The following is a 113,055-nucleotide window of genomic DNA, read 5'->3' as shown; positions in this document are numbered from 1 at the left end:
CCGGGGCGGTGCAGCAGGTGAGTGGCGTTCTCAGTCATCGCGCAGTTCCTCGGCAAAGCTCTCGCCCAGCTCGTCGCGCAGCCGCCGGAACGACAGGCGCAGGCGCGACTTCACGGTGCCGAGCGGAGTTTCGAGCCGCTCGGCGATCTCGGCATGGCTGAGACCCGCGAAGAAGGCAAGACGCACCACGGTGAGCTGGTCCTCGGAGAGCCGGGCAAGGGCGGCGCGCACGCGGGCGTCGCGCTCGCGGCCCGACAGGCGGGTCTCGGCGCCTGCCTCGTCGTCGGGGCGGAAATGCGGGTCCTCGGGGTCGGGCGCGGGACGCCGGGCGCGGCGCATCATGTCAATGCGCTTGTTGCGGGCGATGGTGAAGATCCATGTCGCGGCGCCGGCGAGCGCGGGGTCGAAGGTCTCGGCCCGGCGCCAGAGGGTGACCATGACCTCCTGCGCGCCGTCCTCGGCCTCGTCGTGACTGGCGCCGGAGCGCAGCAGGAACGCCTTGACCCGGCCCGCATAGCGCCCGAACAGCGCGGCGAAGGCCTCGCGCGAGCGGTGTGCGGCGATTGCGAGGATCAGCGCCTCGTCGGGGGCGCCGGCAAGCGGGGTTGCGGGGCCGCCGGGGCTCCGGCCGCCATTCGTGCTTCCCGCAGTCGCCGCGTCGTCGCTCACACGCGCCCGCCTCTCAGGGTCGTCGGCCGAGGCCGCAGTGGCGCGGTTCCGGTCTGAGCGTCGCCGGTGCTCGACGCGAAGTGCAGCCAGTCTCGACCTCGGGGTGGAATTCTGCACCGCTCCTAGAGTATGGTGAAACCCTCTGCGGAACAAACACTGATCCGAAACTTACCCTCGATGGGGCGGAAAAGACCCCACGAGAAAGACAGCTACGAGGCGAGCATGATGAATTTCCTGAAGGCGGGAGTGCTGGCGCTGGCGGTGTGCGGGCTGGCGTACGTCTCGCCCGCGGAAGCTCAGACCCACACCCGTGTCGATGCCAAGCGCGACTGGTCGGTCTTCGAGGCGGCGGGCGAGGGCGCCAAGGTGTGCTGGATCGTGTCGCAGCCCCTCAAGACGGTGGCGCTGCGGGGCGGGCAGCAGGTCGAGGTGAGGCGCGGCGACATCTTCCTGATGGTGGCCGTGCGTCCGGCCGACGGGGTGAAGAACGAGGTGTCCTACATCGCGGGCTATCCCTTCCGCCCCGGCTCGAACGTCGAGGCCAAGGTGGGCTCGTCGACGCTGACGATGTTCACCGACGGCGAGAACGCCTGGTTCAAGTCGCCCGACGAGGATGCGAGGGCGATCGGCGTGTTCCGGGCGGGCTCGCAGATCGAGCTGCGCGGCACGTCGTCGCGCGGGACCACCACGGTCGACACCTTCTCGCTGCTGGGCTTCACGGCGGCGCTGGAGGCGGCGCAGGCCCGCTGCGGCTGAGGATGGGCCCGCGCCCGCGGGCCCGCGGCAGGACGACCGGCCTTTCTCCGACGGGGAAGGGCCACTATCTGTTGCGCGCGCGGGACGCCGATGTCCGCGCCTGACGGGACTGACGCGAGATGACCGGCACCGCCACCGAACGACCGAAAGCCACGGCGATCCAGCCGGACTTCGCCACCCTGCCGCGGCGCACGGTGGGCGATGGGCGCGTCAACCTGGTTGGCCTCACCCGGCCCGCGCTGCGGGCGGCGCTGGTCGAGGCGGGGGTCGACGTGGGCCAGGCGAAGATGCGCGCGGGCCAGCTGTGGCAGTGGATCTACCAGCGCGGGGTGTCGGACTTCGAGGCGATGACGAACCTCGCCAAGGGGTTCCGTGCCGATCTGGCGGCGGCCTTCACGGTCGATCGGCCCGAGATCGTGACCCGCCAGCTGAGCCGCGACGGTACGCGCAAATACCTGCTGCGCATCGCCGGCGGCCACGAGGTCGAGGCGGTCTACATCCCCGAGGAGGATCGCGGAACGCTATGCGTCTCGTCTCAGGTGGGCTGCACGCTGACCTGCACCTTCTGCCACACGGGGACGCAAAAGCTAGTGCGCAACCTCACGGCGGCCGAGATCGTCGGCCAGATCCTGGTGGCGCGCGACGACCTGGGCGAATGGCCCAAGGCTGGCGAGCGCCCGCCCGAGCGGCGGCTGATTTCCAACATCGTGCTGATGGGGATGGGCGAGCCGCTCTACAACGCCGACAACGTCCGCGACGCCATGCTGATCGCGATGGACGGCGAGGGGCTGAGCCTGTCGCGCCGGCGGATCACGCTGTCCACCTCGGGCGTGGTGCCCGAGATCCCGCGCTGGGGGGGCGAGGCGGGGACGCTGCTCGCCATCAGCCTGCACGCCACCACCGACGAGGTGCGCGACGTGCTGGTGCCGATCAACAAGAAGTGGCCGATCAAGGAGCTGCTCGCGGCCTGCCGAGCCTATCCGCGCCTGTCGAACGCCGAGCGGATCACCTTCGAGTATGTGATGCTCAAGGGCGTGAACGATTCAGACGCGGACGCGAAGCGTCTGGTCAAGCTGATCGCGGGCATCCCCGCGAAGATCAACCTGATCCCCTTCAACCCCTGGCCGGGCGCTTCTTACGAACGCTCGGACTGGGCGCGGATCGAGGCGTTTGCCGAGATCGTCAACCGCGCGGGCTATGCGAGCCCGGTGCGCACGCCGCGGGGCGAGGACATCCTCGCGGCCTGCGGGCAGCTCAAGTCGGCGACCGAGCGGGCGAGGAAGTCGCGCGCGGCCATCGCGGCCGAGGCAGGCCTGGGCTGACGCCCGGCGGGTCCCTCGCCCCGAGCCGCACCGGCAACGGCGGCGCGATGTGAGGCCGGGACCCGGGCAATGTGCTACTGTTGCCTTCGCATCGACCGCAAGGGAGGGCGAAATGAAATCCATCGTGCTTCTTGTGGGGCGCCTGCCCAACATCGTCGCCAATGTCGCGCGGGAGCTCGAGCATCTGCCGGTGCAATGGCTTGGTGCCCATAACCGCGAGGAAGTGATCCGCCAGCTCGAGGCCGAGCCGCGCATCGAGAGCGTCATCATGGGCGCGGGGCTCGACGACGCGATCCGGGGCGAGCTGATCGGCGTGATCGCGCGGCGGCGGCCGGACCTGTGCATTTTCGTCAAGGACCGCGCCTCGGGGCCCGAGGGCATGGCGCCCTTCGTCCGCCGACTGGTCGAGGCCGGCCTGCACCGAAGCCACGCCCATTCGCCGGGCTGATCGCAGTCCTTGCCGCTGATACCGGCCTTCGCGTGAGGCAGGGCATGCCACACCAAAATCGCGTCATCCCGACCGGCGAGATCTTAGCGGCCCCCTGGCGCGGTGGGTTCACCGGCAATCGCGGCTGCCTGCACGATGACGAAGAGCGATTGGGCGTGGCGCGGTGGCGGCACCCGAACTGGGTCTGCTGTCTCACCGATTTCCGCGGCCGCCACCGGCCGATCATGCCGCCGGGGCGCTGGACCGCGCTGTTCTTCTGGGACGAGGCGGTGGCGCTCGCGGCCGGGCACCGTCCCTGCGGCGAGTGCCGCCATGCCGACTACCGCCGCTTCATGGCGGCCTGGGAGGCGGCGGGGCTGCCGGGCATGGGGCCGGCGGAGCGCGACCGGGTGCTGCATCGGGCCCGGGTGACGCGCGACCGGCGGCAGGTAACGCACCGGGTCGAGGCCGCCTTTCTGCCGGATGGGGTGTTCCTGCGCGCCGAGGATGGCCCCGCGCTGACCTGGCGCGGCGCCTTGCTGCCTTGGCGCGCGGCGGGTGGCTATGGGCCCGCCCGCGCCCTGCCGCGGGGTTTGGCCGAGGTTCTGACCCCGGCGCCGAGCGTGGCGGTCCTGCGCGCGGGCTATGCGGTGGCGCCACGGCTGTGACGCCGGGACGGTGCGGCGGTCCCGTGCTCCGGGATCGGTTCGGCCAGGGCATCGAGCCCCCGTCGAACCGGACGTCGCCCCCGCGGGGCGCCGGGGGCGACAGCTTGGTGGGCATCGAGAAGGATGCGCTGGCGATTGCGGCGGCGCGTCGGGCGAAGCGGGGCCAGCGAGGTCCCGGCTCGGCCGTCAGGGCTGCGTGGCTGCGCGACCCGGGGAAGCGCTGCGTTCGGGCCGGGCCACGGCGCTCATGGACCGTGCGAGCACCGCGATGCCCCGGCTCGGAGGCCGGGGCGGCGGTGTTCTCTGGCCGGGGCGGCGCGGCGCCCGGCACTGGGATGCGATCAGTGCAGGCCGGGCTCAGATGCCCATGCACATGTACTTGATCTCGAGATAGTCGTCGCAGCCGTATTTCGAGCCCTCGCGCCCCGTGCCGGACTGCTTGACGCCGCCGAAGGGGGCGACCTCGGTCGAGATGATGCCGGTGTTGATGCCGACGATGCCGTATTCCAGCGCCTCGGCCACGCGCCAGACGCGACCGAGATCGCGGGCGTAGAAGTAGGAGGCGAGGCCGAAGATCGTGTCGTTGGCCTGGGCGATCACGTCCGCCTCGTTCTCGAAGCGGAAAAGGGGCGCCACGGGGCCGAAGGTTTCCTCCCGCGTCACCGCCATGTCGGGTGTGACGCCGGTGAGCACCGTGGGCTGGAAGAACGAGCCGCCGAGTTCATGGCGCTTGCCGCCCGTGGCGATCTTCGCGCCCTTCGAGACTGCGTCGGCAATGTGCTCCTCGACCTTTGCCACGGCCGCCATGTCGATCAGCGGGCCGGTGGTCACGCCCTCCTCGAATCCGTCGCCGACCTTCATCTTGCGGACTGCCGCGACCAGCTTCTCGGCGAAGGCGTCATAGACGCCGGCCTGCACGTAGATGCGGTTGGCGCAGACGCAGGTCTGGCCGTTGTTGCGGTACTTGGACATCATTGCGCCCTCGACCGCGGCGTCGAGATCGGCGTCGTCGAACACGATGAAGGGCGCGTTGCCGCCCAGCTCCATCGAGGTCTTCATGATCTGGTCGGCGGCCTGGCGCATCAGGATGCGGCCCACCTCGGTCGAGCCGGTGAAGGTGAGCTTGCGCACCTTGGGATTCGCGCAGAACTCCTCGCCGATCTTCGAGGACGAGGCCGAGGTGACGACCGAGAGAACGCCCTTCGGCACGCCCGCGCGTTCCGCCAGCACGGCCATGGCGAGCGCCGAGAGCGGCGTCTGCTTGGCGGGCTTCGAGATGAAGGTGCAGCCCACGGCGAGCGCGGGGCCAACCTTGCGGGCGATCATGGCGTTGGGGAAGTTCCACGGCGTGATCGAGGCGACGACGCCCACCGGCTGCTTGAGCACGACGAGGCGCTTGTCGCGCTGATGGCCGGGGATGATGTCGCCATAGACGCGCTTGGCCTCCTCGGCGAACCACTCGATGAAGCTTGCGCCATACATGATCTCGCCCTTGGCCTCGGCGAAGGGCTTGCCCATCTCGGCGGTCAGGATCGCGGCGAGGTCGTCGGCATTCGCGATCATCAGGTCGTACCACTTGCGCAGGACGGCGGCGCGCTCCTTGCCGGTGCGGGCGGCCCAGTCCTTCTGCGCGGCTTCGGCCGCGTCGATGGCGCGCCGCGTCTCGGCAACGCCGAGGTCGGGCAGGTCGACGATCTTCGCGCCGGTCGAGGGGTTGGTCACGGGGAGGGTCGGCCCCGAGCCCGCGCCCACCCATTCGCCTGCGACGAAGGCCTTGTCGGTCAGGAGCGACGGGTCGCCGAGCGACTGCTTGAGATCGGTGCGGTCCAGCATGATGGGTCTCCTCGTCGGGTCAGGCGGTGGCGGGCCGGGTGGCTCGGTGCTTCCCTGTCGGGCGCCGATCGGATGCGCGCGGCAGGCCGCGGGCCGTCAGGTCGGACGCGCCCGCTGTTCCACCAGTCCATAGCCCCGGCACGCCCCCCGGATCAAGCCGCGCGCGCCGCCATGGGGGGTGTTCAACCGCCGCGCCGCGCGCTTTACTGGATGCCCGACCGGGCGCTTGCGCGGCGCGCGGAAGGGGATGCGAACGGGATACGGGACGGCAGACAGAACAGAAAACAGGGGAGAGATGTCATGGCGCGATGCGTGGCGGTCATCGGTGCGCCCGGCACCGGCAAGTCGGCCTTGGTCGATCGCTTTTGCCGGCTCGAGGGCCAGAGCCCGCCCGGCGCCGCGCCCACCCCGGCCGACCCTCGTGTCGTCGGCTTCAACTGGTCGGGTGAGCCCTGGTGGGCGATCGACTGCCCCGGCTCGATCGAGTTCCTGCAGGAGAGCGTGAACGCGTTGACGGTGGCCGATGCCGTGATCCTCTGCGTCTCGCCCGACCCTGCGCAGGCGGTGCTGGCGGCGCCCTACCTGCGCGCGGTCGAGGCGGCGGGCGTGCCCGCGATCCTGTTCATCAACCGCATGGATGAGGCGACCGCCCGGGTGCGCGACATCGTGGCGGGGTTGCAGGACTACGCGAACCACGTGATCTGCCTGCGGCAGGTGCCGATCCGCGAGGGCGACAAGGTGGTGGGCGCGGTCGACCTGATCTCCGAGCGCGCCTGGAAATACCGCGAGGGCGAGCCATCGGCGCTGATCGCGCTGCCGCCCGAGATCGAGGAGCGCGAGCACGAGGCGCGCGTCGAACTGCTGGAGCACCTGGCCGATTTCGACGACTGGCTGCTGGAGCAGATTATCGAGGACCGCGAACCCGAGGGCGGACCGGTCTTCGGCATCGCCGCGCGGGTGCTGGCCGAGAACCGGGTGATCCCCTGCCTCATCGGCTCGGCCGGGCATGGCAACGGGATCGTGCGGCTCGCCAAGGCGCTGCGCCACGAGGCGCCGCAGGTCGAGGCGCTGGCGGCGCGGCTGGCAGAGGGCGCGGGGACGAAGGCCCCCCTGATGGCGGCAACCTTCCACGCCCGCCACCGCCGTCATGTCGGGCGCACGATCTGGCTGCGGGCGCTGGCCGAGGGGGTCAGGCCCTCGGTGATGCTGGGGGGCGCGAGCCTCGGCTCGCTGGTCGATGCCGGCAGCGACCGCGCGGGCGCGGTGTCCGAGGTGCCCGCTGGCGGACTCGCCGCTGCGGTCAAGTCCGACCATCTGCCGGGGGCGGGCCTGCTGACCCGCGACGCCGCGCTGCCGCCGCCCGACTGGTCGGCGCCCGCGGCGGGTCAGATCGCCTGCATCCTCGCGCCGGTGAACGAGCGCGACGACGTGAAACTGTCGACCGCGCTGGCGCGAATCGCTGCGGACGATCGCTCGGTGCATGTGAGCCAGGACCCCGAGACCGGCGGCCAGCGGGTCGAGACGCAGGGGCCCATCCACCTGCGCTGCCTGCGCGAGACGCTGGCGGGCGTGTTCGGTGTCGAGACGGTCGAGCAGCCGGTCCCCCCGGTCTACCGCGAGACCATCACCCGCCGGGCCGAGGTGCATCACCGCCACCGCAAGCAGACCGGCGGCGCCGGGCAGTTCGCCGACGTCAAGCTGACCGTCGAGCCGAACGGCCGCGGCGCGGGCTTCGTGTTCGACGAGGTGGTGAAAGGGGGCGCGGTGCCGCGCAACTACATCCCCGCGGTCGGGGCGGGGGCCGAGGATGCGACGGCGCGCGGGCCGCTGGGGTTTCCGGTCGTCGATGTGCGGGTGACGCTGACCGACGGGCAGCACCATTCGGTCGACAGCTCGGACATGGCCTTCCGTATCGCCGGGCGCGCGGGCGTGGCCGAGGGGCTGGCGCAAGGCGTGTCGGTGCTGCTGCAGCCCTATCACGAGGTGCGCTTCCACGTCCCTTCGGTGTTCTCGGGCGCACTGGTGCCGGTGGTCTCGGCGCTGAAGGGGCAGGTGCTGGGCTTCGACCGCGACCCCGAGGCCAAGGGCTGGGACGTATTCCGGGCGCTCCTGCCGGGCTCGGCGCTGGGGGACCTGGCGGGGCAGTTGCGGTCGGTGACGCAGGGCGTTGGGCATTTCGACCACGCCTTCGACCACTATCAGGAGCTCTACGGCAAGGAGGCAGAGAAAGTCAGCGCCGAGCGGGCCGAGGCGCGCGCGGCGCATTGAGCGGACGTGCTGTGGCAGCAGGCGGTCCCGGGTCGGGCACGGGGCCCATTCCGGGCACAGGCGGCGTGAACGTGGACCCTCTTGTCGGCGGGGGCGCCTGACATCGCGAGGCCCCGGCTTGGAGGCCGGGACAGCGAGGGGCGGCGGGTGTCGCACTTTCACGGGCTCGGCAATCGCTGTGACTTCTCGAAGACGCGCTGCCCCGGCCTCCAAGCCGGGGCCTCGCCGGAGCCGCTCGCCCAACGACCTCGGGGAACCCGCCCCGATCCCCTCCCGCCACCCCGACGCTTCTCCACCCCCGCTTGCCCTTGCGTCCCACCACCCCGCGATGATATGCGGGGCGCACCGTTGGGGTGCTTCGGCTGAGACGCGCGGGACCGCGCGAACCCATCGAACCTGATCCGGGTAAGACCGGCGTAGGGAACGGGTATCGCCTTCAGGCTCAAGGACGCTGCCCGTCTCCCCCGCGCCGGTCGCGCAGGGCGGAGGCGCGTTTGGCGCGACTGGACGACATCGCGGACGGCGGCGGGGCCGGGCGGCCCCACGTGCTGGTGATCGGCGCGGGCGTCGCGGGGCTGTGCACCGCCACAGAACTCGCGGCGCGCGGCGCGCGGGTGACCGTGATCGACCGCGCGCCGGGGCCGGGAGCCGCGTCCTGTTCGTGGTGGGCGGGCGGAATGCTCGCGCCCTTCTGCGAGCGCGAGAGTGCCGAGGAACCCGTGCTTACCCATGGCCGCCGCGCCGCCGACTGGTGGGAGCGCCATGCCAGCGGCATCACCCGCGCGGGCACGCTGGTCGTGGCGCCGGGGCGCGATCAGGGCGAGCTTGCCCGCTTCGCGCGGCGCACCTCGGGGCACGAGGCGGTGGACGGGGCGCGCATCGCGGAACTCGAGCCCGACCTCGCGGGCCGCTTCGCGCGCGGGCTGTTCTTCGTCGAAGAGGCCCATCTCGACCCGCGCAAGGCGACGGCGGCGCTGCTGACCCGGCTGGCCGAGGCGGGCGCCGAGATCCGCTGGGGCACCGACATGGCCGACGCCCCGCCCGCGGATCAGGTGATCGACTGCCGCGGCCTCGCCGCCGCCGACCGACTGGCGGACCTGCGCGGCGTCAAGGGCGAGATGCTGGTGATCCGCAGCCCCGAGGTGGCGCTCACTCGCCCGGTGCGCCTGTTGCACCCGCGCTGGCCCATCTACATCGTCCCGCGCGGCGAGGGCGTCTACATGCTGGGCGCCACGATGATCGAGAGCGGCGACCGGCACCGCATCACCGCGCGCTCGATGCTGGAACTGCTGGGCGCGGCCTATGCGCTGCACCCGGCCTTCGCCGAGGCCGAGATCCTCGAGATCGGCGTCGATGCCCGCCCGGCCTTCCCCGACAACCTGCCGCGCGTGGTGCGCGCGGGCGGGCGGCTGCATGTCAACGGGCTCTACCGCCATGGCTTCCTGCTGGGGCCCTCCGTCGCCGCCGAGGCCGCCGCCGTGGCGCTGGGGGCCAATCATCCATCGGAGTGGCTGCATGACGATCATCCTCAACGGTGAGCCGCGCGCGGTCGCGGCCGCGACGCTCGAGGCGGCGCTGGCCGAGCTCGGCTATGGCGGCGCGCATGTCGCGACCGCCGTGAACGGCGACTTCGTGCCCCGCGACGCGCGCGCGGGCGTCGCGCTGCGCGAGGGCGACCGGCTGGAAGTTCTTGCACCCCTGCAGGGAGGCTGAGGCATGGCAACCTTCTACGGCACCGCGGTGGAAAGCCGCCTGATGCTGGGCACGGCGCTATACCCCTCGCCTGCCATCCTGGCCGAGGCGGTGCGGGCATCGGGCGCGGGCATCGTCACCGTGTCGCTGAGGCGCGAGGCGGCCGAGGCGCGGGCGGGGCAGGCGTTCTGGGAGATGATCCGCGCCCTTGGCGTGCGCGTCCTGCCCAACACCGCGGGGTGCCACAGCGTGCGCGAGGCGGTGACCACCGCGCAGATGGCGCGCGAGGTGTTCGGCACCGACTGGATCAAGCTCGAGGTGATCGGCGAGGAGGACACGCTGCAACCCGACCTGTTCGGGCTGGTCGAGGCCGCGCGAATCCTGATCGCCGACGGCTTCAAGGTGTTCCCCTACACGACCGAGGACCTCGTGGCCGCGCGCCGTCTGGTCGATGCGGGCTGCGAGGTGCTGATGCCTTGGGGCGCGCCCATCGGCTCGGGGCAGGGGCTGGTGAACCCCTACGGGCTGCGCACGATGCGGGCGCATTTCCCCGATGTGACGCTGGTGATCGATGCCGGGATCGGGCTGCCCTCGCATGCCGCCCGCGCCATGGAGATGGGGTTCGACGCAGTGCTGCTGAACACCGCGGTCGCCAAGGCGGGCGACCCGGTGGCGATGGCGCGGGCGTTTGCGCGCGCAGTCGAGGCGGGGCGGCTGGCCTGCGAGGCCGACCCGATGGAGCCGCGCGACATGGCCGCCCCCTCGACCCCGGTGATGGGAAAGGCGTTCCTGGGATGACGCTCGATCCGTTCTACCCGATCGTCGATGATGCCGCCTGGCTGCCCCGCCTGCTGCCGCAGGGGGTGAAGCTGGTGCAGTTGCGCGTGAAGGACCGGCCCGAGGATGCGCTGCGCGCGCAGATCGTGGCGGCGCGCGACCTGTGCCGCGCCGCGGGGGCGGTGCTGGTGGTCAATGATTACTGGCAGCTTGCCATCGAGACGGGCTGCGACTTCGTGCATCTGGGGCAGGAGGATCTGGATGCGGCGGACGTGCCCGCGATCCGCCGCGCCGGCATCCGGCTGGGGGTCTCGACCCATGACGATGCCGAACTCGACCGCGCGCTGAGCCTCGAGCCCGATTACGTCGCACTTGGGCCGGTCTATCCCACGATCCTCAAGCAGATGAAATGGGCGCCGCAGGGGCTCGACCGCGTCACTGGCTGGAAGCGCCGGGTGGGGGAGATCCCGCTCGTCGCCATCGGCGGGCTGACGGTCGAGCGCGCGGCCCCCGTGCTGGCGGCGGGGGCCGACGTGCTCTCGGTCGTCACCGACATCCTGCTCAACCCCGCCCCCGAGGCGCGCACCCGGCAATGGGTTGCCGCCACCCGCCCGACTGTTCGCCCCAACGCATGACGGAGTGACCGATGCGCCTGATCGCCCTTCTCGCCGCCCTTCTGATCGCCACGCCCGCGGCGGCGGCCGACAAGCTGACGCTGATCCTCGACTGGTTCATCAATCCCGACCATGGCCCCATCATCGTGGCGCAGGAGAAGGGGTATTTCGCGGCGCAGGGGTTGGAGGTCGAGATCATCCCGCCCGCCGACCCCTCGGACCCGCCGAAGCTGGTGGCAGCGGGCAAGGCGGACCTGGCGGTGTCATATCAGCCGCAGCTCCATCTTCAGGTGCATGAGGGGCTGGGGCTGGTGCGCGTGGGCACGCTGGTGGCGACGCCCCTCAGCTGCCTTCTGGTGCTGGCGGACGGGCCGATCAAGTCGATTGCGGATCTGAAGGGCGGCAAGCTCGGCTTTTCCGTGGGGGGCGTCGAGGAGGCGCTCTTGGGCGCGATCCTCGAGCGCCACGGCATGACGCTGGCGGATATCGAGCTGGTGAACGTCAACTGGTCTCTCTCGCCCTCGCTCATGTCGGGGCAGGTGGATGCGGTGATCGGCGCCTACCGCAATTTCGAGCTGAACCAGATGGACATCGAGGGCGTGAAGGGCCGCTGCTTCTTCATCGAGGAGGAGGGCGTCCCCGCCTATGACGAGCTGATCTACGTCGCCCGCGCCGAGGGGCTGGACAGCAACCTGATCGCCCGCTTCCTCGCCGCGACCGAGCTTGCGACGCAGTTCATCGTCAACAATCCCGAGGAATCGTGGGAGATCTTCAGGGGCACGGCGGCGGAACTCGACGACGAGCTGAACCGCCGGGCGTGGGTGGACACGATCCCGCGCTTCGCGCTGCGGCCCGCGGCGCTCGACGCCGGGCGCTATGCGCGCTTCGAGGCGTTCCTGAAGGACGGCGGGCTGATTTCGGAGGTCAAGCCGGTCGGCGAGATCGCCATCGACGTGGGGGCGAAATGACGGCCCCCGATTTCGACAGCGGGGTCTTCGCAGGCTGGCGCGAGGCCACGCCCGACTGGGCGGCGTACACCCGCCACGCCTTTGTCGAGGGGTTGCGCACCGGCGCCCTGCCGCGCGCGGCCTTCATGCATTACCTGGTGCAGGACTACGTGTTCCTGGTGCATTTCTCGCGCGCCTGGGCGCTGGCGGTGGTGAAGGCGGGCAGCCTTGCCGAGATGCGCACCGCCGCGGCCACCGTGGATGCGCTGGTCAATCACGAGATGCGGCTGCATGTCGAGACCTGCGCCAAGGCCGGGATCACCGAGGATGCGCTGTTCGCGGCCGAGGAGGCGCCCGAGAACCTCGCCTACACCCGCTTCGTGATCGACGCGGGGCTTTCGGGCGATTTCCTCGACCTGATGGCGGCGCTTGCGCCCTGCGTGCTGGGCTATGGCGAGATCGGCGCGCGGCTGGCGCGCGAGGCCACGTCGGACGCCTATGCCGACTGGATCGGCACCTATGGTGGGGAGGAGTATCAGTCAGTCTGCGCCGAGGTGGGCGGGCTGATCGACGCCGCCGCCGCCGCGCGGCTGGGCGCGGCGCCCGAGGCCTCGCCCCGCTGGCCCGCGCTGTGCCGGCGCTTCGCCACGGCGACGCGGCTGGAAGTGGGCTTCTGGGACATGGGGTTGCGGGGGCATCCGTGACCCCCGCGCCCGGCATCCGCATCGCGGGCAGGCTCGATTTCGGCGGCGGCTATGCCATCGACGGAATCGACCTTGCGGTGGAGGCCGGGCGCTGGACCTGCCTGCTGGGCCCATCGGGCGTGGGGAAATCGACGCTCTTGCGCCTCATCGCCGGGCTCGACGCGGGCGGGCGGCTCGACGGCGCTATCACGACCACGGATGGCGCGCCGCTGGCGGGGCGGATCGCCTGGATGGGGCAGACCGACCTGCTGGCGCCGTGGCTGGATGTGGCGGGCAATATCGGCCTCGGCGCGCGGCTGAGGGGCGAGCGGGCAGATCCCGCGCGGGTCGAGCGCCTTATCGGCGAGGTGGGCCTCGCCGGCCACCGCGAGAAGCGCCCGGCGGCGCTGTCGGGGGGGATGCGCCAGCGCGTGGCGCTCGCGCGCACGCTGATGGAGGACCGGCCCGTGGCGCTGCTGGACGAGCCCTTCTCGGCGCTCGACGCGCGCACGCGGGCCGAGATGCAGGAGCTTGCGTTCCGCGTGCTGGCCGGGCGCACGGTGCTGATGGTCACCCACGACCCCGCCGAGGCGGCGCGGCTGGGCCACGCGATCCATGTGATGACCGAAGCGGGCCTGCGCCCGTTCCCCGCGCCCGCGAGCCCGCCGATCCGCGAGCCGGGGGCGCGCGAGACGCTGGAGACGCAGGCAGCCCTTCTGGCGGCGCTGCGCGCGCCCGATGGCGTGGCGGCGGAGGCCGCGCGGTGAGCCGGGTCGCGGGTATCCTCGGCGTCGCGGCGGTCGCCATCGCGCTGTGGCAAGCGCTGGTCTGGGCCACGGGCGTGCCGCCCTTCATCCTGCCGGGACCGGGGCGGGTGGCCGTGGCGCTGTGGGACGCGCGCCTGCTGCTGGCGCAGCATTTCACGGTGACGGCGGCCGAGGTGCTGGCGGGCATCGTGCTGGGCTCGGCGCTGGGGGCGCTGACGGCGGTGCAGCTGATGGCGGCGCCCCGGCTTGCCCGCGCGGTGATGCCGGTGCTGGTGTTCACGCAGGCGGTGCCGGTCTTCGCGCTCGCGCCGCTGCTCACGCTGTGGCTGGGCTACGGGATCTGGTCGAAGATCGCGATGACGCTGCTCATCATCTATTTCCCGGTCGCCTCGGCCTTTCTCGACGGGTTGAGGCGCACGGACCCGGGCCTGCTCGATCTCGCCCGCACCATGGGGGCCGGGCGCGCCCGGACGCTGCTGTTTCTGCGCCTTCCCGCGGCGCTGCCGGCCTTCGCCTCGGGGCTGCGGCTGGCGGCGGTCTATGCGCCGATCGGCGCAGTGATCGGGGAATGGGTGGGGGCCTCGCAGGGGCTCGGGTACCTGATGCTGCTGGCGAACGGGCGCGCCAAGACGGACCTCATGTTCGCGGCGCTGATCGTGCTGGCGCTGATGACGGTCGCGCTCCATGCCGGCGTGGGCGCGCTGGGGCGGCGACTCGACGCCTATGCGGCGGGGCGCGCGGCGGGGGGCTGACACCGGCGTTGCGCGCGGCGCGCGGCCGGCCGATCGCGCCCGGTGCGCAACGCCGCGCTTCCCCGGCCTCCGAGCCGAGGCCTCGCGCCGCGCGTGATGTTGACGAGGCCCCGGGTCGAACCCGGGGCAGCGAGGGGGGCGGGTGGTGTGGCGAAACCCGGCTCGGGGCTGCGGCAGCGCAACGCCACGGTGTTCTCGCCGTGAAGCGCGACAGGGAGGCCCCGGCTCGGAGGCCGGGGCCGAGACGGAGGGCGGGCGGTGCTGGCGAGGCCCCGTCTCGGCGGCCGGGGCATCGGGGCGAGTCGCGCGGGGCGCGCAGCCGCCCCCTCCGTCAGATCAAGGGGGTGGCGAAGGAGCGCGACGGGATGCCGGCCGCGGCGCGGCGGCGTTCCTCGGCGAGGATGCGGGCATCGAGTTCCGTCCGGTCGGTGGTGCCCGAGATGTTCGCTTCCGTCGGCATGTTCTCGGCGAAGTGCAGGAAGCGCTCATGCGCCACGTCCCAGAGGCGGCGCAGCTCGGCCAGAGGGTCGGGATGGTCGTCGGCCCGCAGGTCGATCCAGGGATAGACCTCGCCCCGGTGGATCCGCAGCGCCGCAGCCTGCGTGCCGCGCTTGTCGCCGCCCGCGGCCTCGCCCGCCTCCATCGCCGTCATGAAGCGTTCCGGGAAGGGCAGGGCGCCCGCGTCCTGCCACGCCGCCAGCACCGCCTCGAGCACCTGCGGCCCCGCCAGCATGTTGCCCGCGACCGAGACGTTCTCGCCCGCGCCATGCCCGGCCCAGTCCACGCATTTGCCCCCGGTGAAGGCGGCGATCCGGCCCGTGCCGTCGATCATGTGGATCTGGCGGTTCGCGGCCCCCGCATCGCGCGCGGTCAGATCGGCGATCACGGCGTCCGACGCCTCGCCCGCCGCCAGCCGGTCGGCCGCCTCGATACCCCAGAGCGGGCTGATGAAGGCCTGCGTCGCCACCGCCGCGCGGCCCGGCCGGATATGGGGCACCAGCGCCCCCACGGCGAAGAAGCGGCTGGCCACGGCCACGCCGAGATGGCCCGATGCCGGGTCGCGCGCAACGATCGAGAATGTCATGTCCTGCTCCCTCGCCGCCGCCCGCCGGGCGGCTCGGGGGGCAGTCTTACACCATCGTGGCGGCTGCGGAAGCGGGGCCTGCCGCGCGGGCCGCATCCGCTTGGGGCTTCCTTCGGTGGCGAGGTTCGGCTTAGGCTGTGGACCGTGCCGCGCGGCCCCGCCCGCGCACCCCGAGCGAGGGAGAGGAGCGCCGCGTGAAGGATGTCAGCCACTACGAAGCACGCCTGAGGGCGCGCCTTGCCGAACTTACGGCCCGCGTCACCGGGGTCGAGGCGCAGCTCGACGCGCCCGCGCCCGCGGATTTCGAGGAGCGCGCCACCGAGCGCGAGGGCGACGAGGTGCTGGAAGGGCTGGGCCAGGCCGGGATGGCCGAGATCCGCATGATCGAGGCCGCGCTCAAGCGCGTCGAGGACGGCGCCTATGGCATCTGCGTCAACTGCGGCGAGGAGATCGCCGAGGAGCGCCTCGACCTCGTCCCCCACGCGCCGCGCTGCCGCAACTGCGCCTGAGGCGGGGTCAGTCCTCGGCCTCGGCGGCCTCGGCAAGGATCGCCGCGCGAACCGTCTCCAGTTTGCCGGCAAGGTGATCGCGCAGAAGGCGCCCAAGGCGGGGCCCGTCCGCGGCCTCCAGCGCCGCGACGATCTGTTCGTGCTCGGCCACCGCCTTCTCCCAGCGCTGGGGCGAGAGGTTCGCGCGGAAGCGCGCGCGCCGCACCCGGGCCGCGAGGCTGCGGCGCATCTGGATCAGCGTCTGGTTGCCCGCGGCCTTGAAGATGCGGTCGTGGATCTCCTCGTTCAGCTGGAAATAGCTGTGGCGATCGCCGCGCCGGTAGGCCGCGACCATGGCATCGTGGAGCACCCGGATCTCGGCCACCTGGTTTGGCGCGATCCGTGCGCAGGCAAGCTCGCCCGCAAGCGCCTCGAGCGCGCCCATGATCGGGAACACCTCGTCGAGGTCGGCCACCGTCATCGGCGCTACCCGCGCGCCGCGCCGCGGCGTGATCTGGATCAGGCCCTCCTTGGCCAGCGCCTGCACTGCCTCGCGCAGTGGCGTGCGCGAGACGCCGAAGGCCTCGCAAAGCTCGCGCTCGTTTATCTTGGCGCCCGGCACGAGCGCGCCCTCGACGATCATCTCGCGCAGCCGGTCGCTGAGCGCGTCGGGCAAGAGTCGCTGGATCGGGGTGAAGGTCTCGTTCACGTCAGCGCCCTTTCCGAGCTTTCGGCCAGCACCCGCGCCACATGCAGCGCCTGCCGGCCCGCGCCTTCGGCGATCTGGTGGCGGCACGAGGTGCCATCGGCCACGACGATAGCGTCATCGGCCGCCGCGCGCACCTTCGGCAGCAGGCTCAGCTCCGCCATGGCGCGGCTGGCGGCCAGCGTTTCCGCCTGATAGCCGAAGGCGCCGGCCATGCCGCAACACGATGACGCGATCAGCTCGACCTTGAGGCCGGGGATCAGGCCCAGGACCTTCTGCACCGGCCCCATGACGTTGAACGCCTTCTGGTGGCAATGTCCGTGCAGCAGCGCGATCCGGGCCGGGAGCGGCGCGAGGGGCAGGTCGAGCCGCCCCTCGGCCGCGCGGGCGGCTAGGAATTCTTCGAACAGCATGATGCGGGCGCCGTCCTCGGCGCTCCAGTCGTCCAGAAGCGCCGGCGCCTCGTCGCGGAAGGTCAGGAGGCACGAGGGCTCGAGCCCCACCACGGCCGCGCCGTTCGCCAGCGCCGGGCGCAGGGCCGCCGCAGTGCGGGCCATTTCGGCCTTGGCCTCGGCCGCCATCCCGGCCGCGAGATAGGTGCGGCCGCAGCAGAGCGGGCGAGCGCCGTCCGGGGCGGTGGCATGGGCGACCCTGAGCCCCGCGCGTTTCAGCACGGTCTCGGCCGCGCGCAGGTTCCCGGGCTCGAAGTGGCGGTTAAAGCAGTCGGCGAAGAGGACGACATCCGCCGCCGCCATCTCGGAGGCCGTGCTTGTCGTGCGGAACCAGTCGCGCCGCCATTCCGGCAGGTCGCGCTCGGCGGCGAGGCCAGTTGTTCGCTCCATCAGGCGGCGCAGCACGGGCACGCGGTTGCGCAGGTTCGCGAGCGGCGCGAGCGCCGCGGCGAGGCGGGCGTAGCGCGGCATCTCGGCGATCAGCCGCTCGCGCAATGGGACGCCGTGGCGGCGGGCGCGGGCGCTTTGCACCTCGATCTTCATCTTCGCCATGTCGACGCCGGTGGGGCACTCGCGCCGGCACGCCTTGCACGAGACGCAGAGCTTCATGGTCTCGGCCATCTCGGGCGCGGTGAAGGCGTCGGGGCCAAGCTGGCCCGAGATGGCGAGGCGCAGGGTGTTCGCCCGCCCTCGGGTCAGGTCGCGCTCGTTGAAAGTTACGCGGTAACTTGGACACATCGCGCCGTCGAGCGTCTTTCGGCAGGCGCCGTTGTTGTTGCACATCTCGACCGCGCCCTGAAAGCCGCGGCCGGCGCCGTGGTGGCCCTCCCAGCGGAACACGGTGGCAAGCTCGGGCACCGCGTAGTCGGGGTCGAAGCGCATCAGGCTGCGGTCGTCCATGAGGGGCGGGCGCACGATCTTGCCGGGATTCATCAGCCCCGCGGGGTCGAAGCGGTCCTTGACCTCCTCGAAGGCCGCGACGATGCGCTCGCCGAACATCTGGCGGTGGAACTCGGACCGAACGATGCCGTCGCCATGTTCGCCCGAATGGCTGCCCTTGTATTCGCGGACCATCGCGAAGGCTTCCTCGGCGATGGCGCGCATCGTGCGCACGCCGAGGTCCTGTTTCAGGTTCAGCACCGGGCGCACATGCAGCGTGCCGACCGAGGCATGGGCATACCAGGTGCCGTCGGTGCCGTGCTTGCGGAAGATCGCAGTCAGGCGGTCGGTGTAGTCGGCGAGGTCGGGCAGGCGCACGCAGCAGTCCTCGACGAAGCTCACGGGCTTCCCCTCGGATTTCATGCTCATCATGATGTTGAGGCCCTGCTTGCGGACCTCGATGATGCGCGACTGGAAGGCGGGGTCGATGGCTTCGACCACGCCGCCGGGCTGCTTGCCGGGGTCGTCCCAGCGGAAGCCCAGATCGGCCATCAGGTCGTGGAGCGCCGCGAGGCGGCGAAGGTTCTCGGCCTGGTCATCCTCGGCGAACTCGACGATCAGCAGCGCCGCTGGCTCGCCGCGGACGAATTCCTCGACCACGGGGCGGAAGATCGGGATGTCACGTGCCAGCGCGATCATGGTGGCATCGACCAGCTCGATCGCAGTGGGGTCGAGCTTGACGAGATGCTGGGCCGCGTCCATCGCCTTGTAGAAGCTGGGGAAATGGCAGACCCCCAGCACCTTGTTCCGCGGCAGGGGCGAGAGCTTGAGCGTGATGCGCTCGGAGAATGCCAGAGTCCCCTCCGACCCAACCAGCAGGTGCGCGAGGTTCACCGGCCTCCCGTTCGGGACCAGCGCGTCGAGGTTGTAGCCGCCGACGCGCCGATAGACATCGGGGAAGCGCGCGGCGATCTCGGCCGCTTCGCGCTCGCCCAGGGCAAGGAGGTCCCGGATCAGGTCCGGGACCCGGCCCCCGGTTGCGCCCGTGTTCGCGCCCGGCTGCAGCTCGCCGAAGGTCGCGCGGGTGCCGTCGGCGAGGATCGCGTCGATGGACGCCACGTTGTCGCGCGAGGTGCCATAGCGCAGCGAGCGCGAGCCGCAGGAGTTGTTGGCCGTCATCCCCCCCAGCGTCGCGCGGGACGAGGTCGAGACATCGACCGGATACCACAGCCCATGGGATTTCAGCGCGGCGTTGAGATGATCGAGCACCAGTCCCGGCTCGACCACCGCCTCGCGGCGTTCGGGGTCCACCGACACGATTCGGTTGAGGTGCTTCGAGAGGTCGAGCACTACCGCCTCGTTCACCGTCTGCCCGCATTGCGAGGTGCCGCCGCCGCGTGGCAGGACCGGCACGCCCGCCTCGCGCGCCACCTGCATCGTCGCGATCACGTCGTCCATGCTGCGCGGCACGACGACGGCCTTCGGCATCATCTGGTAGATCGAGGCATCTGTCGCATAGCGTCCGCGCGAGAAGGCGTCGCCCATCACCTCGCCCGTCACCGCCGCGCGCAGCTTGCGGGGCAGCGCAACATCTTCCGAAACCGTGATACGAGTCATTGACAGGCTGTCCCGATCTGTATTCTGTATACAAATCCTTACCGAGCCCGCGGCAGACGGGCAAGGGTGCAGATCGACCTTACCAAGGGGACAGGCCATGGCCGGCAGACATTTCCTCCAGATCCCGGGACCCTCGAACACGCCCGACCGGATCCTGCGCGCCATGGACCAGCCGGTGCCGGACCATCGCGGGCCGGGCTTCGGTGACATCGGCGCCAAGGCGCTCGATGGCATGAAGAAGATCTTCAAGACGAAGCAGGACGTGGTGATCTATCCCGCCTCGGGCACCGGGGCGTGGGAGGCGGCGCTGGCAAACACCTGCTCGCCCGGCGACCGGGTGCTGATGTACGAGACCGGGCATTTCGCGTTCCTCTGGACCAACATGGCGCGCAAGCTGGGCCTGCGGCCCGAGGCGATCGTCGGCGACTGGCGCCACGGCGCCGACCCCGTGGCCATCGCCGAGCGCCTGCGCGCCGACAAGGCGCACGAGATCAGGGCGGTCTGCGTCGTGCACAACGAGACCTCGACGGGCTCGGTCACCCAGATCCCCGAGATCCGGAAGGCGATCGACGAGGCCGGACACCCCGCGCTCCTGATGGTTGACACGATCTCCGGGCTTGCCTCGATCGACTTCCGCTTCGACGAGTGGGGCATCGATGTCGCGGTCACGGGCAGCCAGAAGGGGCTGATGCTGCCCCCCGGCCTCAGCTTCAACGCCGTCGGCGCGAAGGCGTGGGAGGCGCGCAAGCGCGCGACCCTGCCGCGCTCCTACTGGGACTGGGAGGACATGAGGGGCCCGAACGAGAAGGGCTATTTCCCCTATACCCCCGCCTCGCTGATGCTCTATGGCTTGAACGAGGCCATCGACATGCTGCTCACGGAGGGGCTCGACAATGTCTTTGCCCGTCACGCACGGCTTGCAGGCGCGGCGCGCGCGGCGGTCGAGCACTGGGGGCTCGAGATCCTCTGCGCCGAGCCGCGGCACCGCTCGAACGTGCTGACGGCCGTGATGATGCCAGAGGGCCATTCGGCCGACCGCTTCCGGCGCGTCACGCTCGACGCCTTCGACATGTCGCTGGGCAACGGGCTGTCGAAGGTCGCGGACAAGGTGTTCCGCATCGGACACCTGGGCGATTTCAACGATCTCATGCTCATGGGCACGCTTTCGGGCGTCGAGATGGGCCTGGAACTGGCGGGCGTCCCCCACCAGAAGGGGGGCGTGATGGCGGCAATGCGCCATCTGACCGGAAACGGCGCGGCCGGCGCGAACGCGGCGGCCTGAAGTCGGACGAGGGAAGGACACCGGGGCGCGTTCACAAGACCCCGGGCCGAAGGGAACCGGATGGGCGCGGCCCGTCCCTGAAAGGGAGGAGACAAGCATGAAGATTTCGACGCTTCTGGCCGGCGTGGCGCTTGCGGCGGGGCTCGGCACCGCGGCGTCCGCGCAAGAGCTCAAGTTCGGCCATGTCGGCGAGCCGGGCTCGCTGTTCCAGGCGAGCGCCGAGGCCTTCGCCTCGTGCTCGAACGCGGCGCTGGGCGACAAGGCCGAGGTGGTGGTGTTCGGCTCGTCGCAGCTCGGCAACGACAAGGAGCTTCTGCAGAAGCTCAAGCTCGGCCAGGTGCAGTTCGCGCTGCCCTCGTCGATCATGTCCTCGGTCGATGACACCTTCGGTGTCTTCGAGATGCCCTACATCATCAAGGACCGCGAGCACATGAAGCGCGTCTGGGCCGAGATGGAGCCCACCTTCCAGGCGGCGGCGCAGAAGAACGGCTACCGCATCATCGGCCTGATGGAGAACGGCTTCCGCCACATCACCAACAACGTCCGGCCGATCAACGTGCCGGACGATCTCAAGGGCATCAAGCTGCGCACGCCCTCGGGCGCGTGGCGGGTGAAGATGTTCCAGCTCTACGGTGCGAACCCCACGCCGCTTGCCTTCTCGGAGGTGTTCACGGCGCTGCAGACCGGCGTGATGGACGGGCAGGAGAACCCCTACGCCCAGATCGCCTCGGCCAAGTTCCAGGAGGTGCAGAAGTATCTCTCGATCACCGGCCACGTCTACACGCCGGGCTATGTGCTGGTGTCGGACAAGCATTTCTCGGCGCTGCCCGAGGATGTGCAGACAGCGCTCCTGAATTGCGGCCAGTCGACCCGCGACAAGGTCTACGAGATCGCGGCACAGTTCGAGACCGACCTGCTGCAGGTCATCAAGGACGCGGGCGTCGCGGTGAACGAGGCCGACAATGCGGCCTTCGTCGCCGCCTCGAAGCCGATCTACGACGAGTTCGCGGCCACGGTCGATGGCGGCCCGGAGCTGGTCGAGAAGATCCGCTCGCTCGCGGCCGGCTCGTGACGCGCCGGGCCCGGCACGGCGCTCGCCGCTGACGCCGGCCCGAAGAAGCCCCTCCTCCGCGCCGCGCGGAGGAGGGCATGACTGCAGGGCCGCGCGCGGCCCGACCGGACTTGCAGGCGCCTTGGCGTCCCGAGCTTCTCCGCCCGACCCTTTCCGAAAGCCACGAACATGCTCTCTGCCGTCTCGCGCACACTGGAATGGCTGCTCGAATGGGTGGTCATCTTCCTGATGATCGCCCTCACGTTGGTCGTTGTCGTCGCCGTGCTCTACCGGATCGCCGGCTCGTCCTTCTCCTGGTACGACGAGGTGGCGGCGATCATGTTGGCCTGGATCACCTATTACGGCTCGGCGCTCGCGGCGTTGAAGCGGCGGCATATCGGCTTCGACACGGTGCTGCTGTCGCTGTCGCGCCGCACCCGGATGGTGGCGGTGGTGATGGCCGAGATCATCGTGATCGGCTTCTTCGCCGCGCTCGCCTGGGCGGGCATGGAGGTGCTGGCGGTGCTGGAAGGCGACCGGCTGATCTCGCTGCGATGGGTGCCGGTGCAGTTCACCCAGTCGGTGATCCCGATCGGAGCGGTGCTGTTCATCGTCGCGGAGCTTCTGAGCCTGCCGCACTACTGGAGCATGACCATCCGTGGGGTCTCGCTCGAGCATGCCGAGATCGAGGAAGAGGTCGCAACCGAGATGAAGAAGGCGGGGGCCAACTGACATGCTGATGCTGGGGATCGTGATCGCCATCGTCGCGATGATCTGCCTCAACGTGCCGATCGCGGTGGCGCTGGCAGTGGGTGGCATCTTCGGGCTCCTGGCCTACGAGGGCTGGGGCAGCCTGGTGACCATCGCGCTCGACATGTACGACGGCTCGACCAAGTTCTCGCTGATCGCCATCCCGATGTTCGTGCTGGCGGGCGCGATCATGAACGCGGGAGGCGTCACCGACCGGCTGATCAACTTCGTCACCGCGTTGATCGGCTTCGTTCGCGGCGGGCTCGCGATGGTCAATATCGGCGTGTCGCTGTTCTTTGCCGAGATCTCGGGCTCGGCGGTGGCGGATGTCGCGGCGATGGGCTCGGTGCTTATTCCGCAGATGAAGAAGCGCGGCTATTCCGGGCCGCTGGCGGCCGCCGTCACCTCGTCCTCGGCGTCGCTCGCCATCATCATTCCACCCTCGATCCCGATGATCCTCTATGCCACCTCGGCGGGAACGTCGGTCGAGCAGCTTTTCGTGGCGGGCTTCGTTCCCGGTCTTCTGGGCGCGGCGGGGTTGATGTTCGTGGCCTACGTCTTCGCGCGGCGCTACAACCTGCCGACCGAGGAAGCCTTCAACATGCCCCGCTTGCGCGAGACCTTCGTCGACGCGCTGCCGGCCTTCTCGCTGCCCATCATCATCCTCGGCGGCATCTTCGGCGGCTTCGTCACGGCGACCGAAGCCGCGGGGCTGGCGGTGCTGGCGGCCTTGATGGTGGGCCTCTGGTACAACCAGATCGACTTCCGGCACCTGAAGCGCGCGATGCTGGACGGGGGCATGCAGACGGCGGTGGTGATGCTGCTGGTTGCCGCATCCGTCGTGATGGGCGGGTTCCTGACGCGGGCGCAGCTGCCGCAGGAACTGGCGCAGGGCATCCTAGACCTCACCTCGAACAAGTGGATGATCCTGTTCATCCTCAACATCTTCTTCCTGATCATCGGGTTCTTCCTGCACTCGGCGGCGGCGATCATCCTGGTGGTGCCGATCGTCATCCCGCTGATTCAGGCAGCGGGGATCGACCCGATCCATTTCGGGCTGGTGGTGACGCTGAACCTGGCCATTGGGCAGCAGACGCCGCCCGTCGCCTCGGTGCTGATCACCGCCTGCTCGATCGCCCGGGCGAACATCTGGGACGTGTCGAAGGTCAACATCTGGTTCATCCTGGTGCTGCTGCTGGTGCTGATGATGTGCACCTACATCCCGGCGATCCCGATGTTCCTGGTGGAGTATTTCTACCGCTGAGGGGCGGGCCGAGGCCCGCTGCCCATCCCTCCCCCAGAAGGGGGGAGGGCGGCGCCAGACCCATGCCGGAGGCGAGATGACCGACGAGTTGATCCACACTCTCGAGGACGGCATCGCGACCGTCACCTTCAACCGGCCCGAGAGCCGCAACGCGCTGACCTTCGCGATGTACGAAGGGCTCGCGCGGATCTGCGCCGAGGCGCCGACCGACGGCTCGGTCAAGGCGATCATCGTGCAGGGGGCGGGCGGCAGGGCCTTCGCCGCCGGGACCGACATGACGCAGTTCCGGGGCTTCGCGACCGACGAGGACGCGCTGGGCTACGAGAAGAAGATGGACGGCGTGCTCAAGGCCATCGAGGCCTGCCCGCTGCCCACCATCGCCGCGATCACCGGCGCCTGCACCGGGGGCGGTGCGGCGATTGCCGCTTGCTGCGACCTGCGCATTTCGGATCAGCGCCTCAAGTTCGGCTTCCCCATCGCGCGGACGCTGGGCAACTGCCTGTCGGTCGGCAATCTCGCGCGGCTTGCGGCACTTCTCGGCCCCGCGCGGACGCGCGAGATCCTGCTGACAGCGCGCCTGATCGAGGCCGAGGAGGCGAAGGCCATCGGGCTGGTGAGCGAGGTGCTGACGGATGCCGACGCCTTGGCCGCGCGGGCGCGCGAGCTTGCCGCCCTCTTGGCCACCCACGCGCCGCTGACCCTGCGCGCGACCAAGGAGGGGCTGAGGCGCGCCTTCTACCACGGGCCCGAGGCCGAGGACGCAGACCTGATCCTGATGACCTACATGTCCGCCGATTTCCGCGAGGGGATGGAGGCGTTCCTCGCCAAGCGCGCGCCGGACTGGAAGGGGCGCTGAGATGGGGCCGCTGGTGGGCTGCCGCGTCGTCGAGCTTGCGCATGTCATGGCGGGGCCGGTCTGCGGCCTGATGCTCGCGGACATGGGCGCGGACGTCATCAAGCTGGAAAAGCCGAACGGCGACGACACCCGCCGCATGGTGCCGCCGCAGATCAATGGCGAGAGCGCCGCCTACATGATGATGAACCGCGGCAAGCGGGGGCTGGCGCTGGACCTCAAGGCGCCGGAGGCTGCGGACGCGCTGCGCCGCCTGCTGCGCGGGGCGGACGTGGTGATCGAGAACTACCGCGCCGGCACGATGGAGAAGCTGGGGCTCGGCTACGAGAGCCTCAGGGCGGAAAACCCGGGCCTCATATACGTCTCGATCTCCGGCTTCGGGCGCTCGGGGCCCTATGCCGACCGCGGCGGCTTCGATCTGATCGCGCAGGGCATGTCGGGGCTGATGTCGATCACCGGCGAAGGTACGGGACGCCCGCCGGTGAAGGTGGGCGCGCCGGTGTCGGACATCACCGCCGGCATCCTCGCCGCGATGGGCGTGTCGGCAGCCTACGCCCACAAGCTGCGGACCGGGCAGGGACAGGTGGTGGACACCTCGCTGTTCGAGGCCGCGATCACGCACACCTACTGGCAGTCGGCCATCGCGTTCGCGACCGGCGAGGCGCCGGGGCCGATGGGCTCGGCGCATCCCCTAAACGCGCCCTACCAGGCCTTCGAGACGGCAGACGGCTGGGTCAATGTCGGCGCCGCCAACCAGCGCAACTGGGAGCGGCTGGTGGCGATCCTGGGCGCGCCCGGGCTTGCGGCCGACCCGCGGTTTGCGACCAATGCCGAGCGGATGGCGCACCGTGTCGAGCTCGAGGCCGCGCTCAACGCCATCCTGCGCACCCGCCCCACCGCCGCGTGGCTGGCCGAGTTTGACGCGGGCGGCCTGCCGGCAGGCCCGGTGCTGGACGTGCGCCAGATGCATGCCGACCCGCAGACCCGGGCGCGCGACATGGTGGTGGCGACCGACCATCCCGTGGCGGGCCGGGTCGAGGCGATCGGGCTGCCGGTGAAATTCTCGGCCACGCCGGGGGGGTCGACCCGGCCCGCGCCGCTTTTGGGCCAGCACACGCGTGAGATCCTTGCCGAGGCGGGCTATGCCCCGGCCGAGATCGAGGCGATGATCGGCAGCGGTGCCGCCATCGCCGCCTGACCCCCCTTGCCCGCCGGGCGCCCCCGGCGCACCCTGCGCGCCGGGCAAGGCGGGAGGCAGGCCATGGGCAAGGCGGAAGATGCGCTGAGGCGCGAGATCGTGGCGCGGGCCCGCGAGATGAACGCGGCCGGCATCAACCAGGGTACCTCGGGCAACATATCGGCGCGCCTGGGCGACCGGATGATGATCACCCCTTCGGGCGTGCCCTACGAGACGATGGAGCCGGGCATGATCGCCTCGGTCGCGCTCGACGACCCCGAGGGGGCATGGGAGGGGCCGCTCAGGCCCTCGACCGAATGGCGTTTCCACCAGCGGCTGCTGAACGCTCGGCCCGATGCGCAGGCCGTGGTGCACGCGCATCCCGCGCATTGCACGGCGCTTGCGATCCTGCGGCACGAGATTCCGGCCTGCCACTACATGGTCGCAGCTTTCGGGGGCGAGAACGTGCGCTGCGCGGGCTATGCCCGCTTCGGCTCGGCTGAGCTCGCCGACCTCGCGGTCGCAGCGATGGCGGGGCGCACCGCCTGCCTGCTGGCCAATCACGGCATGATCGTGCTGGGCGACACGCTGGCGCGCGCCATGTGGCGCGCGGTCGAGCTCGAGGCGCTGGCGCGGCAGTACTGGATCGCCCGGACCATCGGACAGCCGGTGATCCTGGGCCGCGCCGAGATCGACGAGGCGCTGGCCGCCTTCGCGGATTACGGCCTCAAGGCCTGAGCCGTTCGGGGCTTTGGAAGCGGCAACCACAGAGAGAAAAATCCAGGAAAAGCTCGTGCCTGCGCTGTGCGGCGGCGCCGTCGCCGCTAACTCGCGCCGGGATGGCCGGGGGCATTGCCCGGCATTTTCGGGAGAGTTCGGCACATGGCATCGGACACGATCACCGGAATCGCCGAGAGCTCGGCGGATTTCGAGCTTCTGGCCCAGGCGCTCGCGGCCTTCGGCCTCGACGCGGTTCTCGACGACCCAGCGGGGGATTTCACCGTCTTTGCGCCCACGGATGCGGCGTTCGTGCAGCTGGCTCAGGATCTCGGCTTCGCCGGCACCGACGAGGCGGGGGCGCTCGGCTTCCTGCTCGCCAATGTCGATGCGGCGGTGCTGGAGCAGGTGCTGCTCTATCACGTCTCGGCCGGTGCGAAGGATGCGGCGGCGGTCTCGGCGCTCGCCAGCATCGACACCCTGGCGGGCGAGGCGATCACGATCGACCTGCCGGTCCTGCAGGATCTCGAGCCGGATCTCGCGGACCCCTCGCTGATCGCCACCGACATGGCGGCGACGAACGGCATCGTGCACGTGATCGACCGGGTGCTGCTGCCGGTGGACCTGCCGGGCAATGACGCGCCCAGCATCGCCGGGATCGTGGCGCAGAGCGGCGAGGGCTTCGACACGGACGCCGGCGACTTCGACATGCTGCTGGCGGCGGTGAAGGCGGCGGGCCTCGTGGGCGCGCTGGATGACCCGGGCGCCGACCTCACCGTCTTTGCGCCGACCGATGGCGCCTTCGTCGCGCTGGCGGGCGACCTCGGCTATGGCGGGTCGGACGAGGCGGGGGCCCTCAGCTACATCCTGACCGTGCTGGGGGCGCTGAACGGCGGCGACGCGGTGGGGCTGCTGACGGACGTGCTGCTCTACCATGTCTCGGCCGGCGCGCAGCAGCTGTCGCAGGTCGTGGCGCAGGGCGAGGTCACGACGCTTCTGGGGGCGAGCTTCGGGGTCGATGCCGGGACGGGCACGCTGATCGACAACGAGCCCGACCTCGCGGACCCGGGGCTTGTCGCCACCGACATCCAGGCGTCGAACGGCATCGTGCACGTCATCGACGGCGTGCTGATCCCGGCCGATCTGCCGGGCGAGATCGACGTCGACGGCCAGCGCTTCCTGTTCGCCGGGGAGGGTGGGCTGCCGCTGCGCGGCGGGCAGGACGGCGATGTTCTGGTCGGCACCACCGGCGGCGACAAGTTGCTTGGGCTGCGCGGCGATCAGGTGGTGTTCGCGGGCGACGGTGACGATCTCGTGATCGGCGGCAGGGGCGACGACGTCCTCTGGGGCGGCGAGGGCGACGATCGGCTGCACGGCAATCAGGGCAACGACGTGCTGTCGGGCGGCGCGGGTGACGACGTGCTGCGCGGCTTCGGCGGGCGCGACGTGATCGAGGGCGGTGCCGGCAACGACCTCCTGAGCGGCGGCGTCGGCGGCGATCGTTTCGTCTTCGGCGACGGCTTCGGTCATGACGTGATCGAGGATTTCCGACCGCAGGGGGGCGATGTGCTCGACTTCTCGGGGCATGGCGGCGTCGACGGGATCGGGGATCTCACGATCACCCACGCACATGGCGCGACCGTCATCAGCGACGGCTTCGGGAACTCGATCACGCTTGCGGGCCGCCCGATGCTGGAACTGGGCGAGGATGCCTTCGTTTTCTGAGCCATTGCGGGCTTGCGAGGCCCCCTCCGGCCCGTCCCCACGGGGCGGGCCTTCCGCTTTCGCGGCCCGAGATGCCTCGCGGCCCCAGGGCCGCTCAATTGGCGCGATTGGTCTGCTTTACTGACCGCTGATTCTGCGTTTTAGTGTCGCGCGACGGGCGGCCACGGGTCTGCCCGCGGATCAGGGGAGGAAGATGATGCTGAGATCGTTGCTAGCGGCGACCGCGCTTGCCGCGCTCGCCACCGTGCCGGCCGCCGCGCAGTCGAACCTCGAGAAGCTTGGCCAGTTCAAGTCCACCGGCGTGACCGAGTTCACCTATATCGACCAGGGCGGCCCGCAGGCCGAACAGATTCGCGAGACGCTCAAGTCGATCAAGCTGCCCGCGGGCTTCGAGATCTCGCTCTACGCGCTGGTGCCCGACGCTCGGCACATCGCGGTGGGGCCGCAGGGCATCGTCACCTTCGTCGGCACCCGCAAGACCAAGGTCTGGGCCGTCACCGACCGCGACAAGGACCGCGTGGCCGACGAGGTGAAGGACTTCGCCCCCTCGCTCGACTTCACCATCCCGAACGGGCCCTGCTTCTCGAAGGACGGCTTCCTCTACATCGCCGAGCAGAACCGCGTGCTGGTGTTCCCGGCGGCAGAGTTCTTCTACGAGAGCCCCGACGTCGCCGCCTTCAACGTGGTCGCCGAGGGCAACCTGATCCCGCCCGACGAGGCGAGCTACAACCACACCGCCCGGGTCTGCGACGTGGGGCCGGACGGCAAGCTCTACATCTCGCTGGGCCAGCCCTTCAACGTGGCGCCGCCCGAGAAGCTCGACCTCTACCGCGAGGTCGGGATCGGCGGCATCATCCGGCTCAACACCGACGGCACGGGCCGCGAGGTGTATACCTATGGCGTGCGCAACTCGGTCGGCCAGGACTTCCATCCCGAGACCGGCGAGCTGTGGTGGACCGACAACCAGGTCGACGGCATGGGCGATGACATCCCGCCCGGCGAGCTGAACCACCAGACTGCGATGGGCCAGCATTTCGGGCATCCGTGGTATGGTGGCGGCTCGGTGCGGACCAAGGAATACGAGGGCCAGGAAGTGCCCTTCGACGTGGTGATGCCCGCGGTCGAGACCGTGGCCCATGCGGCCGATCTGGGCATGATGTTCTACACCGGCAAGCAGTTCCCGGCGAAGTACAAGAACGCGATCTTCTCGGCCCAGCACGGCTCGTGGAACCGCACCCAGCCGGTCGGCGCGCGGGTCATGGTGACCTTCATCGGCGAGGACGGATCGGCCACGATGGAGCCCTTCGCGGAAGGCTGGCTGACCGGGGACGGCGAGTATCTGGGCCGCCCCGTGGACGTGGCGCAGCTTCCCGACGGGTCGATCATCGTGTCGGACGACCTGGCGGGCGCGCTCTACCGCATCGCCTACACGGGCGGCTGAGGCCCGCATCCCGCCCTCCCGCGCCCGCGCGCGGGAGGGTTCCGGCGCCGAGGGGACCGGCGGACCCCTCGCGCTCCCGGCTGACCGCGATCCCGCCGATTCGCATCCCGACGAGAGAGACGATGATCCTGACCCGCCTTCTGCCGGCCGGCATGGCCGTGATTGCGCTTGCCGCCCTTGCCGAGCCCGCCGCTGCGGCCGATGCCGCCGCCGGCAAGGTCAAGGCGAAGCAATGCGCCGTCTGCCACGGCATCGACGGGGTCGCCAAGATCCCGATCGCGCCGCACATAGCGGGCGAGAGCTCGGTCTATCTCGAGACGCAGCTCAAGGCCTTCCGGTCCGGCAAGCGCGAGCACGAGATCATGAGTGTGATCGCCAAGGACCTGAGCGACGAGGACATCTCGGACCTCGCGGCCTGGTATGCCTCGATCCGGTTCGAGGTGACGCTGCCCGAGTGAGGCGTCTCCCAGGCTTGTGACCTGCCGGGGGCCCGTGCCGGACGGCACCCGCTACCCCTCGAGCAACCGCCTCAGCGCCGCCAGCGTGCGCGCGCTGATGTGGTGTTCGATGCCCTCGGCGTCGATCTCGGCGGTCTCGGGATCCACGCCCAGCTTGACCAGCGCGTCGCGCACGATGCGGTGGCGGGCGCGGGCTTCCTCGGCCAGCCGGCGCCCCTCCGCCGTCAGGAAGATCGAGCGGTAGCGCTGGCGCGTCAGCAGCCCCTCGCGGGCGAGGCGGTTCAGCGCCGCGTTCACCGTCGCATTCGTCACGCCGAGGCGCGCCGCGAGGTCGACGGCGCGAGCTTCGCCGGTCACGTCGATCAGGTCGGCGATCAGTTCCACGTAATCCTCGGCCACCTCGCGCTGGTGGGCCTCGCGCACCCGCTCGAAGCTGCGGGCCTGTCGGGTCGCCTCGCGCAGCACAGGCGGGCGGGGGCGGGATTCGGGCATGGCGCTCTCCGGTCTCTGCCGGATGCATTGAACCCTGACAAAATTTAGGTCAAGCTGAAAATAAAAGCCAGTTGACGAAATTTGAGCCGGTGCCTAGCTCTTGGCGGACCGTGGGAGCCCGATGGGAGAGACGAGATCACCATGTCCACTGAGGACCACTTCCCGATGTTGCGACGGGCCGCAGGCGCGGCCCTCCTGTCTATGGCCGTCGCGGGCGGGCCCATGGCCGCCGCCGCCGAGCCGCTCAAGGTGGTGGCGACGACCGGCATGATCGGCGACCTTGCCGCCGAGGTGGCGGGCGCCTGCGCCGAGGTCACGGTGATGATGGGGCCGGGAATCGACCCGCATCTCTACAAGCCCAGCGCGGGCGATGTGGGCCGGCTCTCGCAGGCGGACGCGATCCTCTACAGCGGACTCTACCTCGAGGGGCAGTTGGGCGAGGTGCTCGAACGGCTTTCGGGCCGCGTCGCCACCGTCGCGGTGGCCGAGCGCGCGGTGCCCGAGGGCGATCGCATCCTGACCGGCGAGGGCTATGGCGTGGACCCCCATGTCTGGATGGACGCGGCCTTGTGGGCACGCGTGCCGGGGGTGGTCGCCGGGGCGCTGGGCGGGCTTGCGCCCGGCTGCGCGGCCGAGATGGCGGCGCGGGCGGGGGCGCTCGAGACGGCGCTGCTGGCGCTTGACGTCTGGACGCGCGAGGCGGTGGCCTCGATCCCAGAGGGGGCGCGCGTGCTGGTGACGGCGCATGACGCCTTCGCCTATTTCGGCCGCGCCTACGGCATCGAGGTGGTCGGCATCCAGGGCGTCTCGACCGAGAGCGAGGCCGGGATCGGCGACATCCGGGCGGTGGTCGATCTCGTGGTCGCGCGCGGCATCCCCGCACTGTTCGTCGAATCGACGATCAGCCCGCGCACCGTCGAGGCGGTGATCGAGGCCGCGCGTGGCGAGGGGCACGAGGTTCGGGTGGGGGCCGAGCTCTATGCCGACGCGATGGGTGCGGCGGGCACGGCGGACGGCACCTATATCGGCATGATCCATGCCAATGTTCGCGCGATCGCGGGCGCGCTGGGCGGCACGCCCCCGGCGCTGCCGCCCGAGCTGGACACCTGGGCTGCGCGCTGGGGCGTGGGGGGCTGAGGCACGCGATGTTCTTCCGGCGCGAGAGCGGGAGCGACGCGCGGCTGCACGAGCCGGGGCTTGCCTTGCATGTCGAGGACCTGACGGTCAGCTACCACGCCCGCCCGGTGCTGTGGGACATCGACCTCGACGTGCCGCCCGGAGTGATGGCCGCGATCGTGGGGCCGAACGGAGCGGGCAAATCGACCCTGATCAAGGCGGTGCTCGAGCTCGTGCCCAAGACCGCGGGGCATGTGCGGGTCTTCGGCCAGCCCTATGCGCGGACCCGTCGGCGGGTCGCCTACGTGCCGCAGCGCAGCTCGGTCGATTGGGACTTTCCGACCACGGCGCTCGACGTCGTGATGATGGGGCGCTACGGCCATCTGGGCTGGTTGCGCCGGCCGGGGCGCGACACGCGCGAGCGGGCGATGGCGGCCCTGCGGCAGATGGGGATAGACGACCTGGCGGAGCGGCAGATCAGCCAGCTGTCGGGCGGGCAGCAGCAGCGCGTGTTCCTGGCCCGCGCGCTGGTGCAGGAGGCCGACCTCTACCTGCTGGACGAGCCGATGGCCGGCGTCGATGCCACCACCGAACGCGCGATCGTGGCGCTGTTGCAGGGGCTGCGCGACCGGGGGCGGACGGTGATCGTGGTGCATCACGACCTGCAGACCGTGCGGCGCTACTACGACTGGATGGTGATCCTGAACGTGCGCGTCATCGCGCAGGGCCCGGTAGCCGAGGTGCACACCGCCGCCAACCTGCGCCGCGCCTATGGCGGGCAGATCGCGCTGATCGAGACGCCGGCCGAGGGCCCCGCGGCGGCTGGATGAGGCGATGAGCGCGCTCGCCCTCCTCTCCGACCACACGCTGATGACCGTCGCGATGGGCGCTGCGGTGCTGGGCGTTGTGTCCGGCGTGCTGGGCTCGTTCGCCGTTCTGCGCCAGCAGTCGCTGATGGGCGACACGCTGAGCCACGCGGCGCTGCCGGGGATCTGCCTGGGCTTCCTGTGGGCGGGCAGCCGCGACATGGGCGCGATCCTCGGGGGCGCGCTGGCCGCGGGCGCGCTTGCGGCGCTGAGCGTCATGCTGCTGACCCGGCTCACCCGACTCAAGACCGACGCGGCGCTGGGGGCGGTGCTGAGCCTCTTCTTCGCGGCCGGCATCGTGCTGCTGACGCTGATCCAGCGCCGGGCCGGGGCGGGGCAGGCGGGGCTCGAGGCCTTCCTGTTCGGGCAGGCGGCCGCGATGCTGCGGGGCGATGTGCAGGTGATGGCGGGCCTCGCGGCGGCGGCGCTGGGCTTGGTCTGGCTGTTCTGGAAGGAGTTCAAGCTGGTCACCTTCGACCCCGTCTTCGCCCGCACGCTGGGCCTGCCGGTCGTGGCGCTCGAGGCGGCGCTGACGGTGATGGTCGCGGTCGCGGTGGTGATCGGCCTTCAGATGGTGGGCGTCGTGCTCATGGCCGCCATGATCGTTGCGCCCGCGGTCGCGGCACGGCAATGGGTGGCGCGGCTGGGGCCGATGGTAGTGCTGGCGGCGGTCATCGGCATGGCCTCGGGCGTCGCGGGGGCGGTGATCAGCGCCCTTGGCCGTGGGCTCGCGACCGGGCCGCTGGTGGTGCTGGCGGCATCGCTCGCGGTGCTGGTCTCGATCCTGCTGGCGCCGGGGCGAGGCGTGGTGTGGGAATGGATGACGCGCCGGGCCGAGCGCCGCGCGCTGCGCGGGCGGCGGGTTCTGGCCGCGATGCAAGCGCTGGCGGCCGAGCATGGCGACCCCGACTATCCCGCCGAGCAGGGGATGCTAGACGCCTATTTCGGCAGCGGCACCGCGCCCGCGCTTTCGCGGCTGGCGGCGCGGGGCGCGGTGCGGCGCGCGGCCCACATGCCGGGCGAGGGGGCGCACTGGGTGATCACTGCCGAGGGCCGCGCCGAGGCCGAGGCGCTGATGGCGGGGCCAGGCGCCGGCGAGGATCGCGGTGCAGGCGAGGATCGAGTCGCGGGTCGAGGCACAGGCGGGGTCGGAGGTCAGGAGATGCCCGGCGACGCGGGTGCCGCGAAGGACGCGAGACCGGGTGCCGACGAGGGCGGATCGGACGCGCGGGGGGCCGCGCGATGATGCAGGCGCTGCTGGACGATCCGGCCTTCTCGATCATGGCGACGGGGTTCCTGGTCGGCGCCGCCGCGGCTCTGCTGGGGCCGTTTCTGATCCTTCGGCGCGCGGCGATGCTGTCGGACGCGATCAGCCATTCGATCGTGTTCGGCATCGTCGCGGTCTGGATGCTGACGGGCGCGATCTCGGGGCCGGTGCAGATCCTGGGCGCGGCGCTCGCGGGGGTGCTCACGGTGGTGCTGGTCGAGCTGGTCGCCGCCACCGGCCGGGTGAAGAACGACGCGGCCATCGGGCTGGTATTCCCGGCGCTGTTCGCGGCGGGGGTCTTGCTGCTGAACCTCTATGCCTCGGACGTGCATATCGACACCCACACGGTGCTGTTGGGCGAGATCGGCTTCGTCTGGCTTGACACGGTCGAGGTGGCGGGGCTGACGGCGCCGCGGGCGCTGGTCTGGATGGCGGCGGTCGCGGCGGTGAACGCGGTGTTCGTGGTGGCGCTTTGGAAGGAGCTGAAGGTCGCGACCTTCGACCCGGTGCTGGCGCATGCGATGGGCCTGGCGCCGCGGGCGCTGTTCTACGTGCTCCTGTTCCTCACCTCGGGCACGGCGGTGGCGGCCTTCGACGCGGTGGGGGCGATCCTGTTCATCGCGTTCGTGGTGATGCCGCCCGCGGCCGCCTACCTGCTCACCGACCGGCTGGAGCGGATGGTGCCGATCGGGATTACCATCGCGGGCGTCGCAAGCGTCGCGGGCTACTGGCTGGCGATGCGCTGGGACGTGTCGATCTCGGGCATGATGGCGGTGATGACCGGGATCTGCCTGGGCCTCGCGGTGCTGGCGGGGCCGCGCCACGGGGTGGTGGCGGGGCTCATGCGCCGGGCGAGGGCGGCGCGCCAGAACGCGACCCGGGCGCTGGTCGTGCATCTGGCCACACATGAGGACAGCGCTGAGCGGCGCGAGGAGAACGTCGCTGCGGCGCTGCGGCTCCATCTCGACTGGAGCGAGGCGCGGGCGCGCGCGGTGCTGGGCGAAGGCGTCGCCGCGGGCTTGGTGCGGCGCGAGGGCGAGGCGCTGAGCCTGACCGACGAGGGCCGCCGCGCGGCGGAGGCGCTGCTCGAGCCCTGGCGGCGCGGCGGCGGGTAGGGCCATCCCGTCAGCGGCGGAAGGCGCAGTAGCGGCGAAGGCCCTCGAACAGGGCGACCTCGGCCGTGTCGCCGATCATGGCGCAACCGATGGTGACGGCGGCCTGACCGGCGGCGATGCCCTGCGCGATGCGCGCGGCCGCCGTGCGGTCGTCGCCGCCGGCTGCGGTCATGGCGGTGACGCGCGCGCCCTCGGCCGCGGTCTGCAGCGTGGGGGCGAGCGTGGCGCAGCCGCCGAGCGCGAGCGCCGCCGCAACGCAGGCGAGACGGGCGGGGCGGAGCGCGCGCAAGGCGGGGTGGCGGTGTCCGGTCATGGCAGGGGTCCTTTGTCGTGTGGCTCGCTCCGCCGCGACCGTCTCGGCGTCCGCGGCGGCGGCGCGGCCCGGCATGCCGGTGGGGCAGGCGCGGCCGCCGTCGCCGCGGACGCTTTCGAGGGACGGAGCGCGGCAAGCCTAGGCGCCCCCGCCGGGGCGTTGCGCGCCGCGAGCGGGCAGCGCACGGGGAGCGACACCCAGCCTTGCCCTGGGCGCGCGGCAATGGACTCCCCCCGTCTTGCCCTGGGCGCGTCGCGTGCGCCTGGCGAGGCACGCAGGCGGTTTGAAACATGCCGATGGGCCCCGGGGTTCGCCGGGAGCCTCGCCAAAGTCACGCCCCTGCATGCGAGGCCCCGGGTCAAGCCCGGGGCGCAGCGCCTGATGGCGCCCGCGGCGGCGCCCGCCGAGCGGCGGCGGTCGGATCAGTCGACCGCGGTGATCCGCCCCTCGATCACCGGCGTGTAGGCACCGCCCGCGATCATGTAGTCGGCCAGCACCTGCTCGAGCGCTGGGCCGAAATCGTAGGCGTCGATCGCACGCTCGGCGAAGACCGCATAGCCGTCGCCGCCCCGCCGCACATAGTCGTTCGAGACGACGCCATAGATCGCGGCAGGGTCGAGCGGGACCCAGCCGTCGCCGTCGCGGATCTCGACGCCGACGATGCGCGCACCCGGCGGCGCCGATCGCCGCCACGTGTAGCGGATGCCCGCAACCTGAGGGAAGCGGCCCGCGCCCTGCTCGGCCTGGCTCACGCCGTTCTCGAGCGCGGCGATCACGTCGGCGCCGGTGAGCGCGAAGGTCGCAAGCGTGTTCTGGAAGGGCAGGACGGTCAGGATCTCGCCCATCGTCACGGGCCCCGCGTCGATCGAGGCGCGCAGGCCGCCACCATTGGCGATGGCGATGCGGATGCCCTGGCCCTTCACCCGGTCGAGCATCGCGTCGGCCACGAGATTGCCCATCTGGCACTCGGCCGCGCGGCAGGTGGTGCGCTCGCCGTCGATCGGCGCCGCGGCCTCGGCCACGACCTCGTTGCGGATCTCGTCGAAGGCCGTGGCAAGCTCGGCGATGCGCGCCTTGAGCGGCCCGTCCTCGGCGATTTGCCCGTCCATCAGGATCGGCTCGCCCGACGCGGCGGTGACGCGGCCCGCATCGTCCCAGGTGACCGTGAGTTCACCCAGAAACTTGCCATAGGCATAGGCCTGAACGATCGGCACGCGGGCTCCGCCGGGGCCGTCCACCCAGGTGGGGTAGGGGCCCTCGGCCTTGTCGCTGACGTTCGACAGGAGCGTGTGGGAATGGCCGCCCACGATCACGTCGACACCGGGCACGGCGGCCGCGATCTCGAGGTCGCGGCGGTAGCCGGAATGGCTCAGCACGACGATCTTGTCGATGCCGTCGGCGGTGAGGCGCGCCACCTCGGCCTCGAGCGCCGGGATCGGGTCGGTGAAGCGGACATTCGGGCCGGGCGAGGCGAGCTCGGCGGTCTCGACCGGCGTGAGGCCGATCAGACCAATCCGCTGGCCCGCCTTCTCGATCACCACCGAGGGGCGCAGGACATCGGCCAGCGCGGGCTCGGCACCGACATCGGCATTGGCCAGCAGGACAGGGAACTCGACCGCCGCCATGAAGCCGCGCAGCACCTCGGGGCCGTCGTCGAACTCGTGGTTGCCCACGGTCATCGCCTCGTAGCCCAGCGCGTTCATCAGCTCGGCTGCCGCGCGGCCCTTGTAGGTGGTGTAGAACAGCGAGCCCTGGAACTGGTCGCCGCCGTCCACGAGGATCGAGTTGGGAAGCGCCGCGCGCCGCTCGCGGATCGCGGTCACGAGCCGCGCCGAGCCGCCAAAACACGCTCCCTCGGCCGCGTCCTTCTCGCCGCAGGCCGAGTCGTACTTGTTGATCGGCTCGATCCGGCTGTGGAAGTCATTGGTGTGCAGGATCGTGAGCGTGTAGTCGGCAAACGCGGGCGTGGCGAGGCCGGCCAGCGCGACGGCGGCGGCGAGTGCGGTTCGTGCCATGGCGGCCCCTCCGGGATGACGATGGCCGAGCGTCGCAAGGCCCCGCGGTGCCGTCAAGCGGCGACGGAGGCGTGGCGCCGCACCGTTGCATCCCTTGAACCGCAGCCGCAGCGCCCTCAGCTTTGCGCCGTGCGCCGGCCGCGCCACTACGGGAGACAGGACACCATGACCCGCCTTTTCGCCATCGCCACCCTTGCCCTCGCACTCGGCGCCGGGACCGCGCCCGCGGCGGGCGTCGAGGGCGTCTGGCTGACCGGGAAGAAGCAGGTCGGCGTCGAGCTCTACCGCTGCGGCGCGCAGCTCTGCGGCAAGATTGTGTGGCTCGAAAAGCCGCGCTGGAGCGAGGGCACGCTGAAGCGCGACGAGCACAACCCCGACCCCGCGCTGCGCGACCGGCCGTGGTGCGGCATCGAGGTCATCAGCGGCCTCCAGCGGAACGGCAGGGGATGGGAGGAGGGCAGCTTCTACTACCCCAAGGACGGCAAGAGCTTCGACCTCGAACTGCACGAGAACGGCGACGGCACGCTGAAGGTGCGCGCCTATCTGGGCATCAAGCTGCTGGGCAAGACCGAGACCTGGACGCGGCCCGAGGGCAGCCTGCCCGGCTGCGAGCCGGACGACGGCAGCGGCATCTAGCCGCCCGCGTGGGCGCGCAGGCGCGCCTCGGCGAAGGCGAGGTCGGCGGGCTTGTCGACGTCATGCGCCGCCTCGGCGTGGTCGAGCGTGACCAGCGCGGCGGTGCAGCCCGCCGCCCGACCCAGCGCCCGCGCCGCCCCCGCCATCGTGAGCCACCCCGCCGCATAGGCGGCAAGCGTCGCCGGGCCGATGGCGAGCGCCATCTTCCATGGCCGCTTGCGTTCGGCTTCCAGCCGCTTCCAGAACGCCACCGCCTGCGCGGCGCGGGGCGTGTTCAGCGCGAACAGGTTGCAGCCGCTGACCTCGGCGTCGCGAAAGCGCAGGTAGGTGCGGCGCGCGGGATTGCCCGCGGCCTCGACCACGGCGCGGACCGCGACGCCGGCGCAGACATCGGCACCCGCCGCCCCGGCACCGGCGAGGAAGTCGGCGACCATCGCGGACGTGAGCAGCGGGTGGTCGGCGGTGGTGACCAGAAGCGGCGTCGGCGCCGCCGCCAGCGCCGCCCCGACCGAGCGCGCGGGTGAGGGCGCGGCGTCGAGCCGTTCGAGCCCCGCGGGGAGAGCGGGCGCGCCCGGCTCGATCGAGACGAGGATGCGGCCTATCCCGGCGGCGGCCAGGGCCTCGGCCACGCGCCCGATCATGCTGCGGCCGGCGACCTCGGCGAAGGCCTTGTGACTGACACCCGCCGCCTGCGCCACCGGGTCGGCGGGCCCGCGCGAGCCCGCGAGGATAAGCGCGGTCCAGCTCATGCCAGCACCTTCTCGTAGACGCGCCAGGTCTTGGTCAGGCGTCCTTCCAGCGACTCGATCAGCCGGCGCACCGGCCAGTTGTCCTCCAGCAGCCACGAGAGTTCCAGCCGGTCGATGCCACGTGCCCGCGCCCGTTCCTCGAGCGAATAGATCAGGAGGAGCGGCAGCGCCTTGCCCAGCACCGTGCCCGCCGCTGCGCGGGTGATGCCCATCAGCGGCACCCGGCCGGTTCGCAGGCCGCGCACCTTCAGCCGCCACAGGAGCTTCGCCCAGCCGAAGGGGAGGAGCCGGCCACCGAGGTCGCGGATCGCCTCGTTGATGTTCGGCAGCAGCACGATGAAGCCCGCGGCCTGCCCGCCGATCTCGGCGATGCGGACGAGTTCCGGGTCCAGGATCGGCTTCAACTCGGCTGCCATGGCGTCGATCTCGGCCTCTGTCAGCGGCACGAAGCCCCAGTTGCCGGCCCAGGCGTCATTGAAGATGGCGGTGACCATGCGGATCTCGTCGGCGAAGCGGCGCCGGTCCAGCGGGCGCAGGCGAACGCCTTCGGCCAGCGCGCGCTCGGCGATCCGGCGGGGCCGGTCGGGCAGCCCGCGCGAGACGTCCATCTCGTAGGCCACGAGGTCGCGGCCCTTGGCCCAGCCGCAGGCCTCGACCGCGGCGCCCATCCAGGCGGGGTCATGTGCCATCATCAGATAGGGCGGCGTGTCGAAGCCCTCGATCAGCAGGCCCGAGGTCTCGTTGACCGAGAGCGAGAAGGGGCCGCGCCCGAGGCTCGCGCCGCGGGCCTGCAGCCAGTCCTCGGCCGTGGCGAGAAGGCGCGCCAGCACCGCCGCGTCGCGGGCCGCCGGCATCCCCCAGAAGCCGACGCGTCGCCCCTCGACCGCGGGCGCGAGGCGGTCGAGCTGTGCGCTGATGCGGCCCACCGGCCGGCCGTCCTCGCGGGCCAGCCACAGGGCCACCTCGGCGTGGCGGAAGAAGGGGTTGCGCGCGGGGTCGATGTGCTGGCGGCGCTCGATGAGCAGGGGCTCGACCCAGTTCGGATCGCCCGCCATCAGCCGCCCCGGCAGGCGGATGAACGCCTCGCGATCGGCGCGGGTCGCGACGGGGCGGATCTCGATCTCGGCTTGCATGTCCGGGAGGGCTCTCGCTGCGGTGTTGCGCAGCGATAGCAGACCGCCGCGCACCGCGCCAAGGCCGCTATTCCTCGAGCAGGATGATGGACCAGAGCCCCAGCCCCGCGAACAGCGCGGGCGCGCTGACCACCGCGAGCAACGGGTCCATCGCCCCGCTCGCCCCCAGCGAGATCAGGAATCCGTCGGTCGCGATGAACAGGAAGCCGGTGGCGACCCCTCCGGCGGCCAGCCAGCCCCGCCCGCCCGAGCGCGTGAGGCCAAAGCCCGCCGCCGCCGCGAACAGCAGCATGATCGTGGGCACCGCCGCGGCGATCCAGCCGCGCCAGAGGCGGGTCTGGTAGAAGGCCGCCCCGCGCGCGCCATAGGCGATGCCCGCCAGCACCTGCGCCGCGCGGTCGGCGCCGACGAATTCGGGCCGCGCGGCCAGCGTGCGGACATCGGCGGGCCTGAGCCGGGTGGTCCAGACCCGCCCGGCGGCCTCGCTGTGCCCGGCACCGATGCCGGTGACCGTGACCGTGCCGGTGAGCTCCCAGCCGTCGCGGCGATAGACGGCGCCCCCGGCATCGGTGCGGCTGAGGATCAGGCCTCCCTCGTCGAGCGCAAAGATCGACACGTCGGACAGCACGCCGCCCGAGGCCTCGGCCGAGCCGATGCGCACGATCTCGTCCGGCGCGCGGGCCCAGACGAGGCGGGCGGTGGGGTTGCCGACGAGTTCGGGGAAGCTGCGCACCAGCGCCCGCTCGGCGCGCGCGGCAATGGCGTCGGACAGGAAACCGTAGCCGATCCCGATCAGCACCGAGAGTGGCGCGAGCATCAGCAACAGGCGCAGCGTGTTGAGGCCGGCCGCGCGCATCACCACCAGTTCGCTGCGGGCGGCGAGCGCGAAGAAGGCGATCGCGCCGCCGGTCAGCACCGCGATCGGGAGCACAGTGACGCCGATCAGCGGCAGCCGCAGCGCCGAGTAGCGCGCGAGCGCGGCGAAGCCCCCGAGGTCGAGCAGGTCCGTCGCCGTGTCCAGCAGGTCGAGCCCCAGCGCGAGCACCATCAGGACCCCGCCCGTCCCCGCGACCGCGAGCCCGACCTGCCGCGAGAGGTAGAGCCCGAGCCTCATCCCGGCGCCCCGCCCTTGTCGCCGTCTCCCCCGCGCCGCCCGATGCGCCCCAGCATCCGCCGCAGGTCGCCGGTCGCAAGGTCGATCATCCGCAGCAGGCTGCGCACCGGCGAGAGTGCGCCCTGTCCGGGCGTCAGCACGAAGATCAGGCCGGTGAGCGCGAGGAACGCCCCGCACAGTCCCCACAGCCCCAGGACCGGATCGACGCGGCCCAAGTCCGCCATGCTCTCGACCATCTTGATGAGGTTGTCATAGGCAGCCAGCACGCCGATCGCGATGGCGATGCGTGGCCAGACCGGCGAGCGTTTCCGCGCGACGCCCAGCGGCACCGCGAGCAGCGCCACCCCGATCAGCGACACGGCGCGGATCAGCCGGGCGTGCAGTTCGGCCGCATAGCGCGGCTCGGGCGGCAGCACGCCTTCGCCGCGCGAGAGGGTGTAGAGCTCGGCCAGCGTCAGCTCGCGCTCGGAATCGCCGCGCGGGCGGAAGGGATTGGCGTCGGCGGGAAAACGGCGTTCGAGCGTCAGCTCGTCGAAGTCGAGCCGGCTGCCGTCGGCCGTCATCGCCACGCCTTCGCGCAGCAGCAGGCGCACGGTCTTGCCATCGTCCTCGGGCACGACGATGCCGCGCCGCGCCGTCAGCACGACCTCGCCCTTGAGGTCCTTCTGCACCGCGAAGACGCGGTCGAGCACCCGCCCCGTGGGGTCGATCGCCGCGGCCGACAGCGTGAGATCCGCGCCCGCCTCGACGAACACGCCCTGCTCGATCCGTCCGTTCCAGGCCGAGGTCAGGACCGAGTGGCGGATCTCGTAATAGGCATAGCGGCTGTAGGGCTGGATCACGCCGAACAGCGCCACGCTCAGCACCATCAGCACCAGCGCGCACAGGATGAAGGGCACGCCGATCCGGCGCAGCGACCATCCCGCGGCCTCGAGCGCATCGACCTCGTTCTGTTGGCTCAGCGTGGCGAGGCAGGTCAGCACGCCGATGCAGAAGGCCGCCGGCAGCGCGAGGCCGATGTAATGCGGCACCAGGCTGATCGCCATGCCCAGAGCCGGGCCGATGGTCGCGCCCTGTCCGGTCACGAGGTCGAACAGCCGCAGCATCCGCTCGAGCAGCAGCGCGACCAGCGTCACCACCAGCGCCGCCCCCATGCGCGGCAGCATCAGCCTCAGCAGGTAGCCGTCGATCAGCCGGCGGGAGAAGAGGGGCGACAAGCCGGCGCCTCAGCCGGGCCAGGCTGCGGCAAGCCGCGCCACCAGCCGGTCGCGCTCCACCGCCTCGGGCGTGACCGCCTGCCCCAGTGCGGGCGGGCCGGGCCAGCCGGCGTCGGCGACCTCGACCCCTTCGGCCTCTCGGCTGCCGGGATAGCGCGGCAGGACGTGAAAATGCACGTGAGGATCGACCATCATCAGCATGAGATAGTTGATCTTCTCGTAGCCCACGGCGCTGCGCAGCATGGTCTCGACCGCCGGCACCGCGCGTCCGAGATCGGCATGGGCGGGCGGCGGCAGGTCGCCCCAGGCGGTGGCCTCGGACTTCGCCGCCAGCACCAGCGCGCCCAGCGTCGGCTGCGCCGGGCGCAGCAGCACCATCCAGTGATCGGTTTCGGCGATGTGGGTATCGGGCCAGCCGAAGCTGCGGATGGTCTGGTTCGGCATCTCGTCTCTCCGCCTCGATCGGCTGCGTGGCCGGCGGCGCCCTAGGCTGTCCCGCCCGCGGCGTCGGGCGGCATTCTAGCCGCTGAGGTGCCGCTCACAAGGGGCGCCGGCGCCGCGGCACCGGGCAGCGGCAGGCGGAAGGCAAGCGGGGTGCGCGCGACGATCCCGCCCGGGGTGGCGCAGCGCTCCTCCAGCGTCAGGTGCCAGGCGTCCAAGGCGGACCTCAGGCGCAGGCGGCGCCAGGCGGCGCCGGCGCGGCCGGGGCCGGGCTCCCAGCTCGCGGAGGGGGCGCCGAGGACCGGGATGCGGCCCGCCGGGCCGTCGATCCAGGACAGCTCGGCCCTGTGGGTGTGGCCGTGCAGGACCAGCCCCGCGCCGCGGCGCGCGATCACCTCGCAGACCAGCGCGCCGTCGGTAAGCCCCTTGCGGCGGTTCGTGATCGGCGTGGGCGGGTGGTGGATCAGGATGACCGCAAGCCGCCCCTCGGCCGTGATGGCGCCGAGCATGGCGTCGAGCCGCTCGCGCTGGCCGGGGCCGACGACGCCTGTGGCGAGGAAGGGCAGGCTGGCCGCCGCGGTCGAGACCCCGACGATCGAGACGGGACCCACGTCGCGCCGCCACGGGTAGCCCGGCCGCCCGTCGGGCCCGGTCAGATACGGTCCCCACGCGGCATGGAGCGCGCGCGTCATGCCGGGCGCGATGGCCTCGTGATTGCCGGGCACCGCGGCCACGCGCTCGGGCGGGCCGAGACGGTCGAGCCAGGCGCGGGCGCGGCGGAACTCCTCGGCCACGGCGAAGTTCACGAGGTCGCCCGTCATCGCGATAAGGTCGGGGGCATGGGCATGGATGTCGGCCACGATCATCGCGCAGAGATCCGCACGCTGGATCGCCCGGCGCTTGAGGCGCCAGTTGAGCCAGCTCAGCGCCCGCTTCGAAAGGAACTCGCGGCCACGGGGTGCGCCGAAGTCGAGATGCGGGTCGGTCAGATGCGCGAGGACGATTTCGCCGTCCATGGGACAATCTCCGCCTTTCACGGGCGGCGCGCAGGGTTTAAGAGCCGGTCCATGCGCCGCCCGCCCGTGCCTGCCATAGGCGCGCCAGCGGCGCCGTGCAAGGACGAACGGGCAGGGAACGGCAGCCTTGGCAGAGGGTATCGCGGCATTTCTGGGCCCCGACGGGCAGGCGGCCTTCGGGCTGAGCGGGCGCGAGCGGCTGGCGCGGCAGGCGCCCCGCGCGGGGCTGAGGCCGGGCGCGTCGACGGACGCCGGGGTGGTTCTGCGGGCCGATCACGTCTATGGCGGCAGCGTGCTGTCGGCGCTGGCGGCGGCCGCGCCGGGGACCGTGCTGACGGACGCCGAGGGCCGGGCGGTCGGCGCGCGCATCGACGGGGCAAGCCGTGGCTGGGCGCTGCCGCTTGTCGAGGGCCATGGTGCGGCGACGGACCTGCCCGAGGGCGCGGTGGCGCTGACGGGCGTGGGGCTGGCCGGGCGCTACGACCAGAAGCTGCGCAAGCGCGCCGACCCGCTGGTGATGCCGGCCTCTGATCGCGTGGCGGTGGAGCGCGCGCTGTTCGGGGCATCCTACAAGGGCGTCACCGACCTCGTGACCAAGCATGTCTGGCCGCGCCCGGCGCTGGCGGTCACGCGGTTCTGCGCGCTGAAGGGGATCACGCCGAACCAGGTGACCTGGGCGAGCCTCGCTCTGGTCATCCTGACCTTCTGGCTGTTCTGGATCGGGCAGTTCGGGCCGGGCCTCGTGGCGGCCTGGGCGATGACCTTCCTTGATACGGTGGACGGCAAGCTTGCGCGCGTCACGGTCGCGTCCTCGAAGCTGGGCGACGTGCTGGACCATGGCATCGACCTGATCCATCCGCCCTTCTGGTGGTGGGCCTGGGCAGTGGGCTGCGCGGCCGTAGGCACGCCCGTCGAGGATTTCGCGCTGGTGATGGGCGTGATCGTCGGCGGCTATGTCGCGCAGCGGCTTGAGGAAGGCTGGTTCATCGCCCGCTATGGCATCGAGATGCACATCTGGCGGCCCTTCGACAGCCTGTTCCGCGAGATCACCGCGCGACGCAACCCGAACCTGCTGATCCTCATGGGCTTTGCGCTGGCGGGCGCGCCGCGCGAGGGGCTGATCGCGGTGGCATGGTGGACGGCGATCTGCTTTGCCGTGCACCTCGTGCGCGTGGCGCAGGCCGAGATCGCGCGGCGCAAGGGGCCGCTTGCGTCATGGATGACCGCCGCGTGAGCCTGACGATCGGCCTCATTCGCAACCGCACCAGCACGCGCAACCGCCGCGTGACGGCCGGCGCGCCGCCGCAGGGCGTGATCCTGCGCGAGACGGCCGATCTCGACGCGCTGTCCGCGGCGCTGGCCGAGTTCCGGGCGGCCGGGGTGGACCTCATGATCCTCGATGGCGGCGACGGCACGGTGCGCGAGGTGGTGACGCGCCTGCCCAGCCTCTGGGGCGAGACGCCGCCGCGGCTTGCGGTGCTGGCGCATGGCAATACCAACCTCATCGCGCGCAAGACCGGCGCGGCGCGCGGGGCCGAGGGGCTTTCGCGGCTGGTCGAGGGCGCGCGCGCCGGGCGGCTGGCCGAGCGGCACCTGCCGGTGCTCGACATCGAGCGCGCGGGCGCGGCCACATTGCGCGGCTTCATCGCCGGCTGGGGCGTCTACGAGACCGGTACGCGGCTCGCGGCCGAGGAGATCGCGGCGCGCGGTGGCGGGCAGGTGGCGCTGGCGGTCGCCTCGATGCTGCGCCGCGCGCTGATGGGCCGCGAGGCGCAGGCGATCCGGCGCGGCGTCGAGGCCGCGCTGGCGGTCGATGGCACGGCCCTGCCGGCGGGCGCCCGCTTCGCCGGGCTCGTGACCACCTTGCCGGGGCCGCTGGTGATGGGGCTCGAGCCGTTCTGGGGCGGGGGAGAGGGCGCGCTGCGCTGGCTCGACGTGGCGGCGCCCGCCCGCCGTCTGGCGCTTGCGGCGCCCTTCGCGCTCATGGGCCGGCCGCTCAGCTGGATGGTCGGCGCGGGCTACCGTTCCGGCCGGGCGGCGCGGATCGAGCTACGGCTTTCGGGCGATATCGTGGTCGATGGCGAGCGGTTCGATGCGGGGCCGGAGGGCCGGCTGAGCCTCGCCGCGGGCGGGGTTCTCACGTTCGCGAGCGCCTGAACCCCGCTTCTCGACTTTTCGGGCGTCCGCGATTATGACGGCGCCATGAACCAGATCCAGCCCGCGCCCGTGCCGGCGGCCAAACCGGCCACCCTGAAGCACCCGATCCGCAAGCGCGTCAAGCGCCTCGGCAAGCGGCTCACGCGCTGGATGGCGTCCTTCCAGGCGAGCCAGAGCCTCGTGCCGACGACGCCGTTCGTCGGCAACGGGCATTTCCCCTTCCTCGCCGAATTCGAGACCCGCTGGCGCGAGATCGAGGCCGAGGCGCGCGAGATCCTCAAATTCCGCGAGGCAATCCCGGCCTTCCAGGAAATCTCGCCGGATCAATACCGCATCGCGACCGCCAAGAACTGGCGCACCTTCATCCTCTATGGCTTCGGGCTGAGGCTCGAGCGCAATTGCCGGCAGGCGCCGGTCACGGCCGAGATCCTGAGCCGGGTGCCGAACATCCAGACCGCGTGGTTCTCGATCCTCGCGCCCGGCTACCACATCCCGGCGCATACGGGCGTGACCAAGGGCATCCTGCGCGCGCATCTGGGCCTGATCATCCCCGCCGAGCGCGAGAAGTGCCGCATCCGCGTCGGCGACGAGATCCGGGCCTGGGAGGCGGGCCGCGTCTTCGTGCTCGACGACACCTACGAACACGAGGTCTGGAACGAGACCGACGAGGAGCGGGTGATCCTGCTGTTCGACTTCGACCGGCCGATGCGCTGGCCGGCGCGGCTGCTGACCGGGCTCTTCATCCGGGCGATGAAGTTCACGGCCTTCTACAAGGAGCCGAAGAAGAACATCGAGGATTTCGAGGACCGCTTCGAGGCCGCGACCCGGCGCGCCGACCAGATCCTCGAAAGCATGAGCGAGCGCAAGTGAGCACTGCCGGGCAGGCCCGCTGCCCGGAGGTTGGCGCGCTGATCGAGGCGGCGGCGGACCGGCCGCTTTCGGGCGACGCTGCGGCGATGGCCGCGCATCTGGCCACGCGGCCGGGCGTGCTCGCGGTCCTGTTCTACGGCAACATGCTGCGCGACGTGGGGGCCGCAGGGCTGCTCGACTTCTATTGCCTCACGGCGCGCGACGCCGACTGGTCCGGGCCGGGGCTTGCGGCGCTGGCGGGGCGGCTGATGCCGCCGAACGTCTATCATGTCGAGCTTGCGGGGCAGGCGGGTGCGATTCACGCCAAGGTGGCGGTGATGCGGCTCGACGCCTTCCGCGCGCGGATGCGGGCGGAAAGCTGGGACACGACTCTATGGGCGCGGTTCTCGCAGCCGGTGGTGCTGGCCCATGCAAGCGACGCCGCGGCGCGCGCGGCCGTGCTCGACGCGCTGGCGGCGGCGGCGGAGGCGGCGGCCTGGTGGGCCGCGCATGTCGCGCCCGACGGGGCGGACTGGCGCGGCGCCTGGGGCGCGCTCTATGCCCGGACCTATGGCGCCGAGTTGCGGGTCGAGGGGGCGGGGCGCGCGGGCGCCATTCTCGACGCGCACCCGGCCCATTTCGGGGGGCTCCACGCCGCGCTCATCGCGCCCAGCCCGGCGCCGGATGCAGCGGCGCGCGCGCGGGCGGCCCGGATGTGGGCGCGGCGGCGGAGGGTCGGCAAGCTTCTCAATGCCGCGCGACTGACGAAGGCCGCCGCGACATTCCGCGGCGGCCTCGCCTACGCGCTCTCGAAGGTCGAGCGGCACACTGGCCGCCCCGTCGAACTCAGGTCGTGGCAGCGGCGCTGGCCGGCCCTTGCGGCGCCGGTCGTGTTCGCCCGCCTGCTTTGGCAGCGGCGCCTCCGGTGATCACGTGGAACCGCTCGGCGCGGCCTGCGCCGGGCTCGATGATGCCGAGTTCGGCGCCGACCGACGCGAAGATGTTCAGCGCCCGCTCGATCTGCGTCTCGGTGTGCGCGGCCGAGACCGACACGCGCAGCAGCGACAGCGCGTTCGGGGTGGCCGGCGGGATCGCGATGTTGGTGTAGACGCCCTCGTCGATCAGCCTGTTCCACAGCGCCACCGCGATCTCGGGCGCCCGGAGCTTGACGGCGACGACGGGGCTCACTTCGGGCCCGGTCTCGAAGCCGAGATCGCCGAGGCCGCGATAGAGCGCCGAGCAGTTCGACCAGAGCCGCGCCCGCAGCTCGGGCCGCTCGGCCATTCGCCGGAAGGCGGCTCGCGCGGTCGAGACGGTGCCCGGCGTCATCGACGCGGTGAACATGTAGGGCCGGCAGAACGAGCGGATCGCGTCGAAGCCCGCGAGGTTCGAGACGCAATAACCGCCGATCGTGCCCACGCTCTTCGAGAAGGTGCCGACGATGAAGTCGCAGTCGTCCTCGACATGCGTGGCCTGGCACTGGCCGCGGCCCGACTCGCCCAGCACGCCCAGCGAATGGGCCTCGTCGACCATGAGGTAGACGCCTTCGCCCGCCTCGCGCTTGACGGCGGCGAACTCGGCGAGCGGCGCAGTGTCGCCCAGCATCGAGTAGATGCCCTCGACGATGATGATCTTGTCGCCGGGATGCCCCTCCAGGCGCTTGAGCTTCCTGGCGAGGTCCTCGGGGCCGTTGTGGCGGAAGCGGATCGTCTCGGCATCCGCCATCTTGCAGCCGTCATAGATCGAGGCGTGGCTGTCGGCGTCGATCAGCAGCACGTCGTCCTTGCCGCCCAGCGCCGTGATCATGCCGACATTGGCGACATAGCCCGTCGAGAACACGATGCAGTGCTGCTTGGCGTAGAAGCGCGTGATCTCGGCCTCGAGCGCCTTGTGGCCGCCATAGCTGCCATTGGCGATGCGCGAGCCGGTGGTGCCGGAGCCGAGCGCGCGGGTGGCGGCGGTTCCGGCCTCCAGCACCTCGGGGTCGAAGGTCATCCCGAGATAGTTGTTGGTCCCGAAGAGCATCATCGGGCGGCCTTCCAGCGTCGCCTCGGTCGGCGACCAGACATTCTGGAACTCCAGCCTGCTGGGGTCGCGGCCAAGCGCCCTCAGCCGCCCGTACGTCGCCTCGACCGCGGCGATCCTGTCCTTGATGCCCATCGTCTCGTTCCTTCCCCTCTTCGGGTCGCTGCCCGGGGTTATGCCGTCCTCAGCTCGATCCGCCCAGATCCTGCACCGCGGCGGCCAGATCGGCGACGGTCTTGACCTCGGCGATCCGGTCCAGCGGGATGTTGATGTCGAACTCGTCCTCGAGCTCCAGCACGAAGTCCATCACGCTGACCGAGTCGAGCCCCGTATCCGCCACGATGTTCGTGTCGCGCGTGACCGCAACGTCCTGCTTCACCTTGGCGGTGAGCAGGGCGAGGATGCGCGCCTCGATGTCGTCGGCCGTGGCCATGTTCGTCGTCTTCCTGCTCGTGCGCCGCGATGGCAGCGTGTTCATTCCATCTCGCCGCGCGCGTGCAACCTGTTCACCGGCCGCCCCGGCCGGGAATCCTGCTCGTGGCGAAGCGCCGCCGATACCCTGCCGCGAGCCTGCTGTCCAGATCAGGCGCCCCCCTGGGGCGCGCCGATGCTGGCCGCGAGCCCGGTGCCGGTCTGCGCGCCGCTCCAGTCGAAATGGGTGACGCGGCTCTCGGCGATCGGGAGGTCGCGGGGAAAGTCGATCTCGGTCCAGGGCAACCCTGCGATCTCGACGACGCCGACAGCCCCGGTCTGGGCGATCTGGTCGATGATCGAGAGATACCAGCGCTTGAGCGCGGCCTGATCCGCCAGCACCGCGCGCATCGCCGCGACGAAGCGCTCGCCGCCATCGCCGAGAAAGCGAAGGAGGCCGATCGACTCGCCGTCGACCGGCGCGCTCAGCGTCTTTCCGATCGCGGTGAGGCGGCGGCCGTCGCGCCGGATCTTCATGTCGTCGTCGTCATACCCCGGCTTCTGGTCGATGGTGACCGTGATCGGGGCTTCGGCATCCGCCAGCACGCGGCGCAGGATGCGCGGGTCGATGACCGTATCGCCGTTCAGCAGCACGGTGTCGCTGCCAAACCGCTCGCGCGCCATCCAGCACGAGCCGATGTTGTCCGCGACCGCGTAGAACGGGTTGTAGAGGCATTCCGGGAGGCGCGGCAGGTCCATGGTCCGGACCGCCGTCTCGACCATCTCGGCGCCGAAGCCGGTGACGATCGTCACGTCCTCGATCCCCGCCGCGGCAAGCGCCCGAAGCTGCCAGTAGAGGACCGGCTGCCCGCCGACCTTCACCAGGCATTTGGGACGCATATCCGTAAGCGGGGCGAGACGCTTGCCTTGCCCGGCGCTCAAGATCACAGCATTTGTCATGGAGAAGCCGATCTCCCACCGATTTCACGACAGAATAGTTACCGCGGAACGACGCTCAAGTCACAAACTCCACGCGATACTTCACAAAAGGCGTCCGGTTTGTTCGCGAATTGACATGAAGCGCGTGATCATGCGGCGATGACGCAATCCGAGGGCGGCGCCGACGGCGCGCGGCACTCACAGCCAGCCATGCGCCCTATACCATGAAACGGTCTGGCGGAAGCCCTCGGCGAGCGGGACGACCGGGCGCCAGAGGTCTGCCGGCGGCTGCGCGGCTGGGCGCGAGGACCAGTCGGGATGCTGCATCTCGCGCCGTTTTGCGCTGGTCAGCATGCCCGTGCCGAGCCCGAGCGCGGTCGCCGCATCGCCCGCGAGGCCAAGTGCGGCGAGCACGGCCGGCGGGACGCGCAACGGGCGCGCAGTACGGCCCAGTGCCGCGGCCGCCACGGCCGCGATCTCGGCCCAGCCGTAGCCCTCGTGGCGCGCGTCGCTCAGTTCGAACACGGCGCCCCCGGGAGGGGAGGCGGCGGCGGCGGCGATCGCCGCGCCGACATCGGCGGCGTGGATCAGGCAGAGGCGGGCCGCGGGGCCGTTCATCAACGGCTGGACCGCCATGTCGGCGGCGCGGAACACGGCCAGCGTCTCGCGGTCGCCTGGGCCATAGACCGCGGCGGGGCGCAGGATGGTGTAGCCGCCCGCCTCGCCCGCGATCGCCGCGAGGCGCGCCTCGCCCGCCCGCTTCGAGGCGGCATAGGGCGAGAGGTGCGGCTCGCGCGCCGCCATGGACGAGATCAGCACGAAATGCGCCCCGGGTGCCACCTGCCGCCAGGTCTCCGCCAGCCGCGCGGTCCCTTCGGTATTGGCAGCATCGAAATCGGCGGGGCGGCGCGCCCGGACGGTCCCAGCAAGGTGGATGATCGCGTCCGCGCCCTCGACCAGCCGGCGCAGCATCGCGGGGTCGGCAAGGTCGCCGGGAACAACCTCGACCGGCTCGGGCCCGGCCTCGATCGCGGGTGCGCGCCGGGCCAGCATGCGCAGCCGCCAGCCGCGCCCGGCGAGCGCGCTCAGGACGTGCGGTCCAAGGAACCCGGTCGCTCCGGTCACGGCGGCAACGCCGCGCGTGGCCGTGCCGTGCTGGGCGGGCGCGCTCACGCGCCGAAGACGCCCGTGAGGAACATCTCGCGCGCGCGGGCGCGACTGAGCTTGCCCGACGAGGTGCGCGGCAGCGCGCCCGTGCCGGTCAGGACCACGGCGACCTCGATGCCGATGCGCTCGCGGACCAGCGCGTGGATTTCGTCGCGCAGCGCGGCGCGGCCTTCCTCGCCCGCCACGCGGCATTCGCCGATGACGATCACGGCCTCCTCGGCCAGTCCACCGTTGCCGTCCGAGGTGGCAATGCCGAAGGCCGCGACGCCCCCCGAGCGGATGCCGTCCGTGCCGCTCTCGATCGCCCACTCGATGTCCTGCGGCCAGATGTTGCGGCCGTTGATGATGATCAGGTCCTTGGCCCGGCCGGTCACGACCAGTTCGCCCGCATCCATGAAGCCCAGATCGCCGGTGTCGAGCCACCCGTCCGGCGACAGGGCGAGGCGCGTGGCGTCCGCGTCGCCGAAATAGCCGGTCATGAGGCTGGGGCCGCGGGCAAGGATGCGCCCGACCCGGTCCGGCGGCAGCGGCGCGCCGCCGGCGTCGGCCAGCATGATCTCGTGGCCCGGCAGGATGGGGCCGCAGACGGCGAAGCTGCGCGCGCCGGGGCTGCCCGGATCGGCGGGCACCACCTCGCCCCGATCGAGGGCGGCGAGATCGACGCTGACCGTACGGAAGCCCTGACCCAGCGGGGCGAAGGTCAGGCCAAGCGTCGCCTCGGCCATGCCATAGCTGGGCAGGAAGGCGCGCGCGTCGAACCCGGCCGGCGCGAAGGCATTGGCGAAGGCGGCGAGCGTGCCGGTCTTGATCATGTCGCCGCCGATCCCGGCGATGCGCCACGACGAGAGGTCCAGGCCCTCGATCTTCGCGCGCCGCGCCGCGAGGTCGTAGCCGAAGGACGGTGCGTAGGAGAGCGTCGCCCGAGTGTCCGAGATCAGCTTGAGCCACAATCCGGGACGGCGCACGAAGTCGCGCGTCGCGTAGTAGCTGATCGGCATCTGCGTGGCGACCGGCAGGAACATGCAGCCGACGAGACCCATGTCGTGGTAGAGCGGCAGCCAGCTCACGCCGCGGTCGTCCGGTCCGATGCCCAGGCCATGCTCGGCCATGGCGCGGATGTTCGCCATCATCGCCCGGTGGCTGACGGCGATGCCCTTGGGCAGGCTGGTCGTGCCGGACGAGAACTGCAGGTAGGCCGTAGCGCCCAGATCTGGCTCCGCCTCGGGCAGCGCTTCGGCGGCCCGGCCGATCTCGCCAAGCGTTCCGGCATGCACCAGCCCGGCATCGGCGAAGGCCTCGGCCACCCAGTCGCGGATCACCTCGGGCGTGAGCACGGCGCGCACCGCCGCGACCGCGCCGATCCGGCGGATCTGCTCGGCATAGGCCTCGCGCGAGCCGAAGGCCGCCGGCAGCGGCATCGGCGCCGGGACGAGGCCGGCATAGAGGCAGCCCATGAACGCGCGCATGAAGTCGGCGTCGGTCTCGGCGATCAGGCCGACGCGGTCGCCGGGCTCGAGCCCGAGGCCGAGCAGCCGCCCGCCCGCCTCGCGCGCCTCGCGCGCAAGCCTCGCATAGGCCAGATCCTCGACCAGCTCGCCGCGCGGCCCGTGGAAGCGCATGCTGCCCACGCTCAGCGCGGCGTAGTCGAGCGCGGCCGTCAGCGTGGGGAAATCCCCGCGCCGATGCGTCGGACCGTCTCCGATCTGCCGTGCCACTGCCTTCATCCGCCGCTCGACCTTTTGCTCCGAGGCTGCAACGACAAGAAAACCCGCAGCCTCGCCGGGCGCGGGAGTCGTTCGCGGCGTCCTCATATCAGACCTGCGCGACGCTGCAAGCCCGGCGCGCCTGCCCGCGATTGCCATGCGGCCGGAATTGCTTTAGGCCTCCGCCGGCGCACGGCCGGGCCGCGCGCGACGGCAGGATGGGCGCGCGACGCCGCGCGGCAGGGCCATGCAGATCGGGGTTCTCCTCAACCATTACGAGCCGCACCAGGTGCCGCATGTCGTGCCCTACGGCTTCGCGCTGTCGCGCCTGAGGCCCGACTGGCGGGTGCGCATCCTGTGCTCGACCCGCGCCGAGGCCGAGTTCGCGGCCGAGATCGGCGCGCGCTATCCCGGCCATGCCGCGCGCATCGAGCGCATCCGCGCGCCGCTCTGGGCCGAGGCGATCGACCCCATCGCGCGGCACGTGGCATTCACCCGCAAGCTCGCGGTGCAACGGGCGAATGTCGGGCTGTTCGCCGGGTTCGATGCGCTGATCGTGCCGGAGCTGACGAGTCTTGGATTGCACGAGGATTCAAGGCTTTCGCATGTCAAGCTCATCTTCACCGGGCATGGCGCGGGGGATGGCTACAACAGCACTGTCGGCATGTTCGACCCGCGCATCGAGCGCTTCGACATGGTGCTGCTGCAGGGTCGCCGGATCGCCGAGGAGCTGAACGCGCTGGGCAGGTTCAAGGACACGCTTTATGCTGTTGCCGGATATACGAAATTCGAGATTGGCGAGATGGGGGCGGGCCGCCCGCGCCTGTTCGCCGACGACCGGCCCGTGGTGCTCTACAACCCGACCCAGACACCGGCCGCGACCTCGTGGCGGAAGTTCGGAACCGATATTCTGGATTTCTTCGCGCAATCAGACGACTACAATCTGATCTTCGCGCCGCATGTGCTGCTGTTCAAGCGCGCGCTGAGCCGTGGCGCGCGGCTGCCGCGGCGCTATCGCGGCGGGCCGCGGATGCTCATCGACCTGGGCAGCCGGGCATCGGTCGATCTCACCTATCTGATGGCCGCGGATATCTATCTGGGCGACCTGTCGAGCCAGATCTACGAGTTCATCAACTGGCCGCGTCCCTGCGTGTTCCTCAACGCGCACGGCTTCGACTGGCAGGGCAATCCCGCCTTCCGCTCGTGGCGCTTCGGCCCGGTGGTCGAGCGGGCGGCCGATCTGGGCCCCGCGCTTGCCGAGGCCCGCGCGCGGTTCGAGACGGCGTTCCGCCCGGCGCAGGAAGCGGCGCGCGATCACGCCTTCCTGCGCGAGCCCGAGCCCGCCTCGGCGCGCGGCGCGCGGGCGATTGCTGAGTTCCTCGAGACCGGGGGGCTGGGGCCGGAATGGCGCTGAAGGCGATCCTGCGGCGGCTGGCGGGCGGCCCGAAGCCGGGCGAGGAAGCGCTGGTCGTCGTGCTGCCGGACGCGGCTGCGGCGAGGGCGGCGGGTGGCCTGCTCGCGCGGCTGGCCGGCGGGGCCTATCGGCTGGACATCGTCGCGGCGCTGCCGGACGCGGCGCTCGCGGTGGCGCTGCCGGCGGCAGGCACGCTGCCGCGGCTGCTCACGCGCGTGCCGCGCATCCCGCCCATGGTCCCCGTGCGCGCGGCTCTGGCCGGGTTGAGGGCGCGCGCGATGGTCGTGGCCGGGGCGCCGGGGACCCTGCCGGCATCGCTCCGCCGTCTCGTCGCGGGTGCGCGCAGGCGAGGCCTGCCGGTCTTCGCGGTCGATCCCGCGGGCCTGGCGCAGGGCTCGGGCGAGGTGGTGGCGCTGTCCGCGACGGCGGCCGAGGCGATGCCAAGGGCCAATGCGGATCTCGATGAGCTCGCCCGGCATTTCGTGCGCTCGGCCGGGATCGAGCGCGGGCAGGGGCCGCTCCTCGACGCGCTGGCCGGGCGGCTGCAACGGGGCCTCGCGACGCGCGGGATGCGGCGCCTTCTGGGGCGGTTCTGCGCGCGGATCGAGACGGCGGGGGCGCTGGCCGAGCGGCTGGGCCGACCGGGGACGATCCTCTGCCTCGGCAACGGGCCGACCAGCGAGGATCCCGCGCTGGCGGCACTGCCGCGCGATGCGTTGTTCCGGGTGAACCACCAGTGGAAGGCGCGCGGGTTCCTTGCCCGGCCGGACATGATCTTCGCGGGCGTCAAGCGCTCGATGCGCGCGGCTGGCCGGATCCCGCTGGGCGTCGCCACCCCGCGCAAGGAACGCGCGCTGCTCGCCGCCCGGCTGGTCGAGTTCTGGCACGGGCCCATCACCTATGCCGTGGTCGAGGAGATCGCCGGCCCCGTGCTGCCCGCCGTCCAGGGGCCGCTGCGGCCCACCACGGGGGCCTACATGATCGCCGCCGCGGTGGCGCTGCGCCCGCGGCGGATCGTGATCGCCGGCATGGACATGTTCAGCCACCCCTCGGGCGCCTATCCGGGCGGCGGCGCGGCCGAGAACGCCTATACCCCGAGCCACGATCACGAGACCGATGTGGCCTTCATCCGCGGCTGCCTTGCGTCTTACGAGGGCGAGATCGCGACCTTGAGCCCGGCCTTCGCCGACCTGGCCCGCGGCGTTCCGGGGGCGCGCTTCCGGCTGGTCGGGATCGAGGCATGCGCGGCCCCTGCCTGACCCCCCGCGGCGCGCAGCGCGCATCTGCCGCGCAGGGGCGGCCGTCGCGCATCTTGCGCGGCTGCCCCGTGCGTCACTACAACATCGCCCAGCCGAGAGAGGGCCGCGACATGGCAAATCCCTACAAGACCCACTGGTATCACCGTCAGCCGCAGTTCTGGCTGGACCGCGACCCGCACCGTCCGGTGGGAAGCAACGCGACGCCCGAGGTGATCCGCCTCGACCCCGTCCCCGGCCACCAGCCGTCGCCCAAGCCCCCCGTGCGCATCTTCCTGGGCACCGAGCCGCGGCAGTATCGCGGCACCCGCGTCTTCATCTGGTCGGTGATGCAGAACCGCGACCCCGCGCGCGCCTACGAGATCACGCTGATGTCGGACCTCGACGGCATCCCGCGCGAGGGCTGGAAGACCGGCTTCACCAACTACCGCTACGCAATCCCGCACCTTGCCGGGAACACGGGCCGGGCGATCTACAACGATGTCGATCAGATCTACCTTGCCGATCCGGCCGAGATGTTCGACCTCGACATGCAGGGCAAGGGCGTGCTCGCGATCACCGAGAAGGAGAACTCGGTGATGCTGATCGACTGCGAGGTGATGGCGCCGCTCTGGACGCTCGAGGCCGTGAAGGCCGGCAAGGGGCATGCCCATTCCAAGGGCGTGATGTCCGAGAACGGCCTCTACGGCGAACTGCCCGGCGTCTGGAACTCGCGCGACGGCGAGCATCCGGTGCCGCAGATCAAGTGCCTGCACTACACCACGCTGCACACCCAGCCCTGGAAGCCCTTCCCCGAGATGCTGCGCTATGGCGAGAACGCGCTGGGCTACCTGTGGCACGACATGGAGAAGGCGGCGGACGCGGCGGGATACCTGATGTTCACTGCCGACCACCCGAGCCGCGAGTTCTCGGCGCTCGTCGCGCTCTACCAGCAGATGCACGAGACGCCCGAGACCTTTGCCGGCCACCGCCTCGGCAAGCATGTCGACAGCGTCGCCGAGTTGGTCCGCAAGACCGGCGCGGAGACGCTGCTCGACTATGGCGCGGGCAAGGGCAAGGAATATTCGCGCATCGAGGGCGAGCCCCACGACAGCGCCTGGCGTCAGGTGTCCGTCTGGCCGGGCGTGCGCGTGCGCTGCTACGATCCCGGCCACCCACCCTTTGCCACGCTGCCCGACGAGCAGTTCGACGGCGTGATCTCGACCGACGTCGTCGAGCATCTGGCGAGCTTCGATGTCCCTTGGGTGATCGACCAGATGTTCGCCCGCGCGCGGCGCTTCGTCTTCATCGTCGCCGCCTGCTACCCGGCCGAGAAGATCTTGCCGGACGGGCGCAACGCGCACACGACGCAGCAGCCGCCCTACTGGTGGCACACGCAGATGGCGCTGGCCGCGCGCCGCTATCCCGGCATCGAGTGGCGCCTCGCCTGCGACGAGAAGGGCACCTTCGGCAAGCGGCGCACGACCTTCGACGCGTCGAGTCCCTCGCCCCTGGAATGAGCGACGGGGCCGCGAGCCCGGCCGCGGACGGGACGGGGCAAGCTGAGGGGGCACGGGTGGATCTGGGCGAGCTCTACCGGCGCTTTCTGAAGAATGCCGGGATGATCATCGGCAGCCGGGTGATCTTCGGGCTGCTGAACCTCGGCACCAACGTGCTGGTCGCGCGCGCCTTTGGGCTGGGCGAGCTGGGTGTCGTGTTGCTGCTGCAGAGCTATGCGCGGCTGTTCTCGGAAATCGTCAAGTTCCAGTCCTGGCAGGCGGTGCTGCGCTTTGGCGCGATCCTCGAGGAGAAGGCCGACTGGCCGGGTTTCCGGCGGCTGATCGGCTTTACCCTCTCGATCGACCTCGTGAGCTTCGCCATCGCGATCGGCGGTGCCATCGCCTTCATTCCCTGGGCGCAGGACTGGTTCGACTGGCCGCCCGAGGTCGCGGCGCTCGCGCCCCTCTACATGCTGTCGATCATCTTCATCACCCATGCGACGCCGAACGGGGTGCTGCGGCTGTTCGACCGGGTGGACGTGGTGGCCCTGCAATTCGCCTCGAACGCGGTGCTGCGCTTCCTTGGGGTCGTTATCGCCTGGGCGATGGGCGGCGGCGTGCTCGAGATCGTCATTGCCTGGTTCGTGGCGTCGGTCCTGAGCGGGGTGTTCGTCTACACCGCCACGATCGCCGAGCTTCGCCGCCGCCGCCTGATGCCCCGCCTGACGCTGCGCTGGCGGCGCGACGCGGCCGAGTTCCCCGGCGTCTGGCGCTACTTGTGGATGTCGAACCTCGCCAGCGCGGCGCCGCTGGTGGTCAATTACGGCACGGTCCTGGTGGTGGGCGCGCAGCTTGGCGCGGCCTCGGCCGCCATCTTCGACATCGCGCGCCAGTTCGCGGCGGCGCTGTCGCGGCCGACGCGGCTCCTGGGGCCGCTGCTGTTTCCGGAGTTCTCGCGCCTCGCCGCGCGCGACGACTGGGTGAGCATCCGCCGCATCTTGAAGAAGCAGCTCGCGCTGACGGGCATGGCGCTGGCCGTCTTTGCCGCTGTCCTGTTCGCTGTGCTGCCCTTCGCCGTCGAGTTCCTGTTCGGCCGCGAGCTGGTGGACGAGATCTGGCTGTTCAACCTGCTGATCGCGGGATCGCTCCTGCGGGTTCTCGGCTTCGCGCTCGAGCCCGCGTTCCTCTCGGCCAACAAGGCGGGCACCCTTCTGGTGATCCAGCTCATCGCCACCGCGGTGTTCGTCGCGATCGCGCTGCCGCTGCTCGGCCCGATGGGTCTGGTTGCCATCGGCCTCGGCATGCTGGGGTTCCACGTCGTCTACTTCGCGCTGTTCATGGTGATCGGCCGGCGGCTCCTGAAGAAGCGGATCCGGCGAAGCCGTGCCGCCGAAGCCGCAGCCCAGCGCGAGGCCGAGGCCCATGCCGAACTGGTCGAGGAGCGCCCCGGCCTCGTCTGAGGCCGGCGCCTCGTGCCTCAGCCCGCCAGCGCGGCCTTGTCGGGCAGCTCAAGCCAATCGCCGATCCTTCGGTTCCACTCCTCGGGCCGGAAGACCGTGTAGCCGCCCACCGGGTTGAGCGAGAGCTCGCCCAGCAGCAGCCGCCCGCGGTGGACATAGAAATCGGCGCGCACCAAGGGAAAGCCCTGCGTCAGGACCCGCGAGGCCGCGATCATCTCGCCAAGCTGCTCCGGCCGGGGCGGCGGCGGGCCGAAGGGTTTGAATATCTTGTATAAGAAGGGCAGCGGACTCCCAGTCCGGGCTCATGAGGATGCTGCGCAGATTCTGGCAGCAGCCCTCGCAATACTGGATGAAGCGCGTCGCGCCGTTCAACACGAACAGCTTGTAGTCCGGGATGTCGCCGCCGTTGTATAGGTCATGCTTGGCGATGATGCGCGAGGGCGAGGCGGCATACTACCACTCGCCCTTGTGGTCGGCCATGTTGGTCCTGATCCAGCCGTCGAGCCGGCGGCGCGCGGCATTCTCGTCGATCGGGACGCCGGGGCGCTTGATGACGTTCCAGGCACTTCCGTTCGTGACCTTCAGCGCGTAGGCGTCGGGCAGGGCGCGGAAATCCACCGCCTCGGCACTGTTCAAGACGGCGTGGAGGTCGTTCAGCAGGTGCCCGAGGCCATGGCGTTCGACATAGCTGCGCATGCGGAACTTGTCGGTGATCTCGCCGCAGACCGCGAGCCGGTCATGGAGCTTGAGCCAGCATATCTTCTCCGAGATGGTGCGTGGGGTGTCGAGATCGGGCCAGACGCCGAAGATGCGCTTGTGGGTGACGCGGATCAGCGCCTCGTGAACGGTCATCCCGGGAAAGCGCAGCCGCGCCTCGAGGTGGCGCGTCGAGCGCCAGCCCGAGGCGCGCCGAGCCATGAACCGTTTGATCGCCTTGCGCATCCCTTGCCGCTCCGCTCCGCGCCTCGGGTGCCGGTCATCCCAGCAGCGCGCCTGCGTCCAGCACGGGATGGGCGGGGCCCCTGCCGGCCCGAGGGCGCGCGCTCACCGCTCCTTGCGGTAGGGCACGCCCAGCGCCCTGGGCGGCACGGCACGGCCGAAGAAGCCCGCCAGCAGCACCACGGTCGCGATGTAGGGCAGCAGCAGGATCAGCTCGACCGGCGCGGGGCCGATCAGCGGCAGGGTGACGCCCTGCAGCCGCGCGGCCGCCGTCTCGAGGAAGCCGAACAGCAGGCACGCGCCGAACACCGGCCAGGGCCGCCACTTGCCGAAGATCATGGCCGCGAGCGCGATGAAGCCCTTGCCCGCCGACATCTCGCGCACGAAGCCCGCGCCATGGGCGGTGGACAGGAACACCCCCGCGAGCCCGCATAGGAGCCCCGCGATCACGACCGCGCGGTAGCGGATGACGGCGACCGAGAGGCCCGCGCTGTCCACCGCCAGCGGCATCTCGCCGGTCGCGCGCAGCCTCAGCCCGAAGGTGGTGCGCCCCAGCAGCCAGGCGATCAGCGGCACGCTGAGCACCGCGAGGTAGACCGGCAGGGTATGGCCCGAGACCAACTCGGCATAGAGCGGGCCGAGTACCGGGATGTCGGCCAGCGCCTCTGCCCCCGGCAGTCGGATCGGGCGGAACCGCTCGCCCGCCATCAGGGGCGGGGTCTGGCCGCCCTGCCGGAACAGGGCGATGCCCGCCACCACCGTGCCCCCCGAGGCGAGGATGTTGATGGCAACGCCCGAGATGATCTGCTCGCCCCGGTGGGTGATGCAGGCAAAGCCGTGCAGAAGCGCGAGCGCCACCGCCACGCCCAAGGCCGCCGCCATCCCCGCCCAGGGGCTGCCGGTCAGGCTTGCGACCGCGGCGGCCGCGAACGCCGCGGCCAGCATCTTACCCTCGAGCCCGATGTCGATCACGCCTGCGCGCTCCGACACCAGTCCCGCCATGGCGCAGAGGATCAGGGGCGTGGCCAGCCGCAGCGAGCCGTCGAGGATGCGGAGCGCGTCAATCCACAGCTCGGTCATTGCGCCCTCGCCCGGAAGATGCGCGCAAGCGCCGGGACGAACATCAGCGCCAGCGCCCCCGAGAACAGGATGATCAGCCCCTGGATCAGCACCACCATCTCGCGCGTGATGGTCTGGAACTCGAAATCGAGCTCGGCCCCGCCCTGGTAGAGCGCGCCGAACAGCAGCGCCGCGAAGAAGATCCCCACCGGATGGTTGCGCCCCATCAGCGCGACCGCGATGCCGGTGAAGCCGTAGCCCGAGGTGAAGTTGAGGACGAGCCGCCCCTGCGCGCCCAGGATCTCGTTCAGCGCCATGCAGCCCGCAAGCGCCCCCGACACCGCCATCGCCACCACCACCATGCGCGGCACCGGGATGCCGGCATAGCGCGCAGCGCCTTCCGAATGCCCGACCGCGCGCAGCGCATAGCCCCAGCGCGTGCGCCAGATCAGCACCCAGACGCCGAAGGCCGCGAGCAGCGCGATCAGGAAGCTGAGGTTGAGAGGCGTGGCGGTCGCCGGGAAGCCCAGCGCCCGCGCGATGTCGTGCAGGAACGGCAGACGCGCGGCCTCGGCGAAGTCGCGGGTTTGCGGCGAGCTTTGCCCCGCGCGCATCAGCGGCCCCGACAGGAGCGAGACCAGCACACCGGCGGCGATGAAGTTGAACATGATCGTGGTGATGACGATGTGGCTGCCGCGCCGCGCCTGAAGCCAGCCCGGCACCACCGCCCACGCCGCGCCGAACGCCGCAGCCCCGGCGATGGCGATCGGGATCACCATCAGCCCCGGCAGGACGGCATCGAGCGCGATGCACACCAGCGCGGCGCCGAGGCCTCCCATCGCCGCCTCCCCCTCGGCCCCGATGTTGAACAGCATGGCGTGGAAGGCGACCGAGACGGCGAGGCCCGTGAACATGAAATTCGTCGTGTAATAAAGCGTGTAGCCCAGCGCGCCATCATAGACGAAGGCGCCCTTCAGCATCACCGCCATCGCCTCGACCGGGCTCTCGCCGATCAGCGCGACCACCGCGCCCGCCACCAGGAAGGCGAGCGAGATGTTGGCGAGGGGCAGGAGCCCCAACTCGACCCAGCGAGGAAGCGGCGTCACGCTGCCTCCCCCTCACGGACGCCCGCCATCAGGAGGCTCAGGCGGTGCGGCGTGGCCTCGGCGCGGGTCAGGACCCCTTCGATGCGGCCCGCGTTCATCACCGCGATGCGGTCCGAAAGCGCCATGATCTCGTCGAGTTCGACGGAAACCAGCAGGATCGCCGCCCCCGCCTTCTTCATCTCGAGAAGCCGGGTGTGGATGAACTCGATCGCGCCGATGTCCACGCCGCGCGTGGGCTGGCCCACCAGGAGGATACGGGGCGCCTGCTCGATCTCGCGCGCCAGCACCAGCTTCTGCTGGTTTCCGCCCGAGAAGCCGGATGCGCGCAGGCGCGGATTGGCGGGGCGCACGTCGAAGCGTCGCATCAGGGTCGCGCAATGGGCGCCGAGCGCGCCGAGGTCCAGAAGCTGCCCCGACCCCGTCGCCGGGCCGTGGTGATACCCCAGCACCGCGTTCTCCTGCGCCTCGAAGGGCAGGACAAGGCCGCGGCGGTGGCGGTCCTCGGGAACATGGGCCACTCCCATCGCCCGCATCTCGGACGGATCGGCCGGATGGGCGCGGTCGATCGCCCGGGGGCCAATGGCGATCCGCCCCTCCTGCACGCCCTCGATTCCCGAGAGCAGGTCGAGGAGTTCCGACTGCCCATTGCCCGAGACGCCGGCGACGCCCAGGATCTCGCCCTCGCGCAGTTCGAGCGAGACCTCCTTGAGCCGCGCCACGCCCCGCGCATCGCGCCAGGTCAGCCCATCGGCCCTGAGCGCAACGGCCCCCGGCGCAGTCTCGACGCGGGGCACCTCGAGCAGCACCTTGCGGCCGACCATCAGTTCCGCCAGGTCCTCGCGCGTCGTGGCGGCCGTCTCGCGGTGGGCCACCATCTCGCCCCGGCGCATGACCGAGACGCGGTCGGTCACCGCCATGATCTCGCGCAGCTTGTGGGTGATCAGCAGCACCGTGACGCCCTCGCGCCTGAGGCCGCGCAGGATCTCGAACAGCCGGTCGGTCTCGTCGGGTGTGAGCACCCCTGTGGGCTCGTCGAGGATCAGGATCCTCGCGCCGCGCCTCAGCGCCTTGAGGATCTCGACCCGCTGCTGCAAGCCCACGGGCAGGTCGCCCACCAGCGCGTCGGGATCGACCTCGAGCCCGTAGGTGGCCGAGAGGCGCAGCAGTTCGGCCCGCGTCTCGGCCCGGCCCCTGGCGAGCAGCGCGCCCCCCTCGGCGCCCAGCATGACATTTTCCAGAACGGTGAAGGTAGGCACCAGCATGAAATGCTGATGCACCATGCCGATGCCATGTCCGATGGCGTCGGCCGAGGATCGGATCACGGCCTTTTGCCCGGCGATCTCGATCCGCCCCTCGTCAGCCTCGTAGAAGCCATAGAGAATCGAGACGAGGGTCGATTTCCCCGCCCCGTTCTCGCCGATGATGCCATGGATCGAACCCGCCGCCACCTCGAGCGCCACGTCGCGGTTGGCCTGAACCGCGCCGAAGCGCTTCGAGATGCCGGCGAGCCGGACCGCCGGGGGCGGTCCCTCGCGGTCAGGCTCGGTCATGCCGATCTCAGAATGGGCAGGAGCCGGTGTCCTCGTAGTTGTGCACCTTGATCGTGCCCGCCACGATGCCCGCGCGCGCGGCCTCGACCGCAGCCTTGATCTCGTCGGTGATCAGGCCCGCATTGTTCTCGTCGAGCGCCCAATCCACGCCGTTCTCGGCCAGCCCCAGATTTCGCACGCCGGGCGTGAAGCTGCCCGCCATCGCGTCCTTGAAGGTCTCGTAGGCTGCCACGTCCACGCGCTTGACCATCGAGGTCAGCACATGCCCCGGCGCGAGCCCGTTCTGGTTCGAGTCGACGCCGATCGCGAGCTTGCCGGCATCGGCCGCCGCCCGGATCACGCCCATGCCGGTGCCGCCGGCGGCGTGGTAGATCACGTCCGCGCCGCGGTCGATCTGGCTCTGCGCGAGTTCGGCGCCCTTGGTCGGGTCGTTCCAGGCAGTCGGCGTCGTGCCAGTCATGTTCTGCAGCACCTCGGTGCCCGCGATGGCTTCCTTGGCGCCCTGCACATAGCCGCAGGCGAACTTGCGGATCAGCGGGATGTCCATGCCGCCGACGAAGCCGACCTTCTGCGTGGCCGACTTCTTCGCGGCGGCGACGCCCACCAGATAGCTGCCCTCGTGCTCCTTGAAGGCGTACTGGCGCAGGTTCGGGCGGTCGAGCCAGCTCACGTCGATGATGGCGAACTGCACGTTCGGGTTGTCGGCCGCCACCTTGTCGATGGCGTCGGCTTGCGCGAATCCCACGCCCAGCACGATGGTGGCGCCGCGGCTGACCATGCGGCGCATGGCCTGCTCGCGCTGGGTCTCGTTGGTGACCTCGAACTCCATGACCTCGACGCCGGTCTCGTCCATGAACTGCTTGACGCCGGCCCAGACGCCCTCGTTGAACGACTTGTCGAACTTGCCGCCCATGTCGAAGACGACCGCTGGCTTGAACTCGGCGGCCGAGGCGGCGGTGGCGAGGGCGGCGAGGGCTGCACCCGCGAGAAGGCTGATCAGACGCATGTGAAGGCTCCCTGTGTGATCCCGCGGCATCGCGCGGGTTGATTATGCCTTGAGGCCGATCTCGCGCAGGCGCTGCGTGAGGAAGTCGTCCGCCGTGGTGCCGGGCTTCAGCACCACCTCGGGGCGCGGGTGGCAGAACATCGGCATTGAGAATCGCGCGACGTTGCGCGCCGCCGGAGGGTTCACCACGCGGTGCACGGTTGAGGGGTAATAGCCGCCCGAGGCCATCTCGAGCATGTCGCCCGCGTTGATCGCCATCATGCCCGGGTCGCAGGGCACGTCGTGCCAGTTGCCCGCGGTGTCGCGCGCCTGAAGCCCGGGCTCCGAGCCCGCCACCAGCAGCGTAATCAGGTTGATGTCGCCATGCGCCGCCGCCCGCACGGCGCCGGGCTCGGGCGCCTCGGTCAAGGGCGGGTAGTGGAGGATGCGCAGGAGGTTCTGGCGCGAGCCCTCGAGCATCTTCGGCAACGGCTCCGAGAAGCGGGCGCGCACCTCAGGGGGCGTGTTGTCCTCGATCCAGCCCAGCAGCGTGCGCCCGATCGCGGCGAGATCGTCGTAGAACGCCCGCGTCAGCGCCTCGAGTTCGGGCGGCACCCGGCCGTCGGGATAGACATGGTAGAACTCCTTGAGGTCCTTGACCGGGCTGTCCTTGGCGTTTTCCGACTTGAAGGGGAAATAGCCATCCTGCCGGTCCGGGTTCACCTTGTAGGCGAACTTCTCGTCCGAGGCGAAGAAGCGCCCCCAGGCGGCATAGGCGGCCTCGATCCGGTCGGGCGTGATCGGATGGTCGGTGAGGACCGCGAATCCGGTCTCGCGCAAGGATCGCGCGAAGGCGGCGGGCGCCTCGGGGTCGGTGTAGGAGACGGTGCGGATCTGGAACATCGGCGCTCGCGGCAGGGCATCGGGGTGCGACAGTTTATCCGCAGGCCGGCCTACGGCAAGCGGCCATTGGAGAGTGTCGCCACGTAAACCTGCATGACCGCGTCGGAATCGACGCCGATGCAGGCGCGGAGCCGCGGGCCGCGGCCGCCCTCGACCGTGCGGCCGATCTCGGCCCCCTCGGTCCGCACCTCGACGGCGGTCTCGTGCATCCGGAAAAGGGCGGGGTCGGTGAGGGCGATCACGGCGGTGGGGTCGTGCATGTGGCACCCCTCGAGGTCGTGCGCCTGCTGGTGGAAGGCGAAGTAGAACTGCACCGCCCGGTCGAGGAAGCCGCCCGCCCGCGGGGCGGCGCGGGCGATGGCGGCGAAGTCGGCCGCGGTGCCGGTCACCGCCTCGGTGACGTCGAGGCCGACCAGCGTCATCGGCCATGTGGCGGAGAACACGGCGGCAGCGGCTTCGGGGTCGTGCCAGATGTTGGCCTCGGCGTGAGGCGTGACGTTGCCGGGCACGCGAAGCGCGCCCCCCATCACGATAACCCCCTTTACGCCGCGCGCGATGGCGGGGTCGAGCGCCAGCGCCTCGGCGAGGTTGGTCAGCGGGCCCACGGCGATGATGGTGATCTCGCCCGGGTGGGCTGCCACGGTCTCGCACAGGAAGCGCGCGGCGCCGCGCGGGTCGGGCGCGGCCGCGGGCGCGGGCGCGGGCTCGGCGCCGAAACCCTCGACGCCGTGGACGAAGTCGGGATGCGGCTGGGGCGGGCGCATCAGCGGGTGGCGCGCCCCGGCGGCCACGGGGCAGGGGTGGTGCGCCAGCTCGGTCAGCCACAGCGCGTTGCGGGTGGCCCGCGCGGTCGAGACGTTGCCGAAGATCGTGGTCAGTCCCATCAGCTCGATCCGCGGATCGGCCATGGCCAGCAGGATCGCCATCGCGTCGTCGATGCCGGGATCGGTGTCGATGATGATGCGGTGGGGGGTCATGGGGCCTCCGGGGCATGGGCGGCGAGGAAGCGGTCGACCTCGGCGCCCGTGGGGATCGCGTCGGCGGCGCCGGAGCGGGTGACGCTGATCGCGGCCGCCGCCGCCGCCCGGCGCAGGGCGCGCGCGACGGTAAGCCCTGTGTCGATCCCGGCGAGGAAGAAGCCGGTGAAGCAGTCGCCCGCGCCGGTGGTGTCCACGGGCGTGACCGGGAAGGCCGGGGTCTCGGCCCGCCCCTCGGCTCCCTGATACCGCGCGCCTCGGGCGCCCAGGGTGACCAGCATCGCAACGCCTGCCGGCGCGTGACCGAGATGAGCGCTCAACGCCGCCGCCTCGCCTTCGTTGACCGCGATCAGGTCGGCATGGGGCAGCATGGCGGCGCAGGCGGCCGCGTCGAAGGGGGCGGCGGCATGGGCCACGCGCAGGCCCAGCACCTTCGCCGCGCGCGCCGCCTCGACCGTGCCATTGGTCTCGTTCTGGGTGAGCAGCCAGTCGCCCGGCCGGGCGCGGGCCAGCGCCGCGCGGATCGCGGTCTCGGGGATCGCCCGGTTGGCGCCGGCATGGATGACGATCTGGTTCTCGCCCGCGGGATCGACGAGGATCACGGCGTGCCCCGTTGCCTGCGCCACCGTGGCGACCGAGGCGGTGTCGATCCCGGAGGCGTTCAGCCGCTCGACCGCCCAGCCTCCTTCCGCCCCCACGGCGCCCGCGTGGATCACCCGCGCGCCCGCCGCCGCGGCGGCGAGCGACTGGTTGAGCCCCTTTCCCCCCAGCCCCGCGGCATAGCCGGTGTCGGCCAGCGTCTCGCCAGGCGCGGGGAAGTGCGGCACGCGATGGACATGGTCGATGTTGATCGAGCCCAGATTGACGATGGTCATGCCACCCCCTGCGCTGCCGCGATGAACGCGGCCAGCTTGCCCGCGTCGAGCGCGCCATCCGTGCGGACGCCCGAGCAGATGTCGAGCCCGAAGGGTCGCACGCGCGCCACCGCTTCGGCAGCGTTTGCCGGCCCCAGCCCGCCCGCGAGGAACACCGGCAGGGGCGAGCGGCGGACGAACTCGGCCGAGATCTCCCAGTCATGCACCCGGCCCGTCCCGCCCAGTTCCGCCGCGCCGGGCCGGCCGGAATCGAGCAGGAAGGCGGCGGCGCGCCCGGCATAGGCGGGGATCAGGTCGAGCGCCGCGCGGTCCTCGACATGGATCACCTGGATCCGGGCGAGGCGCGGCGCGAGGCGGGCGAGCCGGTCGTGCTCGGACGGCTCGACGTGGCGCACGATCTGCACGGCATCGACGCCCGCCGCGGCGGCATCGCGCGCGATGCCCTCGGTGCGGGGCTCCGAGGACAGTAGCACTGGGCGCGCCCAGGGCGGCGCGGCCACCGCGATCGCGCGGGCGGAGGCGAGGTCGATCACCCCCGGGCCCGTCGGCATGGGCCCGACCAGCCCCAAGAGGTCCGCCCCCATGCGGGCCGCGAGCCGGGCCTCGTCGGGTGAGGCGATGCAGCAGATCTTGAGGCGCAGGCGCATCGGGCGGGTCCGGCTGTGAGCGGGCAGCGATCATGGCGCGGGGCCGTGCGGGGCGCAACCGGCGGGAGCGGGGTTCGGGTCAGTCCGCCTCGGCGGCGGTCACCTCGCGCTGATAGGCGGCGAGGCGCGGGGGCCATTTCGACTTGATGTAGGCGAGGACGGCGCCGATTTCGGCGTCGGTCAGCGTGCCAGCAAAACCCGGCATCCCGCTCTCGAACCCCGCGATGCCGAGATCGGCGACCACCGCCGCGCCGCCCCTCTTCACATAGTCGAACAGCATCCTGTCGCCATGGTGCCAGGTGTGGCCGGTCGCGTCGTGCGGGGGGGCGGGGGCGGGCGCCGTGTCCCAGCCGGCCCGTCCTTCGAGACCCGCGCCGTGACATTCCGCGCAATGGCGGGCGTAGAGCGGGGCCCCCTCGGCCACGCGGGCAGGGTCGGACGGATCGGTCAGGGCAACCGGATCGTGTCCACCCGCGCGCAGGGCCAGGAGTGCGGCGGCCCCGGCGCCGAAGAGCAGGGCGGCCACGGCCGCGAGCCTAGCGCGCGGGGGCATGGCGGTCCTGACGGTGTGTTTCGGGCGACGGGTCGATCCGCGCCCCTGTCGGGGAAATTATGCATGAGAACGGAGGCAACGCATTGATTTCGATCTGAAATGATGAGCCTTGCATGACCTCGTCCACGGCCTCCCGCCTTGCGCGCCGGCATCCGGTCGATCGTCTGCAACATGCCCGGAAGGGCACGGGCTTACCACCTCGGCTTGCGCTTCTCGAGGAACGCGGCGATCCCCTCGGCGGCCTCGGCCCCGCCCAGCGCCTCGGCGATTGCGGCGGCCTCGCTGTTGAGCTGTGTGTCGAAGGGCGCCTCGGCGGCCTCTGAGATCAGGGACTTGCCGGCGGCCAGCGCTTCGGGCGGGCCGTCGGCGAGGCGCGCTGCCAGCGCCTCGGCCTCGGCCAGCGCCGCGCCGGGGTTGGTGAGGCGGTTGACGAGGCCGAGGGGGTGGAGCCGCTCGACGCTCACCCGATCGCCGGTCATCACCATCTCGGCGACCAGCGCGCGGGGCAGGGCGCGGGCGAGCATCGCCGTCGCGCCGCCGTCCGGCGTGAGGCCGATGCGGACATAGGCGACCGAGAGATACGCGTCGCGCGCCGCCACGATCAGGTCGCAGGCCAGCGCCATCGAGACCCCCGCGCCGGCAGCCCCCCCTTCGATGGCGGCGACAATGGGCTTGGGGCACGCCCGCATCGCGCGGATCATGCCGTGGAGCTTTTCCACCGAGGCGCGGCGCACGGCGTGGCTGGCCTTCGCCCGTTCCGCCAGCACCGCGACATTGCCGCCCGAGCAGAAGAAGCCGCCCGCGCCCGTGAGCACGATGGCGCGCGTGCGGGGGTCGTCGGCCGCCTCCTCGACGATCTCGCGGAAGCCGTCGTAGAACTCCCAGCCCAGCGCGTTGCGCGTCGCGGGGTCGTTGTTGGTGACGGTGAGCACCGCGCCCTTGCGCGCGAGCCCGATGCGGCCGTCGGTCATGCCGCGCCCCCCTCGCGCCCGAGGCGGATGAAACGGTCGAGATGGTGGTCGGTGTCGCCCAGCAAGTGGTCGAGCATGACGAGCCGCTTGGCGTAATGCGACATCGGGTATTCCCAGGTCATGGCGATGCCGCCATGAAGCTGGATCGCCTCCTCGGCCACGCGGCGCCCGACGCGGCCGGTCAGGTGCTTGGCAGCGGCGACGTTGCGCTCGCGGGTCAGGCGGTCGGCCTGGTGGGTGCCGGCGGCGAGCATGACGGCGGAGCGGGCCTGCTCGATCTCGAGCACCATCTCGACCATGCGGTGTTGCAGGGCCTGGAAGGCGCCGAGCGGCTTGCCGAACTGCTTGCGGGTCTTGAGGTAGTCGAGGGTGGTGTCCTTGCAGACCTCCATCAACCCCACGGCCTCGGCGGCGAGGGCGAGGGTGCCGCGGCCGATGGCCTCCTCGATCAGGGCGAAGGCTTGGCCTGGCTCGCCCAGCGGGCGGGCGGGGGCGGAATCCAAGGTGATCTCGGCCGCCCGGCCCCCTTCGACCGTGCCATAGCCGCGGCGGGTGACGCCGGGCGCGGCGGGGTCCACCAGGAACAGGGCCAGCCCCTCTGGAGCGTCCAAGTCGCCCGAGACGCGGGCCGAGACGACGAGAAGGTCTGCGCTGTCGCCATTGATGACCACCGACTTGCGCCCCGTGAGGCGCCAGCCGTCGCCCTCATTGGCGCGGGTCGCGACCTCGTGGACCGCGTATCGCGATTCGGGCTCGCCATGCGCGAGCGCGACGAGCGTGCGACCCGCGATCACGGCCTCGACCAGATCGCTCTCGCCCGCGCGTACCAACGGCCACAACCCGAGGATGCCGCTGGCGAGGAAGGGCTCCACCACCAGCGCCCGGCCCAGATGCTCGAAGACCAGCGCCACGTCCTCGCCAGCGCCGCCGAAGCCGCCGGCCTCGGGCGGCACGAGCGCGCCGATCAGGCCGAGGTCGGCCATCTCGGCCCAGAGCTTGCGGTCGAACCCCTCGGGCGCCGCGGCCGCGCGATGGCGGGTGGCGATGTCGTAGCGGTCGGCGAGGAAGCGGGCGGCGGTGTCCGCCAGCATCCGGCGTTCCTCGGAGAGCGTGAAGTCCATGGTCCCCCTCAGAGCCCGAGCGCGAGCTTGGCGTAGATGTTCTTCTGGATCTCGTTCGAGCCGCCATAGATCGAGGACTTGCGCAGGTTGAAATACTGGCTGGCGGCGGGGTTGGCGTAACCGGGGCCAACGGGCTCGCCGTTCCAGCCCTCGTCGAGCGCCTCGGGCAGGAACGGCATGGCGTAGGGGCCAAGCGCGCGGCGGATGAGGTCCGAGGCTTCCTGCCGGACCTCGGTGCCCTTGATCTTCAGGAGCGACGCCTCGGGCCCCGGCGCATGGCCCTGGGCGGCGGCCGCGATCATGCGCAGGTTGAAGATGTCCATCGCCATGAGGTCGATTTCGAGCCGCGCCATGCGGGCGGCGAAAAGCGGGTCGTCCGCGAGCGGGCGTCCATCCTTGCGGGTCTCGCGCGCGACCCGTTTCAGATGCGAGAAGGCGGCTTTCGAGAAGGCCACGCCCGCGATGCCGGTGCGCTCGAAGCCCAGCAGGTATTTCGCGCAGGTCCAGCCCTTGTTCTCCTCGCCCACCAGGTTTTCCACGGGGACGCGCACGTCGGTGAGAAATACCTCGTTGACCTCGTGCTCGCCGTCGAGCGTGACGATTGGGCGAACCTCGATGCCGGGCGAGGTCATGTCGATCAGCAGGAAGCTGATCCCCTCCTGCGGCTTTGCGTCCGGGTCGGTTCTGACCAGGCAGAACATCATGTTCGCGTGGTGGCCCAGCGTCGTCCATGTCTTCTGGCCGTTGACGATGTAGTGGCCGCCGTGCCTCACCGCGCGGGTCCTGAGCGAGGCGAGGTCCGAACCCGAGCCGGGCTCGGAATAGCCCTGGCACCACCAGTCCTCGCCACTGAGGATGCGGGGCAGCCAGTGTGCCTTCTGCTCGGGCGTGCCGAAGCGGATCAGCACCGGGCCCAGCATGTTGACGCCGAAGGGGATGATCCGGGGGGCGCCGGCGGCGATCATCTCCTCGTCGAAGATATGCTTCTGGACGGGCGTCCAGCCGGGGCCGCCGTATTCGACCGGCCAGTGCCAGGCGAGCCAGTTCCGGGTCTGGAGGCGCGCGTGCCACAGCTCGTAGTCGGCCTTGGAGAGGCGCTTGCCGCCCTTCACCTTGGCGGCGAGGGCGGGGGGCAGGTTTTCAGCGATGAAGGCGCGGGCCTCGGTGCGGAATTCCTGTTCCTCGGGGGTGTAGGTGAGTTCCATCGCGGCCCTCCTTCAGAGCGTGTCGCCGTGGCCCCAGACGCTCGTCACCTGGCTCGACAGCACGCCGCCATTGCCGTGGGCGAGGCTGAGCTTCGCGCCGGGGATCCAGCCGCCGGCTTCGCGCGGCCCCTCGTCGTCGCCCGCGCCGGCGCGGATCTGTCGGATCGCCTCGATGGTCACGAAGAGGCCATACATGCCGGGATGGACGCAGGAGAGGCCACCGCCATTGGTGTTGACCGGCAGTGCGCCGCCCGGCGCGATGCGGCCACCCTTGATGAAGGCCGCCGCCTCGCCCTTGGCGCAGAAGCCCAGATCCTCGAGGAAAAGTAGCGTGTTGATGGTGAAGGCGTCGTAGAGCTGCACCGTGTCCATGTCCCGCGGGCCGCAGCCCGCCATCGCGAAGGCGCGTGGGCCCGAGGCCGCGGCGGCGGTCGTCGTCAGCGACGGCATGGCCGAGATCATGCGGTGGTGGTGCTCCATCGCGGCGCCCAGAAGATATACGGGCGTGCGCGGCCCGTCCTTGGCGCGGTCGGGGCGCGTCAGCACGATCGCCGCCGCCCCGTCGGTTACGAGGCAGCAGTCGAGCTTGCCCAAGGGATCCGAGATCATCCGCGCGCCGGTCACGTCGGCCACCGTCAGCGGGCCGCGGGCGAAGGCTTCGGGGTTGAGGTTCGCCCACCCCCGCGCGGCGACGGCGACCTCGGCGAGATCCTCGCGGGTGGCGCCGAACTCGTGCATGTAGCGGCTGGTCGCCAGCGCATAGGCGGTGATCGGGTTGCGGGGGCCGTAGATCGCCTCGAAGGGCATGGGTTCCGAGATCGACTTGAAGCCCCCCGCGGTGCGCTGGTTCGAGCCGTAGGCGATGACGGCGACGTTGATCAGCCCCGCGTCGAGCGCCATGGCGGCCATCAGCGCGTGCGCCATGAAGGACGAGCCCCCGATGTTCGACCCATCGGAGAAGGCGGGGCGGATGCCCAGATGCTCGGCCAGCGACATCGCGGCCATGGAGTGGAACGCGGTGGCGGCGAAGAGGCCATCGACCTTCGCCAGCGGGATCTGGGCATCGGCGAGCGCCCTCACCACCGCCTCGGCCATCAGTTCCATCGCGTTCCGGCCGGGCGCCTCGCCGCAGCCGGCGGTGGCGAGGCCCACGCAGGCAGCTTTTCCTCGCAGGGTCATCGCTCAGCCCTCCACCGGATGGAAGATGACGGCGGGCTCGCCCTTGATCTCGCCCACGCTGGCGCGCACCCGCAGGCCGATGGCGACGGCTTCGGGCGCGATGCCGTCTACTCGGGCCATCAGGCGCGGCCCCTCGTCGAGGTCGATGAGCGCGATGTTGTAGTCGCCACCCTGCTCGGGCCGCTGGCGGGTGACGGTGGTGGCGTAGACCGTGCCGAGGCCCGAGGGCGCGACCCAATCGAGATCGGTCTCGCCGGTGCCGGGGGCGGCGACGCGGGGGTAGAAGACATGGGCGCCGGTCGCGCGCGAGCGCTGGATCATGAAGCGGCCCTCGGCGAGGAAGGCCTTGAAGCGGGCCTCGGGGCCGGGGCCGTCGAAATATCCGTCCTGCATCGCTCTCCTCCCGCTCGTCGCGCGCCCCGAGGGGCGCGGCCGGTTCGTCAGTTCCCGCCGCCCCGGCGTCGAGCCGGGGCTACCGCTCGCCATCTTCACGCTGCCCCGGCCTCGAGCCGGGGCCTCGATGGCACACCGTCCCGCGAGGTCCCGGGTCAAGCCCGGGGATGGCGCGTTCTCTACCGTCCACGCACCGCCGCGGGCGCGGGGCCTCGCTCGGCCGCTGCGGCGCGTGCAAGCCCCAGCCGGGCGCGGGCTTCATCGTATTCGCGGGCCAGCCGGGCGATCAGGTCGGCAGCAGGCACGATCTCGCGCACCGCGCCGATGCCCTGGCCGGCGCCCCAGATCTCCTTCCAGCTTTTCGGCTTCGACGAGCCCGAGGCGAAATCCATCTTCGAGGGGTCGCTCTCGGGCAGGTTGTCGGGGTCCATGCCGGCGGCACGGATCGAGCCCTTGAGGTAGTTCCCGTGCACGCCGGTGAAGAGGCTGGAATAGACGATGTCGGCCGAGGTGCTCTCGACGATCATGCGCTTGTAGGCCTCGACTGCGCGGGCCTCGTGGGTGGCGATGAAGGCCGAGCCGATATAGGCGAGATCCGCCCCCATTGCCTGCGCCGCCAGCACCGCGCCCCCCGTGGCGATGGCACCCGACAGCGCCAGCGGCCCGTCGAACCAGGCCCTGATCTCCTGCACCAGCGCGAAGGGCGAGGTCGTGCCCGCGTGCCCGCCCGCGCCCGCGGCGACCGCGATGAGCCCGTCGGCGCCCTTCTCGATCGCCTTGCGGGCAAAGCGGTCGTCGATCACGTCGTGCAGCACGATGGCGCCGCAGTCATGGGCGGCGGCGTTCACCTCGGGCCGGGCGCCGAGCGAGGTGATCCAGACGGGCACCCGCCAGCGGTGGCAGATCTCGATGTCGCGCTCGAGCCGGGCGTTCGAACGGTGGACGATCTGGTTGACGGCGAAGGGGGCTGCGGGCGCGTCCGGGTTCGCCTGGTTGTGTCGGTCCAACTCCTCGGTGATCCGCCTGAGCCACGTCTCGAGCTCCACCGGCTCGCCCGGTGCCTCGCGGGCGTTGAGCGCGGGGAAGGCGCCGACGATGCCCGCCTTGCATTGCGCGATCACGAGGTCGGGGTTCGAGATGATGAACAGGGGCGCGCCGATCACCGGCAGCCGCAGGCGGGAGAGGGCGGGGGGCAGGCTCATGACGCGCGGTCCCTTCGCACTAGGATCAGGGCGTCGAGCGCGACCGCGCCATCGGGCAGGGCGCGGACGGGGTTCATCTCGACGCTTTCCAGCGTCGTGGCATGGGCGGCCGCGAAAATCGAGAGTCGCGAGAGGGCTTCGGCCAATGACCTCGCGTCAGCCGGGGGCTGGCCGCGGGCGCCGCGCAGCAATGCCGCGCCCTTCAGTTCGTCGAGCATTTCCAGCGCGGTATCGGGCGAAATTGGCGCGCGGCGGAAGCTCACGTCGCGGAACACCTCGGTGAACACGCCGCCAAGGCCCGCCATCACCACCGGGCCGAACACGGGGTCGATGCGGGCGCCGAGGATCATCTCGACCCCGCCCGAGACCATGGGCGAGACCAGCACGCCGTCGAGCCGGGCGGCGGGCGCGTGATGGCGGGCCGCGGCCATGATGGCGTCGAAGGTGGGCCCGGCGTCCGCGGCGGTGACGCCGAGATGTACGCCCCCGGCCTCGGTCTTGTGAAGGATGTCGGGCGAGGCGATCTTGAAGGCCGATGGGCCGAAGGCGCGGGCGGCGTCCTCGGCCTCGACAGCGGTGGTCACCAGCCGGTCGGGCACCATCGGCAGCCCCGCGGCGGCGAGGATTTCCTTCGCCTCGCGCTCGCCCAGCGGGCCCGCGGGCAGGGGCGGCAGGGCGGGGGTATGGGGCACCGCGGCGCGGCCCTTGGCGAAGGCCCGCCCGAAGGCCATCAGCGCCGCCATGGCGTTCACCGCGCGGGTGGGGTCCTCGAAGCAGGGGAAGCCCGCATCCTCGTAGGCGCGGCGGATCTCGTCGGGCGCGATGACGGATTGCAGGAAGATCTGGTTCTCGCGGCCCGCCATGGCTTCGGTCAGGGACCTGAGGAGCGGCGCCGCGAGGATGGGCGAGCCCGCGACCGAGGTCCAGAAGCCGATCAGCCCGTCATACCCGCCACGTTCCAGCATCGCCTTGGTAAAGCGTGGCACGAGGCTGAGATCGTTGAAGAACTGCGCCGTCACATCGACCGGATTGAGGGCCGAGGCGAAGGGAACCACCGCCTTGATCTCGGCCTGCGCATCGGCGGGCATCGGTGCCACGTCGAGCCCCGCATCCTCGGCGGCGTCGGCCATCAGCACGCCCGCGCCGCCCGAGATCGTCACCAGCCCCAGCCGGCGCCCGGCGGGGTAGATGCGCGGGCGGCAGGCATAGGCGATGTCGAGCATCTCCTCGGTCGAGCGCGCCCGCCACGCGCCGTGCTGGCGCAGAACCGCGTCATAAACCGCATCCTCGCCCGCGAGCGAGGCGGTGTGCGAGGACGCCGCCGCCGCCCCCACGGCCGAGCGGCCGACCTTCATGAAGATCACGGGCTTGCGGGCGGCGCGGGCGGTCTCCAGCGCCTCGGACAGCATGGGGCCGTCCTTCACCGACTCGGCATAGGCCATGATGGTGTGGACCTCGTCGTCCTCGGCCAGCAGGCGGATGCATTCGGCGATGTGCAGGTCGGCCTCGTTCCCCGTGGTGAGCCAGTAGCGGATGCCGAGCCCCCGAAGGTGGCTGACCATGTAGATGTGGCTGCCATAGGCGCCGGACTGCGAGGCGATCGAGATGCCGCCGGGCGTGGGCGTCGCGCGGTCGATGGTCGAGGTGAAGGTGGGGTAGAACCTGATCGCCGAGTTGAAGGCGCCGAGGCAGTTGGGGCCGATCACCCGCACGCCGGTTTCGCGCGCAAGCCGGGTGATTTCGGCCTGCATGGCGATGCCCTCGCCGCCCATCTCGGCAAAGCCGGATGAGAAGATCAGCACCGTCCTCGCGCGTTTCGCGGCGGCCTGGCGCACGACCTCGGCCACGCCCGCGGCCGGGATGGCGACGAGGACGAAATCGACCTCCCCGGGGATGTCGGCAAGCGCGGGATAGGCTTGCAGGCCCTGCACCCGGTCGCGGTTGGGGTTGACCGGGTAGACCGCGCCTTCGAAGCGCTGCTCGATCATGTGCCGGAGCGGCCGCCCACCGATGCGGCGGGCATCGTCCGAGGCGCCGACGATGGCGATGGAGCGGGGCGCGAGCAGGTCGTCGAGCGTGGTCACCCGGCCCCCCCGACGCTGTAGCCGCCGCAGACATAGAGGGTCTGGCCGGTGACGTAGGCGGCCTCGTCCGAGGCGAGTAAGGCCACGGCGGCGGCGACCTCCTCAGGCCGTCCCATGCGGCCCAGCGGCACGCGGGAGACCAGTGCCGTGCGGGCGGGCGAGCCTTCGGGCTGGTTCTCGGCGAACATCTCGGTGTCGATGGGGCCGGGCGCCACGCAGTTCACCGTAATGCCATGGGGGGCGAGTTCGAGGGCCATCGAGCGGGTGAGGCCCGCGACCCCGGCCTTCGACGCGGAATAGACCGCGCGCTCCGCCTTGCCCAAAGCCGCGCGGCTGCCGAGCGTCACGATCCGCCCGAAGCGGGCCGCCCGCATCGCGGGGGCCAGCGCCTGCATCGCCCAGATGACGGATTCGACGTTCACGCGCATGGCGTGGGCGAACTGGTCGGAGGTCACGCCGTCGAGGGGAGCGGCCTCGACCACGCCCGCGTTCGCAATCAGGCGCAGGGGGGCGAATTCGGCGGCGATGGCGGCCAGCCCCTCGCGCGCCTCGGGGGCCGCGAGATCGACCGCGCGGTGAATGCCGCGAAAGCCCGTGATGGGGCGGCGCGAGATGCCGATGACGGTGTAGCCGTCGTCCGACATGCGCGTGGCGATGGCGCGCCCGATGCCGCGGCTGACGCCGGTGACGAGGACATGCTCGCGTCCCATCTCAGGCCCCCGCGTCGATCGGAAGACCCAGGAGCGCCCGACGCTTGAGCCAGAGCGTCGGCCGGTAGCGGTCGTCGCCGGTGATGGCCTGCAACCGCTCGAGGATGCGCAGGCAGGTGGAATGGCCGAGGTCGTCCGCAAGCCCCATCGGCCCGAGCGGATAGTTGAGGCCGAGGCGCATCGCGGTCTCGATGTCGGCGGGCGTCGCAAGCCCGATCTCGGCCATGTAGCAGCCGAGATTGGCGATCATCGCCGCGATGCGCTGTGCGACGAAGCCGGGGCTGTCCTGGATCGCTGTGACCTTGCGCCCGGTCGCGGCGATGGCGGCGGCCAGGGCGTCGCGGGCGGCGGGCTCGGCGCCTGGCGCGGTCATGATCGTCACCCGGCGCGAGGTATCGCCGGTGAGGTCGAGGCAGACGAGGCGGCGGAAATCGGCCCCCGTCGCCAGCGCCAAGTGGGTCGCATCGTCGCCTATGGGGGCGGCGAGGATGGGGGAGGCGCCATCGTCCGGCGCGATGCGCAGCCCCAGCGATTCGACGAAGGCCGCCAGCGCCTCGTCGGGTTCGGCGAGGCTGACGGTCGCCGCGGGATCGGCGTCGGTCGCGTGATCGGGCGAGGGCGGGTCGATCTGCTCGGCCCCCGCGTAGCGATACCAGCCCGCGCCGGTCTTGCGGCCCAGGAGCCCCGCGTCGAACATCGCCTTGTGGTTGGCCGAGGTCGCAAGCCGGCGGTCCTGCTGGTAGCCCTCCCACACGATCTGGCTGACGGGGTAGTTCACGTCGATGCCGGTGAGGTCCATCAGTTCGAACGGTCCCATGCGGAAGCCCCGGCAGTCGCGCATGATGGCGTCGATCTGGGCGGGGGTGGCGACGCCCTCGTGCGCGATCCGAAGCCCCTCGGTCGTGAAGGCACGCCCGCCCATATTGACGAGGAAGCCGGGGCTGTCCTTGACCACGACGGGCACGCGGGTCATGCGCTGGCCCAGCGCGGTGAGGGCCGTGACCACCTCCGCGCCGGTCTCGGCCGCGCGGATCACCTCGACCAGCTTCATCAGCGGCACGGGGTTGAAGAAGTGGAGCCCCGCGACGCGGTGGCGGCGCTGGCAGGCTCGGGCGATAAGCGCGATGGGGATGGACGAGGTGTTCGAGGCAAGGATGCAGTCGGGACCGACCACCGCCTCGAGTTCGGCGAACAGGGCGCGCTTGACCTCCAGGTCCTCGAACACCGCCTCGACCACCGCGTCGCAGGGGGCGAGGGCGGCGGCGGTGGCGACCGGCTCGATCCGCGCGGCGGCGGCTTCGGCGTCGGCGGCACTGATGCGCCCCTTCTCGGCGAGGCGCCGCAGGTGGCCCGCGACGGTGGCCTTCGCCGCCTCGGCCGCGCCCTCGCGCGCGTCGAGCAGGAGCACCCTCATGCCCCCCTGCGCCGCGACCTGCGCGATGCCTTGCCCCATGGCGCCCGCGCCCGCGATGCCGAGGACGTAGTCTGTGGCGTGCGGCGATTTCATCGCGCGTCCTCCCGGCCCGTTTTGAGGGGAGACTAGCAGAGCCGCGCTTTCATGGAATAGTGTTTTGCCAGACAAAACGAAAAGGAGGCAGCATGTCGGACCAGCCCGTGATCACCGAGCGGCCCGAGCCGGGCGTGGCGCTGGTGCGCCTCAACCGGCCCGAGGCGATGAACGCGCTGAACATGGCGACGCGCAAGGCGCTGGCCGCGGCCTTCGCGGCGCTGCATGACGACGCAGGCGTCAGGGCGATCGTGCTGACCGGCGACGAGCGGGCCTTCGCCGCCGGGGCGGATCTCAAGGAGTTCGCGACCGCCACGCCGGTCGAGATCATGCAGCGCCGGGCCGAGCGCTACTGGAACACCGTGGCCGCCACGCCCCAGCCGGTGATTGCCGCCATCCGCGGCCACGCGCTGGGCGGAGGGCTGGAGCTGGCCATGGCCTGCGACCTGATCGTGGTGGGCGAAACCGCGAGCCTCGGCCAGCCCGAAGTGCGGGTGGGCATCATGCCGGGCGCGGGCGGCACCCAGCGCCTGACGCGGGCGGTGGGCAAGTTCAACGCGATGAAGATGTGCCTGACCGGCAAGCCCATCACCGGCCCCGAGGCGCTGCGGATGGGGCTTGCCTGCGATTGCGTGCCGGACGCCGAGGTTCTGGACACCGCGCTGAAGATCGCGGGCAGCATCTCGCGCATGCCGCCGCTCGCCGTGCAAGCGATCAAGGAGGCGGTGGTGAAGGGGGCCGACGCCTCGCTGGAGGCCGCGCTCGCGCTCGAGCGCAAGTCGTTCCAGCTCCTGTTCGCCACCGCCGACCGCAGCGAGGGCATGGCGGCCTTCATCGAGAAGCGCCGGCCGGACTTCCGGGGCGAGTAGGGGCGCGCCGGAGAAAGCCCTCGCGATCCGGGATGCACGCGCGTTAACCTGTCGGCGCCGGGATGGCGAGCGGCGGCGGAGGGTTGGCGCAATGTGCTGGAGCGAGGCGGCCTCGCTGGGGATGGTGGGGCTGGGCACTGTCGCAACCGGGGTGACGGTGATGCGCCGCGAGCCGCCGGCGATACCCTTTGCGCTCGGCTACTTCACGCTCATGGAGGCCCTGCAATTCGCGGGCTACCAGGTCGTCGACGAATGCGGCACGGCGGCGAACCAGGCGATCACGCTGCTCTCTTTCCTGCACATCGTTTTCCAGCCCTTCGTCATCAACGCCTTCATGATGGAGCTGGTGCCCGCCCCGGTGAAGGCGCGGATGCGGCGGGCGGTCTTTGCAGTCTGCGCCGCCTCGGCCGCGGTGATGCTGGCGCAGCTTGCGCCGTTCGACTGGGCGGGGGCCTGCGCGCCAGGGGCTCTGCTGTGCGCCGAGCGGCTTTGCCTCGTCTCGGGCGAGTGGCACATCGCCTGGGACATTCCCTACAACGGTCTTCTCGTGCCGCTCGAGACGGCGCTGGGCACGTCGCCGGGGTTCCCCAGCTACATGCTTGCGGTCTTCGTGATGCCGCTCCTCTACGGCGCCTGGCGCTTCGTGCTGTTCCATCTGCTGGCAGGTCCGCTTCTGGCGCGCCTGCTGACCGACAACCCAAACGAGATGCCGGCGATCTGGTGCCTGTTCTCGATCGGGTTGGTGCTGGCCGGGCTGAGCCCGGCGATCCGGCGGCGCTTCAGCGCCACCCGCTGGCCGCTGTGGCCGCCGGCGTGGCGGGTCTGAGCGGCAGCGCCGCCATTGTGCTGCGGCGTCTCGCCATCGTTTGATCTCGACGGACCCGCGCGTATCTTGAGCCCATCCGAACCCGAAGGGATCCATCCATGCTGCACATCGACCTGCCGACCCGCGCAGATATCGCCGACCTCGCGGCGCATCGCAGCCAGCCGACAGTGTCGATCTACCTGCCGACGACGCCGCTGACGCAGGACGCCCCGCGCGACCGGCTGGAGCTGAAGAACCTGCTAAAGGCGGCGGTCGGGCAGATGGAGACCGCAGGCACGCCCAAGCGCAGCATCTGGCCCATCGAGGAGGCGATCTCGGCCCTGGTCGCGGACGACGGGTTCTGGGTGGACCAGGCGAACAGCCTGGCGATCTTCGCATCGTCCGACCGGATCCGGACCTTCCGCCTTCCTAACAGGCTCGAGAGCATGGTCGAGGTCTCGGATCGTGCGCATCTCAAGCCCCTGCTGCGCGCCGTGACCTTCCCGCACAACGCCTATGTGCTGGCGATCAGCGTGGGTCATTGCCGGCTGATCGAGCTTTCCGCCGACCTGCCGCCGCGCGAGGTCAGGGTGCCCGGCCTGCCGCGCGACTTCAACGACGCGACCGGCAAGAGCAGCCATGTCGAGAAGGGCGCGATGGGCGGCAGCGAGGCGATGAGCGAAAGCGCGCTGTTCAACCGCTATTCGCGGGTCGTGGACAAGGCGCTCCGGCCGTTCCTGGCCGGGCACGAGCGGCCGCTGATCGTGGCGGCGAGCGAGCCTTTGGCGTCGATCTACCGCTCGGTCTCGACCTATCCGCACACCGCGGCGCAGGTGATCGCGGGCAGCGCCGATCACACCCGCGACCACGAGATCGCGGCCGCAGGGCGCGGCATCCTCGACGCGATCTATGCGGCGCAGATCTCGACTCTGGGAGCCCTGTTCGAGACGCGAAAGATTCAGGAGCGGGCCACGACCGATGTCGTCCATGCCGCCCGCGCCGCGACCTTCGGAGCGGTCCACACGCTGATCTTCGACATCGACGAGGTGGTGCATGGCACGGTCGATGACGAGAGCGGCGCCGTGAGCTTCGCCGATGGCCCCTGCGCCGGGACCTATGGCGTGGTCGACGAGATCGCGAGCCGCGCGCTGCGCTCGGGCGCCACGCTGGTCGCCGCGCGCCGGGGCGACATTCCAGGCGGGGGCAGCCTGGCAGCGATCCTGCGCTACCCGATCTGAGGGCGCACCGCGCGGGCGCGCGGTCGCCGCGGGGCGGCTGACCTCGACAGTGGCGATTGCAACCGTCTTCCGGTGCCGTGCGCCGTCAGGATCGCGCGACCCCGCGCGTCGGCCGCGCCACGCGGCCGATCCGGAACGCGGCGGCGTCCGGGCCGAGGGCATCGCGCCGGGATACGGCCTGCGCGCGCCCGCGTGACACCGTGCGCGCGGCGGCGCATGATCGCGCCATCCAGCCGGAGCCATGCGCCATGCCCTCAGCCGACCTGCTCGCCGCCTTTGCCGTCGCGACCCTGATCTTCGCCTACATGCCGGGGCCCGCAATGCTCTACACCGCGGCGCAGACGCTGGCCCGCGGGCGCCGGGCCGGACTGATGGCGGCGCTGGGCATCCATGCGGGCGGATACTTCCACGTCGTCGCGGCCGCGGCCGGGCTGTCGGCGGTCTTTCATGCCGTGCCGGCGGCCTATGTCGCGCTCAAGACGGCGGGGGCGATCTATCTCGCCTGGCTGGGCGTGCAGATCATCCGCAGCCGGATGGCGGGCGAGGGGGCGCACTCGCAGCCGGTGGTCGCGGTCCGGACGGGCCGCCGCGCCTTCGTCGAGAGCGTCACGGTCGAGGTGCTGAACCCCAAGGCCGCGCTGTTCTTCCTGGCATTCCTGCCGCAGTTCGTCGATCCCGCCGCAAGCCTGCCGGTCTGGGCGCAACTGGTCGTGCTGGGGACGGTCGTGAACCTCACCTTCACCTCGGCCGATCTGGTCTGCGTGTGGCTCGCGGGCGCGGTGAGCGAGGGCTTGCGCCGCTCGCGCCGGGCCGAGCGGGTGGCGCGCTGGGTGGGTGGCACGGTGCTGATCGGGCTTGGCGCCAACCTCGTGGTGCAGCGCGCCTGAGCGCCTCAGCCGCCCCGCAGCGCGGTGAGGGTGGCGTTGGCCGAGATCGCCTCGAGCGAGGTGCGGACGTCGATCACCACGGGGCCGTCATGGGCCATGGCGCGGGCGGCCGTATCGGGCGCGTCCTCGTCGCGGGCGACGGTCAGGCCCAGCGCGCCGAATGATGCGCCCCATTGGGCGAAGTCGGGATTGGCGAGGTCGGTGCCCGCGCTGCGGTGGGGGAAGGCGCGCTCCTGGTGCTGGCGGATGGTGCCGTAACTGCCGTTGTTCGCGATCACGACGATGGGCCTGATGCCGGTGGCGCGGGCGGTCGCGAGCTCGCTGCCGGTCATCAGCGCGCCGCCGTCGCCAGCGAAGGCGATCACTCGGCGCCCCGGCAGGCGCAGGCAGGCGGCGATCGCGCCGGGGATGCCAAGCCCCATGGCGCCACCCACCGCGCCGATGGCGAGGCTGCCGCCGTCCCAGGGCCAGATGCGGTGCACCCAGCTCGAGAAATTGCCCGCATCGGTCGTGATCACCGTGTCGGGCGGCGCGAGGCGCGCAAGGGCCGCGACCACGGCGCCCAGATCCACGCCATCGGGGTGCGCGCGCGGCTGGTAGCGCTTGGTGGCCGCGCCCTTCGCGCCTGTCTCGGCCGTCCATGCGCGGCGGGCGTCGGTGATCGTGGCGGGATGGGCTGCCAGCGCCTCGAGGAAGGCCGCGGGGTCGCAGGCGAGCGCGATCTCGGCCCGGTGCAGCCGCCCCGGCACGGCGGGGTCGGGATAGACATGGATCAGCGGCTGGTCGGGGACTGGCGCGCGGGGGAAGGTGTAGCCCTGCGTCGGCGTATCGCCCAGCCGCGTGCCCACGGCCAGCACGAGATCGGCGCGGGCCAGCGCCTCGACCTGGGCTTTCGGAATCTTGAAACCGAGATGCCCGGCAAAGAGGGGCGAGGCGTTGTCGAAGATCTCCTGATGCTTGAAGGTGAGCGCCACGGGGACGTGATGCGCCGCCGCCGCCCGCGCCAGCGCCGCCCGCCCGATGCCGTGCGACAGCGCGCCGCCCGCGATCAGGAGCGGGCGCTCGGCGCGCGCCAGCAGAGCCGCGGCGCGCGCCACCTCGTCGGCCGCGGGGCGGGCCGAGGGGAGCGGCAGGGGCGGGACCACGGGGGCGGAGGCCGCGTCCCCCAGCATGTCCTCGGGCAGCGCCAGCACCACCGGGCCGGGCGTGCCGGCGAGCGCGGTCTGCCAGGCGCGGGCGATGGCCTCGGGCAGGCGGTCGGCGTCCGAAATCTCCCAGACCGCCTTGGCGATGGTGCCGAACATCGCGGAATAGTCGACCTCCTGGAAGGCGCCGCGGCCACGCTCTTGCCGCGCGACCTGGCCGATCAGCGCGACCAGTGGCACCGCGTCCTGCTGGGCGAGGTGGATTGCGATGGACGCATTGGTGGCGCCGGGCCCGCGGCTTGCCGCCACCACGCCGGGGCGGCCGGTGAGCTTCGCGTCCGCCACCGCCATCAGTCCCGCGCCGCCCTCGTGCCGGCAGACCACGAGGTCGATGCGCGCGTCGTCGCGCAGCGCGTCCAGAAGCGCGAGGTAGCTCTCGCCCGGCACGCAGAAGATGCGGTCGGCGCCCTGCGCCGCGAGGCATTCCACCATCAGGTCGGCTGCGCGCATCGTCTCCCCCCGGCGTCATTCCTGTTTGACGCTCACTCTCAAATGCGAAATCCTGTTTCGCAAGTCCGGAGATGCGGGCGGCCCGGCGCGAAGGCCGGGGCAACACAGGGAGGAAGATGCCATGACACGGATCGGATCCGTCCTCGCGGGCGCCTGCGCGGCGGCCATCATCGCGGCCGCTCCAGCGGGCGCGGCCGAGCTGACGCTGCCGGGGCAACTGGCCTGGACCGCATATGACACCGGCTCGGCCGGCTACAACCAGGCGGTGGCGATCGGGGCCGCGCTGAAGAACGCGACAGGCACCAACCTGCGCGTGCTGCCGGGCAAGAACGACGTCGCGCGCTCCGAGCCTCTGCGGCAGGGCAAGGTCGATTTCTCGGCCACGGGCGTCGGAGGTTCGTTCATGGCGCAGGAGGGCGTGTTCGAGTTCGGCGCCGAGGGCTGGGGCCCGCAGCCGGTGCGGGTCCTGGTGGCGAACAATGGCGGAGCCGTGGGCCTTGCGATGGGCGTGGCGGCCGATGTCTGCGAGAAGGTCGGCAAGCCGGGCTGCGAGGGGTTCCAGTATTCCGACCTCAAGGGGATGCGGATCGCTTGGGTGAAGGGCGCGCCCGCGCTCAACGTCAACAACACGGCATATCTCGCCTATGGCGGGCTGACCTGGGACGATGTCGAGCGTGTCGAGTTCGGCGGCTTCGGCGATGCCTGGAAGGGCATGGGCGCGGACCAGGTTGACGCGGCCTTCGCCTCGACCAATTCGGGTCTGGTCTACGAGCAGGCGACGACGCCCCGTGGGCTGGTCTGGCCCCCGATCGATCCGGCGAACGAGGAAGGGCTGAAGCGGATGAAGGAGATCGCGCCCTTCTTCGCGCCGATGACCGCCACCGTGGGCGCCAACATCGACGGCGGCCCCGGCACGCCGACCGCCGGCTATGCCTACCCGGTGCTGATCGCCATGGACACGCAGGACGCCGAGCTTGTCTACCAGATGACCAGGGCGATGGTGGAGCTGTTCCCCGAATACGACGGCAACGCGCCGGGGATCGGCGGCTGGTCGATCGACAGCCAGGATTTCGAGTGGGTGGTGCCCTATCACGAGGGGGCGATCCGCTACTTCCGCGAGATCGGCAAGTGGACCGACGCGGCGCAGGCGCACAACGACCGGCTGGTGGCGCGCCAGACCGCGCTCAAGGCCGCGTGGGACGCGCTGGCGGCCGAGAAGCCGGCCGACTGGGCGGCCGCCTGGGACGCGCGCCGGCGCGAGGCGCTGGCGGCGGGCGGCTTCGAGGTGGTGTTCTGAGCCGATGTCCCCGCGCGCCCCACAGCCCGCGAGGGCTGTGGGGCGCGCGCGCGACCGCCGGCCGCGCGCTGCGCGGATGAATGTGCCCCGCCCGCCCCCGCCTCGGGCGGAGCAGGCGCGCCGAGCCCTGAGCGAGCCCCCATGTCCGAGAATGCAGCCGATACCGCCCCCGCCGCCCTGAGCGGCCCCGCGCGCGCGGTGGTCATCCTCGCCACGCTGGCGGCCGTGGGGCTGGCGATCCATCAGCTTTTCAACCTGCGGATCGCAGGGGTGGTGCTGATCGAGGGTCGCTATCTCTACCTGCTGGGCGGCATCTTCCTTGCCATGGCCTTCCTGGTCTTTCCGCTCGACCGCCGCGCTGGGGCGCGCTGGCACGATTGGGCGCTGGCGGTGGCGGCGGGTGCCGCGGTCGGTTGGTTCGCCTGGACGGCCGAGACGAGCCTCGAGTCGGGATGGGAATACGCGCCGCCCGAGACGGCGCAGTGGCTGTCGGTGCTGGTCTGGGCGCTGATCCTCGAGGCGACGCGGCGCGCGGGGGGAACGGCGCTGTTCGCGATCGTGGTGCTGGTCTCGCTCTATCCGACCTTCGCGGATCGCGTGCCGGACCCGCTCAACGGGTTCTCGCAGCCCTTCTGGGACGCGATCCCCTATCACATCCTGTCGGCCGAGAGCTCGTTCGGCATCCCGATGAAGGCCTTCGGCAACCTCGTGATCGGCTTCATCCTGTTCGGCGCGGTGCTGCAGAAGACGGGGGGCGGCAAGTTCTTCAACGACCTCGCGCTGGCGCTGGTCGGCCGCTACCGCGGGGGGGCGGCGAAGGTCGCGATCTTCGCGAGCGGATTCATGGGGTCGATGTCGGGCTCGGTGATCTCGAACGTGCTGACGACGGGCGCGGTCTCGATCCCGGCGATGAAGAAGACCGGCTTCGAGCCGCGCTATGCCGCGGCGACCGAGGCCTGCGCCTCGACCGGCGGCGTTCTGATGCCGCCGATCATGGGGGCCACGGCCTTCGTGATGGCGTCCTTCCTGTCGCGGCCCTATGTCGAGATCGCGCTGGCGGCGGCGATCCCGTCGCTGCTCTACTACCTCGCGCTGTTCGTGCAGGTCGATGCCTACGCGGCGCGGCGGGGGCTGCGGGGGATGACGCGGGACGAGCTGCCCTCGATGCGCGCGGCGCTGGCCGAGGGCTGGGTCTACATCGCGGTCTTTGCGGTCCTGATCTTCATGATGGTCGGCTGGCGGATCGAGACGCTGGCGCCGTTCTACGCGACCGCGCTGCTGCTGCTGATCAACCAGGCGATCAAGGGGCATCGCTTCACCTGGCGCTCGGCCGGAGATCTTGTCGTCGGGGTGGGGCGCGCGCTGGCCGAGTTGACGGCGGTGCTGCTGGGGGTGGGGCTGATCGTCGGCGCCTTCTCGGCCACCGGGCTCGCGGGGACGCTGGTCAACGATCTGGTGTTCATGGCGGGCGACTCGACGCTGGCGCTGTTGCTCATGGGGGCGCTCACCGCCTTCGTGTTTGGCATGGGGATGACGGTGACGGCGGTCTACATCTTCCTTGCCGTGGTGCTGGCGCCGGCGCTGGAGCAGGCCGGGCTCAACCAGCTCGCGGTGCACCTGTTCATCATCTACTGGGGGATGGTCAGCTTCATCACGCCGCCGGTGGCGCTGGGCGCCTTCGCGGCGGCGACGCTTGCGGGGACCACGCCCTTCCGCGCGGGTTGGGAGGCGATGCGGCTGGGCGGAATCCTCTATGTCGTGCCATTCTTCTTCGTGCTGAACCCCGCGCTGGTGGGGCAGGCGCCGGCGGGCGAGGTGGTGGCGGTGATGGCCACCGCCATCATCGGCGTCTGGTTCATCGGCTCGGCGCTGCAGGGGCATCTGAGCCTGATCGGCGGCTTCGGGCGCAGCGCCGCGGGCTATATGCTGCGGCTTCTGCTGGGGGCCGCGGGCCTCTTCTTCGCTGCGCCGGGGTCGGAGATGATCGGGCTCGGCCACTGGGAGTTGAGCGGCATCGGGCTCTTGCTCGCGGTGGGTCCGATCCTTTATGCCCGGTCGCGCCATCGCGAGGCCGCCGCATGACCCGCACCGACACCACCCGCACCCCCGAGACCGAGGGCGAGGACGGCAAGGACCGCCAGTTCGTCACCGCGCTTGCGCGGGGGCTGTCGATCCTGCGCGCCTTCCGGCCCGGCGAGGTCGCGCTGGGCAACCAGGAGCTGGCCGAGCGCACCGGCCTGCCCAAGCCAACCGTCTCGCGGCTGACCAACACGCTGCGCGAGCTGGGCTACTTGGTCGATCACGGGCGGATGGGCTCGTACTCGCTTGGTCCCGGCGTGCTGGCGTTGGGCTATGCGATGCTGGCGGGGCTGGAGATCCGCGAGCGGGCGCGGCCGATGCTTCAGGCGCTGGCCAACGAGGCGGCCTGTTCGGTGGCGCTGGGCGCGCGGGATCGGCTGTCGGTGGTCTATCTCGATTGCTACCGGGGGCCGGCGACGGTCACGCTGTCGCTCGAGGCGGGGTCGCGCATCCCGCTGGCGACCACCGCGATGGGGCGCGCAATCCTGGCGGTGTTGCCGGCGGGCGAGCGCGACTACCTGATGCGCGCCGCGCGCGAGCGGATGCCCGATGAGTTCCCCGCCATCGAGAAGGGGGTTGCCCGGGCCATCCGCGAGATCGAGACGCAGGGATTCTGCACCTCGTTCGGCGACTGGATGGCGGACGTGAACGCCGTTGGCGTGCCGGTGGTGGCACCCGACGGGCAGCGCATCTACGGGCTGAACTGCGGCGGGCCGTCCTTCTCGACTCCGGTGGAGGCGCTGATCGGGCGCCACGGGCCAAGGCTGGTCGAGATTGGCCGGGAGCTCAGCACGCCGGGGGCGACGGTCGCGCGGGGGTGATCCGCGCCGGTCGCCGCACGACATGTTGTTCCGCCGAAGCATCGCTCCGCGAAATGTGGGTGAAATGCCTCGCGCCGGCGATGCTGGGATGTTAGTTTCGTTTTGGAAATGATTCCGTGTTCCGCCGGGAACCGGCACTCGCTCGAGGCGTTCTAGAGAGAGCCGGGAGCGAGAGTGGCAAGTAGGCTTCCCCCGGCAGAATGAGCAGTGACCAAACCGCGGCAGTGTGCAGCGTCGTTCTCGCGTCACTCCGGAAGGGCCCCGAGCGGCCCATTGGAGTTCAAGAACAGTCGCGGCGGTCGAGAGGCAGTCGACAGGCGTCTTCTCGCAAGATGACGTGATGCATGTGCCCGTTCGGGCGCATGCCTGTGATGTCGCGACCGTGCCGGCACCCTGCCGGCCGCAACCGGTCTGGTGCGATGCACCGGCCGGTGCGCCCGACGACTGCCTCTCCTCCTGGGTCGAACATGCAAGGACGGAGAGAGAGCGGACATGCCGAAGCAGGAAAAGGGCGCGAGGGCCGGGTCGGGCGCCGGCACGACGGTGCTTTCCGGCACGGACGGGGACGACACGCTGGAGGGGTTCGGAGGGTCCTTCCGGCTGGAAGGACAGGACGGCAACGACCTCTATCGCATCGACGACGAGGGCGACGCGGTCGTCGAGCGGCGCAACCGAGGCACCGACACGGTCGAGGCCTCGATCACATACACCCTTCCCAACAATGTCGAGAACTTGGTGCTCACCGGGGCGGCCGACATCGATGGCACGGGCAATGGCGACGACAACGTGATCACCGGCAATTCCGGGGCGAACACGCTGACCGGGCTGGGAGGGGCGGATACCCTGTCGGGCGGCGCGGGGGATGACCTCATCGACGGTGGCGACGGCGAGGACTGGGCGCTGTTCGAGGGCCTTTCCTCCGACTACCGCATCGCGCTGCTGGCGGATGGCAGCGTTCAGGTGGTCCATGCTGCAACCGGCGAGACCGACAGGCTGATCGGCATCGAGCGCCTCGTCTTTGCCGACGGCAGCTTCGCGCCCGACGCGCTGACCGGCCAGCCGCTGGTGGCGCGCGACGACACGGGCGCGACGCTCGAGGACCGCGCGGCGGTGTTCGACGTGCTTGGCAATGACGACGGCACGGGGCTCACGCTCGTCTCGGTGTCCGGCGGCACAATGGGGACGGCCAGCGTGAATGCCGACGGTACGATCGCCTACCGTCCGGATGCCGACGCCTGGGGGACCGACACGCTGACCTACGAGGTCGTCGACGCCACGGGCCAGCGCGCGAGCGCCACGCTCACTGTGACCGTGGCCGCCGTGAACGACGCGCCCATCGCGGCCGACGACGCGGCGCAGGTGGTCGCGGGACAGTCGGTCACCATCGGCGTGCTGGCGAACGATTCCGACCCGGACGGGGACGGGCTCGCCGTGCTCGATGCGGGCGGCGCGGCGGGGGGTACCCTCTCGATCGGGGCGGACGGGCGCATCACCTACACGGCGAGCGCCTCCTTTTCGGGGAGCGACAGCTTTACCTACACCGTCTCGGACGGCAATGGCGGCACGGCAAGCGCGACGGTCAGCGTCTCGGTCGCGTCGGCGGAACCCGCGCCCGCGCCAGAGGAGCCCGCGCCCGCGCCCGCGCCCGCGCCGGAGGAGATGCCCTACTATGTCGCGGCGCTCCTCGAAGACACCTACCGGATGAACTATCCGGACGCCTACGGCACCGCCGACACGGTGACCTTCGCCTTTCTGACCGAAGTACCCGCCTATTATGGCACTGGCAGCTGGGCGGAGAACGGATTCCAGGCCTTCTCCGAGCAGCAGCAGGAGGCGACGCGCGCCGTGCTGGAGTCGATCACCGGCTTCGCCAACATCACTTTCATCGAGGTGACCAACCCCGAGGAGGCGGACATCACCTTCGGGCTGGCCGATCTGGGCGGGGGCGCATGGGCGCTGTCGCCGTCGTCCGACGGGATCGGCACCCAGTCGAACGACATCTGGCTCGACGCCACTGCTGCGGGAGACACCTTCGTCGCCGGAAGCTGGATCTACTCGACCCTGCTGCACGAGACTGGTCACGTCCTTGGCATGGACCATATCTCGAGCACCGAGTTGCCGAGCGACGAGAACAACCGGCAGCACAGCGTGATGTCGGCCAACAAGCCGATATCGCTGAGCGTCGAGCCGCAGACCTACATGCTCTACGACATCGCGACGTTGCAATACATCTACGGCACGAACACGGATACTGCGACCGGCAACGATGTCTACGGCTTCGCCGAGCTCAATACGACGCTGATGACGATCTGGGACGGCGGCGGCCATGACACCATCGACCTGTCGGCGGCGACGTTCGGCGTCTCCATCGACCTGCGCGAGGGAGCCTTCAGCAGCGTGGCGAGCCGTGGCCAGGACACGCTGGCAATCGCCTTCGGAACGGTGATCGAGGATGCGATCGGCGGTGCCTACGCCGACCTGATCACGGGCAACGAGTCGGCGAACCGGCTGACCGGAAACGGCGGTGCCGACACGTTCCAGTTCGCGGCAAACTGGGGCGACGACGTGATCGCCGACTTCACGCGCGGCGAGGACCTGCTCGACTTCTCGCTGGCCGGTCTCGGCTTTGGGGATCTGACGATCACCTCCTCGGGTGGCGACACCATCCTTTCGCATGGCGCCGACAGCGTCGTTCTGGAGGGCGTGTCGTCGCTCGGTCAGGGGGATTTCGTGCTGGCGTGATGGCGCCGGGCGGGGCGGGCGCCGGATGTGACGCCGGCCGCGGCAGCGCCGCGGCCGGCGTCGTCATGCTCACAGGACGAAGTAGTCCGTCCCGTCGATAGTGACCGTGTCGTCGTCGTTGTCGAGCGTGCCGTCGATCCCGGTGCTGAAGGTCGCGGTATCGGTGTCCCCGTCGTGGTCGGCAATCTCGACCGTCCAGTCGAGCGACTGGTCGTCCACCGGCTGCGGAAGGCCGATCGAGAAGTCGAGCAGCCGGATGCCCTTGTTCGCATCGCCCTCGCTGAGCCAGACGCGGACATAGACCGCATCGAAGGACGAGCCGTCATCGAGATGGATTTCGTCGAACGGATCCTCGGCATTGCCGCCGAGGGTGAACCGGGTCGCGGTTCCCGTATCGACCACCGCGTCATCATCTATGATCTGCCAGTCGATGTGATACTCGAGACCCTCCTTGCCGATGCCCTCGACCGCGAAGGAGAGAGACGACATCTCGACGAACGTGTCGTCGGCCGTGCTCATCGTGCCATTGGTGTCCCGCAGGACGGCGTAGAAACCCTCGTTGTGGTTGAACTGCGAGGCCTGGCCGTCCTTGATGCCGAAGCCCTCGGCATCCGGGTTGCCGTCGTCGGCATCGTCGGTCAAGCCGCGATCGTCGATGCCGTCATGCGACTGATCCTGCGTGGGGTCGATCGGGGCCGTTGCGTCGGGGCTCCAGTCGTTGGCTATGAACTGGCTGAACTCCGTCGCGTCGAACAGCAGGCCGTCGAAGTCGACGACCAGCCCGTCACCGCCCACCGGCGGGCTCAGGATCTCCTGCGGTCCGCCCGATTTGATGGCATTGAAGTCGACGGGCTCCTCGGTCGGCGGGGGCGACTCGAACGCTTGCCACGTGTAGGTCCAGTTGGTCGAATCGGCGTCGGTGTCGTCGATGCTCAGACGGAAATACTCGACCAGGCTGCCGCCGACCTCGTCGTCCCCGTCAATCTCGCCGTCGTTGTTGACGTCGCGGAAGTAGCTGACCGACTTGACGTTGGCCTCGGTGTCGTCGTCGGGGACGGCGATGAGGCGCAGGTCGGGCGTCGGCTGGGTGCCGTAGAGGATCTCGGAATCCCACGACGTGATCCGCACGCCGCCGCCGCCGACATTCTCGTCGGTGCCGATCACCGCCTCGAGATTCCGGGTCGCGCTACTGACCTCGCCCGCCGTGCCCGGCTCGGCGAAGTCGATGACCGCGAAGGCGATCTTGTCCTCGTCCCCGGCGGCGACGTCGTCGGCGCCCGCATCGCCGATGTCGGGCATGTCGTCCGCGACTGCATACTGGATGAAGTCGGGCTCGGCCGAGAAGTCGACCTCGGTCCCGTCCGCATCTAGGACCCTCAGGGCCGCCGTGAGCGTGATGACGACGGTTTCCTCCTGGTCGTCGTCGTCCGAGTTGCTCTCGTCGCGGACCTCGGCGGTGGCCTGGTCGAGCTGGTCGATGGCGGTGTAGGTCGCGAGACCCGCAGCCGTCACTGTCCAGGTCCCGACGATCCGGTCGTCCAGGCCCAGCACGCCGTCATTCGAGATCGTGTTCTCGACATAGAGCGTGACCGTGTTCGTCCCGCCATTCACGTCGAACAGCACCGTCTCGCCCTGCGACGTGAGCCCCGTATTCGCCGCGGCGAGGGCCGCCTCGGTCGCTGCCTTCTCGGCCGCGTCGGCGGCCTTCAGCGAGAAGGTGAACGGGTCATCGTAGCCGCCGGTGATCGAGGGCGAGAGGTTGATCTGGTCGGTATGCGCATTGACCGAGTCGTCCTCGTTGAGGCCCACCGACTGTAGATTGTCGATGTCGTCCTCCTCGATGTTCCGGACCTGACCGGGGCCAGCGCTCAGCGCGTCGTCGCGGAAGATCACGGCGCTGCCGATGTTCACGGCGTCGGTGTCGAAATCGCCGTCGCCATCGGTGCTGGTGAGGACCGCCTGCAACGCGTCGTCCGCGATGGCCTGGTCAATGTTCACGCCGCCGACGACCGGGTTGAAGATCGGCAGCATCTGGGCGGTGCTGAGCACGCCCGTCTCGCCGTCGATCATCACCGCGAAGACGACACCATTCAACTGGTTGGCCGTGCCGTCGTCATCGTCGTAGCGACCGACGATCATGTCGACGCCGTCCCAGGTCTCGGCGAACAGCGAGACCTCGCGCGTCTCGCCCGTGGTGTCGCTGATGATCGCCGTCAGGTTGGAAGGCTGGCCCTGAGTCGGGATCGCGAGCGAGAACACGGTCGCATCCGTCAGGGCGGGCCCGTCGGTGCCGAAGTCGTTCACGTCGTCGTCCGGGTCTGCGGGGGTGCCCTCGCCCGTGAGCAGCGTGTCGACCTCGACGACGCCGCCGTCGCTCTGGGCCCATCCCTGAACGGTTGCGCCTGCTGCGAGCGCGAGCGCGGCGAAGGCGGCCGGCAGGCTGCCCAGCGCCTGATCGTCCGATCCGGTGTCGACGCCGGTCGTCTCGTCATGCAGCACCGTGACGCCGGTCTCGCGGATCGCAGCCACCACGCCGTCGTCGTCGAAGGACAGGAAGCTTCCGGCGTCGTCGCCGATCACCACCTGGTCGGCATCCGAGTTCACGTCGCCGTCGCCGTCTGTCACCGTGGTCTCGAGGCGCAGCGACAGCGTCTCGCCGGTGGCGAGCGTCATCACCAGCTCCTCGTCGAAGACCGATGGGTCCTCGCTGCCGTCATGGTCGATCGGCAGCCAGTGGGTGGTCTTGAGCGTCGCGTTCTCAAGGTCGGTGGCGTTCTCGATCTCGATCGTGAAGGCGACATACTCGTTGTCGTCGTTGCCGAGCCCCGCCGTCGTGCCCTCAATCACGCCGTGGACGACAGTGTCGGGGTTGGTCGCGTCGGAGACCAGCCAGATCGTCCGCTGCGCTTCGGTGAGCCCCGAAAGCTCGGGGATGTCGAGCGCGGTCACGACGAGGTTGGTCTCGACCGGATCGCTCGACAGCACGAGGCTGAGCTGGTCCGAACGCCCGTCGCCCGGGTTGGTCCCGCCTTCCTCGTCCGTTCCGAAGTCGCTGGCGGTGACGCCGAAGAGGTCGGCGATCTCGCCCGCCGCTGTCGACAGCACGCCGATCGCGTCGTTGGCCGCAGGCGTCTCGGACGGCGTCGCGGCGGTCTCGTTGGTGACGCCCGCGATGATGACGTCATCGAGGTCGCCGTTGTCGTCCTGCTGGTCCGGATCGTCGTCGGTGACGGGTGCGCCGTTGGTGTGCGGCGGCGCATTGTAGAGATCGGCGCCATCGCGAAGGTTGTCACCATCAGTGTTGGTCGACTCGTCGAGGTTGAGCGCGATGTCGGCGAGTTCGGGATCGTCCGCCTCCACCGCCTCAACGTCCACCAAAGGCCCGTCGTCGTCGAAGTCGAAGGGCGAGCCGGACTGCGTGATCAGATCGCGCGAGGCGCTGTCCGCATCGGTGTCGCCCTCGAAATCGGTCCGCGTTACCGTCAGCTTCAGCTCGACCTTCTCGTCTCCCAGCAGGGTCGCGAGCGTGATCTGCTCGTCGAAGACCGACGGGTTCTCGGTCCCGCCGTTGTCATAGGCGAGGAACTGCTGCACCCGGATCTGCGACGTCGGGTCGGTCGGGTCGAGGATCGCGATCCTCAGCGCGATGTCGCCGGTTGCATTCGTCTCGCGCCCGATGATCTCCCCGCCCTCCAGGAACAGCACCACGGTTTCGCCATTCACCGTCGTGGTCAGGTTGGTCGCGATACCGTTGCCGCCGACCTCGGTGAAGTCGAACTCGAAGAGGTAGTCGAGGGCCCCGCCCGAGCCGTCCGAGCCGTACGAGCCGGACAGGCTGAACAGCGAGCCGATGCCGCCCGCCGCCGTGGTGTCGAGCTGGCCGATCGGGGTGAGACCATTGAAGTCGGTCACCGTGTCGTCGAAGGCGCCGTTGTTGTCCTGCTGGTCAGGGTCGTCCGCCGTGACGGGTGCGCCGTTGGTGTGCAGCGGATTGTAGCGATCCGTTCCGATGGTCTCGTCAAGATTGACGCCGAGCGCCGTGTCAACGTCGACCGCGGATGCGGACACGACCTGATGCGGGCCGTCGTCGTCGAACGAGATGTCATTCGTGATGTCGGCGATCGCGGTCTTGCTTTCGCTGTCGTCGTCGCCGTCCACGATCGTCTTGTCGCGCTGCACGCCCAGGTAGGCGTCGGTCTCGGTGATCGACAGGACGAGGTTCTCGTCATGCAGCGCGTTGTTGCCATGCAGGATCGGCAGGTTATGCGTGACCTTGACATAGGCGGTCGCGGGGTCGGAGCTGGTCAGCTCGATGATGAAGGCGATATTCGCCGTGACCGTCGTGTCGGTCTCGCCATCGACCATGCCGTATACCTTGCCGCCCGACAGCACGAGATCGATGCTGTCGTCGGTGAACGCACCGGCGGCATCCGAGACGCTGAGATCCGTCGCCAGTTCCGTCACCGGCGTGCCGGAGCCGTCGATCAGGACCAGTTGCACGGTGTCCGAGGGCGACTGTCCGGCCGCGTTCGTCGGTGCGCCATTGAGGTCGGTGTCGAAGGTCGACGTGGTGTTGAACAGCGATCCCACCGTCTCGTTGGACGTGACCTGGCCGATGGCACCTGCGGGCAGGACGCCCCCTTCGTCGTCGTCTGCATTGTCGTCGCCAGCCGCGGCCTCGGCCGCGTCGGCGTAGCGGTCATCGATGTCCTCGCCCACGCCGGGCAGGTCTGCCCCGATGGTCTCGTCGAGCTCGAGCCCCGTGAGCGAGTTGCCGTTCGCGCTCAGCGTCAGGGTCGGGCCCGCATCGTCGAGCTGGAAGATGTTGAGCGGCTGCGCGGTGTCGTTGGAATCGCTTGTCGTGAAGCCGCCGATGTCGCCCTTGTTGCCACCGCCCGCGTCCGGGTCGACCCTGGAGGTCACCGTGGTGTACATCCGCGAGAACGTGTTGAGGCCGGTGCCGACGGTTGTGAAGTCGTCCTTCAGCAGGCCCATCACCTCGACGCCGCCATTGGCCTCGTTGGGAGTTGTCGCGCCCCAGTTGCTCGGGGTGAAATCGACGGTGATCGTGCGGCCGAAGTCGGTGTAGGTGAGAAGCCCGGTTATTGCGTTCGCATCGGCCCTGTCGAAGGTGATCGAGCCGCCGCCCGCGAGGTCGACGGTCACGCTCACGATCTGGACGGCCACGTCGTTCTGGAGCTCGGTCGAGAAGAAGTCGGCCCCGCCATCCTCCGCAGGACCGAGACCAGCGGCTGCCGCCGCGATGAGCACGCTCATCGTGCCGAAGTCCTGGGCGATCTTGAACGTCGCCTCGTCGATGTTGTCCAGCGCGCTGTAGGCGATGTTGTTGATGTCCTTGGCCTGCTGGTTGGTCAGGTCGTCGGGAAGAAGGAAGCTGCCCGTCCAGTTCGCCACGAAGGTCGCGACGAGCGTCTCGCCCGGATCGGCCTGCTGGTTCGCCCAGCCGAAGGCGGTGGGATCTGTCTTCGAGGAGTTGAGCTTGTTGAGTTCATAAAGTCCGGTGATCAGCAGCACTTCGCCGCCGCTGAACGCGGGAGCCGCCTGGAACAGGACATTCGTGGCCGGGTTGTCGCCGAAGTTGAAGCCGCTGACTTCCGAGGCGCTGATGCCGATGAAGTTGTCGAAGCTGATCGTGTTGTCCGGATCGTCGGACGAGGCCAGGGTGTCCCGGATCGCCTGGAAGGTGACGATCGCGAAGCTGAGTTCCTTCTCGCCATCCGTGGCATCGGCGTCGGCGACCTTCATGTAGGCCGCGAAGGCGAGATCGCCGCCAGCATCGACGCCAAAGACGACCTGACCCTCGAGCGCCCCCGCCATGCCGTCGTAGTCGCCGAACAGGTAGACGGCCTGCTCGCCATCGGTCGTGACGATGGTCGTCAGATGGCCGGTCGTCGGGTCGGTCACTCCGGGGTCGTAGTTCGTGAGCGCGACCGCCGTGCCGGTGCCGCTGTTCCAGCCCGTGAGCGAGAGATCGGTCAGCGAGCCCTCGAAGCTGACGGTCATGAAATTGGTCTCGCCAGCAATCCGGCCGCCGGATGCGAAGTTCGGGTCGAGGCCGAGCGTGGTGAACAGGAGAGTGTCGAAGGCCGGGAATGCTGCTGCGAAATTGACTTTCAAGATATCGTCATCGGTTTCGCCGGAGCTTTCGTCCAGGACGATCTTCGTGTTCGACAGATCGGTGAATTCGAAGGTGGCCATGTCATCCATCCATCACTTGCTCTGACAAAGTCAGAGTGGTTGCCATCGATCATCACGATCTGACGGTTGATACGAATAAAAATCCGATTTCTTTTGCCGAAAATGACGGCGAATCTCGGTTCATTGGCGGCTTGATGATATTAAAAGTCTCAATTAAATTAAGATAGTATTGTAGAACAATTGGAGATCTGACTATCTTTACGATAGCATTGGAGAGGTTATTCATGATGACCGCCTCTCATGTTCCGGTGGCGCTCGTGGGAACGAGGCCGGGAGCCTCCGTCGAAGGCCGGAACAGCGGCACGCAGATGCTCACTCTCCCGCAAACCATTGCGGCGGAGACGACAATCTCGAAGCCTGTCGAGTTTCTCGTTGGGGGGGCGTAGCGGCCCCGCCATGCGCGAACAGCAATCTGCTCGATCAATTCAGCCTTATTATTACCACAATTTGACAACCGTAGCAATATGTGACGGATAGATACTCAACTATAGGTTGATAATGGAGCAACCATGTCCCGGAAGTGGACGCCCCTGGGAGCTCGCGTTTCGCGCGGCGTAAGCCTGACAGGGCCGGCGTGACGGCCGTGACCGCCTCGCCCGCATCCCAGCGCGGCCAACGGGGTCTCCGCTCACTGGCTTGGGCGAGCCGCGATCATGTGGGCGAAAAGCGGACCGCTCAGCCGCGCATGCGTGCGCCTTCGGGGTCGAACAGCGGGCGGGTGATGACGCGGGCCGGGCGGCGCTCGCCAAGAATGTCGATCTCGACGGCGCGGCCCTCCTCGATCAACCCGGCAGGAAGGAAGCCGTTGGCGACCGACTTGCCCACGTAATGCGCGTAGCCGCCCGAGGTGCAGAAGCCGGCGAGGGTGCCGTCCACCCGGATGGGCTCGTCCGCAACCACGTCGGCGTCCAGCGCGTCGACCACCATGACGCAGAGCCGGCGCTCCGGCCGCTCGGCCTTCTCGCGCAGGGCCGCGGCCTTGCCGATGAAGTCGGCGGGCTTGTTGTACGCCGTGAAGCGGTCGAGCCCGGTTTCGGCCGGCATGTAGTCGGGGCGGAACTCGCGCATCCAGCTGCCAAAGCCCTTTTCCAGCCGCAGGCTCATCATCGCGCGCATGCCGAAGGGCTTGAGGCCGAGGTCCCGCCCCGCGTCGGCAAGGCGGTGGTAGAGCGCGACCTGTTCGGCCGCGGGGACGTAGATCTCGTAGCCGAGATCGCCGGTGTAGCTGACGCGCTGCACAATGGCGCGCGAGGTGCCGATCTCGAACTCGCGCACCGCCATGAAGGGAAAGGCCGCGGTCGAGACATCGCCTCGCGCGACGCGCCCCAGCAGCTCGCGCGCGTTCGGCCCCGCGATCTGGAAGCCGATGCGCTCGAGCGAGACGTCGCGGATTTCGACGCCATCCTCGAGATGGGCGAGGAACCAGCGCATGTGGAAGGCGCGTGCGCCGAACGAGGCGGTGAGCTGGAAGCGCCCTTCGGCCAGCTTCGTCACGGTGAAGTCGCCGATGATCTTGCCCTTGGGACTGAGCATTGGCGTGAGCGTCAGGCGGCCCGCCTTCGGCATCCGGCCCGCCATGGTCCGGTCGAGCCAGGCTTCGGCGCGCGGCCCCGTCACCTCGTACTTGCCGAAGTTGTGGATCTCGTTGATCCCCACAGCCTCGCGCACGGCGCGGCATTCCTCGGCCACGATGGCGTGGGCGTTCGAGCGGCGGAAGCTGGGCGTCTCGGCCCGCGGCTCGCCCTCGGGGGCGAAGTAGTTGACGTGCTCGAGGCCATAGCCGTGCCCCCAGACCGCGCGCTGGGCGTCCCAGATGCCCCAGGCGGGGGTGCAGTGGTGTGGGCGCCCGGCCGGCAGATCCTCGTTGGGATAGGAGATCGAGAACCGGCGTTGGTAGTTCTGGCGCACGCAGGCGCGGGTATAGCCGGGCGTGATCCAGTCGCCGAAGCGGGCGACATCCATGGCGAAGCAGTCGCGCTCGGGCTCGCCCTCGACCATCCATTGCGCGAGCGCGAGCCCCACGCCGCCGCCCTGGCTGAAGCCCGCCATCACCGCGCAGGCGGTCCAATAGCCCGGCAGGCCCGGCACGGGGCCCACCAGCGGGTTGCCGTCGGGCGCGAAGGTGAAGGGGCCGTTGATCACGCGCTTGATGCCCGCGCGCTCCAGCACCGGGAACCGGCGGAAGGCGAACTCGAGGCTCTCGCCGATGCGGTCGAGCTGGTCCGGCAGGAGTTCATGGCCGAAGCCCGACGGCGTGCCGCCCTCGGCCCAGAGGTCCATCGCCTGCTCGTAGAAGCCGATGACGAGGCCGCGGCCCTCCTGGCGCAGATAGCTCTCGCCGGCGGGGTCCATCACGTGAGGCAGCTCCGAGGGCAGGTCATAGACCTCGGGCGTCTCCTCGGTGACCAGATACTGGTGCTCGACCGGGTGCAGCGGCAGGTAGATCCCCGCGAGCGCCCCGACCTCGCGCGCCCAGAGGCCGGCTGCGTTGACGATGTGCTCGCAGGTCACGGTGCCCGCCTCGGTCACCACGTCCCAGCCGCCGCCGGGGCGCGGGCGGGTGGCGAGGACCGGCGTTCGCAGCACGATCTCGGCCCCGGCCATGCGCGCGGCCTTGGCATAGGCGTGAGTCGTGCCCGAGGGGTCGAGATGGCCGTCGAGCGGATCGTAGAGCGCCGCGAGGACGCCCTCGGTGTTGGTGATGGGCGAGAGTTCGCGGATCTCCTCCGGTCCCACGATCCGGGTCTCGAGGCCCATATAGGCGTGCTTGGCATGCTCGGCCTTGAGGAAGTCCAGCCGGTCGCGGTCGCAGGCCAGCGTCAGGCCGCCCACATGGTGCAGCCCGCAGGACATGCCGGTGATCGCCTCGAGCTCGCGGTAGAGCCGGATCGTGTAGCCCTGCAACGCCGCCATGTTGGTGTCGGCATTGAGCGTGTGGAAGCCGCCCGCGGCGTGCCATGTGGACCCGCTGGTCAGTTCAGACCGCTCGATCAGCATCACGTCGGTCCAGCCGAGCTTGGTCAGGTGATAGAGCACCGAGCAGCCGACGACGCCGCCCCCGATCACGACGACACGCGCATGGCTTTTCATGGTCCGGCTCCCTGTGGCTTGCCGCAGTCAGAACAGGGGGGCGCGGCGCTGTCTACCCGGACGCGCGACAGGCGGCGTCGCAAACCGATCCTTTCCGGCCGGGCGCAGCATGGTGCCCGTGGCCGGATGCGAGGGTGGCGTGGGCTGGGTGAGCGACATGGGCGGGCAGAAGGGCGTGGCAGAGAGGCTCGAGGCCGAGCCTCGGGCCTTGCAGCGGCGCATGGGCGCGGTGCTTGGGGCATCCGCCGCGATCCTCGTGACGATCGCGTTTACCGATTTCGTGGTGACGCGCTGGGCGGGCACTTTGGCCGCGCGCGAGGCGCAGGTGGCGGCGCTGCTGCTGGAACAGCAGGCGCTCGCGGGGCAGGTCCTGCAGGCGGGGGCCTACGGCGACGCGGCCAGCGGGGCGCTTCGGCGGTTCGCCGCGAATCGCCATGCCCTGAGCGAAGGCGATGCCGCGCGCGGCCTCGTTCGGCCGGGCACGGACGAGGTCGCGGCGATACTGTTCCGCGCGCCGCACCATCTTGCGCAGGCCATGGCGAAGTTCGAGCGCGCCCCCGGTGCCGACCCGGCCGCGAAGCGCGCGATGATGGGCGCGCTGGCGATGGCGCATGAGCGCCAGAGCGCCGGCGCGGCGGGAATCGCCCGGCTGCGCGACCGGCTCGACGCGGCTTTCGCGGTGGCCTTCCTCGTGTCGCTGGCCGGGATCATGCTGGGGCTGGTGCGGCCCATAGTGCTGGCCGTCGTCTCGCAGATGCGCCGCCTGATCGCGGCGCACGACGCCGTGCAGCACGCGGCGTTCCACGATCCGGCGACGGGCCTGCCGAACCGAGACAGCCTGATGTTGCAGCTCGATCTTGCGCTGGGCGATCCGGGGCTCGATGGCCAGATCCTTGGCCTCGTCGAGGTGCAGCTCATGCGCTTCGAGCACGAGACCGGCGCGCTCGATCACGACGCGGGGCAGGCGGCGCTGCGCGAATGCGCGGCGCGGCTGGCGGCGATGCGGCAGGGCGACGACATCGTGGCGCGGCTCGACGGGGCGGCGTTCGCGGCCGTCTTCACCGATGTGCTCGACGACGCGGAGCTCGAGCAGCGCGCCCGGCAGGTCGCGGCGCGCCTGTCCGAGCCGGTGGTGGTGGGCGGCCGGTCCCTCGATCTCGGCGCGACGGTCGGCGCGGCTGCGGCGACGGGCGGGCGGATGCTGGCGGCACAGGCGGCGGGCGCGGCGCGGCAGGCCATTGCGCGCGCGCGGCGCGGCAGGCCATTGCGCGCGCGCGGCGCGCGGGTGCCGGCAATGTCGAGGTGCTGGGGTCCTCGATGGTCCGGAGTCTCGTGTCCGCCCCGGATGCCATCGCGCCGGAGAACGACAGGGCGGCGCGCCGCAGCGCGCGATGGCGCAGGGCCGGGTAGGGGGCGGACCCGCCCCATGGGTCCTGATTTGTGTCACGGCCCCGTCGCGGCATCGGGGGCAGCTCTTGCGGGACGGAGCGAGGCGCGCCGGCGGATCAGAGGGTCAGCCCAAAGGCTCAGATGCGGCCTTCCTCGACGCCGTGGCAGGCAACGCGGCTGCCGTCGAAGTCGAGCATCTCGGGGCGCTCGCGCTTGCAGCGGTCGTTCGCGAAGGGGCAGCGCGGGTGGTAGGCGCAGCCCGGTGGCGGGTTGATCGGGTCGGGGATCTCGCCCTTCGGCGGCTCGACCTCGCGGCCGAAGGCGTCGATGCGGGGGGCGGCATCCAGCAGCATCCGGGTGTAGGGGTGGAGCGGCGCCGAGAACAGCCGGTCGCGCCGCGCCTCCTCGACCAGCCGGCCCAGGTAGAGCACGCCGATCCGGTCGGCCATGTAGCGCACCACCGAGAGGTCGTGGCTGATGAACAGGTAGGTGAGGCCCAGCCGCTCCTGCAGGTCCTTCATCAGGTTCAGCACCTGCGCCTGAACGCTCACGTCGAGCGCCGAGGTGGGCTCGTCGCAGACGATGAAGCGTGGCTCCGACGCCAGCGCCCGGGCCACGCAAATGCGCTGGCGCTGGCCGCCCGAGAATTCGTGCGGGAACTTGTAGGCATCGCGGGCCGAGAGGCCCACCTGTTCCAGCAGCCGCCCGGCAAGACCGTTCGCCTTCTCGCCGCGGGCGCGCACCGGCTCCTCGATGATATCGCGCACGCGCCAGCGCGGGTTGAGCGAGGCGTAGGGGTCCTGGAAGATCATCTGGATATGGGCGCGCGTCTCGGTGCGGCGGGCGGGGTCGCGCTCGCGGTGCAGGTCGACGCCGCCGATCTCGACCGCGCCCTCGGTCGGCGCGAGCAGGCCGACCGCGATCTTGCCGATGGTGGACTTGCCGGAACCCGACTCGCCCACCAGCGCGTAGACGCCGCGCTCGGGGATCTCGAGGCTCACATCGGCCACCGCCGTGAGGATCTGGCGCGGCTGGCGCTCCAGCACGCGGTTGAGCCAGGGCTTCGAGACGTCGAAGCGGCGCACGAGGTGGGCGATGCGGACCAGCGCCGTCATGCGTGGGCTCCCTGCGCAACGATGCCCGCCTCGCGGGCCACCACCCAGCAGGAGGCGCGACCGCCGCAGCCGGCGACGGTGGGCGGCGCGCCGGTCTTGCACTGCGCCTCGGCCAGTGGGCAGCGCGGGTGGAAGGCGCAGCCGGGCGGGATCGCGTCGAGCCGGGGCATTGCGCCGGGGATCTGGTTGAGCCGCGCCCCCGGCGCTGTCGCCATCGGGGTCGCGGCCATCAGTCCCCGGGTGTAGGGGTGCTGCGGCCGGGCGATGACCTCGGCCACGGGGCCGATCTCGGCCAGCCGGCCAGCATACATCACGGCCACGCGGTCGGCGGCTTCGGCGATCACGCCCATGTCGTGGGTGATGAGCATCACCGCGGTGCCGCGCTCGCGGCAGAGGCGCTTGAGAAGCGCGATGATCTGCGCCTGCACGCTGACGTCGAGCGCGGTGGTGGGCTCGTCGGCGATCACGAGGTCTGGCTCGGCCGCCAGCGCCAGCGCGATCACCACGCGCTGGCGCATGCCGCCCGAGAACTCGTGCGGATAGCTGCCGATCCGGCGCGCGGCGGCGGGGATGCCGACCTCCTCGAGCGCGGCCACCGCGCGGGCGCGGGCCTGCGCCTCGGTCACGCCCAGATGCGTCAGGATCGTCTCGGTGAGTTGATCGCCGATCCGCAGGAGCGGATTGAGCGAGGTCAGCGGGTCCTGGAACACCATGCCGATGCGCTTGCCGCGGATGCGCCGCATCCGCTCGGGCGGCAGGTGGTCGATGCGCTCGCCACCCAGCACGACCTCGCCCCCCGCGATGTGGCCGGGGGGGTCGATCAGGCCGATCACGGCGGTGCCGGTCATCGACTTGCCCGCGCCGGACTCGCCCACCACGCCCAGCACCTCGCCGCGGGCGATGTCGAAGCTCACGCGGTCGACCGGGCGCAGCACGCCGCGGCGGGTGGGGATCTCGACGACGAGATCGCGGACCGAGAGGATGGGGTGGGTCATTCAGCGCAGCCTAGGGTTCAGCGCCTCGCGCAACCAGTCGCCCAGCAGGTTGACCGAGAGCGCGAGCACCAGAAGCGTCATGGCGGGGAAGAACAGGATCCACCACTCGCCCGAGAACAGATACCCCTGCCCGATGCGGATCAGCGTGCCGAGCGAGGGCTGCGTCGGCGGCGCGCCCACGCCGAGGAAGCTGAGCGTGGCCTCGGCGATGATGGCGAGCGCCAGCCCGATGGTTGCGATCACCAGCACCGGCGACATGACGTTGGGGAGCACGTGGCGGAACATGATGGCGCCCGGGCTGCGGCCGATCAGGCGGGCGGCCTGAACGTATTCCTTGCCGCGCTCGACCAGCGTGGCGCCGCGCACGACGCGGGCGAACTGCACCCAGTCGCTGAGCCCGATCGAGACGATCAGCACCCAGATCGCCATCTGGTCGCGCATGTCGGGCGGCGTCAGCCCCTTGGCGATGCCGAAGATCAGCATGGCCACGAGGATCGAGGGGAAGGTGAGCTGCACGTCGGCCACGCGCATGATCACCGTGTCGAACCAGCCGCCGACATAGCCTGCCACCAGCCCTGCGACGACGCCGAGGATCAGTGCGAGCAACACGGCCGCGAAGCCCACGAACAGCGAGATCCGCATCCCGTAGAGGATGGCCGAGAACACGTCGCGCCCCTGGTCGTCCGTGCCGAGCCAGAAGGTTTCGCCGGTGAAGGCGTTGGGCTCCATCGGCGGCGTGAAGCCGTTCATCAGGTTCAGCGTCGCCGGGTCGAAGGGGCTGTAGGGCGCGATCAGCGGCGCGAAGATGGCGCCCGCGAACAGCACGACGACGAAGAACGCGGCCACGATCGTGACCGGGCTGTGCCGGAACGAATGCCCCAGATCGCTGTCGAGTGCGCGGCGGATGGCGTTCATGCCCGCCCCTCACTTCGCCGCCGCCGCGCGGTCGGCGCGCAGCCGCGGGTCGATCGCGACATAGAGAAGATCGACGATCAGGTTGATGCCGACGAACATGACCGAGATGAGCATGAGATACGCCGCCATGACGGGAATATCGACGAACTGGACGGCGTTGATGAACAGAAGGCCCACCCCCGGCCACTGGAACACGGTCTCGGTGATGATGGCAAAGGCGATGATCGAGCCGAGTTGCAGGCCCGTGACCGTGATGACCGGCACCAGCGTGTTCTTGAGCGCATGCCCGAAGTTGACCGCGCGCTCCGACAGGCCGCGGGCCCGGGCGAAGCGGATATAGTCCTGGCGCAGCACCTCGAGCATCTCGGAGCGCACGAGGCGCATGATCAGCGTCATCTGGTAGAGCCCGAGCGTGATGGACGGCAGGATCAGGGCCTTGAGGCCGCTTTCCGTCAGGAACCCGGTGGTCCACCAGCCGATCCTGACCGTCTCGCCCCGCCCGAAGCTGGGCAGCCAGCCAAGCTCGACGGCAAAGATCCAGATCAGCAGGATACCTATGAGAAAGGTGGGCAGCGATACGCCGATCAGCGAGGCGGTCATGATGAAGTTCGCAAGCCAACCGCGTTTGCGGATCGCCGTGTAGATGCCCAGCACGATGCCACCCGCCAGCGCGAACAGGCCCGAGACGAAGGCCAGCTCGAGCGTCGCCGGCGCGCGCTCGATCAGAAGGTCGGTGACCGGGCGACCCTGGCGATAGCTCATGCCGAAATTGCCGTCGGCGGCATTCTGCAGGAAGCGCCAGTACTGGACCGGGAAGGGCTGGTCGAGGCCGAGCTGGGCGCGCAGCCGGTCGATGTCGGCCTGCGTGCGCTCCTGCCCCAGCATGTTCTCGACCGGGTCTCCGACGAAGCGGAACAGCGAGAAGGCCACGAGCCCCACGACAAGGAGCACGATCACCGACTGGAATACGCGGCGGATGACGAAGGCGAGCATCGGACCTCCCCGAATGGTGCCCGGGGGCGGCGCGCGCCCCCGGACGTTTCGGGATCACTTCTTGAAGGTGAGATACTTGAAGTGCGGCTGGTCCTCGGGCTGGACGGGGAAGTCGATCGCGGACTTCATGCCCCAGTTCAGCACCTGGTGATGGATCGGCAGGTAGATCGTCTCGGCCTGCACGACCTGCCAGATCTCGGCGATCGTGGCGTCGCGCTTGGCGAGGTCGGTCTCGGACGCAAGCGACTCGATCTTGGCATCGAGCTCGGGGTTCGAGTAGCGGGTGCCGTTCCACGAGCCGTACTTCTCGCCCTTTGTGTGGACGAGGAAGTTGAAGATGTATTCCGAGTCGAAGGTCGGCACGCCCCAACCCAGCATGTAGAAGTCGGTCTCGTAGCCGCCGATCAGCGGGAAGTGCTGCGCCTTGGGCTTGGCGTCGAGCGCCACCTTGATGCCGATCTGGCCCATCATGCCGACGGCCGCCTGGCAGATCGCCTCGTCGTTGATGTAGCGGTCGTTCGGGCAGTTGAGCGTGACCGAGAAGCCGTCGCCATATCCGGCCTCGGCCATCAGGGCCTTGGCCTTGGCGACATCGGTCGCGGGCACGGCGTCGAGCTCGGGTGTCCAGCCGTTCACGAAGGGCGGCATGATCACACCCGCCGGCTGCGACTGGCCGCGCATCACCACCTGGCGGATGGCGTCGCGGTTGATCGCCATGTTCATCGCCTCGCGCACGCGCGGGTCCGCGAAGGGGTTCTTGCCCTCGATGTTGTCGGTCTTGAGGTCGGCATCGCCCACGTTCATGCCGAAGAAGATCACGCGGTTCTGCGGCGCGGTGCGCACCACCAGCCCGTCGGCGGCCTCGACGCGACCGAGGTCCTGGACGGGCACGTCCTGGATGAAATCGACCTCGCCCGAGAGCAGCGCCGCCACGCGGGTCGCGGCGTTCTGGATGGGCGTGAAGACGATCTCGGTCACGTCCTGCGAGAACTGGTCCTTGCCCCAGTGGTTCGGGTTCCGCTTGAGCACGGTCTTCGAATCGGGCGCGCGCTCGACCAGCATGAAGGCGCCGGTGCCGTTGGCGTTGCGCACGGCGAAGGTTTCCTCGCCGCCCTCGAAGTCCTGCGGCTTCTCGACCCCGTTCGCCTTGGCCCAGCCCTCGTCGAGGATGAACAGGTTCGTGAGGTTCGAGGGCAGGATCGGGTTCGGCCCGTTGGTGACGATCTGCACCGTGAGGTCATCGACCGCGACGACGTCGGAGACGGACGCCAGCAGCTCCTTCATGTCGCTGTCTGGCAGCATCGCGCGCTTGAGCGAGAAAACCACGTCCGAGGCGGTGAAGTCCGCGCCGTCGTGGAACTTTACGCCGGGGCGCAGCTTGAACTCCCACTTGTTGGGATCGTCCGTCGGCGCCCATTCGGTCGCGAGCGAGGGCACGATCTTGCCCGCCATGTCGCGGTGCAGCAGGGTCTCGTAGACCTGGTGCGACATGGTGTGGGTGGGGCCTTCGTTCTGCGCGTGGGGATCGAGCGTGAGGCTGTCCCCGGCGGCAGCCCAGCGCAGGGTCTCGGCGCTGGCGGGCGCGGCGAGGGCGAGGGCCGCGGTCCCGAGCATCATGGCTGTCACGAGCCGTTTCATGTCGTTCTCCCTGTCATTTCGGGCGGTCGCTGCGTTCGGGGCGCTCCGCCATCGGTGCGTATAGCTGACCAGCCTTGTCGGATGTGTCAAATGGAACCGGCGCCATGACGCAGGGGAAGCGGGCGCGGATGGCCGGGAAACCCCGCTCGCCCTGCCGCATTCGTGGGCGATGCCATGCCCGGTCGCGTCGTGCGGGGATAGGCGGCGGCGCCGCGCCGTGGAACACTGCGGCGCGCCGGGTGACCGAGTCGCCGCGGGCGCCCGGTGCAGTCGAGGAGATGAGCCGCATGACCGAGGACGAGGCCCCGGGCGCCGAGCCCTACGTGTTCGCGCCGCCGCCGGCGGTGACGGTGCCTGTGCGTGGCGGCGGCCTCTTCCCGATCCACCGGGTCTATTGCGTCGGCCGCAACTATGCCGAGCACTCGATCGAGATGGGTCACGACCCGGACCGCGAGCCGCCCTTCTTCTTCCAGAAGAACCCCGACAACCTGCTCTATGGCACTGACTTCCCGTATCCGCCGATGAGCGCCGACGTGCAGTTCGAGGTCGAACTCGTGGTGGCGCTGGGGCAGGGCGGCGCGGACATTCCCGCCGAGCGCGCGCTCGATCATGTCTGGGGCTACGCGGTCGGGCTCGACATGACGCGGCGCGACCTGCAGGGCGAGGCGAAGAGGATGGGCCGCCCCTGGGAGGTGGGGAAGGCCTTCGAGCATTCCGCGCCGATCGGCCCGATCGAGCCGGTGTTCGAGATCGGCCACCCCGAGCGCGGGATCATCTCGCTCGATGTCAACGGCGCGCGGCGGCAGGAGGGCGACATCGCGCAGATGATCTGGAAGGTGCCCGAGATGATCGCCTGTCTCTCGCGCCTGTTCGTGCTGGCGCCCGGCGACCTGATCTTTTCCGGGACGCCAGCCGGGGTTGGCCCGGTGCAGCGCGGCGACCGGATGCATGCCTCGATCGAGGGGGTAGGGGAGCTCGACCTCGCCGTCGTCTGAACGGGCCGGGCGGCCTGCGCGCCGCTATACCGCGGCCTCGAGCAGGGCCGGCGCGATCTCGATGCGCACGCCCGTCTCGGCGCAGCGCGCGGCAAAGGCCGGGGGCGGCGGCCGGTCGGTGAAGAACGCCGTGACCGCCGAGATCTCGGCGATCCGGACAGGGGCGGAGCGCGCGAACTTCGAGCCGTCGGCGACCAGGAAGACCTCGCGCGCGTTCTCGATGATCGCGCGGCTCACCCGCACCTCGCGGTAGTCGAAATCGAGCAGCCATCCCTCCTCGTCGAGCGCCGAGGCGCCGATGATGGCGAAGTCCACCTTGAACTGGCGGACGAAGTCCGTCGTCGCCTCGCCGATCAGGCCGCCGTCCGAGCGGCGCAGCACCCCGCCGGCGACGATCACCTCGGCCTGCGCGTTCGCGGCCATGATGTTCGCGACGTTGAGGTTGTTGGTGATCGCCATCAGGTCGCGGTGGCCGGCGAGGGCGCGCGCTACCGCCTCGGTCGTCGTGCCGATGTTGATGAACAGCGAGGCGTTCTCGGGGATCGCGGCGGCGCAGAGGCGACCGATCGCCTCCTTCTGCGCGCTGGCGAGGGCGCGCCGCGCGTCGTAGCCGAGATTGGCCACGCCCGAGCCAAGTACCGCGCCGCCATGCACTCGCTGGAGTGCGCCGGCGTCGCACAACTCGGTCAGGTCGCGGCGAATCGTCTGCGGGCTGACGGCGAAGCGCTCGGCCAGTTCCTCGACCACGACACGGCCATGCAGTCGCGCAAGCTCGACGATCTCGTGCTGCCGGAAGGAAAGGGTCATGCGCGGGCCATCTTCATTTTCGGATGGCGGAAAGATTTGCACGATGCGCGGGCGCGATCAAGACTGCGATCGCGCGGGTGAAAGCAAGAGCTTGCAGGTGAAAATCAAATGATATCATCTCTGTAGACGGAATCTACCGGGATTCGCAATGTTCGACTTCGCGCGAAAGCGAAGATTTTTGCGCAAAAACGAAAATATCGTTGACTTGCTCCGCGCAGTGTCGATCATCCTTGCGTGCCGTCCCGGACTGCCGATGCGGAGCCCAGCCGTGCCCGATGCGACCCTGCCCGAGCCCGACATCCACGACCTCGCGATCATCGGGGGCGGTGTGAACGGCACCGGGATCGCGCGCGACGCGGCGGGCCGGGGGCTTGGTGTCATCCTCTGCGAGCAGGACGATCTGGCGGGGGCGACTTCGTCGGCCTCGACCAAGCTGTTCCACGGGGGTCTGCGGTATCTGGAGTATTACGAGTTCCGGTTGGTGCGCGAGGCGCTGATCGAGCGCGAGACCCTGCTGGTCGCCATGCCGCATATCTCGTGGCCGCTGCGTTTCGTGCTGCCGCACCACAGGGGCCTGCGTCCCGCCTGGCTGCTGCGGCTGGGCCTGTTCATCTACGACCACCTGGGCGGCCGGAAGATCCTGCCGCCGACGCGGACGCTGGATCTGCGCACGGACCCCGCGGGCGCGCCGCTGAAGCCCGGCTTCGCCAGGGGCTTCGAGTATTCCGACTGCTGGGTCGAGGATTCGCGCCTCGTGGTGCTGAACGCCCGCGACGCCGCGGCGCGGGGCGCGACGATCCTTACGCGCACGCGCTGTGTCGCGGCGACGCGCGAGGGCGATCTGTGGCGCGTGGCGCTCGAGGACCGCAGCACCGGCGCCACGCGCGAGATCCGGGCGCGGGCGCTGGTCAACGCCGGCGGCCCGTGGGTCGACGAGGTGATCCGCAACCGCGTGCGCGAGAACGTCTCGGACCGCATCCGGCTGGTGCGGGGCAGCCACATCGTGACGCGGCGCCTGTTCGACCACGACCGGGCCTACATCTTCCAGAACGCCGATGGCCGGATCGTCTTCGCCATCCCCTACGAGACCGATTTCACCCTGATCGGCACCACCGATCGCGACCATCAGGGCGGCCCGGGCGAGGCGCGCTGCACCGACGAGGAGCGCGAGTACCTCTGCGCCGCGGCGTCGGAGTATTTCGCGCGCCCGGTGACCGCGGACGACGTGGTCTGGACCTATTCCGGGGTGCGCCCGCTTTACGACGACGGTGCGACCTCGGCGACGGCGGCGACGCGCGACTATGTGCTGAAGGTCGAGGGGCGCGAGGGCGAGGCGCCGCTGCTCAACATCTTCGGCGGCAAGATCACCACCTACCGGCGGCTCGCCGAGGCGGCGCTGGCCCGGCTCGCCCCGTTCTTCCCCGCGATGGGCAAGGACTGGACCGCGCGGGTGCCGATGCCCGGCGGGGATTTCGCGGTGGACGCGCGCGATGCGCTGGTGGCCTCGCTCTGTGCGACCTACCGATTCCTCAACCGGGCCTGGGCGCTGCGCCTGGTGCGCGCCTATGGCACCGAGGCGCGGGCGGTGCTGGGCGAGGCGGCCGAGGCGCGTGACCTCGGGCGGGCGTTCGGCCACGATCTGACCGAGGCGGAAGTCCGCTGGATGATGACGCATGAATGGGCACGCACCGCCGACGACGTGCTCTGGCGGCGGAGCAAGCTGGGGCTGCGGCTGACGCCAGACGAGGCGGCGGCGCTCGATGCCTGGATGGTCGAGCATCGCGGGCTCTGCGGCACGGCGACGGCGGCCTAGCCGCCCGACGCCGCCGGGCGACCGGCGGGACGGAACGGCGCCGGGCAACGGCGCGGCATGGGGAGGAGACGGAAGGGATGAGCCTGACGCTCGAAGGCGTCTCGAAGGTCGTGGGGGGCGAGACCCATATCCACCCCGTCACGCTCACGCTGAGCCGGGGCACGATGAACGTGCTTCTGGGGCCGACGTTGAGCGGCAAGACCTCGCTGATGCGGCTGATGGCGGGGCTCGACCAGCCCGCTACCGGCCGCGTGCTGTGGGAGGGGCGCGACGTCACCGGCCAGCGGGTGCAGGACCGCGGCGTCGCGATGGTTTATCAGCAGTTCATCAACTACCCCTCGATGACGGTCTACGAGAACATCGCCTCGCCGCTCAGGATCGCGGGCCTGCCGCGCGCCGAGGTCGAGGCGCGGGTGGCCAAGGCCGCCGCGCTGATGAAGCTCACGCCGATGCTGGGGCGCAAGCCGCTCGAGCTGTCGGGCGGGCAGCAGCAGCGTTGCGCGCTGGCGCGCGCGCTGGTCAAGAACGCGGGGCTGGTGCTGCTGGACGAGCCGCTGGCAAATCTCGACTACAAGCTGCGCGAGGAGTTGCGCGCCGAGATCCCGGCGATCTTCGAGGAGTCGGGCGCGATCTTCGTCTATGCCACCACCGAGCCGCACGAGGCGCTGCTGCTGGGCGGCAACACCGCCTGCCTGTGGGAGGGGCGGGTGACGCAGTTCGGCCCCACGGCGGAGGTCTATCGGCGGCCCGCCGACGCGATCACCGCGCGCGTCTTTTCCGACCCGCCGATGAATTTCCTGCGGATCGAGAAGCGCGGTCCCCGGCTCGGCTTTGGCGAGGGGCAGGGGGTCGAGGCCAGGGGCGCGCTCGCGGGCCTGCCCGACGGGCGGTATCTGGCCGGCTTCCGGCCCAACCATCTCGGCATCGAGCCGGGCGGCGGGCATCTGATGGAGTTCGGCGCCCGCATCGCGATCACGGAGATCACGGGCTCCGAGAGCTATGTCCATCTCGACCATGCCGGGCAGCGCTGGGTCGCGCTGGTGCATGGCGTGCGCGAGCTGCCCGTTGGGTCCGAGCAGGCGGTCTATCTCGACCCCGCCCATGTCTATGTGTTCGGCGAGGACGACCGGCTGGTGGCCGCGGCGTCCTACGCGCAAGCGGCCTGAGGGGGGCGCCATGGCACGGATCACGCTGTCGGGTCTCGCCCACTCCTATCTGCCACGTCCGAAGGTGCCGCAGGACTATGCGCTGAAGCGCATCGATCACGAATGGGAGGACGGCGCCGCCTATGCGCTGCTGGGCCCCTCGGGCTGCGGCAAGACCACGCTCCTGAACATCATCTCGGGCCTCCTGCGCCCGTCCGAGGGGCGCATCTTGTTCGGGGCCACGGACGTCACCGACATGGCCACGGCCGAGCGCAACATCGCGCAGGTGTTCCAGTTCCCGGTCGTCTACGACACCATGACGGTCTACGAGAACCTCGCCTTCCCGCTGCGCAACCGCGGCCTGAAGGGGCCCGCGGCCGATGCGCGGGTGCGCGAGATTGCCCGCATGATCGGCATGGAGGACCGGCTGGACCAGAAGGCGCGGGGCCTGACGGCGGACGCCAAGCAGAAGATCAGCCTCGGCCGCGGCATGGTGCGCGAGGACGTGAACGCCATCCTGTTCGACGAGCCGCTGACCGTGATCGACCCGCACATGAAGTGGGAATTGCGCACCCAGCTCAAGGCGCTGCACCGCCAGTTCGGTCACACGATGATCTATGTCACCCACGACCAGACCGAGGCACTGACCTTCGCCGACAAGGTGGTGGTGATGACCGAGGGCGAGGTCGTGCAGATCGGCACGCCGGCCGAGCTGTTCGAGCGCCCGGCGCACACCTTCGTCGGCTACTTCATCGGCTCGCCCGGCATGAACCTCTTGCCCGCGACGGTCGAAGGCAGCCGCGCGCGCCTCGAGGGCGGCGAGGTCGCACTTACCCGCGCCTATCCAGCGCTGTCGGGCCAGGTCGAGATCGGTGTGCGGCCCGAATTCGTGCGGCTGGGGTCCGAGGGCCTGCCGGTCGAGATCCGCCGCGTCGAGGACGTGGGGCGCCACAAGATCGTGCGGGCGGCGCTGGCGGGGCGCGCGCTCGACATCGTCGCGCCCGAGGGCGCCGCCATCCCCGCCGAGCCGCGCGTCCGCTTCGAGCCCGGCGCGGTCAACGTCTATGCCGACGGCTGGCTGGTCGAGGGCACGCCGCGCGAGAGGGAGGCCGCC

97 protein-coding genes, 1 pseudogene and 1 riboswitch (1 of these 99 cut by a window edge) are annotated in these 113,055 nt (G+C 70.6%); of the genes and pseudogenes, 50 read left to right on the top strand and 48 right to left on the bottom strand.

The window, feature by feature from the left end:
* Positions 1 to 30: 30 nt before the first annotated feature.
* Positions 31 to 669 carry a sigma-70 family RNA polymerase sigma factor gene (locus M1105_RS03230; protein ID WP_249578903.1) on the bottom strand — a complete coding sequence of 213 codons (639 nt, stop codon included), beginning with the start codon at positions 667 to 669 and terminating at the stop codon, positions 31 to 33.
* A gap of 222 nt (positions 670 to 891) precedes the next feature.
* Between M1105_RS03230 and M1105_RS03225 the strand changes: the two genes are divergently transcribed.
* The 4 genes from M1105_RS03225 (at position 892) to M1105_RS03210 (ending at position 3,842) form a co-directional block, all read left to right on the top strand.
* Positions 892 to 1,425, top strand: a complete 534-nt coding sequence (locus M1105_RS03225; RefSeq protein WP_249578902.1) for an invasion associated locus B family protein — start codon at positions 892 to 894, stop codon at positions 1,423 to 1,425.
* 119 nt (positions 1,426 to 1,544) lie between these two features.
* Positions 1,545 to 2,747, top strand: a complete 1,203-nt coding sequence (rlmN, locus tag M1105_RS03220) for a 23S rRNA (adenine(2503)-C(2))-methyltransferase RlmN (protein WP_249578901.1) — start codon at positions 1,545 to 1,547, stop codon at positions 2,745 to 2,747.
* Between the two features lie 112 nt (positions 2,748 to 2,859).
* The gene (locus M1105_RS03215; RefSeq protein ID WP_249578900.1) at positions 2,860 to 3,195 is read left to right on the top strand and encodes a hypothetical protein; all 336 of its coding nucleotides are present in this window, start codon (positions 2,860 to 2,862) and stop codon (positions 3,193 to 3,195) included.
* A gap of 44 nt (positions 3,196 to 3,239) precedes the next feature.
* Positions 3,240 to 3,842 carry a hypothetical protein gene (locus M1105_RS03210; RefSeq protein WP_249578899.1) on the top strand — a complete coding sequence of 201 codons (603 nt, stop codon included), beginning with the start codon at positions 3,240 to 3,242 and terminating at the stop codon, positions 3,840 to 3,842.
* A gap of 357 nt (positions 3,843 to 4,199) precedes the next feature.
* On the opposite strand, the gene M1105_RS03205 is transcribed toward M1105_RS03210, so the two are convergent.
* Positions 4,200 to 5,675 carry an NAD-dependent succinate-semialdehyde dehydrogenase gene (locus tag M1105_RS03205; protein ID WP_249578898.1) on the bottom strand — a complete coding sequence of 492 codons (1,476 nt, stop codon included), beginning with the start codon at positions 5,673 to 5,675 and terminating at the stop codon, positions 4,200 to 4,202.
* Between the two features lie 300 nt (positions 5,676 to 5,975).
* On the opposite strand from M1105_RS03205, the gene M1105_RS03200 reads away from it, so the two are divergent.
* From M1105_RS03200 to M1105_RS03160, 9 genes are all read left to right on the top strand, one after another.
* Positions 5,976 to 7,943, top strand: coding sequence for an elongation factor G (locus tag M1105_RS03200; protein ID WP_249578897.1), 1,968 nt, complete (start codon positions 5,976 to 5,978; stop codon positions 7,941 to 7,943).
* A gap of 339 nt (positions 7,944 to 8,282) precedes the next feature.
* Positions 8,283 to 8,383, top strand: a riboswitch (TPP riboswitch).
* Positions 8,384 to 8,437: 54 nt separating this feature from the next.
* A complete protein-coding gene (gene thiO / locus M1105_RS03195; RefSeq protein WP_249578896.1) occupies positions 8,438 to 9,481 on the top strand; it encodes a glycine oxidase ThiO in 1,044 nt (347 codons plus the stop codon).
* Positions 9,459 to 9,656: a sulfur carrier protein ThiS gene (gene thiS / locus M1105_RS03190; protein ID WP_249578895.1), complete on the top strand. Its 198-nt coding sequence runs from the start codon at positions 9,459 to 9,461 to the stop codon at positions 9,654 to 9,656. The genes thiO and thiS overlap by 23 nt, the downstream gene beginning before the upstream one ends.
* Positions 9,657 to 9,659: 3 nt before the next feature.
* Positions 9,660 to 10,433 carry a thiazole synthase gene (locus M1105_RS03185; protein WP_249578894.1) on the top strand — a complete coding sequence of 258 codons (774 nt, stop codon included), beginning with the start codon at positions 9,660 to 9,662 and terminating at the stop codon, positions 10,431 to 10,433.
* Positions 10,430 to 11,047, top strand: a complete 618-nt coding sequence (locus M1105_RS03180; protein WP_249578893.1) for a thiamine phosphate synthase — start codon at positions 10,430 to 10,432, stop codon at positions 11,045 to 11,047. Before M1105_RS03185 ends, M1105_RS03180 begins: the two co-directional genes overlap by 4 nt.
* 11 nt (positions 11,048 to 11,058) lie before the next feature.
* Positions 11,059 to 11,994, top strand: a complete 936-nt coding sequence (locus tag M1105_RS03175) for an ABC transporter substrate-binding protein (RefSeq protein ID WP_249578892.1) — start codon at positions 11,059 to 11,061, stop codon at positions 11,992 to 11,994.
* Positions 11,991 to 12,677: a TenA family protein gene (locus M1105_RS03170; RefSeq protein ID WP_249578891.1), complete on the top strand. Its 687-nt coding sequence runs from the start codon at positions 11,991 to 11,993 to the stop codon at positions 12,675 to 12,677. The genes M1105_RS03175 and M1105_RS03170 overlap by 4 nt, the downstream gene beginning before the upstream one ends.
* Positions 12,674 to 13,423, top strand: a complete 750-nt coding sequence (locus M1105_RS03165; protein WP_406600578.1) for an ABC transporter ATP-binding protein — start codon at positions 12,674 to 12,676, stop codon at positions 13,421 to 13,423. The genes M1105_RS03170 and M1105_RS03165 overlap by 4 nt, the downstream gene beginning before the upstream one ends.
* Positions 13,420 to 14,175, top strand: coding sequence for an ABC transporter permease (locus M1105_RS03160; protein WP_249578890.1), 756 nt, complete (start codon positions 13,420 to 13,422; stop codon positions 14,173 to 14,175). The genes M1105_RS03165 and M1105_RS03160 overlap by 4 nt, the downstream gene beginning before the upstream one ends.
* A 331-nt stretch (positions 14,176 to 14,506) precedes the next feature.
* On the opposite strand, the gene M1105_RS03155 is transcribed toward M1105_RS03160, so the two are convergent.
* Positions 14,507 to 15,259: a DUF1028 domain-containing protein gene (locus tag M1105_RS03155; RefSeq protein ID WP_249578889.1), complete on the bottom strand. Its 753-nt coding sequence runs from the start codon at positions 15,257 to 15,259 to the stop codon at positions 14,507 to 14,509.
* Positions 15,260 to 15,453: 194 nt separating this feature from the next.
* Between M1105_RS03155 and M1105_RS03150 the strand changes: the two genes are divergently transcribed.
* Positions 15,454 to 15,768: a TraR/DksA family transcriptional regulator gene (locus M1105_RS03150; RefSeq protein WP_249578888.1), complete on the top strand. Its 315-nt coding sequence runs from the start codon at positions 15,454 to 15,456 to the stop codon at positions 15,766 to 15,768.
* A gap of 7 nt (positions 15,769 to 15,775) precedes the next feature.
* Here the strand turns inward: M1105_RS03150 and M1105_RS03145 are convergent, their stop codons facing one another.
* Together M1105_RS03145 and M1105_RS03140 are read right to left on the bottom strand one after the other, a co-directional pair.
* The gene (locus M1105_RS03145) at positions 15,776 to 16,456 is read right to left on the bottom strand and encodes a GntR family transcriptional regulator (protein WP_249578887.1); all 681 of its coding nucleotides are present in this window, start codon (positions 16,454 to 16,456) and stop codon (positions 15,776 to 15,778) included.
* Positions 16,453 to 19,401: an FAD-binding and (Fe-S)-binding domain-containing protein gene (locus M1105_RS03140; RefSeq protein ID WP_249578886.1), complete on the bottom strand. Its 2,949-nt coding sequence runs from the start codon at positions 19,399 to 19,401 to the stop codon at positions 16,453 to 16,455. Before M1105_RS03140 ends, M1105_RS03145 begins: the two co-directional genes overlap by 4 nt.
* 97 nt (positions 19,402 to 19,498) lie before the next feature.
* Here M1105_RS03140 and M1105_RS03135 point away from each other — a divergent pair, with 97 nt between their 5' ends.
* From M1105_RS03135 to M1105_RS03090, 10 genes are all read left to right on the top strand, one after another.
* Entirely contained in the window at positions 19,499 to 20,683 is a 1,185-nt protein-coding gene (locus M1105_RS03135; protein ID WP_249578885.1) for a pyridoxal-phosphate-dependent aminotransferase family protein, read from the top strand.
* A 97-nt stretch (positions 20,684 to 20,780) separates the two neighbouring features.
* Positions 20,781 to 21,755, top strand: coding sequence for a TRAP transporter substrate-binding protein (locus M1105_RS03130; RefSeq protein ID WP_249578884.1), 975 nt, complete (start codon positions 20,781 to 20,783; stop codon positions 21,753 to 21,755).
* Positions 21,756 to 21,923: 168 nt separating this feature from the next.
* Positions 21,924 to 22,466 carry a TRAP transporter small permease gene (locus tag M1105_RS03125; RefSeq protein ID WP_249578883.1) on the top strand — a complete coding sequence of 181 codons (543 nt, stop codon included), beginning with the start codon at positions 21,924 to 21,926 and terminating at the stop codon, positions 22,464 to 22,466.
* A gap of 1 nt (position 22,467) precedes the next feature.
* Entirely contained in the window at positions 22,468 to 23,748 is a 1,281-nt protein-coding gene (locus M1105_RS03120; protein WP_249578882.1) for a TRAP transporter large permease, read from the top strand.
* Positions 23,749 to 23,824: 76 nt separating this feature from the next.
* Complete coding sequence (locus tag M1105_RS03115; RefSeq protein ID WP_249578881.1) at positions 23,825 to 24,604, top strand: enoyl-CoA hydratase; 780 nt, start codon at positions 23,825 to 23,827, stop codon at positions 24,602 to 24,604.
* A gap of 1 nt (position 24,605) precedes the next feature.
* A complete protein-coding gene (locus M1105_RS03110; RefSeq protein WP_249578880.1) occupies positions 24,606 to 25,799 on the top strand; it encodes a CaiB/BaiF CoA transferase family protein in 1,194 nt (397 codons plus the stop codon).
* Between the two features lie 63 nt (positions 25,800 to 25,862).
* Positions 25,863 to 26,516, top strand: coding sequence for a class II aldolase/adducin family protein (locus M1105_RS03105; RefSeq protein ID WP_249578879.1), 654 nt, complete (start codon positions 25,863 to 25,865; stop codon positions 26,514 to 26,516).
* Positions 26,517 to 26,660: 144 nt separating this feature from the next.
* A complete protein-coding gene (locus M1105_RS03100) occupies positions 26,661 to 28,220 on the top strand; it encodes a fasciclin domain-containing protein (RefSeq protein ID WP_249578878.1) in 1,560 nt (519 codons plus the stop codon).
* Positions 28,221 to 28,413: 193 nt separating this feature from the next.
* A complete protein-coding gene (locus tag M1105_RS03095) occupies positions 28,414 to 29,661 on the top strand; it encodes a PQQ-dependent sugar dehydrogenase (RefSeq protein WP_249578877.1) in 1,248 nt (415 codons plus the stop codon).
* Positions 29,662 to 29,783: 122 nt separating this feature from the next.
* Positions 29,784 to 30,119 carry a c-type cytochrome gene (locus M1105_RS03090; RefSeq protein ID WP_249578876.1) on the top strand — a complete coding sequence of 112 codons (336 nt, stop codon included), beginning with the start codon at positions 29,784 to 29,786 and terminating at the stop codon, positions 30,117 to 30,119.
* Positions 30,120 to 30,170: 51 nt separating this feature from the next.
* Here the strand turns inward: M1105_RS03090 and mntR are convergent, their stop codons facing one another.
* Positions 30,171 to 30,611 (bottom strand): manganese-binding transcriptional regulator MntR, encoded by a 441-nt coding sequence (mntR, locus tag M1105_RS03085; protein WP_249578875.1) that lies wholly within the window; start codon positions 30,609 to 30,611, stop codon positions 30,171 to 30,173.
* A gap of 141 nt (positions 30,612 to 30,752) precedes the next feature.
* On the opposite strand from mntR, the gene M1105_RS03080 reads away from it, so the two are divergent.
* The 4 genes from M1105_RS03080 to M1105_RS20575 are packed head-to-tail and all read left to right on the top strand — an operon-like array spanning position 30,753 to position 34,975.
* The gene (locus M1105_RS03080; protein WP_249578874.1) at positions 30,753 to 31,748 is read left to right on the top strand and encodes a metal ABC transporter solute-binding protein, Zn/Mn family; all 996 of its coding nucleotides are present in this window, start codon (positions 30,753 to 30,755) and stop codon (positions 31,746 to 31,748) included.
* A gap of 8 nt (positions 31,749 to 31,756) precedes the next feature.
* On the top strand, positions 31,757 to 32,557 hold the full coding sequence (locus M1105_RS03075) for a metal ABC transporter ATP-binding protein (RefSeq protein WP_249578873.1): 801 nt from the start codon (positions 31,757 to 31,759) through the stop codon (positions 32,555 to 32,557).
* Between the two features lie 4 nt (positions 32,558 to 32,561).
* Positions 32,562 to 33,839, top strand: a complete 1,278-nt coding sequence (locus M1105_RS03070; RefSeq protein ID WP_249578872.1) for a metal ABC transporter permease — start codon at positions 32,562 to 32,564, stop codon at positions 33,837 to 33,839.
* Positions 33,836 to 34,975, top strand: a complete 1,140-nt coding sequence (locus M1105_RS20575; RefSeq protein ID WP_264759454.1) for a metal ABC transporter permease — start codon at positions 33,836 to 33,838, stop codon at positions 34,973 to 34,975. The genes M1105_RS03070 and M1105_RS20575 overlap by 4 nt, the downstream gene beginning before the upstream one ends.
* 10 nt (positions 34,976 to 34,985) lie before the next feature.
* On the opposite strand, the gene M1105_RS03060 is transcribed toward M1105_RS20575, so the two are convergent.
* Both M1105_RS03060 and M1105_RS03055 read right to left on the bottom strand, forming a co-directional pair.
* Entirely contained in the window at positions 34,986 to 35,288 is a 303-nt protein-coding gene (locus tag M1105_RS03060; RefSeq protein WP_249578871.1) for a hypothetical protein, read from the bottom strand.
* 422 nt (positions 35,289 to 35,710) lie between these two features.
* Positions 35,711 to 37,303, bottom strand: coding sequence for a bifunctional metallophosphatase/5'-nucleotidase (locus M1105_RS03055; RefSeq protein ID WP_249578870.1), 1,593 nt, complete (start codon positions 37,301 to 37,303; stop codon positions 35,711 to 35,713).
* Between the two features lie 165 nt (positions 37,304 to 37,468).
* On the opposite strand from M1105_RS03055, the gene M1105_RS03050 reads away from it, so the two are divergent.
* Positions 37,469 to 37,939: a DUF2147 domain-containing protein gene (locus M1105_RS03050; protein WP_249578869.1), complete on the top strand. Its 471-nt coding sequence runs from the start codon at positions 37,469 to 37,471 to the stop codon at positions 37,937 to 37,939.
* On the opposite strand, the gene M1105_RS03045 is transcribed toward M1105_RS03050, so the two are convergent.
* The 6 genes from M1105_RS03045 to M1105_RS03020 form a co-directional block, all read right to left on the bottom strand.
* A complete protein-coding gene (locus tag M1105_RS03045) occupies positions 37,936 to 38,688 on the bottom strand; it encodes an NTP transferase domain-containing protein (protein WP_249578868.1) in 753 nt (250 codons plus the stop codon). The two genes, M1105_RS03050 and M1105_RS03045, sit on opposite strands and share 4 nt — an antisense overlap.
* A complete protein-coding gene (locus M1105_RS03040; protein ID WP_249578867.1) occupies positions 38,685 to 39,821 on the bottom strand; it encodes an N-acetyltransferase in 1,137 nt (378 codons plus the stop codon). Before M1105_RS03040 ends, M1105_RS03045 begins: the two co-directional genes overlap by 4 nt.
* A 67-nt stretch (positions 39,822 to 39,888) precedes the next feature.
* Entirely contained in the window at positions 39,889 to 40,935 is a 1,047-nt protein-coding gene (locus tag M1105_RS03035; RefSeq protein ID WP_249578866.1) for an LptF/LptG family permease, read from the bottom strand.
* Positions 40,932 to 42,152 carry an LptF/LptG family permease gene (locus M1105_RS03030; RefSeq protein ID WP_249578865.1) on the bottom strand — a complete coding sequence of 407 codons (1,221 nt, stop codon included), beginning with the start codon at positions 42,150 to 42,152 and terminating at the stop codon, positions 40,932 to 40,934. The genes M1105_RS03035 and M1105_RS03030 overlap by 4 nt, the downstream gene beginning before the upstream one ends.
* Before the next feature lie 9 nt (positions 42,153 to 42,161).
* Positions 42,162 to 42,596: an HIT family protein gene (locus M1105_RS03025; RefSeq protein WP_249578864.1), complete on the bottom strand. Its 435-nt coding sequence runs from the start codon at positions 42,594 to 42,596 to the stop codon at positions 42,162 to 42,164.
* Positions 42,597 to 42,637: 41 nt separating this feature from the next.
* Entirely contained in the window at positions 42,638 to 43,609 is a 972-nt protein-coding gene (locus M1105_RS03020) for a metallophosphoesterase family protein (RefSeq protein WP_249578863.1), read from the bottom strand.
* Between the two features lie 127 nt (positions 43,610 to 43,736).
* Between M1105_RS03020 and M1105_RS03015 the strand changes: the two genes are divergently transcribed.
* Genes M1105_RS03015 through M1105_RS03000 form a run of 4 tightly spaced genes read left to right on the top strand, consistent with a single transcriptional unit; the run spans position 43,737 to position 47,544 of the window.
* Entirely contained in the window at positions 43,737 to 44,843 is a 1,107-nt protein-coding gene (locus tag M1105_RS03015; RefSeq protein ID WP_249578862.1) for a CDP-alcohol phosphatidyltransferase family protein, read from the top strand.
* Entirely contained in the window at positions 44,840 to 45,766 is a 927-nt protein-coding gene (locus M1105_RS03010) for a diacylglycerol kinase family protein (protein WP_249578861.1), read from the top strand. Before M1105_RS03015 ends, M1105_RS03010 begins: the two co-directional genes overlap by 4 nt.
* Before the next feature lie 45 nt (positions 45,767 to 45,811).
* Positions 45,812 to 46,636 carry an aspartyl/asparaginyl beta-hydroxylase domain-containing protein gene (locus tag M1105_RS03005; protein WP_249578860.1) on the top strand — a complete coding sequence of 275 codons (825 nt, stop codon included), beginning with the start codon at positions 45,812 to 45,814 and terminating at the stop codon, positions 46,634 to 46,636.
* Positions 46,633 to 47,544: a hypothetical protein gene (locus M1105_RS03000; RefSeq protein ID WP_249578859.1), complete on the top strand. Its 912-nt coding sequence runs from the start codon at positions 46,633 to 46,635 to the stop codon at positions 47,542 to 47,544. The genes M1105_RS03005 and M1105_RS03000 overlap by 4 nt, the downstream gene beginning before the upstream one ends.
* Here the strand turns inward: M1105_RS03000 and spt are convergent.
* The 5 genes from spt to M1105_RS02975 form a co-directional block, all read right to left on the bottom strand.
* The gene (spt, locus tag M1105_RS02995) at positions 47,462 to 48,775 is read right to left on the bottom strand and encodes a serine palmitoyltransferase (protein ID WP_249578858.1); all 1,314 of its coding nucleotides are present in this window, start codon (positions 48,773 to 48,775) and stop codon (positions 47,462 to 47,464) included. The two genes, M1105_RS03000 and spt, sit on opposite strands and share 83 nt — an antisense overlap.
* 49 nt (positions 48,776 to 48,824) lie before the next feature.
* Entirely contained in the window at positions 48,825 to 49,073 is a 249-nt protein-coding gene (locus M1105_RS02990) for an acyl carrier protein (protein ID WP_249578857.1), read from the bottom strand.
* 149 nt (positions 49,074 to 49,222) lie between these two features.
* On the bottom strand, positions 49,223 to 50,011 hold the full coding sequence (locus M1105_RS02985) for a phosphocholine cytidylyltransferase family protein (RefSeq protein WP_249578856.1): 789 nt from the start codon (positions 50,009 to 50,011) through the stop codon (positions 49,223 to 49,225).
* A 177-nt stretch (positions 50,012 to 50,188) separates the two neighbouring features.
* Complete coding sequence (locus M1105_RS02980; RefSeq protein WP_249578855.1) at positions 50,189 to 51,163, bottom strand: NAD-dependent epimerase/dehydratase family protein; 975 nt, start codon at positions 51,161 to 51,163, stop codon at positions 50,189 to 50,191.
* Positions 51,160 to 52,872 carry a fatty acyl-AMP ligase gene (locus M1105_RS02975; RefSeq protein ID WP_249578854.1) on the bottom strand — a complete coding sequence of 571 codons (1,713 nt, stop codon included), beginning with the start codon at positions 52,870 to 52,872 and terminating at the stop codon, positions 51,160 to 51,162. Before M1105_RS02975 ends, M1105_RS02980 begins: the two co-directional genes overlap by 4 nt.
* A gap of 235 nt (positions 52,873 to 53,107) precedes the next feature.
* Here M1105_RS02975 and M1105_RS02970 point away from each other — a divergent pair, with 235 nt between their 5' ends.
* From M1105_RS02970 to M1105_RS02955, 4 genes are all read left to right on the top strand, one after another.
* Positions 53,108 to 54,274, top strand: coding sequence for a hypothetical protein (locus M1105_RS02970; protein WP_249578853.1), 1,167 nt, complete (start codon positions 53,108 to 53,110; stop codon positions 54,272 to 54,274).
* Positions 54,265 to 55,533, top strand: coding sequence for a hypothetical protein (locus M1105_RS02965; RefSeq protein ID WP_249578852.1), 1,269 nt, complete (start codon positions 54,265 to 54,267; stop codon positions 55,531 to 55,533). Before M1105_RS02970 ends, M1105_RS02965 begins: the two co-directional genes overlap by 10 nt.
* A 110-nt stretch (positions 55,534 to 55,643) precedes the next feature.
* Positions 55,644 to 57,029: a class I SAM-dependent methyltransferase gene (locus M1105_RS02960; RefSeq protein WP_249578851.1), complete on the top strand. Its 1,386-nt coding sequence runs from the start codon at positions 55,644 to 55,646 to the stop codon at positions 57,027 to 57,029.
* Positions 57,026 to 58,468, top strand: coding sequence for a lipopolysaccharide biosynthesis protein (locus tag M1105_RS02955; RefSeq protein ID WP_249578850.1), 1,443 nt, complete (start codon positions 57,026 to 57,028; stop codon positions 58,466 to 58,468). The genes M1105_RS02960 and M1105_RS02955 overlap by 4 nt, the downstream gene beginning before the upstream one ends.
* A 17-nt stretch (positions 58,469 to 58,485) precedes the next feature.
* Here the strand turns inward: M1105_RS02955 and M1105_RS02950 are convergent, their stop codons facing one another.
* From M1105_RS02950 to M1105_RS02855, 20 genes are all read right to left on the bottom strand, one after another.
* Positions 58,486 to 58,734 (bottom strand): ATP-grasp fold amidoligase family protein, encoded by a 249-nt coding sequence (locus M1105_RS02950; protein ID WP_319936762.1) that lies wholly within the window; start codon positions 58,732 to 58,734, stop codon positions 58,486 to 58,488.
* Positions 58,735 to 58,921: 187 nt separating this feature from the next.
* Entirely contained in the window at positions 58,922 to 59,410 is a 489-nt protein-coding gene (locus M1105_RS02945; protein ID WP_249578848.1) for a hypothetical protein, read from the bottom strand.
* Positions 59,411 to 59,512: 102 nt separating this feature from the next.
* Positions 59,513 to 60,487: an ABC transporter permease gene (locus tag M1105_RS02940; RefSeq protein ID WP_249578847.1), complete on the bottom strand. Its 975-nt coding sequence runs from the start codon at positions 60,485 to 60,487 to the stop codon at positions 59,513 to 59,515.
* Positions 60,484 to 61,572: an ABC transporter permease gene (locus M1105_RS02935; protein WP_249578846.1), complete on the bottom strand. Its 1,089-nt coding sequence runs from the start codon at positions 61,570 to 61,572 to the stop codon at positions 60,484 to 60,486. Before M1105_RS02935 ends, M1105_RS02940 begins: the two co-directional genes overlap by 4 nt.
* Positions 61,569 to 63,122, bottom strand: a complete 1,554-nt coding sequence (locus M1105_RS02930) for an ABC transporter ATP-binding protein (protein ID WP_249578845.1) — start codon at positions 63,120 to 63,122, stop codon at positions 61,569 to 61,571. The genes M1105_RS02935 and M1105_RS02930 overlap by 4 nt, the downstream gene beginning before the upstream one ends.
* Positions 63,123 to 63,129: 7 nt before the next feature.
* The gene (locus M1105_RS02925; protein WP_249578844.1) at positions 63,130 to 64,128 is read right to left on the bottom strand and encodes a BMP family lipoprotein; all 999 of its coding nucleotides are present in this window, start codon (positions 64,126 to 64,128) and stop codon (positions 63,130 to 63,132) included.
* Positions 64,129 to 64,170: 42 nt separating this feature from the next.
* On the bottom strand, positions 64,171 to 65,010 hold the full coding sequence (locus M1105_RS02920) for an isopenicillin N synthase family dioxygenase (RefSeq protein WP_249578843.1): 840 nt from the start codon (positions 65,008 to 65,010) through the stop codon (positions 64,171 to 64,173).
* Between the two features lie 50 nt (positions 65,011 to 65,060).
* Positions 65,061 to 65,987 carry a nucleoside hydrolase gene (locus M1105_RS02915; protein ID WP_249578842.1) on the bottom strand — a complete coding sequence of 309 codons (927 nt, stop codon included), beginning with the start codon at positions 65,985 to 65,987 and terminating at the stop codon, positions 65,061 to 65,063.
* Positions 65,984 to 66,862 (bottom strand): PfkB family carbohydrate kinase, encoded by an 879-nt coding sequence (locus M1105_RS02910; RefSeq protein ID WP_249578841.1) that lies wholly within the window; start codon positions 66,860 to 66,862, stop codon positions 65,984 to 65,986. Before M1105_RS02910 ends, M1105_RS02915 begins: the two co-directional genes overlap by 4 nt.
* A complete protein-coding gene (locus tag M1105_RS02905; RefSeq protein ID WP_249578840.1) occupies positions 66,859 to 67,509 on the bottom strand; it encodes a phosphoribosylanthranilate isomerase in 651 nt (216 codons plus the stop codon). The genes M1105_RS02910 and M1105_RS02905 overlap by 4 nt, the downstream gene beginning before the upstream one ends.
* A 79-nt stretch (positions 67,510 to 67,588) precedes the next feature.
* Positions 67,589 to 68,062: a c-type cytochrome gene (locus M1105_RS02900; protein ID WP_249578839.1), complete on the bottom strand. Its 474-nt coding sequence runs from the start codon at positions 68,060 to 68,062 to the stop codon at positions 67,589 to 67,591.
* A gap of 191 nt (positions 68,063 to 68,253) precedes the next feature.
* Positions 68,254 to 69,033, bottom strand: a complete 780-nt coding sequence (locus tag M1105_RS02895) for an oxepin-CoA hydrolase, alternative type (RefSeq protein ID WP_249578838.1) — start codon at positions 69,031 to 69,033, stop codon at positions 68,254 to 68,256.
* Complete coding sequence (locus M1105_RS02890) at positions 69,030 to 70,154, bottom strand: acyl-CoA dehydrogenase family protein (RefSeq protein ID WP_249578837.1); 1,125 nt, start codon at positions 70,152 to 70,154, stop codon at positions 69,030 to 69,032. Before M1105_RS02890 ends, M1105_RS02895 begins: the two co-directional genes overlap by 4 nt.
* A gap of 8 nt (positions 70,155 to 70,162) precedes the next feature.
* Positions 70,163 to 71,359, bottom strand: coding sequence for an acyl-CoA dehydrogenase family protein (locus M1105_RS02885; RefSeq protein ID WP_249578836.1), 1,197 nt, complete (start codon positions 71,357 to 71,359; stop codon positions 70,163 to 70,165).
* Positions 71,360 to 71,371: 12 nt separating this feature from the next.
* Entirely contained in the window at positions 71,372 to 72,538 is a 1,167-nt protein-coding gene (locus M1105_RS02880) for an acetyl-CoA acetyltransferase (protein ID WP_249578835.1), read from the bottom strand.
* 3 nt (positions 72,539 to 72,541) lie between these two features.
* Entirely contained in the window at positions 72,542 to 72,931 is a 390-nt protein-coding gene (locus M1105_RS02875; protein ID WP_249578834.1) for a Zn-ribbon domain-containing OB-fold protein, read from the bottom strand.
* A gap of 179 nt (positions 72,932 to 73,110) precedes the next feature.
* On the bottom strand, positions 73,111 to 74,133 hold the full coding sequence (locus M1105_RS02870; protein WP_249578833.1) for an NAD(P)H-dependent flavin oxidoreductase: 1,023 nt from the start codon (positions 74,131 to 74,133) through the stop codon (positions 73,111 to 73,113).
* The gene (locus M1105_RS02865; RefSeq protein WP_249578832.1) at positions 74,130 to 76,217 is read right to left on the bottom strand and encodes an acetate--CoA ligase family protein; all 2,088 of its coding nucleotides are present in this window, start codon (positions 76,215 to 76,217) and stop codon (positions 74,130 to 74,132) included. The genes M1105_RS02870 and M1105_RS02865 overlap by 4 nt, the downstream gene beginning before the upstream one ends.
* Complete coding sequence (locus M1105_RS02860; protein WP_249578831.1) at positions 76,214 to 76,927, bottom strand: SDR family NAD(P)-dependent oxidoreductase; 714 nt, start codon at positions 76,925 to 76,927, stop codon at positions 76,214 to 76,216. Before M1105_RS02860 ends, M1105_RS02865 begins: the two co-directional genes overlap by 4 nt.
* 1 nt (position 76,928) lies before the next feature.
* The gene (locus tag M1105_RS02855; protein WP_249578830.1) at positions 76,929 to 78,434 is read right to left on the bottom strand and encodes a 3-hydroxyacyl-CoA dehydrogenase; all 1,506 of its coding nucleotides are present in this window, start codon (positions 78,432 to 78,434) and stop codon (positions 76,929 to 76,931) included.
* Between the two features lie 92 nt (positions 78,435 to 78,526).
* Here M1105_RS02855 and M1105_RS02850 point away from each other — a divergent pair, with 92 nt between their 5' ends.
* The 4 genes from M1105_RS02850 to M1105_RS02835 all read left to right on the top strand — a co-directional run bounded on the left by M1105_RS02850 (position 78,527) and on the right by M1105_RS02835 (position 82,233).
* Entirely contained in the window at positions 78,527 to 79,303 is a 777-nt protein-coding gene (locus tag M1105_RS02850; protein ID WP_249578829.1) for an enoyl-CoA hydratase-related protein, read from the top strand.
* Between the two features lie 91 nt (positions 79,304 to 79,394).
* Positions 79,395 to 80,129: a DUF5765 domain-containing protein gene (locus tag M1105_RS02845; protein WP_249578828.1), complete on the top strand. Its 735-nt coding sequence runs from the start codon at positions 79,395 to 79,397 to the stop codon at positions 80,127 to 80,129.
* Between the two features lie 98 nt (positions 80,130 to 80,227).
* Entirely contained in the window at positions 80,228 to 81,346 is a 1,119-nt protein-coding gene (locus tag M1105_RS02840) for a baeRF11 domain-containing protein (protein ID WP_249578827.1), read from the top strand.
* A gap of 248 nt (positions 81,347 to 81,594) precedes the next feature.
* Entirely contained in the window at positions 81,595 to 82,233 is a 639-nt protein-coding gene (locus M1105_RS02835; protein WP_249578826.1) for a LysE family translocator, read from the top strand.
* A 5-nt stretch (positions 82,234 to 82,238) separates the two neighbouring features.
* Here M1105_RS02835 and M1105_RS02830 read toward each other — a convergent pair whose 3' ends face one another.
* Positions 82,239 to 83,888, bottom strand: coding sequence for a thiamine pyrophosphate-binding protein (locus M1105_RS02830; protein WP_249578825.1), 1,650 nt, complete (start codon positions 83,886 to 83,888; stop codon positions 82,239 to 82,241).
* Between the two features lie 121 nt (positions 83,889 to 84,009).
* On the opposite strand from M1105_RS02830, the gene M1105_RS02825 reads away from it, so the two are divergent.
* The 4 genes from M1105_RS02825 to M1105_RS02810 all read left to right on the top strand — a co-directional run bounded on the left by M1105_RS02825 (position 84,010) and on the right by M1105_RS02810 (position 90,827).
* Positions 84,010 to 85,185 carry a TAXI family TRAP transporter solute-binding subunit gene (locus M1105_RS02825; RefSeq protein ID WP_249578824.1) on the top strand — a complete coding sequence of 392 codons (1,176 nt, stop codon included), beginning with the start codon at positions 84,010 to 84,012 and terminating at the stop codon, positions 85,183 to 85,185.
* Between the two features lie 141 nt (positions 85,186 to 85,326).
* Positions 85,327 to 87,267 (top strand): TRAP transporter permease, encoded by a 1,941-nt coding sequence (locus tag M1105_RS02820; RefSeq protein ID WP_249578823.1) that lies wholly within the window; start codon positions 85,327 to 85,329, stop codon positions 87,265 to 87,267.
* Complete coding sequence (locus tag M1105_RS02815; protein ID WP_249578822.1) at positions 87,264 to 88,085, top strand: IclR family transcriptional regulator; 822 nt, start codon at positions 87,264 to 87,266, stop codon at positions 88,083 to 88,085. The genes M1105_RS02820 and M1105_RS02815 overlap by 4 nt, the downstream gene beginning before the upstream one ends.
* 492 nt (positions 88,086 to 88,577) lie before the next feature.
* Positions 88,578 to 90,827 carry an Ig-like domain-containing protein gene (locus tag M1105_RS02810; protein WP_249578821.1) on the top strand — a complete coding sequence of 750 codons (2,250 nt, stop codon included), beginning with the start codon at positions 88,578 to 88,580 and terminating at the stop codon, positions 90,825 to 90,827.
* A 69-nt stretch (positions 90,828 to 90,896) separates the two neighbouring features.
* On the opposite strand, the gene M1105_RS02805 is transcribed toward M1105_RS02810, so the two are convergent.
* Together M1105_RS02805 and M1105_RS02800 are read right to left on the bottom strand one after the other, a co-directional pair.
* The gene (locus tag M1105_RS02805) at positions 90,897 to 97,046 is read right to left on the bottom strand and encodes a beta strand repeat-containing protein (protein WP_249578820.1); all 6,150 of its coding nucleotides are present in this window, start codon (positions 97,044 to 97,046) and stop codon (positions 90,897 to 90,899) included.
* A gap of 675 nt (positions 97,047 to 97,721) precedes the next feature.
* On the bottom strand, positions 97,722 to 100,136 hold the full coding sequence (locus M1105_RS02800; protein WP_249578819.1) for a GcvT family protein: 2,415 nt from the start codon (positions 100,134 to 100,136) through the stop codon (positions 97,722 to 97,724).
* Between M1105_RS02800 and M1105_RS20765 the strand changes: the two are divergent.
* Positions 100,135 to 101,379: pseudogene (locus M1105_RS20765) on the top strand (diguanylate cyclase domain-containing protein); the annotation flags it as partial. The gene M1105_RS02800 and the pseudogene M1105_RS20765 overlap by 2 nt on opposite strands.
* 283 nt (positions 101,380 to 101,662) lie before the next feature.
* On the opposite strand, the gene M1105_RS02790 reads toward M1105_RS20765, so the two are convergent.
* The 5 genes from M1105_RS02790 to M1105_RS02770 are packed head-to-tail and all read right to left on the bottom strand — an operon-like array spanning position 101,663 to position 107,181.
* Positions 101,663 to 102,640: an ABC transporter ATP-binding protein gene (locus tag M1105_RS02790; RefSeq protein ID WP_249578818.1), complete on the bottom strand. Its 978-nt coding sequence runs from the start codon at positions 102,638 to 102,640 to the stop codon at positions 101,663 to 101,665.
* Positions 102,637 to 103,635, bottom strand: a complete 999-nt coding sequence (locus M1105_RS02785; RefSeq protein WP_249578817.1) for an ABC transporter ATP-binding protein — start codon at positions 103,633 to 103,635, stop codon at positions 102,637 to 102,639. The genes M1105_RS02790 and M1105_RS02785 overlap by 4 nt, the downstream gene beginning before the upstream one ends.
* Positions 103,636 to 104,550, bottom strand: a complete 915-nt coding sequence (locus M1105_RS02780; RefSeq protein ID WP_249578816.1) for an ABC transporter permease — start codon at positions 104,548 to 104,550, stop codon at positions 103,636 to 103,638. It abuts the gene before it with no gap.
* 9 nt (positions 104,551 to 104,559) lie between these two features.
* Entirely contained in the window at positions 104,560 to 105,543 is a 984-nt protein-coding gene (locus M1105_RS02775; RefSeq protein ID WP_249578815.1) for an ABC transporter permease, read from the bottom strand.
* 54 nt (positions 105,544 to 105,597) lie between these two features.
* A complete protein-coding gene (locus tag M1105_RS02770) occupies positions 105,598 to 107,181 on the bottom strand; it encodes an ABC transporter substrate-binding protein (RefSeq protein ID WP_249578814.1) in 1,584 nt (527 codons plus the stop codon).
* 287 nt (positions 107,182 to 107,468) lie between these two features.
* Here M1105_RS02770 and M1105_RS02765 point away from each other — a divergent pair, with 287 nt between their 5' ends.
* Positions 107,469 to 108,176, top strand: coding sequence for a fumarylacetoacetate hydrolase family protein (locus M1105_RS02765; protein WP_249578813.1), 708 nt, complete (start codon positions 107,469 to 107,471; stop codon positions 108,174 to 108,176).
* Positions 108,177 to 108,200: 24 nt separating this feature from the next.
* On the opposite strand, the gene M1105_RS02760 is transcribed toward M1105_RS02765, so the two are convergent.
* A complete protein-coding gene (locus M1105_RS02760; protein ID WP_249578812.1) occupies positions 108,201 to 108,983 on the bottom strand; it encodes a DeoR/GlpR family DNA-binding transcription regulator in 783 nt (260 codons plus the stop codon).
* Positions 108,984 to 109,236: 253 nt separating this feature from the next.
* Here M1105_RS02760 and glpD point away from each other — a divergent pair, with 253 nt between their 5' ends.
* The 3 genes from glpD to M1105_RS02745 form a co-directional block, all read left to right on the top strand.
* Positions 109,237 to 110,796 (top strand): glycerol-3-phosphate dehydrogenase, encoded by a 1,560-nt coding sequence (gene glpD, locus M1105_RS02755; protein ID WP_406600577.1) that lies wholly within the window; start codon positions 109,237 to 109,239, stop codon positions 110,794 to 110,796.
* Between the two features lie 77 nt (positions 110,797 to 110,873).
* Positions 110,874 to 111,962 (top strand): ABC transporter ATP-binding protein, encoded by a 1,089-nt coding sequence (locus M1105_RS02750; RefSeq protein ID WP_249578810.1) that lies wholly within the window; start codon positions 110,874 to 110,876, stop codon positions 111,960 to 111,962.
* Positions 111,963 to 111,972: 10 nt separating this feature from the next.
* Positions 111,973 to 113,055, top strand: partial view of an ABC transporter ATP-binding protein gene (locus M1105_RS02745; protein WP_249578809.1) — the 5' portion only. 3 nt of this gene lie beyond the right edge of the window; the window shows 1,083 of its 1,086 coding nt (coding positions 1-1,083); it begins with the start codon at positions 111,973 to 111,975; its stop codon lies beyond the right edge, outside the window.

This window comes from Thermohalobaculum sediminis (assembly GCF_023487995.1).
Lineage (GTDB): Bacteria > Pseudomonadota > Alphaproteobacteria > Rhodobacterales > Rhodobacteraceae > Thermohalobaculum > Thermohalobaculum sediminis.
This window is presented reverse-complemented; position numbering and strand designations above follow the sequence as displayed.

What these genes read in the sequence shown, in the direction of transcription:
- M1105_RS03140 (WP_249578886.1), bottom strand. Translation starts at nt 19,401, where the DNA reads ATGACTCGTATCACGGTTTCGGAAGATGTTGCGCTGCCCCGCAAGCTG.
- M1105_RS03070 (WP_249578872.1), top strand. Translation starts at nt 32,562, where the DNA reads ATGAGCGCGCTCGCCCTCCTCTCCGACCACACGCTGATGACCGTCGCG.
- M1105_RS03200 (WP_249578897.1), top strand. Translation starts at nt 5,976, where the DNA reads ATGGCGCGATGCGTGGCGGTCATCGGTGCGCCCGGCACCGGCAAGTCG.
- M1105_RS03215 (WP_249578900.1), top strand. Translation starts at nt 2,860, where the DNA reads ATGAAATCCATCGTGCTTCTTGTGGGGCGCCTGCCCAACATCGTCGCC.
- M1105_RS02840 (WP_249578827.1), top strand. Translation starts at nt 80,228, where the DNA reads ATGCTGCACATCGACCTGCCGACCCGCGCAGATATCGCCGACCTCGCG.
- M1105_RS03025 (WP_249578864.1), bottom strand. Translation starts at nt 42,596, where the DNA reads ATGCCGAACCAGACCATCCGCAGCTTCGGCTGGCCCGATACCCACATC.
- M1105_RS02770 (WP_249578814.1), bottom strand. Translation starts at nt 107,181, where the DNA reads ATGAAACGGCTCGTGACAGCCATGATGCTCGGGACCGCGGCCCTCGCC.
- M1105_RS03155 (WP_249578889.1), bottom strand. Translation starts at nt 15,259, where the DNA reads ATGACATTCTCGATCGTTGCGCGCGACCCGGCATCGGGCCATCTCGGC.
- M1105_RS02885 (WP_249578836.1), bottom strand. Translation starts at nt 71,359, where the DNA reads ATGGAACTCACCTACACCCCCGAGGAACAGGAATTCCGCACCGAGGCC.
- M1105_RS02900 (WP_249578839.1), bottom strand. Translation starts at nt 68,062, where the DNA reads ATGCCCCCGCGCGCTAGGCTCGCGGCCGTGGCCGCCCTGCTCTTCGGC.
- M1105_RS03180 (WP_249578893.1), top strand. Translation starts at nt 10,430, where the DNA reads ATGACGCTCGATCCGTTCTACCCGATCGTCGATGATGCCGCCTGGCTG.
- M1105_RS03035 (WP_249578866.1), bottom strand. Translation starts at nt 40,935, where the DNA reads ATGAGGCTCGGGCTCTACCTCTCGCGGCAGGTCGGGCTCGCGGTCGCG.
- M1105_RS02905 (WP_249578840.1), bottom strand. Translation starts at nt 67,509, where the DNA reads ATGCGCCTGCGCCTCAAGATCTGCTGCATCGCCTCACCCGACGAGGCC.
- M1105_RS02875 (WP_249578834.1), bottom strand. Translation starts at nt 72,931, where the DNA reads ATGCAGGACGGATATTTCGACGGCCCCGGCCCCGAGGCCCGCTTCAAG.
- M1105_RS02890 (WP_249578837.1), bottom strand. Translation starts at nt 70,154, where the DNA reads ATGGACTTCACGCTCTCCGAGGAACGCCGGATGCTGGCGGACACCGCC.
- M1105_RS02940 (WP_249578847.1), bottom strand. Translation starts at nt 60,487, where the DNA reads ATGACCGAGCTGTGGATTGACGCGCTCCGCATCCTCGACGGCTCGCTG.
- M1105_RS02925 (WP_249578844.1), bottom strand. Translation starts at nt 64,128, where the DNA reads ATGCGTCTGATCAGCCTTCTCGCGGGTGCAGCCCTCGCCGCCCTCGCC.
- M1105_RS02965 (WP_249578852.1), top strand. Translation starts at nt 54,265, where the DNA reads ATGGCGCTGAAGGCGATCCTGCGGCGGCTGGCGGGCGGCCCGAAGCCG.
- M1105_RS03040 (WP_249578867.1), bottom strand. Translation starts at nt 39,821, where the DNA reads ATGCAAGCCGAGATCGAGATCCGCCCCGTCGCGACCCGCGCCGATCGC.
- thiS (WP_249578895.1), top strand. Translation starts at nt 9,459, where the DNA reads ATGACGATCATCCTCAACGGTGAGCCGCGCGCGGTCGCGGCCGCGACG.
- M1105_RS02930 (WP_249578845.1), bottom strand. Translation starts at nt 63,122, where the DNA reads ATGACCGAGCCTGACCGCGAGGGACCGCCCCCGGCGGTCCGGCTCGCC.
- M1105_RS02880 (WP_249578835.1), bottom strand. Translation starts at nt 72,538, where the DNA reads ATGACCCTGCGAGGAAAAGCTGCCTGCGTGGGCCTCGCCACCGCCGGC.
- M1105_RS02915 (WP_249578842.1), bottom strand. Translation starts at nt 65,987, where the DNA reads ATGACCCCCCACCGCATCATCATCGACACCGATCCCGGCATCGACGAC.
- M1105_RS02870 (WP_249578833.1), bottom strand. Translation starts at nt 74,133, where the DNA reads ATGAGCCTGCCCCCCGCCCTCTCCCGCCTGCGGCTGCCGGTGATCGGC.
- M1105_RS03095 (WP_249578877.1), top strand. Translation starts at nt 28,414, where the DNA reads ATGATGCTGAGATCGTTGCTAGCGGCGACCGCGCTTGCCGCGCTCGCC.
- M1105_RS03045 (WP_249578868.1), bottom strand. Translation starts at nt 38,688, where the DNA reads ATGAGCTGGACCGCGCTTATCCTCGCGGGCTCGCGCGGGCCCGCCGAC.
- M1105_RS02825 (WP_249578824.1), top strand. Translation starts at nt 84,010, where the DNA reads ATGACACGGATCGGATCCGTCCTCGCGGGCGCCTGCGCGGCGGCCATC.
- M1105_RS02815 (WP_249578822.1), top strand. Translation starts at nt 87,264, where the DNA reads ATGACCCGCACCGACACCACCCGCACCCCCGAGACCGAGGGCGAGGAC.
- M1105_RS03080 (WP_249578874.1), top strand. Translation starts at nt 30,753, where the DNA reads ATGTCCACTGAGGACCACTTCCCGATGTTGCGACGGGCCGCAGGCGCG.
- M1105_RS20575 (WP_264759454.1), top strand. Translation starts at nt 33,836, where the DNA reads ATGATGCAGGCGCTGCTGGACGATCCGGCCTTCTCGATCATGGCGACG.
- M1105_RS03210 (WP_249578899.1), top strand. Translation starts at nt 3,240, where the DNA reads ATGCCACACCAAAATCGCGTCATCCCGACCGGCGAGATCTTAGCGGCC.
- M1105_RS03090 (WP_249578876.1), top strand. Translation starts at nt 29,784, where the DNA reads ATGATCCTGACCCGCCTTCTGCCGGCCGGCATGGCCGTGATTGCGCTT.
- M1105_RS03020 (WP_249578863.1), bottom strand. Translation starts at nt 43,609, where the DNA reads ATGGACGGCGAAATCGTCCTCGCGCATCTGACCGACCCGCATCTCGAC.
- M1105_RS02760 (WP_249578812.1), bottom strand. Translation starts at nt 108,983, where the DNA reads ATGACCCTTTCCTTCCGGCAGCACGAGATCGTCGAGCTTGCGCGACTG.
- M1105_RS03120 (WP_249578882.1), top strand. Translation starts at nt 22,468, where the DNA reads ATGCTGATGCTGGGGATCGTGATCGCCATCGTCGCGATGATCTGCCTC.
- M1105_RS03115 (WP_249578881.1), top strand. Translation starts at nt 23,825, where the DNA reads ATGACCGACGAGTTGATCCACACTCTCGAGGACGGCATCGCGACCGTC.
- M1105_RS02800 (WP_249578819.1), bottom strand. Translation starts at nt 100,136, where the DNA reads ATGAAAAGCCATGCGCGTGTCGTCGTGATCGGGGGCGGCGTCGTCGGC.
- M1105_RS03225 (WP_249578902.1), top strand. Translation starts at nt 892, where the DNA reads ATGATGAATTTCCTGAAGGCGGGAGTGCTGGCGCTGGCGGTGTGCGGG.
- M1105_RS02785 (WP_249578817.1), bottom strand. Translation starts at nt 103,635, where the DNA reads ATGACCCACCCCATCCTCTCGGTCCGCGATCTCGTCGTCGAGATCCCC.
- M1105_RS03175 (WP_249578892.1), top strand. Translation starts at nt 11,059, where the DNA reads ATGCGCCTGATCGCCCTTCTCGCCGCCCTTCTGATCGCCACGCCCGCG.
- M1105_RS02810 (WP_249578821.1), top strand. Translation starts at nt 88,578, where the DNA reads ATGCCGAAGCAGGAAAAGGGCGCGAGGGCCGGGTCGGGCGCCGGCACG.
- mntR (WP_249578875.1), bottom strand. Translation starts at nt 30,611, where the DNA reads ATGCCCGAATCCCGCCCCCGCCCGCCTGTGCTGCGCGAGGCGACCCGA.
- M1105_RS02805 (WP_249578820.1), bottom strand. Translation starts at nt 97,046, where the DNA reads ATGGCCACCTTCGAATTCACCGATCTGTCGAACACGAAGATCGTCCTG.
- M1105_RS02845 (WP_249578828.1), top strand. Translation starts at nt 79,395, where the DNA reads ATGTGCTGGAGCGAGGCGGCCTCGCTGGGGATGGTGGGGCTGGGCACT.
- M1105_RS02835 (WP_249578826.1), top strand. Translation starts at nt 81,595, where the DNA reads ATGCCCTCAGCCGACCTGCTCGCCGCCTTTGCCGTCGCGACCCTGATC.
- M1105_RS02955 (WP_249578850.1), top strand. Translation starts at nt 57,026, where the DNA reads ATGAGCGACGGGGCCGCGAGCCCGGCCGCGGACGGGACGGGGCAAGCT.
- M1105_RS02985 (WP_249578856.1), bottom strand. Translation starts at nt 50,011, where the DNA reads ATGACAAATGCTGTGATCTTGAGCGCCGGGCAAGGCAAGCGTCTCGCC.
- M1105_RS03075 (WP_249578873.1), top strand. Translation starts at nt 31,757, where the DNA reads ATGTTCTTCCGGCGCGAGAGCGGGAGCGACGCGCGGCTGCACGAGCCG.
- M1105_RS03130 (WP_249578884.1), top strand. Translation starts at nt 20,781, where the DNA reads ATGAAGATTTCGACGCTTCTGGCCGGCGTGGCGCTTGCGGCGGGGCTC.
- M1105_RS02855 (WP_249578830.1), bottom strand. Translation starts at nt 78,434, where the DNA reads ATGAAATCGCCGCACGCCACAGACTACGTCCTCGGCATCGCGGGCGCG.
- M1105_RS02775 (WP_249578815.1), bottom strand. Translation starts at nt 105,543, where the DNA reads ATGCTCGCCTTCGTCATCCGCCGCGTATTCCAGTCGGTGATCGTGCTC.
- M1105_RS02945 (WP_249578848.1), bottom strand. Translation starts at nt 59,410, where the DNA reads ATGCGCAAGGCGATCAAACGGTTCATGGCTCGGCGCGCCTCGGGCTGG.
- M1105_RS03050 (WP_249578869.1), top strand. Translation starts at nt 37,469, where the DNA reads ATGACCCGCCTTTTCGCCATCGCCACCCTTGCCCTCGCACTCGGCGCC.
- M1105_RS03125 (WP_249578883.1), top strand. Translation starts at nt 21,924, where the DNA reads ATGCTCTCTGCCGTCTCGCGCACACTGGAATGGCTGCTCGAATGGGTG.
- M1105_RS02750 (WP_249578810.1), top strand. Translation starts at nt 110,874, where the DNA reads ATGAGCCTGACGCTCGAAGGCGTCTCGAAGGTCGTGGGGGGCGAGACC.
- rlmN (WP_249578901.1), top strand. Translation starts at nt 1,545, where the DNA reads ATGACCGGCACCGCCACCGAACGACCGAAAGCCACGGCGATCCAGCCG.
- M1105_RS02970 (WP_249578853.1), top strand. Translation starts at nt 53,108, where the DNA reads ATGCAGATCGGGGTTCTCCTCAACCATTACGAGCCGCACCAGGTGCCG.
- M1105_RS02920 (WP_249578843.1), bottom strand. Translation starts at nt 65,010, where the DNA reads ATGTTCCAGATCCGCACCGTCTCCTACACCGACCCCGAGGCGCCCGCC.
- M1105_RS02960 (WP_249578851.1), top strand. Translation starts at nt 55,644, where the DNA reads ATGGCAAATCCCTACAAGACCCACTGGTATCACCGTCAGCCGCAGTTC.
- spt (WP_249578858.1), bottom strand. Translation starts at nt 48,775, where the DNA reads ATGGGCATCAAGGACAGGATCGCCGCGGTCGAGGCGACGTACGGGCGG.
- M1105_RS02990 (WP_249578857.1), bottom strand. Translation starts at nt 49,073, where the DNA reads ATGGCCACGGCCGACGACATCGAGGCGCGCATCCTCGCCCTGCTCACC.
- M1105_RS02765 (WP_249578813.1), top strand. Translation starts at nt 107,469, where the DNA reads ATGACCGAGGACGAGGCCCCGGGCGCCGAGCCCTACGTGTTCGCGCCG.
- glpD (WP_406600577.1), top strand. Translation starts at nt 109,237, where the DNA reads ATGCGGAGCCCAGCCGTGCCCGATGCGACCCTGCCCGAGCCCGACATC.
- M1105_RS02910 (WP_249578841.1), bottom strand. Translation starts at nt 66,862, where the DNA reads ATGACCATCGTCAATCTGGGCTCGATCAACATCGACCATGTCCATCGC.
- M1105_RS03170 (WP_249578891.1), top strand. Translation starts at nt 11,991, where the DNA reads ATGACGGCCCCCGATTTCGACAGCGGGGTCTTCGCAGGCTGGCGCGAG.
- M1105_RS03110 (WP_249578880.1), top strand. Translation starts at nt 24,606, where the DNA reads ATGGGGCCGCTGGTGGGCTGCCGCGTCGTCGAGCTTGCGCATGTCATG.
- M1105_RS02830 (WP_249578825.1), bottom strand. Translation starts at nt 83,888, where the DNA reads ATGCGCGCAGCCGACCTGATGGTGGAATGCCTCGCGGCGCAGGGCGCC.
- M1105_RS03060 (WP_249578871.1), bottom strand. Translation starts at nt 35,288, where the DNA reads ATGACCGGACACCGCCACCCCGCCTTGCGCGCGCTCCGCCCCGCCCGT.
- M1105_RS03100 (WP_249578878.1), top strand. Translation starts at nt 26,661, where the DNA reads ATGGCATCGGACACGATCACCGGAATCGCCGAGAGCTCGGCGGATTTC.
- M1105_RS03105 (WP_249578879.1), top strand. Translation starts at nt 25,863, where the DNA reads ATGGGCAAGGCGGAAGATGCGCTGAGGCGCGAGATCGTGGCGCGGGCC.
- M1105_RS03205 (WP_249578898.1), bottom strand. Translation starts at nt 5,675, where the DNA reads ATGCTGGACCGCACCGATCTCAAGCAGTCGCTCGGCGACCCGTCGCTC.
- M1105_RS03135 (WP_249578885.1), top strand. Translation starts at nt 19,499, where the DNA reads ATGGCCGGCAGACATTTCCTCCAGATCCCGGGACCCTCGAACACGCCC.
- M1105_RS03005 (WP_249578860.1), top strand. Translation starts at nt 45,812, where the DNA reads ATGAACCAGATCCAGCCCGCGCCCGTGCCGGCGGCCAAACCGGCCACC.
- M1105_RS03185 (WP_249578894.1), top strand. Translation starts at nt 9,660, where the DNA reads ATGGCAACCTTCTACGGCACCGCGGTGGAAAGCCGCCTGATGCTGGGC.
- M1105_RS02895 (WP_249578838.1), bottom strand. Translation starts at nt 69,033, where the DNA reads ATGACCGACGGCCGCATCGGGCTCGCGCGCAAGGGCGCGGTGCTCACC.
- M1105_RS03055 (WP_249578870.1), bottom strand. Translation starts at nt 37,303, where the DNA reads ATGGCACGAACCGCACTCGCCGCCGCCGTCGCGCTGGCCGGCCTCGCC.
- M1105_RS02780 (WP_249578816.1), bottom strand. Translation starts at nt 104,550, where the DNA reads ATGAACGCCATCCGCCGCGCACTCGACAGCGATCTGGGGCATTCGTTC.
- M1105_RS02860 (WP_249578831.1), bottom strand. Translation starts at nt 76,927, where the DNA reads ATGGGACGCGAGCATGTCCTCGTCACCGGCGTCAGCCGCGGCATCGGG.
- M1105_RS02850 (WP_249578829.1), top strand. Translation starts at nt 78,527, where the DNA reads ATGTCGGACCAGCCCGTGATCACCGAGCGGCCCGAGCCGGGCGTGGCG.
- M1105_RS02820 (WP_249578823.1), top strand. Translation starts at nt 85,327, where the DNA reads ATGTCCGAGAATGCAGCCGATACCGCCCCCGCCGCCCTGAGCGGCCCC.
- M1105_RS02790 (WP_249578818.1), bottom strand. Translation starts at nt 102,640, where the DNA reads ATGACGGCGCTGGTCCGCATCGCCCACCTCGTGCGCCGCTTCGACGTC.